We start from the raw sequence: 114771 nt of genomic DNA, 5'->3' as shown, positions 1-114771 counted from the left end.
GGTAGTCAGGGGCTGCGGTTTGAGCTATTGGCGCGGCCGGTACCGGACGTGGTGGAAACTAACCTGTCGATTGACGGGCAGAAACTCCATTACTTCAACCAGATGGAAAGCTGGCAAAGCTTCCGCTGGCCGGGGGATACCTATAAGCCGGGGGCTATGCTGACCTGGACCAGCGTTGATGCCGGAGCCCGCTTGTACGGTGACTATCAGGGCACCTGGGGCCTCATCCGTTGGCTAGAACAGGCGAAGCAGCAGAAACTGGATGAAGGGCGCTATCAACTGACGTTCACCACACCGGACAACGCGCCGTTGCAATGGATATTGCGCACCGAGCTGGGTAAAGGCCCGCTGGCGTTGCTGCAGTTGCGTAACTTCACGTTGCCAGCGCAGATTTTCCAGATACAGAACACCCCAGAACCTGCCGTGCATACCCCTGATGATGAGTTCGTGCAGGAGGATAGCGAGCCGGTTCAGGCTCCAGCAAAACGGTGATCGCAGCGTTAACTCTGAGGCAAAGCATTGGTATTGTAGTGGATCAGTAATACCGGACACCTCAATAGCCTGTTAATTTAATGACAGCCAATTGAGGTAATTGATAATGACTCAACCTAAACAGACCAAACGCCGTTTTTCTCCTGAATTCAAACTGGAAGCTATTGAGCAGGTCGTTAAGTATCAGCGGTCAACCATCGAGGTTGCACGCGCTCTGGAGTTGGACCCCAGCCAATTGCGTAAATGGATACGCCAGTACAAAGAAGAAGTCAGCGGGGTGACGCCGGACAATCCTGCACTGACACCAGAGCAACGTGAAATCCAGTCACTCAGAGCACAGATTAAACGGCTGGAAATGGAAAAAGAAATATTAAAGCAGGCAGCCGTGTTGATGAGCGAACTCCCCATCAAATCTTTGCGTTAATCACACGGCTGAAAACAAAATGGTCAGTGGTCGAATTGTGCCGCCTGCTCAAAATAACGCGCAGTGTTTACTATGCCTCGCTGAATTCGCGGGTTGATGTAAAACGTATGCAACTGCGTGCTCAGGTGCGGGAATTGCATCAACAGAGCCGGGGAGCAACTGGCAGCAGAACACTGAGTCTGCTGATGCGTCAGTCGGGTTATAACATGGGGCGCTGGCTGGCCCGCAGGCTGATGCAGGAATGTGGTCTGGCGAGTCGCCAACTCGGCAAGCCTCGTTACCGTGGTGAACGGGAGACGTCACTGGCATCGCCAGACTTACTGAAAAAGCAGTTTAAGCCGTCGGAGCCCAATCGTGTGTGGAGTGGAGATATCAGCTATATCAAAGTCAATGGTGGCTGGTGCTACCTGGCACTGGAGACGCGACCAAGGGAAAAGAGGCTGCTGTTTCATTCGGATCAGGGAGGGCAGTACAGGAGTAAGAAATACAGGCAGTTACTGTGGAGGAACGGAGTGATGCAGAGTATGAGCCGCAGGGGTAACTGCCTGGATAACTCACCAATGGAAAGAGTGTTCCGAAGCCTGAAAAGTGAATGGCTGCCTGTAGGGGGTTATATGGATATCCATCATGCGGTACGAGATATCGGTGAATGGATACAAAGTTATTACAACACAGTACGCCCCCATCGGCACAATGGTGGATTACCGCCCTGTGAATACGAAGAGCGGTGGAAAAAGGCTACGAAGGTGTCCTGATTTTGTGATCCACTACAGTATTGGTGCAATGGATAACCTGCATTGACTGTTCAACACTTGAACCGACGTGCTGTGCGCTCAACATGATTCAAGGACATTCTCATGGCAAAAGGGCATTACCTGGTCATACAGGATAAGACCACCTGTGGTGGCATTATCACCGAAGGTGACACCACCCACACGCTGTTTGGCAGAGCCATTGCCCGCGAACAGGATCGCGTCACCTGCGGTAAACATCCCGGCATGTTCATCATTGTCGGCCACATCCCGGGGGATTCGGTGATGGGCCGTAAATTTGCCGGTACGTTGCACAGCAAAAGCAGTTGCCCGTGCCAGGCACGTTTTATCCCTTCAATGTTGATGGATACCTATGAACTGACAAGGGCATCATACCCTGCGTCAAGCAAGGAACCCGAACAGCCTGTTCAGCCATCCCAGGTTCAGGAACAGACCCAGCGTGAACCGGTGGACGCAGGTTTTTGTGTCCTGCCTTATGGGGCGACAGCAGAAGGGTTCGAGCCGTGGTTATTCAAGGGAACACCACCAGCAGGCACGAAAGAACTTTACCGTTCACTGAACGGTAACAACCAGTTTAAAGCAGGTTCTATTCTGCTACTGGTTGATCCGTTGAAACAAGACGGCGACCAGATCGCTCATATGCAGAAGGCTAAAGCGCGTGTTGATACCGCATTGGCTCCATTAACACACGAGGAAGCCAATTTCTTACACCGCAATAAAGACACTATAGATCTATTTACCTCACAAGCGAGTTTGTCAGTGGGAGTCGCATCTGAGGCAGCAGGCAAATATTTTGAAAGAGTCGAAAGCATTCTAGCTAAAATTCAAACCACTTATAAAAATCAATATATATCTAGTGGGACACTTATCAGTCAACAGTTCTATGTTGAGAGGAGAGCGTTGTTTAATGAATTGGACAGCGTGCTAACTTCGTTCACAAAACATAAAATAGGTCTAAAAGATTATCCAGACATTAAGCGGGCACTAGGTCTTTCATCGAGTTCAATAATGCACCGTTGGAACCAAACCGGCGTGTCCGATATTGAAGGATATGCGACCTATATGGAGAATGCAGCAAAATATGTAAAAATAATGAAACAGGCGGGCTATGTTGGCATAGGCTTGGATGGCGTTAATCGGTTGGATAAAATTTATGAGGCTTGTACCGTCGGCAGTGATTGTGCCAAAACGACATATACTGAGGTGGGTAGCTTTGCGGGAGGGATCGGGCTTGGATTATGGGTGGGACAACTTGCTGCAACATCCTCCACTGCTGTTTGTTCATTAGTTCTTGGGGCTATTACTGCTGAAGTAGGGGGCGTTGGAATGTTAGCTTGTGGCATTATTTTTACGGGGGCTGTAGGATATGGTAGCAGTGAGGTTGGGGATAAGGTTGGTGGAGCTATTGGAGAAAAAGTTTACGAGGTGACTAAGTGAAAGCATCTATTCTAGACGTAATAATATGTATTATTGGTGGTGGGGCGATGCTTCTTGTTGTCATAGCACCAATTATTTCCTTCCTTAATAAGAAGCGATTTCTCGAAGTATGTCGATTATATGAGCTTGAATTCGGTTTTCTTCCTTTAAGTACTGCTACATTTAAAGATTCTGATATTATCGGATTTAGTGCGGGTTATTGGGTTAAAATGGATTTTATTCTTCGCCCGCTAGTTTTTGGAAAAAGTTCGGGATATAGCAAGAATAATGATGTAGAATTCATAAAAAAGTTACCCGTAAGTATAAGGCGATGGTTTTTGGCTGAGTATCTTTGTATTATGCTGTGTGGCATTGCATTTTTGGTTGCTGGTGTCCTCCTGTATTTTGAGGGGGATATTTAGCTTTTAAATTACTTATATTTGGTGAGTGCTTTGGCAACAAAGTATTTCAGCTAGATAGAAAAAATCATAATATCAAGTCTGTTGATATACTATTTAAATAAACTTGTTTGCTTATGGATTTTTTAGGCGTAGCCGGGAGTCATTTGGGGCAATTGGAAGTTGAATAGGGTATCCTTCTGGAGCTATTAATGGTATCTTGGGGTTAATTAATGAAGAATAAAAAAATATAGAGCCATTTTGATTTTTCTTGCGTTATTGGTGTTTTTTATTAGTCTGGCGATTCCAGTTGTGAATGTATCACTAAGCTACGAGACACTGACAGCTTTAGGGAATAGAGAGTGCTACAATGGTTATGATGCGTTATTAAATGCAATTGATAATATATATTTGTTTGCTTGGGGCGGTTTTTTGATAAGTACGTGCATGATTTTATTATCGAATAAATTCATTAGATAGCAAGCCATGTAATGGAATAAAGATACTGTAACATTGTGTTTATTTTATAAAAAATAAGTTAATTGAAGTATTGAAAAGGCATCTACTCTGACAGGCGACATACTAATGATTGGTTTTTTAAAATGATTAAATACATATCACGATTGATTGTGTGGCTTTCTCCATTTTTTTATTTACACTAATAATCAGCATTGCGCTCATTCTCGTATTGCTGGATGTTAAATACACTTTCGAACCAAATTTAATTGATAAAAAAGAGTGTTTTCTGATCTCTGAGGTATACAGTATAATTTACACATTATATTGGGTTTCGCTCGTTTCATTTACTGTTTTAATTACTGGTGTGGCCTTTTTTTCAATAAGAAAGATAAATAAACTAAAGGCTACCATCGTAACGCTTCGGGAAACTAAAAACACACAATAAAAGTCATAGCTCTCATCATATCAAGTTGCTTTTTTTATATTATGAGTATGGCGGACGAGTGATTTGCAAAATGACTCAGATAATAAAAAACAAAAAAATCACAATGGGCATGCTAAATATAATGTCAATGTTTTTAATCGCTGCATTGGCTTTTATTTTTATTATTTTTAAACTAAAGCCGAGCGTGGTGATCCACAACAATACAGCTCAAAGCATTCATATCTATGTCATGGAAAGGGACCGTTCTAACGATGAACCAAGTGTCCAGGAAGTTGAGCAACTCAAGAAAGTTCGAATTGTAAAGCCTGATGGTGAATTGACTGTCACCCCCTCTCTCGGTTCATTGCTGAAAAGGAGTACTGGGTTGGACATCGGTTGGCGAATAGATAGCCGTACGGAGTCCCCCTCTGGCAGTGGTTCACAAGGGTTTTCGATGGATTCCGAAAATGGTGCATGTCATTATGCTATTCACATACATGAGAGCAAGTCTGAGTGGCAAAAAGAACGGGGTGATTTTTGTACTAAAAAAATCACCCCGTTAAATCAGGAAATAGAATAGAAAAGCTCGTAAAAAATAAATCCTGCTTTAGTCTCTACGAAATATATATTCTTTAATTGAGAATCCTATGGACGACTTAACCCTGCGTTATTTTGACGCCGAAATGCGTTACCTGCGTGAGGCGGGCGAAGAGTTTGCCCGTGCGCACCCCGACCGGGCTGCCGGACTGAATCTGGATAAAGCCGGTGCCCGCGACCCCTATGTGGAACGCCTGTTCGAAGGCTTCGCCTTCCTGATGGGGCGCCTGCGGGAAAAACTCGATGACGACCTGCCGGAACTGACCGAAGGGCTGGTCAGCCTGCTGTGGCCACACTACCTGCGTACCATCCCCTCCCTGTCGATTGTGGAGTTCACTCCGGAATGGCAGGGCATGAAAGAGCGGATGGTGGTCAATAAAGGCTTTGAAGTGCTGTCCCGCCCTATCGGAGAGCGGGCGACGCGCTGCCGTTACACCACCACGCAGGATATCGAACTGCTGCCGCTCACCCTGAACCGCGCGGTGCTGGATACCGAGCCGGATGGCCGTTCGGTGATCCGCCTGCGCTTTCACTGCGGTGAACTGGCCGACTGGAGCAGCATCAATCTGCGCCATCTGCCGCTCTATTTTGATGCCGATGCGCCACTGGCCTGCGCCTTGCACGAAGCCTTTACCCTCAATACGGCCAAATTGTGGCTACGTCTGCCGGGCCAGGCCGATCGTCAGCCGCTGGATGCGTTCTTTGCCCCGCAGGGCTTTGGTGAGCAGGATACCCTGTGGCCGAAAGGCGACAGCGCCTTCAGCGGCTATCAGTTGCTGCTGGAGTATTTCACCTTCCGCGAGAAGTTCATGTTTGTCGCGCTGACCGGGCTGGATTCCGTGGAGCTACCGGCAGAGCTGGCCTGGTTTGAAATCGATGTGGTGCTGGAGAAACGCTGGGAGCACGACTTCTCGTTCTCGGAAAAACACCTGCGCCTGCACTGTGTGCCGGTCATCAACCTGTTCCCGCTGGAGTCAGACCCGCTGTCGCTCTCCTCGTTACAGACCGAATACCTGCTGCGCCCGATGCGCGTGCAGGACGGTTATACCGAGATTTACTCGGTAGACGCGGTGATTTCCTCCAAACATTCCGGTCACCAGGTGTATGTGCCGTTCACCAGCTTCCGCCACAAGGGTGGCATGTTGCGCCACGACGCGCCGGAATATTACTACCATACGCGCGTCAAACGCGGGCCGTCGGGCCTGCACGATACCTGGCTGATATTGGGCGGCGAGGCGTTTGATAACCACCAGGTGCCGGAGAACGAAAACCTGTCCCTGAGCCTGACCGGCACCAATGGGCAACTGCCGCGTAAATCGCTGCAAAGCACCGTGCTGGACACCGCAGTGAAATCCACGGGGGCCAATGTGCGGATACGCAACCTGTCTGCGCCGACGATGCCCTGTTACCCACCGAACCGTGACCGTTTCCACTGGCGGGTGCTGAGCCATCTGGGCAGCAGCTTCCTGTGGATGATGGACAGTGCCGACGTGTTGCGTGGTACGCTGGCCCTGTACGACTGGACGGAAAGTGAAATGAACCGCCGTCGGCTGGAGGCCATCGTCGAGGTGAAACACAGCGAGATTGAGCGTTTTGAACGCGGCTATCTGCTGCGTGGGGTGCATATCGAAATCACCCTCGACAGCAACGGGTTCGCTGGTACCGGTGATATCTGTCTGTTCGGTGAAATGCTCAGCCGCTTCTTTGCGCTGTATACCGACATTCATCTGTTTAACCGTCTGACTCTGATACTGCAACCGACAGGAGAACGCCTGGAATGGGAAGAGAATCACACCCGCCGCATCCCCGGCTGACCGCCAGGCTGGAGCGGGACATCGGACGTATTAACTTCTACCGTTTCTGCCAGTTGCTGGAGCAACCCGGCACGCCACCGCTCGGCAGCACCGCCAACCCGGCGGATGACCCGGTACGTTTTCGGCCGTGGCCGGGGATGGGGTTCCCGGTCAGCGAGCTGAAAGCGCTGGAAACGGATGCGGAACATCCAGACGCGCCCCCCACCGTACGCACCACCTTTATGGGGCTGTACGGCGTCGACTCACCGCTGCCCACCGCCTATATCGACGATATCACCCAGCAGCGTGAAGGGCATGAAGCGCTGGAAGGCTTCCTCGATATCTTCAACCACCGGTTCATGACGCAGTTTTACCGCATCTGGCGTAAGTATTCTTATCCGGCAACCTTTGAATCCGGCGGCAAAGACCCCACCTCTCAAAGCCTGCTAGGCCTGATTGGCATGGGGATCCCCGGCACGCAACAACATTTTGCTACCCCCACCTCGCGCTTTCTGGCGTTGCTGGGGGTGATGCGGCAACCGGGCAGAACCGCCGAAGGCGTTCAGGCGCTGGTGCGCTTGCTGGCACCGGACACACAGGCGGAGGTGACGCCCCATTGCCTGCGGACGGTGCGGATTGATTCCCCGATGACTTTTGCCGATGAGGGCGCGAACTGGCTGGATGGCTATCAGGTATTGGGGGATGAAGCCACCGATGCTAACAGCCAACTGCTGATTTCCCTGCGCACCGGGAACCGCGACGAGGCCCGTGACTGGTTACCCGAAGGGGCGCTGTATGCCGATTTTCTGGTATTGTTGCGGGTGTATCTGGGATGGCGTTACACCGCCCGCATTCAACTGACGGTGCCCACGCATCTGCTGCCTGCCATGGTGTTGGGTGAGGCACCGATAAGGTTGGGGCTGACAGGTGTGCTGGGGCTGGATGACCAGAGCCCGTCGGACGATATGCCTGATTATTTTACCGTAGAACTGGGCCATTACCGTGGTATGGCTCCTGATAGGCCTCAAGAAGGAACGCGACGTGTTATTAACTACCGCCTTGAAAAATAAAATCGGATTGGTGGCATTGGCTGTATTGTTGAGCGGCTGTGGGTTGACGCAGACGGTGACGGACGGCACCGTGTCGGCGACGAAATCGCTGTTTTATAAACAGGTGAAAGTCCTGCATCTGGATTTCACCGCCCGTGAAGCGCTGAACACCGACGCACGCGAAGAGAACTCCGCCTCTGAACCGGTGCTGGTGCGGGTGTATCAGTTGCGCGATGATAAGATTTTCCATAAAACGGTGTATCAGCAACTGGCGGGGGACGGGGATGGCACCCTGAAAGACGATCTGCTGGCCAGCCGCAGCGTGGTAGTCAAACCCGGCACCGCGGCCTCGCTGGACATGCCGATGGAGAAGGAGGCAAAGTTTGTTGCCGTGGTCGGCCTGTTCCGCCATCCGGATATGGAAAAGAACCACTGGCGTCTGCTCCTGACCCGCGAGGATTTAGACCCCGATAAACCACGTACCATTGAGTTGAGCAATAACGGCCTGACGCTACGGGCGGAGAAAAAGTGATGCCACACCGCCACGCGCCTTCACTGTATGAGCAACTGCTGGGCAATTTCGCCAGCGGTCTCGACTTGCACGCGGTCAGCGAAGAGGAGCAGGTCATCCTGTCGGTCCTCGACAACATGCAGCGTATCCTAAACTGTCGCGCGGGGACGCTTAGCCACCTGCCGGATTACGGCCTGCCAGACATGAGCAAAATCCTGCAGGGCATGCCCGGTACGGCGCACTCCCTGTTGGTCACTCTCTCCGATACCCTGCTGAAATATGAGCCTCGCCTGAAAAGCCTGACCGTGGTGCTGCTGCCGCAAACGACGCCGGGGCATCTGGAATACGGCATTGATGCCGAGTTGAAAGGGTGCGGACTCGTGCGCTTTGGTACTGCGTTTATGCCGGAAGGTCAGGTCATTGTCCGTCACCTAAAGCAGCAGAACTACGTCTGAGCTTCCTCTCTTCATGACATTATCCCGTGATACATGGATAAAATTGCAGGAAAAAGCGCCATGACTTCACTTCCCGTCTGGTTCACTGCCTGAAATTCAGACTTGGGGTTGTGTAAAATTTAATCGACCCAGCCAGCTTTTTAGACGGCATAATTGCTGTTCGGGACTGCATTTTTATGTATGAGCAGATCGTAGTTGACGGAAAAATAGAGTGTTTTAAGAACTTTCTTGGCAACGCGACCACAGAAACATGTAGTGATACTAGGCCATCCTGCAAGAAGGAGATCGCCTTTAGCCATCGGTTGGATACACTGGATTAGCGAGTTTGGAGTTTTACGCTGGAACTTCTGCATGAAAATTATCACGCGGCACCAGCATTCAACGCTTTTCTTAAGTTTTCCTAACAGTTCTACGGATAGGCGAGGGCATGACTCTTTCCAAGAACCGAATGCATTAGAGGTGTACATTCGGTTCGATAAGCGCGGTGTGTAAAAAGGATTCGTAGGTTTCCGTCTGATAGACAAGTGGACGTCTGTACCAAGAACCCTACTGCTGCACCGATTTCACAAGGCGGTAACCCACAATAGCAACAGGCGTGTTAAATCCCAAACGGTGGCCCAGGGCAAAATCCAGCGATTTGCCAAAGATTGTGGTCTGAACGCGAAACCATCTCATAAGGCTCTAGAGCTTCATCCAGCTCTATGGTCATCAGTTTGCAGATGGATTCGTCTCGTTCTGCCCGCCATGTTTCTGACTTGTAGCCGGGCTTACGTTCGCGGTCTTCCAGCCAGTCGTGAATGATGTCGTTTTCCGGCGAGTGGAACATTCCTGTTTTACCACCGAGAACATCTTCAACGAGGTATCGCGCCCGGATTCGCTCGTCATTCTGCATGGTACGTGAAGCCCATACACCAGCGATCATCTCGATATCGGCATCAGTTAAGGACTCTTCCGCTTCAAGCTGCTTTTCTGCCAGCCTGAGCATCATGTCGATCTGAATGATTTTTGCGAGTGCACGTTCTATGGCCTCCCTCACGTCTTTGGTATCAAGGGTGAACTTGATCTCACGTTTATTGAGGATGCCTTGCAGGTGCCTAGGGACGGCTTTACGGAGGATGTAAACGCTGAAACGGTTCTTTGTTGGTTGTATCATAGTGCTCATTTTGTACCACCTTTCTGTACCACCGGGAAGCGGGGCCAGAGGAAAGTAAAAAAAGGTAATTACTGATAAACCAACAAGTTGTTGACTCAGAAAGCAAAAACCCCCGCCTAAGCGAGGGTTTGAAATGAGTGGTGCCCGGACTCGGAATCGAACCAAGGACACGGGGATTTTCAATCCCCTGCTCTACCGACTGAGCTATCCGGGCAACGGGGCGCATTAAACCGTATTGGCCGTGCGGCGTCAACGGCTTTGTGGCAAAAAATACGAAAACAGCGTTAATTGCTGGCTTTTCAGTCAAAACGCGTGGAATTCAGCCTCTGCGATCACAACAGGCACATGCGGTTGCCTTAACTCAGCGCACCATACTTGCGGCATTGAGCAATTTTTAAAATATCTTCTGCTAACCGCTTGGCAACGGAGACATCCTGTAACTGCCTTTTTATCAGCAGCTTGCTTAAACAGCCTTCCTGCACCAGCTCCATCTGCTGTGCCACGGCATCAGCGTCGTCCGCTTCCATTTCGCGTAGCAGGTCGCGGGTGAAATCCAACGAGGTCTGTTTCTGTTGTTCTGCCAATTGGTGAATCGGGTGATCGGGGGCCGGAAAGAAACTGCAGGCAGCAATAAACAAACAGCCCGGGTAGCGTTCATTGCGTACATGCTCGGCCAACACGTCATAGCGCGCCAACAGCTTTTGCTGTGGGCTGCGTGTTTCATCAAGCAGCAACTGGCGGCGCCAGGTATCTATCTGTTGGCTGTGATAACGCAGGCAGTCATACAGCAGCGCTTCACGATCCGGCCAGAACGGTTTCATATCGCTGAGTTGTACACCTAACTTCTCTGTCAGCATTTCCAAGGTGGTGGTCGCCAGGCCTTGCTTTTCCAACAGCTCCAACGCGGTATCGAGAACCTGTTCACGTTGCATTTATGCTCCCTCCCAAAAATGTTCTTAACCTGAATATATCTGTCGTCTGCGCTACAGCAATTACGGTCGGTTCACGATCTGCTGCAAGTGTGCGCTGAACGCCGATGCATTCATAAAACCGGTCACGCGGGCAGCCGGTAGCTCCTCACCTGTCTGGTTAAAAAACAGGATGGTGGGCAGGCCCAGAACCTGTAAATGTTTGAGTAGCGCTACCTGCTCGGCATTATTGGCAGTTACGTCGGCCTGTAACAGCACCATACTGGCCAATTGCGATTGCACCGCGGGATCGCTGAAGGTGTACTTTTCAAACTCTTTGCAGGCAACGCACCAGTCTGCATACAGATCCAGCATAACGGGTTTTCCCTGTGCTTGCCGCAGCGCCAGGTTAAGTTGCTCAACATTATTGATACGGGTGAAGATTGGGTGTGGCCGAGCGGCCTGCTGCGCTGCGGCGGAACTGCCAAATGCCCAGTCCTGCAATGGACGAGCGGCGATCACCAGCACAACCAGTAACACTAGCTGCATGATGCGTGCCCAACCACGGGACGACTTCAGGCTCAGCACGAACGCCCAGCCAAAGAACGCGACGCCGAGCAGGCTCCACAGGCGCAGCCCCCAAACTTCACCCATCACCCGTTCAAGCAGGAACACCGGCAGCGCCAGGATCACAAAGCCAAAGGCTTCTTTGACGTATTGCATCCAGGGACCGCTGCGTGGCAATAGACGGTTACCGAACAGCGTGACGAGCACCAGCGGCAGGCCCATGCCCAAAGCATAAAGATATAGCGTGCCGCCACCGGCCCACATATTGCCGCTTTGGGCGATGTACAGCAGGATCGCGCTGAGCGGGGCGGTGGTGCAGGGGGAACAGATTAGCCCGGCCAATGCGCCCATCATGAATACGCCCGCCAGCGATCCGCCTTGCTGGGTGTTGCTCCAGCTTGCCAGCCGCGTTTGCAGTGAGGAGGGCAGTTGCAGGGAATAGCAGCCGAACATGGAGAAAGCCAAGGCAACAAACAGTAACGACAGCCCAATCAGCACGTAAGGGTGTTGCAGCGCGGCCTGGAACTGCAGCCCGGCGGCGGCAACCACCAGGCCAAGCAAGGTATAGGTGAGCGCCATTCCCTGTACATACACCACCGCCAGCACCAGGATCCGCCCGCTGCTGTGTGGCCGTTCACGGCCGAGAATGATGCCGGAAATCAGCGGATACATCGGCAATACGCAAGGGGTGAAAGCAATGCCGATCCCCAGCAGCAAAGCCCACAGCGGTGAGAACGGCAGGTTGGCTGGCACCGTTTCGGCCGGAGTGGCGGCTTGCGTGGCCGCAGCCACGGCGCTGAGTGGGATCACGCGGGTTTCTGGCGGGTAACAGAAACCGGCGGCGGCACAGCCTTGATACGTCACGCTCAGGCTACCGCTGGCGTCGGCCCGCAGTAATGGGATGTTCAGCGTCAGCTGCTGCTTGAAAATCGCCGTCTCGCCAAAGAACTCGTCTTTGTGCGCCAACCCGGCAGGCAGCTCAAACTGGCCGAGCGTTGCCTGTTGCGGAACCAGTTTGATTTGCTGGCGATACAGGTAATAACCTGGCCGGATCTGCCAGTTCAGGGTCAACTGGTTGGCTTGCTGTTTAAAATCGAAGGTGAACGCCTGATCGACAGGCACGAACGGGTTACCGCCGCTTTGGCCGAACAGCGAGGCCTGAACTGGTTGCGGCAGGAAAAACAGGCTGCAGAGCAGCAATATCAGCTTAATGAGGCGTTGATCCATGACAGGTAATCTTTATCTCCAGCCATCACCGGCAACACCAACAACTCGGGCGTTTGATACGGATGATGTTGTTTCAGGTAGGCGAGCAAGGCTTGCTGATGCTGACGATCGCTTTTGAACAGCATCTGCACTTCATATTCCTGTTCCAGTTTCCCTTCCCAGTAGTATAGCGAGGATGCGCCGGGCAGCAGCGTGGCGCAGGCTGCCAGTTTCTCCCCCAGCACGCGTGCCGCCAGGTCTTGCGCGGTCGCTTCATCGGGTGTGGTACAGAGTATGACGATAGCTTCGCAATCGGACATCTTCAGCCCCTCTCAACCAGATTATCAACAGGGCACTATACCCTGAAGCCAGCCTGGCTAGAAGGCGAGTTTATCACCAACGGGGAAATGAGTGGGGAGAAGCGGGGCCGCAGCCCCGCCTGAGGATTACAGAATAACGCTGCCAATCAGGAAGCCGAACACCACCGCGAACACCACGCCCAAGGTGCCGGGAATGAAGAACGGATGGTTAAACACAAAGCGCCCGATGCGCGTAGTGCCGGTATCGTCCATCTGCACCGCCGCGACCAATGTTGGGTAGGTTGGCAGAATGAACAGGCCGGAAACGGCAGCAAAGGAGGCGATGGCGGTCAGCGGCGTGACGTTCAGCGCCAGCGCCATTGGCATCAGCGCCTTGGCGGTTGCCGCCTGAGAGTACAGCAGCGCAGAGCAGAAGAAGAAGATCACTGCCAGCAGCCAAGGGTGTGACTGGATGACGGTACCCGCAGTCTCTTTGATCCAGTCGAGGTTGGCCTGCACGAAGGTATCACCCAGCCAGGCGACGCCCAGAATACAGATACAGGCGCTCATCCCGGCTTTGAAGGTGCTGGAATTCAGCACCAGATCGGTGTCGACGCGGCACAGAATGGTAGTCAGGGTGGCCACGCTCAGCATGATGATCAGAATGGCGTTAGTGGTGTTCATCAGCGGTGTTGCCACCAGGCCCATGCTTGGGCTGTTGATGATGGCATAAGCCACCACGCACAGTACGCCCGCCAGGAACAGCAGTACCGACATTTTGGCCCGTGGTTTAATCTCCATAACCTGGTCACCGCGCAGGGTGATTAGGCCTTCTTCGAAGCGTTTTTGATAGACCGGATCGTCAGACAGCTTGGAGTCAAACAACCAGGTAACCAGCAGTGACATCAGCAGCACTGCGAGGAAGGTGGAAGGAATGACCACCATGAGGAGGTGCAGATAGCTCACCCCGTGCCCTTCCATCACCGAAGACATGTAAACCACTGCGGCGGAGATTGGCGAGGCGGTAATGGCGATCTGCGCAGAAACCACGGCGGTAGACAGCGGGCGGCAAGGCTTGATGCCCTGCTCTTTGGCCACTTCGGCAATTACCGGCAGTGCGGAGAGGGAGATATTACCGGTGCCGGCAAAGATGGTCAGAAAATAGGTGACGATCGGTGCCAGAATGGTGATGTATTTTGGGTTCTTGCGCAGCAGTTTTTCGGTTTGCTGCACCAGATAATCCATCCCGCCAGCCACCTGCATGGCGGCGATCGCGGCAATCACCGCCATAATGATAGAAATAACGTCGAAAGGAATGCTGCCTGGTTTGACGCCAATCATCGCCAGCACCAGCACCCCAAGGCCCCCTGCAAAGCCGATGCCGATGCCGCCTAGCCTAGCTCCCAGGAAGATGGCCAGCAGAACGATCACTAACTCCACGACTAACATAGTGTTTACCCCTTAAAGTGAAGAATTTATGAAAACAGAAAGTTAATAAGTTGTGGAAGCCGGAAAGAAAAAAGGCACGCTATCCAAAGGATTAGCGTGCCTTTCAGGCTACCGGATGTGCCTATTATTGTTCATTTTCATCTGTATAACGTTTCGCTTTATAGGCTGGGTGCATCAGGTTCTGCACAGAGAAAATATCATCCAGCTCAGCTTCGGTGAGTAGCCCGCGCTCCAGCACCACTTCACGCACGCTCTTACCGGTTTCAGCACAAATCTTGCCGACAATGTCACCGTTATGGTGGCCAATGAATGGGTTCAGATAGGTCACGATACCGATAGAGTTGAACACGTAGTGCTCACACACTTCTTTATTCGCGGTAATACCATTAATGCATTTTTCCAGCAGGTTGTAACAGGCGTTGGTCAGGATGTGGATTGACTCAAACATGGCCTGGCCGATCACCGGTTCCATCACGTTCAACTGCAACTGGCCCGCTTCGGCCGCCATGGTAACGCAAGTATCGTTACCGATCACCTTAAAGCACACCTGATTCACCACTTCTGGGATCACCGGGTTCACTTTGGCTGGCATGATAGAGGAACCGGCCTGCAGCTCAGGCAGGTTGATTTCATTCAGGCCAGCGCGCGGGCCGGAAGACAGCAGGCGCAGGTCGTTACAGATCTTAGAAAGCTTCACTGCCAGACGTTTCAGCGCGCTGTGCACCATCACGTAAGCACCGCAGTCGGAGGTGGCTTCGATCAGGTCTTCGGCAGGAACCACCGGCAGGTTACTGACTTCTGCCAGTTTCTGCACGGCCAGTTGCTGGTAGCCTTCCGGGGTGTTCAGCGCAGTACCGATCGCCGTAGCACCCAGGTTGACTTCCAGCAGCAATTCCGCTGTGCGGTGCAGGTTGCGGGTTTCTTCATTCAATAGCACGCTGAACGCACGGAACTCCTGGCCCAGTGTCATTGGCACCGCGTCCTGCAACTGGGTACGGCCCATCTTCAGGATGGTTTCGAACTCTTTAGCCTTGCGATCAAAGCCTTCACGCAGTTGGTTGATGGCGTCGATCAGTTTCTGATTGGATGCGTATACCGCAATACGGAAGCCGGTAGGGTAGGCATCGTTGGTGGATTGGCATTTGTTGAGATGATCGTTCGGGTTCAGGTATTGATATTCACCCTTTTGGTGGCCCATTAACTCCAGGCCGATATTCGCCAGAACTTCGTTGGTGTTCATGTTCAGTGAGGTGCCAGCACCGCCCTGAAACACATCCACCGGGAATTGGTCCATGCATTTGCCTTTATCCAGCACTTCATCACAGGCCTGGATGATGGTATCGGCGATTTTGCGTGGAATGGTTTTTAGCTCTTTATTGGCCATTGCCGCGGCTTTTTTTACCATTACCATGCCGCGTACAAACTCTGGAACGTCGCTGATTTTACTGTTGCTGATGTAGAAGTTTTCAATCGCACGCAGAGTATGAACACCATAGTAGGCTTCTGCGGGGACTTCACGTGTTCCTAACAGGTCTTCTTCGATACGAATGTTGTTTGACATGAGAACCTTCTCTATGTTGCTGCCGAATTAATTATTTGCTTGTTAACGAAATTATGTTGCCGAGAGCTTCAAGTGCGGAAGTATTGACCGCATCGATTGTTACAACCCAGATCATATGCTGCTTGGTAATAAATGAATGAACGCAGATCACTATCTGGTGTTTCAGAAAACCAGAGCTTTTGCGTTCTGTGATCTGTTTCACGCTTAATAACTTTAGTAAAAAAAATCTGGCTGGTTGAAATAACGCGCGGCAGGCCCCATTCTAGAAGGGTTAGCCTGTTGCAGGCTCCATTACTGCGCGTATGCACCACCGGGTGGGTATGCCGACTCTACTGATAGGAGAACCCGGTGCGCTTGTTACCGTTACTGTTGATATTTCTGTTTGCCTACATAGAGATATCGTTATTTATCAAAGTGGCAGCTGTGCTTGGCGTGGCCGTCACCCTGCTGCTGGTGGTGTTTACCTCTTGCGTAGGGGTTTCTCTGGTGCGTAATCAGGGAATGAAAACCTTCATCCAGATGCAGCAAAAGCTGGCAGCAGGTGAAAGCCCGGCGGCAGAGATGGTGAAAAGCGTTTCTCTGGTGCTGGCCGGATTTTTGCTGCTGGTGCCGGGTTTTTTCACCGATTTCCTCGGTTTGCTGCTGTTGCTGCCGCCAGTGCAGAAATCCCTGACGTTGAAGCTGATGCCGCATCTTTCTGTCTATCGTTCCGCAAGGTGGAGCCAGGGCGGCGGTGCCGCCAATGGCAACACCTTCGATGGTGAGTTCCAGCGTAAAGACGATGAGCGCTACACGCTGGATCACCAACCGGACGATCGTAACAAACCTGACGATCGCTAAGTGAATTCCCTAAGCGCGGCCATCTTGGCCGCGTTTTTGCTAGCAGCGCCAGCAATCTCTGCCATCAAAACAAAAATTTTTTTGATCTTGCCCCTTGAAGAGGGATGGAACGCCCCCATTTCAAATCCCACGAGGCCGGTATGATAACCGGTGAACAACCCTAAATCTGATAGAGACCTTCTTACAGGAGAGCGTTCAATGAGTATTCGTCCATTGCATGACCGCGTTATCGTCAAGCGCAAAGAAGTTGAATCAAAATCTGCTGGCGGCATCGTTCTGACTGGCTCTGCAGCGGGTAAATCCACTCGTGGTGAAGTTGTAGCAGTAGGTAAAGGACGTGTTCTGGAAAGTGGCAGCATTCAGCCGCTGGATGTGAAAGTAGGTGATATCGTAATTTTCAACGACGGTTACGGCGTGAAAGCAGAGAAGATCGACAATGAAGAAGTGTTGATCATGTCCGAAAGCGACATTCTGGCAATTGTGGAAGCGAAATAACGCTTTATATCTTTCTGAACTGAACGAGTTGAAGGGAAATACCAATGGCAGCTAAAGACGTAAAATTTGGCAATGATGCTCGCGTGAAGATGCTCCGCGGTGTGAATATTCTTGCTGATGCAGTAAAAGTGACCCTGGGCCCGAAAGGCCGCAACGTAGTGCTGGATAAATCCTTCGGCGCGCCTTCCATCACTAAAGATGGCGTATCCGTTGCTCGTGAAATCGAACTGGAAGACAAATTCGAGAACATGGGCGCACAAATGGTGAAAGAAGTTGCCTCTAAAGCGAACGATGCTGCGGGCGACGGCACCACTACTGCCACCGTACTGGCTCAATCCATCATCACCGAAGGCCTGAAAGCCGTCGCTGCTGGCATGAACCCGATGGATCTGAAGCGCGGTATCGATAAAGCCGTTATCGCTGCGGTTGAAGAACTGAAAAAACTGTCCGTACCTTGCTCTGATTCCAAAGCCATTGCTCAGGTAGGCACCATCTCTGCAAACTCCGACGACACCGTGGGTAAACTGATTGCAGAAGCCATGGAAAAAGTGGGCAAAGAAGGCGTGATCACCGTTGAAGAAGGCACTGGCCTGCAAGACGAGCTGGACGTGGTTGAAGGTATGCAATTTGACCGTGGCTACCTGTCTCCTTACTTCATCAACAAGCCAGAAACCGGTTCTATCGAACTGGAAAGCCCGTTCATCCTGCTGGCTGACAAAAAAGTTTCCAACATCCGTGAAATGCTGCCCGTGCTGGAAGCCGTTGCTAAAGCCGGTAAACCATTGCTGATCATCGCTGAAGACGTTGAAGGCGAAGCGCTGGCAACTCTGGTGGTCAACACCATGCGTGGCATCGTGAAAGTGGCGGCGGTTAAGGCACCTGGCTTCGGCGACCGTCGTAAAGCCATGCTGCAGGATATCGCTACCCTGACTGCCGGTACCGTGATCTCTGAAGAAATCGGTCTGGAGCTGGAAAAAGCCACTCTGGAAGATCTGGGCCAGGCAAAACGCGTTGTGATCAACAAAGACACCACCATCATCATCGATGGCGTGGGTGACGAGAAGACCATTCAGGGCCGCGTGACTCAGATCCGTCAGCAGATCGAAGAAGCGACTTCTGACTATGATCGTGAAAAACTGCAGGAGCGTGTTGCTAAACTGGCTGGCGGCGTTGCCGTTATTAAAGTTGGCGCAGCCACTGAAGTTGAAATGAAAGAGAAGAAAGCCCGCGTTGAAGATGCCCTGCACGCGACCCGTGCTGCGGTTGAAGAAGGCGTGGTTGCCGGTGGTGGCGTAGCGCTGATCCGCGTAGCGGGTAAAATCGCTAACCTGAAAGGCGACAACGAAGACCAGAACGTGGGGATCAAAGTGGCCCTGCGTGCAATGGAAGCCCCACTGCGCCAGATCGTGATCAACGCCGGTGAAGAAGCTTCTGTAATCGCCAACAACGTGAAAGCGGGCGAAGGCAGCTACGGCTACAACGCCTACACTGAAGAATACGGCGACATGATCGCGATGGGTATCCTGGATCCAACCAAAGTGACCCGTTCTGCGCTGCAGTACGCGGCATCTGTGGCTGGCCTGATGATCACCACCGAGTGCATGGTGACCGATCTGCCGAAAGAAGATAAGGCTGACATGGGCGCTGCAGGTATGGGCGGCATGGGTGGCATGGGCGGCATGATGTAATCCTCCCCCACTCTTTTGTGTGTTGAAAACCCCGGTCAGAGATGGCCGGGGTTTTTTTATCTCTCTAATTCCCTCATTTAGCCAATCAGGATGAGTTTATTTTCTGTTCGGCATAAACACTTGCTCAGCCAGACCGATATTAACCATACCGATGAAAGGACGGTTTCTTTTTGCGATCGATGTTAGTGGAGAGGATCACCCAGATGGAGCAGGTGGCGACGACGGCGGCTGAATGGGTGTGAGGTTGTCTGAGGCCTGCGGTTGAATGCGGGTTTTGATTTTGCGAGCGCTGCCGCACCGTATTGGATGATATTTTTGCAGACCGGGCTGATTTAGCGTGTAAACTGAGGGCTTATTGGTCGTTGCTTAGGGGGCTGAACAGGCATCAGTGGCAACGGATGCTTAAAAACGATACCCACCGTCGGGTATATTTACCCTTACCGATCAGCTTTTGCTTAATTCTCAACATCATATGGGGAACAAAATGCGGATTAAAGCCTTACTGGGTCTATCAGCAGCATTGCTGCTGGCAGGTTGCAGCAGCTCTAATGAACTGACCGCCGCAGGTCAGCAAATCAAATTCACCGACACCAAACCGGCTGCCGAATGCCAGTTGATGGGCGAAGTGACCGGTTCGCAGAGTAACTGGCTGTCGGGTTCCGGCGGTGAAGGCAGCTCAATGCGCGGTGCCGCTAACGATCTGCGCAACAAAGCGGCGGCCATGGGGGGTAACGTGATTTATGGGGCGAGCAGCCCAAGCCAGAACCTGCTCTCAAGTTTTGCGCCGCTCGACAGCAAAATGGTCGGCCAGGTTTATAAGTGTCCATGATGCGCACTCGGCGTCGTGCATAATCGAGAGGAATGCCCAGGCATTCCTCTAAGCGATCACTCTTGCGTCAGGCGCAGATCTAACGGGGTTTTGCTGGGCTCACCGCCCACTTCACGCGCCAGGCGTGGCACCAGATAGCCAGAAACCTTGCTCAACAGGCCTTTCATAATCATGCGCGCTTCATCATCGCTAACCATAAAGTGAGCAGCTCCCTGGACTTTGTCCAAGACGTGTAGGTAGTAGGGCAGGATCCCGGCATCAAATAGCGCGTTACTCAGTGCGGCCAGCGTGTCGGCACAGTCGTTGATGCCGCGCAGCAGCACGCTCTGATTCAGCAGGGTAACGCCTGCGCTGCGAAGCTGTGCCATACTTTCACGCAGTTCCTGGTCGATTTCGTTGGCATGGTTGATATGCGTCACCATCAGCACCTGTAGGCGCGATGCCGACAGCCGTTGGCAGAGCTCGGCGGTAATACGGGCAGGGATTACCACCGGCAAGCGCGTATGAATCCGCAGGCGTTTCAGGTGCGGGATGCTTTCCAGTTCCCCGATCAGCCAGGCAAGTTCGTGATCTTTGGCCATCAGCGGATCGCCACCGGAGAAAATGATTTCATCCAGCTCCGGGTGCTGGCGGATATACTCCAGCGCTAGGCGCCAGTTTGCCTTGTTTCCCTGGTTATCCTGATACGGGAAATGGCGGCGGAAACAGTAGCGGCAATTGACCGCACAGCCGCCTTTCACCAGCAGCAGGGCGCGGTTGCGGTATTTATGCAACAGGCCCGGCACCACGCTGCGCTGTTCATCCAGCGGATCGGTGGTGAAGCCGGGGGCCGTGATAAACTCTTCGCGGGCGGTCAGCACTTGGCGCAACAGTGGGTCATTGGCATCGCCGGGCTGCATGCGCGCAGCAAAGGCGCGCGGCACGCGCAGGGCAAACAGACGGCGGGCATCGCGCCCCTGCGGCAGTTCCGGGTGGGTATTCAGCGATAAAAGATGCAGTAGTTCATCGGGATCGGTAATAACATCGGCGAGTTGATGCAACCAATCTTCTCTATCCGCCGCGTTTTGGGTTACAATGTGTGCCATTTTTTGGCTAAGCTACCAATTTAAATATTCAGAGGGCCATTATGGCGACTTATTCTAGCAACGATTTCCGTCCGGGTCTTAAAATCATGTTCGAGGGCGAACCTTACGCTGTCGAAGCCAGTGAGTTCGTAAAACCGGGCAAAGGCCAGGCTTTCGCACGCGTGAAAATGCGTCGTCTGCTGACCGGTACTCGCGTTGAGAAGACCTTTAAATCTACGGATTCCTGTGAAGGTGCAGACGTTGTAGATACTAACATGAACTATCTGTACAACGACGGTGAGTTCTTCCACTTCATGCACCCTGAGACGTTTGAACAGCATCAGGTTGAAGAGAAAACCGTGTCCGACGTAGCAAAATGGCTGCAGGATAATGCGGAATGTATCGTTACCCTGTGGGATGGCCGCCCGATCGCCGTGCAGCCGCCAAACTTCATCGAAGCAGAGGTGACTGACACCGATCCAGGTCTGAAAGGTGATACCGCAGGTACCGGCGGCAAGCCAGCGACCCTGAGCACCGGCGCAGTAGTGAAAGTGCCATTGTTCGTGCAGATCGGCGAAGTGATCAAAGTTGACACCCGCTCTGGCGAATACGTTTCTCGCGTAAAATAATTTCTGTTTAGAGGAGCCACGGTTTGCGTGGCTCCTCTGATTTTCTTCTTTCTTACCGGTTTACCCTTCAGCCCTATAGAGCGATTGTCGCCTTTCGGCGCAACGTTAGTTATTATCTCTATCTTCACCCAGCCAGGCGGGACGACCCATCTGCGCATCTTGTTGTCTGGGGACGACCCCATCAGTTCTGGAGCCTGTTCATGGCGTGGATCATTTTGATTTTTGCTGGCCTGCTTGAGGTCGTGTGGGCGATTGGCCTGAAATATACCCATGGTTTTACCCGTCTGACTCCGAGCATCATTACGGTTGCTGCTATGGTGGTCAGTATGATCTTGCTGGCTAATGCGATGAAAACGCTGCCCGCTGGCACCGCTTATGCGGTGTGGACCGGGATCGGTGCGGTTGGGGCAGCGGTAATGGGCATGGTGCTACTCGGCGAATCGACCAATATCATGCGCATTCTCAGCTTATGTTTGATCGTCGCCGGTATTTTAGGGCTGAAATTCAGCAGTCACTGAGCGGTTGGCTGTTTCACCCACACCAGGGCTGTGGTATCAAAACCATAGCCTTTGGCGACCTGCACTAACCTGTCGCGCGTGGCGGCGTCGATCGTTGGCGTGCGTGACAGGATCCACAGATAGTCGCGGTTCGGGCCGGCAACCAGCGCGTAGCGGTATTCAGGATCCAGATCGATCACGTTATAGCCACCATAGAACGGGCCGAAAAACGACACCTTCAACGAGGCAACCTGCGGCGAGCCGATAAAATAGGCTTTCCCTTGGCTCTCCTGCCACTGCTGTTTCTGTGCATTAAATCCCCGGTTAACCACTTTCAGGCCGCCGTCTGCGCGCGGGCTGTAATTGGCCGTCACCTGCTCCAGGCCACGTTCAAAGCGGTGATCCAGACGGGCGATTTCATACCAGGTGCCGAGATAGCGCTGGCTGTCAAAGTTATCCACCACCTTGAGATCTTTTGGTGGGGTCACGCTGCAGGCAACGGAGATCAGGGCAGATAACATCACCCCCAGTTTTGACCAAAAACGCATAAGTAACACCTGTTTATCAGTAGAAGATATACCCAAAATAATTCGAGTTGCTTGTAGGCGGCAACGGAGTGACAAATCAGTCAAAGACTGATTTGAACAGCGCTTGCACTGGCCCGTAGAGTGAGCCTCTTTGAGGCTCATAAGCCCCAGGAGCTTACTCAAGTCAGTGACTGGGGTGAGTGACAAATCTGCTTGGCAGATTTGAACGCTGCTTGCAGCGGCCCCGAAGGGGCGAGGCCCATTATGGGCCGAGTAATGCAGCCGACACCCAAGCAACTTGAAGTATGACGGGTATAAACAGTTTATAACATATGGCAAGGGGTGGCGGCCAACGGAGGCTGGCCGCCGGGGGATTTACAAGGTGACGACGCCGATCAGTGCCACGACGCTCAGGATCGCTGCCAGGCCGTAGAACACCCATTTGCCGGCGGGCACATGGATTTTCAGGTCATGCATGGCATGGTGGATACGGTGTAGCCCGCACCACAGCGGCAGAATGATCATCAACAGCAGGAACAGACGGCCGATCCAGCTTTGGCAGAATGCCAGTACGCGCTCATAGCCTAATGCGTCACCGGGGAACAGGCCAAGGGGCAGCATAATACCGACCAGCAGCACGATAGCGGGAGCAACGATCGCCCCCCACATGCCACCGGCACCAAATAATCCCCAGAAAACCGGCTCATCAGAGCGTTTAGGTGCTTGATTTATCATGTTTCCTCCGGGTTAGATTAAGGCGACGGCGAGAATGATCACCGTGACGGCAATCGTTACGGCCCACAGTGCCTTAACGATCGGCTCTGGCCCCATTTTTTCGCTGTTTACCACGATATTGGCGGCTTTAGGCGCCAGATCGAACCAGGTTTTGGTGTGCAGCACCGCGGCCAGCAGGGTGATGATATTAATCAGCAGCACCAGCGGGTTTTGCAGGAAGCCGACAAAACCGGCCCAGCTTTCAGGGCCGCCTTTCAGCGCAAAAACGCCGTAGATCAGCACGATGCTGAACCAGGTTGCAGGCACCGATGTACCTTCACGCAGCATGTAGAAACGGTAAAAACCGAGCTTCTGCCACCAGGTGGGTGTCATGGTACGCACATAGGGTTTACGTTGTGTTGTCATTGCTGTCTCCTCTCCCTTATTGCGGTTTCAGCATTGCGATCATGAAGTCTTTGGCACTTTCTACCTTGCCCTGCTGGATCGCAGCGGCCGGGTCGACGTGTTTCGGGCAGACTTCAGAGCAGTAGCCAACAAACGTACAGGTCCAGACACCGTTCTGGCCGTTGAGCTGCGGCATGCGTTCTTTCTTGCCGTGATCGCGGTTATCCAGGTTGTAACGGTGTGCCAGCGTGATCGCCGCCGGGCCGATAAATTCCGGGTTGAGACCGAACTGTGGGCAAGCGGCATAGCACAGGCCACAGTTGATGCAGCCGGAGAACTGATGGTATTTCGCCATCTGCGCCGGGGTCTGCACGTTCGGGCCGTCTTCCGGCTTACGATCGTTGCCGATGATGTAAGGCTTAATCGCTTCCAGGCTTTCGATAAAGTGGGTCATATCGACCACCAGATCGCGTTCGATCGGGAAGTTGCCCAGCGCTTCAACCTTCATACCGGCGGTGTATTCGCGCAGGAAGGTTTTACAGGCCAGTTTCGGCACGCTGTTGACCATCATGCCGCATGAACCGCAAATGGCCATACGGCATGACCAGCGGTAGGACAGATCGGGTGCCAGGTTATCTTTGATATAACCCAGGGCATCCAGCAGCGAAGTCTGCTCATCGTAAGGCACGCTGTAAGTCTCGAAATGCGGCTCTGCGTCGCGTTCCGGGTTGTAGCGCATCACTTCGATTTTCAGGTTTTTCATCTCAGCCATTCGCCTGCTCCTTATCCTTTTTCTCCTGTGCATCGGCTTCGGCACCGTAAACACGTTTGGCCGGTGGCAGCTTGGTGATTTTCACGTCGCTATACTCCAGGCGAGGCGCCCCCTGCGGGTTGTGGAACGCCAGCGTATGTTTCAGGAAGTTCACATCGTCACGCTCGGTGCAGCCTTCGTCTAAGCGTTGGTGCGCCCCGCGCGATTCTTTACGGTTGAAGGCGGAGTGCGCCATACATTCAGCAACGTCCAACCCGTAACCCAGTTCAATGGTATAGAGCAGATCGGTGTTGAACACGTTGGTGGTATCGGTGATTTTGACGCGCTTGAAGCGCTCTTTCAGCTCTGCCAGCTTATCGATGGTTTTCTGCATCAGTTCCGGCGTGCGGTAGATACCGCAGCCTTCTTCCATCGACAGGCCCATTTCGTCGCGGATCTTCGCCCAGTTCTCGTTGCCTTCCTGCTTCATCAGGTTGCTGAGACGGGTTTCCACGTCACGGCCCTGTGCGTCGAGCGCGCTGCCGTTGGCCGGGCCACTTTCCAGCGCACGGCGTGCGGCGTGTTCACCGGCTACGCGGCCAAAGACCACCAGTTCTGCCAGCGAGTTAGAGCCCAGGCGGTTTGCACCGTGCAGGCCAACGGAGGAACATTCCCCCACCGCGAACAGCCCTTTAATGCGGGTTTCGCAGTTCTGATCGGTCTCGATCCCACCCATGGTGTAGTGCGCGGTTGGGCGTACCGGGATCGGATCTTTAACCGGGTCAACGCCCACGTAGGCTTTTGCCAGTTCGCAGATGAACGGCAGGCGTTCCAGCAGTTTTTTCTCGCCCAGATGGCGCAGATCCAGATACACCACGTCACCACGCGGCGTGGGGATCGTACGGCCAGCACGCCATTCGTGCCAGAAAGCCTGGGACACTTTGTCACGCGGGCCCAGTTCCATATATTTGTTCTTCGGTTCGCCAAGTGGGGTTTCTGGGCCCATGCCGTAATCCTGCAGATAACGGTACCCGTCTTTATTGACCAGAATACCGCCTTCACCGCGGCAGCCTTCGGTCATCAGGATGCCAGAGCCCGGCAGACCGGTGGGGTGATACTGCACAAACTCCATATCACGCAGTGGCACACCGTGGTGGAATGCCATACCCATACCATCGCCGGTGACAATACCGCCATTGGTGTTATAACGGTAAACGCGGCCAGCCCCGCCGGTTGCCATGATCACCGCATTAGCGCGGATCTGCACGCGGGTGCCTTCCATCATGTTCATGGCGATCAGACCACGAGCCTGGCCGTCGTCCACCAGGATGTCCAACACGAAGTGCTCGTCAAAACGTTGAATTTGCGGATACTTCAGCGAGGTTTGGAACAAAGTGTGCAGCATATGGAAACCGGTTTTATCGGCGGCAAACCAGGTGCGTTCGATCTTCATGCCGCCGAAACGACGCACGTTGACCGAACCGTCCGGTTTGCGGCTCCACGGGCAACCCCACTGCTCAAGCTGGGTCATTTCACGCGGGCAACTGTGAACGAAGTGATCGACCACGTCCTGCTCGCACAGCCAGTCGCCCCCGGCAACGGTGTCTTGGAAGTGATAGTCATAGCTGTCGTGAGCTTGGGTGACAGCGGCGGAGCCCCCTTCGGCGGCTACCGTATGGCTGCGCATCGGGTAAACTTTAGATATCAGCGCGATTTTGAGTTGGGGATTGGCTTCCGCTGCAGCAATGGCTGCCCGTAAACCGGCTCCCCCAGCGCCAATAATGGCGAGGTCGGCGTTAAAGGTTTGCACTGCATTCCTCCAGTAGTCTTGTTAAAACGACAAAATGAAAATATCTATACTTAATATTTATAAAGCTCTTGGGTGATCGTTTGTTGAGCATGCCGTTTGGCTGAACATTAAGGATAGATAACTCCCGGCAAATGTAGGGATATCACTATACCTAAAGTTAAGTAGTAGAAATTTGATGTGATCGATTGTTTTGTCTTTTAACTGCTGGGCGAGAGGCATTCCTGTAAAAATAAGGGGTTGGCAGCCCTTTGACTCTAATTCATCGTATTAGCGGTGGTTTATATGGTGACTATGTTTTTTATGATTTTAAAAGATGCAGTGCGGTGGTGAAGAATTTGTTTGCATAGCAGGATACGAGTAGACTGCATCCCCTGTTTGATTTCGGAGTAATTATCATGAGCGAAACGGCAAGCTGGCAACCGAGTGCACCCATCGCCAATTTGTTGAAACGCGCGGCGATCTTGGCTGAGATCCGGCGTTTCTTTGCCGATCGTGGCGTATTGGAGGTGGAAACGCCTGCAATGAGCCAGGCGACGGTGACCGATATTCACCTGGTTCCGTTCCAGACGCGCTTCGTCGGGCCTGGGGCCGCAGATGGCCTGACGCTATACATGATGACCAGCCCGGAATACCACATGAAGCGCCTGCTGGCGGCCGGTAGCGGCCCGATTTATCAACTGGGGCGCAGTTTCCGTAATGAAGAAGCAGGGCGGCATCACAATCCTGAATTTACCATGCTGGAATGGTACCGGCTGCATTATGACATGTATCGCCTGATGAATGAGGTGGACGATCTATTGCAGCAGGTGCTGGATTGCGATAGCGCCGAGACCCTATCCTACCAGCAGGCATTTTTGCGCCATTTGGATATCGACCCACTCTCTGCAGAAAAACCGCAGCTGCGTGAAGCAGCGGCCAAGCTCGATCTGAGCAATATTGCCGATACTGAAGAAGATCGCGACACGCTGTTGCAACTGCTGTTTACCGTCGGCGTTGAGCCGCACATTGGCCGCGACAGGCCTGCGTTTGTGTATCATTTCCCGGCGTCGCAGGCGGCGTTGGCTGAAATCAGTACGGAAGATCACCGCGTAGCAGAGCGCTTTGAGGTTTACTTTAAAGGCATTGAGCTGGCGAACGGCTTCCGGGAATTGACCGACGGCAATGAACAGCGCCAGCGTTTTGAGCAAGATAACCGTAAGCGCGCAGCGCGCGGTCTGCCGCAGCAGCCGATTGACAATAACCTGCTGGATGCGTTGCAGCACGGCATGCCCGAGTGTGCCGGGGTGGCACTGGGGGTCGATCGTCTGGTGATGCTGGCGTTGGGAGCAGAGCGCCTGAGTGAAGTGATCGCCTTCCCGGTCGATCGGGCCTAAGCGTTACGCAAGACAAAAAAGGGTTTGGCACTGGCCAAACCCTTTTGCATTTATAATCCACCTGATTCGCGGCGATGATTTGGTGCCGCGGTGGAAGGTGGTGTGCGGCTGTTATTGCTCAGGCGCGACAGCGTTTCGGTACGCACCTGGAACGGTGGGTACGGCAGCGTAATACCATGCTCGCGGTAGCCGGCCAGAATCAACTGGTGGATCTCATGGCGCAGCGGCATACGGTGGCCCATTTCAGCGGCGTAAATTCGCAGCTCGAAGATCTGAATACCTTGCTGCAGATCGACCAGATACACTTCCGGTGCCGGAGTATCCAACACCAGTGCGCAGCGTTCGGCCGCGTTGGTCAGGATCTGGGTCACTTCTTCGCTGTTGGCCTCTGCCGGTGCCGGTACGGTGAGCACCACACGGGTCAGGGTGTCTGACAACGACCAGTTGATAAATTGCTCGGTAATAAATGCCTTGTTAGGCACGATGATCTCTTTGCGATCCCAATCCGAAATGGTGGTGGCGCGGGTGTTGATCTTGGTAACGCTGCCGGTGAGGTTGCGGATCGTCACGGTATCGCCAATGCGGATCGGCTTTTCAAACAGAATGATCAGGCCAGAGATAAAGTTGGAGAATATCTCCTGCATCCCGAAGCCCAAACCCACGCTGAGTGCGGTCACTACCCACTGCAGTTTTGACCATTCAATGCCGATCCACGAGAAGCTGAGGATCGCCCCAAACAGCAGCAACAGATACTTGGTAATGGTGGTGATGGCATAGCCGGTGCCCGGTGTCAGATCCAAGTGCTGCAATATCGCCAGCTCCAGCAACGCCGGTAGGTTACGCACCAGTTGCATGGTCACAATCACTACCAGAATGGCGATCAGCAGTGCCCCCATGGTGATCGGCTGGGCGGTATCGACCCCGTTGACCGTTGAAGTGACATCCCACAGCGTAATGTTTTCCAGGAAACCGAAAGCGGAATGGATCTCGGACCACAGGAAGATCACCGAAACCAGCGCGATCATCGTCAGGATCGAACGGACCAAGCGCAGGGACTGCGCGCTGATCACATCAAGATCGATCTCGGTATCATCCACCTCCATCGATCCTTCATTGCTGTTGGGGAGGGGCGATGTTTCGTCTTCGCCCTTGGCGCGCTGGGCCAGAATATCTGCCCGGCGCTGTTTGGCGCGATCGAAGGCAATGCGTCGCCGCTGAATCAGCATCCAGCGGCGGATAATGTGGTACACCACCAATAACAGGAACCAGATAGCCACTGACGTTTCCAGCCTGGCCAGCAGTTTCTGCGAGGTTGTCAGGTAACCAACGGTGGAAGCCAGCGCGGCAACCAGCGGTGCCGAAAGCAGCAGGCCCCAGAGCGCGGTGTTAACCAGGTTCTCGCCTGAGCCGTTTTTATCCAGATACAGCGGGATCCCGGCGCGTTTCAGGCTGTTGGTCACCAGGCTCAGCGCCAGGCACAGCAGGATGAAACACAGGCGGCCAAGGGTATTGGAGAATTCGCGTTCGTTCAGGTTATCGAAGGTGATCAGCGCCATAATCAGTGGCACGATCAGCCAGATCGACATCTTATAATAGCGCATGGCGCGGTAAACCTGCTGTGCCGGCCAGCGGAAATGCACGATAAACAGCCCTTGTGGATGGGCGAAGGCGGCGCTGATCATGCAGATCCACAGCACTGGCAGCGTGGCGGTAACGCCATCGCCGATCGCCACGGCCACCGGATAAGGCCAGGCGTTTTGCAGGCCGAAGCCTAACGCGGCCCACAGAACCGGTAAGGGTAATGCCACTAGGATCGACCAGAATACGGTGCGCAGTGTCAAAGTAAACTCATCTTGTGTCACCTTGCCAACCCGGCTGCTGGCGCGTGCCAGAAACGCATGATAGTGCTTGCGTGAGCTGATGCTGAAAATCACCAGCAGCAGCGCGCCGAAGATCGGCACCAGGGTTTCCTTGCTGGTGACCATCATCATCGAGGCCCCGCTGAGCTGCGTCAGCGTGTCCAGCGACAGCAGACGGGTCAGATCATGTGCAACGGCCAGCGGATAAGACAACGTGATCGGGCTGACGTCTGGCACCCAGAACAGATAACGGTGGGCGGCATCGCGGATTTCGTTCAGCGCATCGACCAACTGAGTATTGGCGACTTTCAGCTTGGTGAGTTCAAGGATTTGGGTATCACAGCCCGAAAGCAGCGAGTTAAGCAGCTCGCGCTGGGTGCGTATCTGCGCGTCGACAATGCGCTGCTGGGCGCTGGTCAGAGGGGAACCGTCGTCCTGCTTAAGCTCTTTAGCCTGTTGCGGCAGCTTTTCCAACTGGCTTTCAAAACGCAGGCGCTGCACGCGTAACTCGGCCATGGCGCTGTCCAGTTGCTGCGGTTTTGGCATTTCTGGCAGCGCAGCAACCTGTGCCCGTAAGGTTTCCCCCAGCGCGGAAGAGGTGCCCAACCATTGAGCCTGTTCGATAATGGTGCTGAGTGCTTGACGCACTTGCAGCGTTTGTGTGGCTGCCAAGCGTTGCTGAGAGGAGATCAGATCCATCTGTTGCGCCTGCTGGTTCAGGGCGCTGGACAGCTCGCGGTTGATCTGCAATTGCTGGCTGATACTCTTGGGCAGATCGCCGTTCTGCTCTGCCAACTGCTCGGTTTTTTCCAACGCCCGTTCGGCTTCGCGCTGACGTTGGCTGTTCAGATTGTTGCGTAGTGCCTGTAGCTGGCTATCCGTCTTTTCGTGGCGTGTCTTGTATACTTCGGCACGTATACGCGCCAGTTCCTGACGGTTGTTGGCCGAAAGCTGTGCCAGTTCCAGCTCATCCACCCTGGCTTTACGTGCTGCCGCCTCGGCCTGCAGCAACGTCAGTTGTGCTAGCGCCAATGGCGAGTTCTGGTTATTGCCTTGTGCCTGCAGGCGGCGCTGTATTTCTGTCAGCGCGCGCCGGGCCTCGGTCTGCTGTTGGGGGAGCTGGCTGAGAGAATCACTGATTTCGCGTGAACGTTCCTGCTCCTGTTGCAGCAGGCGCGCCTGTTCCAGCAATTGGCTGCTGGTTTGCAGAATCAGTTGTTCCAGTTCGCTGGCTGACAGATTGTCGCCATTCGGCAGAACTTTACTTTCCTCAATGGTCAACTGACGGCGCAGTTCCTGGGTCATTTTCGGAAAATCGTCAATAACCCTTTGATACTGTTCTGAATTATTCTTTGATTGCTTGCGCTCAGCCAGCCAGTTCAGGGCGCTTTGCAGCGCCTCGACCGTTTCTGCCTGATGAGGGGCGTTTTTGTTGCTCTCAGCCTGTTTCAGCTCCTGACGGAGCTGTGATTCGTTGGGAATGGGGGCGGCCAGAGCCGGTTGAATCAGTAATAAACTGAGCAATAACGAGATAATCAGGCGCACAGCGTCAATTCCTTCACATTTACGGTGTGGCAGCGTCTGACGCGGCGGCAACTTCAGCAAAGGCCGCACCCATACGGGTCACGGTGCCATTGTGCAACTGTGGGGCAAATTGCACGCTGCCCGGTGTGAACAGGTTGATCACCGTGGAACCGAGTTTGAAACGCCCCATTTCCTCGCCTTTTGCCAGCGCAATGGCACCTTCCTGACCTGCGGCCGGGTAGGTCCAGCGCTTGATAATGCCTTCGCGCGGTGGCGTGACGGTGCCAGCCCAGACGGTTTCGATGCTGCCAACAATGGTGGCACCGACCAGGATCTGCACCATCGGGCCTATAGCGCTGTCAAACAGGCAAATCACGCGTTCATTACGGGCAAACAGGTTTGGCACGTTTGCGGCGGTGAGCGGGTTTACCGAGAACAGATCGCCGGGAACGTAGATCATTTCGCGCAATACGCCATCGCACGGCATATGAACGCGATGATAGTCGCTAGGAGCCAGATAGGTGGTGGCAAACAAGCCGTTGCGGAATTGTTCTGCCAGCAGGTAATTGCCTGCCAGCAGCGCCTCCAGGCTGTAATGATGGCCTTTGGCCTGGAAAATCAGGTCGTCCTGGATCGGGCCTAGCTGGCTGATGGCACCATCGGCGGGTAAAGCCAGCACCTGCGGTTCGGCGACGATCGGGCGGGCACCTTCACGCAGCGGGCGCACGAAGAATTCGTTGAAGGTGGCATAAGAGGCCAGATCCGGATTCTGTGCTTCCTGCATATTCACGCGGTAATAGCGGGCGAACGCCTTCACCACCAGTCGGGTCAACCAACCGGCCTGTTTCTCGGCACCCCAACCCGCGAGACGGGTCAGTGCCAATTTTGGCAGCCAATACTGTAGTTTAATTTTGATGCTATCCAGCACGTTTAACCTCTTGAATAGGGATTTCCTGGTTCTTTCAAGCGGCAGCACCTTGGGCTGCAACCTGAAATCCATGGGTATATTTGGGCTTAACTTTCCGCTTCCGGGAAGTTTTTGCGGGTTTTTACCTGCGCCATGCTTTCCAGAATGCGGTGGTAGTTGTCGAAACGTTCTCTCGCTATGGCACCACTCTCCACCGCGGCGCGAATGGCGCAGCCAGGGTCGGTATCGTGGCGGCAATCACGGAACTTGCAACCGCCCAGGTAGTCACGAAATTCGACATAGGCACGGGTGATTTGTTCCGGCTCAAGGTGCCACAGGCCAAATTCACGCACTCCAGGGGAATCGATAACATCGCCACCATGCTGGAAGTGATACAACCGTGCCGCGGTGGTGGTATGTTGCCCGAGGCCAGAGACATCGGAAACCTCATTTACCAGAATTTGCTTTTCCGTTGCGGGTAACAGCGCGTTCAGCAGGCTGGATTTACCTACGCCGGACTGCCCGGCAAAGATGCTGATACGGTCAGCCAGTGCCTGCTCAAAGGCCGCCATTCCCTCGCGGGTCTGGCTGGAGACTTCCAGCACGCGATAGCCAACGCGCCGGTAGATATCCATCATGCCGTCAACCCGTTTGCGGGCTTCGGCGTCCAGCAGATCGATCTTATTGAGTACGATTAACGGCTCGACTTCCAGCGTTTCACAGGCCACCAGATAGCGATCGATCATATTGAGTGAAAGTTCAGGTAAGATCGCCGATACGATCACGATCTGATCGATATTGGCGGCGATCGGTTTCACACCGTCGTAGAAATCCGGGCGGTTCAGCACCGAAGTCCGCTCGTGTACCGCTTCAACGATACCTTTGACGCCTTCATGAGCACCTACGCCAGGGCGCCATACTACGCGATCGCCTGTCACCAGCGAGCGCAGGGTGCGGCGGATGTTGCAGCGATGCAGGGTGCCATCCGCTGCTTCAACGTCGGCATGCATACCGAAACGGCTGATGACGATCCCATCTTGTGGTTCGCCCAGTTGGGAATCGTCCAACTCTGGTTTATTGTCAGTGCGCTTAAGACGGCGCTGATGGTTCGCCTGCACGCGGCGTTGTTGACCTTTGGACAGTTTGTTCTTACTCACTGTGCCTCACTTGAATCGGCTTTTATCGCCCAGGACGAGCAAAAAGGCTATGATACACACTATTTTATATTAAATAACCGTTGTTAGCCGCCATTGGCTGTGGGTTTGCCAGCGTGTGGTTTATCTTTCGGCTTTTAAGCAGGAAATATCATGACAGGAAACGAAAATAACCTGATTTGGATCGATCTGGAGATGACCGGGCTGGATCCTGAGCGCGACCGGATTATTGAAATCGCGACGCTGGTGACCGATGCCAATCTGAATATCCTTGCCGAAGGGCCGGTGATCGCCGTGCATCAGTCTGATGAGCAACTGGCTCTGATGGATGATTGGAACGTGCGGACCCATACCGGCAGCGGGCTGGTGGCACGGGTCAAGACCAGCCAGTTAGACGAACGTGCCGCTGAGCTGGCCACCATTGCGTTTTTGCAGGAGTGGGTGCCTGCGGGCAAGTCGCCAATCTGTGGCAACAGCGTGGGCCAGGATCGTCGTTTCCTGTTCCGCTATATGCCGCTGTTGGAAGCTTACTTCCATTACCGTTATCTGGACGTCAGCACGTTAAAAGAGCTGGCGCGTCGTTGGAAGCCGGAAATTCTACCCGGTTTCAAGAAGCAGGGAACCCATCAGGCGTTAGACGATATCCGTGAATCGGTGGCGGAATTGGCGTATTACCGCGAGCATTTTATTCAGCTATAGTGCGGACAGCTCCTCTGAACGCCTTGCTGGCGCTTAATTCGCCACTTTGACGTTTAAAACAGCAATCAAACAAAATTCCCGTTTTTTTGCTTCCAGGGGCTTGCGGCGAAAAGGATTTCTCGTATAATGCGCACCCCGTACCGATGAAGAATTTAGTTCAGTTCAGCCATCGATACGCCGGGCGGGAATAGCTCAGTTGGTAGAGCACGACCTTGCCAAGGTCGGGGTCGCGAGTTCGAGTCTCGTTTCCCGCTCCAAATTCAACCATGCTGCCGATGTGGCATGATGAATAACAAGCAGTAAGAAGTAGTACCCATGCGACGCGGGAATAGCTCAGTTGGTAGAGCACGACCTTGCCAAGGTCGGGGTCGCGAGTTCGAGTCTCGTTTCCCGCTCCAAAAATTTCAAAGGCCATGCTGTTGTTGGTTGGCCGGATGCAAAAGCATCTCAATGCGGGAATAGCTCAGTTGGTAGAGCACGACCTTGCCAAGGTCGGGGTCGCGAGTTCGAGTCTCGTTTCCCGCTCCAATTTTCTCTCCAGATAAAACCCAGTTCTACGCCGCTCCTGGCGCGGTTCTTCTTCGGTTATTCAAATTCAGATGCAACGTTGTGAACAGAGTTATCCACAATTTGTGTACAAAATACCCGCAGTGCAAAAAATCAACGTTACGTTAATGAAAAATTTATCTAATTGATAATATTAACTATTTATTTCTTATAAAACGTTATCCCGATCACTTGCTCTTTTTGTTGCGGTTGAAAGACAAGGTGTTTTTATTTTTATGCACAAATCCACAGGGTGACTCTAGGGGGCGGAATGATAGATTTTATGCATCTCTCGGCAATCCTTTTTCTACCGCACGAATCAACCGTTTTTTCTGCTGGCTTTGCACGGTAATCCCTTGGGCCTCACGCCGAGCAAGCTGCTGCTGCAACGCCCAGTGGATATGTTCATCTAACATCGCGTTTTCCCCCTGACGGGCACGCAATGCGATCACGATCCGATCCTGATAAGGCGCGTTGCCAAGGGCGACGGCGATATTGCGTAGCCAGCGTAAGTGGCCAATGCGCCGGATGGCGGAACCTTCGGTGATACGCAGGAATTTTTCTTCGTTCCAACTGAACAGATCGATCAACTGTGGTGCATGTAGCGCCGCGCGCGGGCTGAAATCATCTTCATCCGTTAGTTGTGAAAAGCGATTCCATGGGCAGATAAGCTGGCAATCGTCGCAGCCGTAGATACGGTTGCCCATCAGGGAGCGGAATTCTTCTGGAATAGGGCCTTCCAGTTCGATGGTCAGGTAGGAAATACAGCGCCGGGCATCCACGGTATAGGGCGCAACAATAGCGCCGGTCGGGCAGGTGGTGATACAGGCTACGCAGCGGCCGCACTGTTCTTCCTGCGGCCGATCGACCGGCAGCGGTAAATCGATCAGCAACTCCCCCAAAAAGAACCAGGAGCCGGCTTCGCGATTGAGTATCAGTGAGTGTTTACCAACCCAGCCAATCCGGGCTTTGGCCGCCAACGCACGTTCCATGACCGGGGCCGAATCGACGAAGGGCCGAAAATTCAGTTCACCACAATAAGCCTGTATCTGTTCACCAAGCTTTTTTAGCCGCTGGCGCAGCAGCTTGTGATAATCACGCCCCAGCGCGTAACGGCTGACATAGCCGAGCTGCGCATTTTGCAGCGTGCTGGCAAAGGCGGCTTTGGCGGGCAGATAGTTCATCCGCACGCTGATCACGCGCAGCGTGCCGGGCAACAGTTCATGCGGCCGTGCGCGCAGCATGCCGTGGCGCGCCATCCAGGCCATTTCACCGTGATACTGTTTGTCCAGCCACGCCTGCAACTTGGGTTCTTCCACACTCAGATCGGTATCACAGATGCCAACCTGCTGGAATCCTAGCGATTGCCCCCATTGCTTGATATGTTGGGCGAGTTGAGCGAGATCGAGGGGATGTGTCATGACGAGCCATAGTGAGAAACCATACGCCGACAGTTTACCACATTCAGTCTGGTCTGCGGATTGGATCCGACAGGCGGAACCTGTTGCGGCCGCCGCGCTTGGCATTTCCCTCTATCTATTGATGTTGCGTGCCGGTTCTGCGGCTTACGCACTGGCGCGCGATAGCTATCCGGCCAGCCGCCACTGGCTGGTGCTGTGTGGCCATGGCAACAACGGCGGCGATGGTTATGTTGTTGCCCGTCTGGCGATGGCTGATGGCATTAAAGTGACACTCATTGCCTGTGAAGGCTCCCGTCCATTACCGCCAGAAGCAGCGAACGCACGGCAAGCCTGGCTGGACAGTGGCGGTGATATTCTGCCAGCCAGCAGCCGTTGGCCGCAGGATATCGATCTGATCATCGATGGCCTGCTCGGTACTGGGCTAGGTGCTGTGCCGCGCGCTCCGTATGATGCGCTGATCGAAGCTGCCAATCGCGCCTGTGCGCCGGTGATTGCGTTGGATATCCCTTCCGGCCTGCTAGCAGAAAGCGGTGCCGTACCGGGGGCCGTTATCCGCGCGGCACAGACTCTGACGTTTATTGCCCTCAAACCGGGGCTTCTGACCGGGCAAGCGCGTGACTGGGTTGGGCAACTTCATTACAGTTCGTTAGGATTGAGTGGTTGGCTGGCAAAGCAACCAGCGCAGATGAAGCGGATTACCGCTAGAGATCTTGGGCAGTGGCTGAAGCCGCGTCGCCCATGTTCTCACAAAGGCGATCATGGTCGTTTGCTGGTCATTGGCGGTGACTACGGCTTTGGTGGCGCCATCCGCATGGCGGCAGAGGCAGCACTGCGAAGCGGTGCTGGTTTGGTGCGAGTGCTTACTCACGTTGAACACGTCGGCCCATTGTTGACCGCGTGCCCGGAGCTGATGGTGCAGCGCCTGAGTGACGACGCGCTGCAACAGGCGCTCGAATGGGCCGATGTGGTGGTGATCGGCCCTGGGCTGGGGCAGGGTGACTGGGGCAAGAATGCGCTGAAGCTGCTGCAAACCAGTGATAAACCGGCATTATGGGACGCGGACGCACTGAACTTACTGGCATTACATCCTGAGAAGCGTCAGAATCGTGTGCTGACCCCCCATCCTGGCGAAGCGGCACGGTTATTGAATTGCAGCACGGTTGATATTGAGAGTGATCGCTTACTTGCGGTACGCAAGCTGGTGGCGCAATACGGTGGGGTGGCGCTGCTGAAAGGGGCCGGTACGCTGATTGCCGATCAGCAGGGTGACGTCGCGATCGCCGACGTCGGTAACGCCGGTATGGCATCAGGCGGCATGGGAGATGTGCTGTCGGGGATTATAGGTGGTTTGCTGGCACAAAAGCTTCCGCTGTATGATGCTGCCTGTGCAGGCTGTGTGGTGCACGGTGCCGCTGCAGATCTTGTGGCAGAAAAGCAAGGAACAAGAGGACTGCTGGCGACCGATCTGTTGCCGATGATCCCTCATTACGTTAATCCTGAGTTGGCAAAATAGATATTATCGAATGAAAGAACTCGTTTTACCTCTGCCGGATGAGGCAGCGACTGTCGCACTGGGTGCCGCTTTGGCTAAGGCGTGCGATCGTGCCAGCGTTATTTATCTTTACGGTGACTTGGGGGCGGGTAAAACCACCTTCAGCCGCGGTTTTCTGCAGGCTCTGGGCCATCAGGGCAACGTGAAAAGCCCGACGTATACCCTGGTTGAACCTTATGGGCTGCAACCGCTGGCGGTATATCACTTTGATCTGTATCGTTTAGCCGATCCGGAAGAACTCGAATTTATGGGTATTCGCGACTACTTTGCGCAGGATGCCATTTGCCTGGTGGAATGGCCGCAACAGGGGACTGGTGTATTGCCCGACCCCGACCTGGAGCTGCATCTCAGTTACCATGATGCAGGCCGACAGGCGCAGATTCAGGCGATTTCCGCCTATGGTGCCCAGCTTTTAGACCGTATTGATGGGCAACAGGGATGACGTTTTCATGATGCATGTGTTGAAAAGACTCACGGTTATTGCCCTGCTCGCGCTGCTGGGGCCGTTTGGCGCACTGGCAGCTTCATCGTTATCCAATATCAACGTCACTAATGCCCAGCGTGAAGCCACGGTTACAGTGAGCTTCACTGGCCCGCCGGATTATGCATTTTCTACCGTGCGCGGGCCGGATCGCGTGATTCTGGATGTGAACCAGAGCGGCAAAGTGGGCGGCCTGCCGCTCAATTTCAGCGGCCATAACCTGGTGAAAAGCATTCGCTCCAGCACGCCGAAAGATGCCCAAAGCGTGCGGTTGGTGTTTGATTTGACCCAGCATGCGAAAACCCGGGCGGTAACGCGCCAGAATGGCGGTACCTATACCGTGGTGTTCACCATTACCGCTGAAGGTAACCCGAACATCAGTAGCGTGCGTAAAGCGCCGGTAGCCAGTGAGCCGGTACGTAAAACGCCGGTAGCACCGAGCGGTTCCAGTCCGTTTAACAACCAATCCGCGGCAGTATCCGGCACCGCGACGGAAATGACGCCACGCAGCAGCCGGGTTTCTGCCGGTTCTGGCGATCGCGTGGTGGTGGCGATTGATGCCGGGCACGGTGGGCAGGATCCTGGTGCCATCGGGCCAAACGGCCTGAAAGAGAAAAATGTGACCATCGCTATTGCGCATCGTCTGCGGGCGTTGTTGGATGCCGATCCGATGTTTAAACCGGTGATGACGCGTAACGGTGACTACTTTATTTCGGTAATGGGGCGTTCCGATGTGGCGCGCAAACAGGGCGCTAACGTGCTGGTTTCTATTCACGCGGATGCTGCGCCTAACCGCAGCGCCAATGGGGCGTCGGTGTGGGTGTTGTCCAACCGCCGCGCTAACAGTGAGATGGCCGGCTGGCTGGAACAGCACGAGAAACAGTCCGAACTGCTGGGCGGTGCGGGCGATCTGCTGGCCAACAGCCAGGCCGATCCTTATCTGAGCCAGGCAGTGCTGGATTTGCAGTTTGGTCATTCACAACGCGTCGGTTACGACGTGGCGGTGAAGGTCTTGCAGCAGTTACAGCGCGTCGGTTCACTGCACAAACGCCGTCCGGAACACGCCAGCCTGGGAGTGCTGCGTTCGCCGGATATTCCATCGCTGCTGGTGGAAACCGGGTTTATCAGTAATAGCACGGAGGAGCGACTGCTGGGCAGTAGCGCGTATCAGGAGAAAATTGCACAGGCGATCCACAACGGCCTGCGCAGTTATTTCCTGGCGCATCCGCTACAAGCCGACCCAAAGGTCGAAAACCGTCCTCTGCAGGTCGCAGCGGCGGTTAACTCCAGAGTAAAAGATTTGCAGCAGCCGGATCCGGTGGCCGATAGCCCGCGCAGCGTGAGCACGGGGAAAACCCAGATCCACGTGGTGCAGCGGGCGGAAACGCTTTCCGGCATTGCCGATAGCTATGGCAGCAGCATGGCCACGCTGCGCAAACTCAACAGCCTGAAGAAAGATGGGGTTTGGGTGGGGCAGCGTCTGAAGGTGCCAGCCGGGGCCAGTTCCGCAGCCCCGGCTAAAGCCAAAGCGAGTAAGCCGACCAGGCACAAAGTGGTACGCGGTGATACCCTGTCATCCATTGCGGCGCGTTATGGTGTCAGCGTCAGCGAACTGAAAAGTGTGAACAAATTAAAGTCGGATGTCGCGCCGCTCGATCGGACATTGATCATTCCGTAGGTTTGGTGCCATACAACAGAGGGATTCGCATGCCTATCCAGGTGTTACCGCCACAGCTTGCCAACCAGATTGCCGCCGGAGAAGTGGTTGAGCGGCCTGCGTCGGTAGTGAAGGAACTGGTAGAAAACAGTCTGGACGCGGGCGCGACGCGTATTGATATTGATATCGAACGCGGCGGTGCCAAGCTGATCCGCATTCGTGATAACGGCTGTGGGATTGGTAAAGCCGATCTTGCCTTGGCGCTGGCGCGCCATGCCACCAGTAAAATCAGCACCCTCGACGATTTGGAAGCGATCGTCAGCCTGGGTTTTCGCGGCGAAGCGCTGGCCAGTATTAGTTCAGTTTCACGCCTGACGCTCACCTCACGCACTGAAGAGCAAAATGAGGCCTGGCAGGCCTATGCGGAAGGGCGCGATCAGGCCGTTACGGTGAAGCCCGCCGCTCATCCGGTGGGCAGCACAGTAGAAGTGCTCGATCTGTTTTACAACACCCCAGCACGGCGCAAGTTCATGCGCACGGAAAAAACCGAATTCGGCCACATTGATGAAGTGGTGCGGCGCATTGCGCTGGCGCGTTTCGATGTGGCAATCAACCTGAATCACAACGGCAAGCTGATACGCCAGTATCGCGCAGCCAAAGAAGAAAGCCAGCACGAACGCCGCTTAGCCAGCATCTGTGGCCCGGCCTTTTTGCAGCATGCGCTGGCGATCTCCTGGCAGCATGGCGATCTCACCATTCGCGGTTGGGTGGCGGATCCAGAAGGCGCACGCCAACTGGGGGAAATGCAATACTGCTACGTTAACAACCGGATGATGCGCGATCGCCTGATCAATCATGCCATCCGCCAGGCGTATCAGGATCAGTTGAAAGACGATCAGCAGCCAGCTTACGTGCTTTATCTGGAAGTGGATCCCCATCAGGTGGATGTGAACGTTCATCCGGCAAAACATGAAGTGCGTTTCCATCAGGCGCGGCTGGTGCATGATTTTATCTATCAGGCGGTTACGACCGTGTTGCAGCAGGCTGGTAACGTGCCCTTGCCGTTGGCAGAGGAACAAGGTGCACAGGAAGTGCCCGCATGGCAGCCGGAAAATCGCGTGGCGGCCGGTGGCAACCATTTTTCGCAGCCTGCCCCACCGCGTGAGCCGCAGCCCGTAGCCCCTTCCGTGGCGCGTGAACGCACGCCCCAGCCGCCTTATCAGGCCGGGCCCGGTTACCAGAAGCGTGAGGGTGAGCTGTACGGCAAGCTGTTGCAGGCAGCACCGGCGTTAACGGAAGCCGCGCCAGAGCCGGGCAAACCGCCTTTGTTCCCGCCCGCTAAAGCGGAACAGGAAGCGCCATTGGCCGGTAACCAGCACAGTTTTGGCCGCGTGTTGATGGTTTATCCCCCAAGCTATGCGCTGATCGAGCAACGTCAGCAACTGGTGATACTGAATTTGCCGATCGCCGAACGTTGGTTGCGCCAGGCACAGCTTTGCCCGCCGGAAGAAGGCCTACGGCCACAGCCGCTGCTGATTCCGATCAAGCTGACACTGAATAAAAATGAAGCTGCGGCCTGTGTGCAGCACCAGGCTTTGCTGGTAAAAATGGGGCTGGAACTGCAATCCGATCACGGGCGTGTGACGCTGCGCGCAGTTCCTTTACCGTTACGGCAACAAAATTTACAAAAACTGATACCTGAGCTGTTAGGCTATCTGGCCGAACATCAGGATATGTCGCCCACCGTGCTGGCCACCTGGATCGCCCGTCATTTAGGCAGTGAACATGAACAGTGGAACAACTCGCAAGCGATACAATTGTTGACCGACGTGGAACGACTTTGCCCGCATCTGGTCAAATCTCCACCCGGTGGTCTTTTACAACCTGTTGATTTACAGGCTGCACTGGCAGCGCTTAAGCATGACTGATACTGAAATGACACATCGCCCCCCGGCCATTTTTATCATGGGGCCAACGGCCTCGGGCAAGACCGCGCTGGCAATGGCGCTGCGTGAGCGCCTGCCGGTGGAACTGATCAGCGTAGACTCTGCGCTGATTTATCGTGGGATGGATATTGGCACCGCCAAGCCGACGGCAGAGGAACTGGCACAGGCCCCGCATCGCCTGATCGATATTCGCGATCCGGCGCAAGCCTATTCTGCCGCGGATTTTCGCGCCGATGCGCTGAAAGAGATGAGCGAGATTACCGCCGCTGGGCGAATCCCGCTGTTGGTCGGCGGTACCATGCTGTATTTCAAGGCGTTGTTGGAAGGATTGTCACCCTTGCCGTCGGCCGATCCGGCGGTGCGTGAGCGTATTGAGCAGCAGGCGGCAGAGCAGGGTTGGGAGGCATTGCACCGTCAATTGCAGGATATTGACCCGGTGGCGGCCATGCGAATTCATCCCAATGATCCGCAGAGACTCTCCAGAGCACTGGAAGTTTTTTTTATTTCGGGTAAAACTTTAACGGAACTGACTAAAATTTCGGGTGAATCGTTACCTTATCATGTTCACCAATTTGCGATAGCGCCAGTCAGCCGTGAGTTGTTGCATCAACGCATTGCGCAGCGCTTCGAGCAGATGTTGGCGGCAGGTTTTGAGACGGAAGCGCGTGCGCTTTTTGCACGGGGTGATTTGCATACGGATTTGCCTTCCATTCGCTGTGTCGGTTATCGCCAGATGTGGTCATATTTGTCTGGTGAAATTAGTTACGATGAAATGGTTTATCGTGGTATTTGCGCAACACGTCAATTGGCCAAGCGCCAAATGACCTGGTTACGGGGTTGGGAGTCGGTTCGTTGGTTGGACAGTGAAAAGCCGGGAGAGGCTTTGGACTCGGTAATACAGGTTGTTAGTGCATAGGTTGAGTGATTGTGTACAATTGATGAGTATTCAGCGCGCAAATTTTTTAGGTCGTTTATTTTAGAGCCGATAGGTTCTTAGTTACAAACAACAAGCAAATAAGGAAAAGATAGAATGGCTAAGGGGCAATCTTTGCAAGATCCGTTCCTGAACGCATTGCGTCGTGAACGTGTTCCGGTTTCTATTTATTTGGTGAATGGTATTAAGCTGCAAGGCCAGATTGAGTCTTTTGACCAGTTTGTCATCCTGTTGAAGAACACGGTGAGCCAGATGGTTTATAAGCACGCTATCTCTACCGTTGTCCCGTCACGCCCGGTATCGCACCACAGCAACAATCCGAGCAGCGGCACCAGTAACTATCACCATGGTAACAACCCGTCTGCGCCGCAACAGCCGCAGCAGGAAAGCGATGACGCTGAATAAGGCGCGTTGCGAGTCAACCATGACGGGGAGCATAAACAGTAAAGTGCTGTTCATGCTCCCCAAACTCGCGGTTTTTGTCCGTTTGAGAGGTTGCACGCTTGTTTGACCGTTATGAAGCCGGTGAGCAGGCCGTCCTGGTTCATATCTATTTCTCGCAAGACAAAGATACAGAAGATCTCAGTGAGTTCGAGTCGCTGGTGTCCTCTGCGGGTGTTGAGGCTTTGCAAGTGGTGACGGGTAGCCGCAAAGCGCCGCATCCCAAATACTTTGTCGGTGAAGGAAAGGCCGAAGAAATTGCAGATGCAGTGAAAGCCAGTGGCGCGTCTGTTGTCCTGTTTGATCATTCCCTTTCCCCGGCGCAGGAGAGAAATCTCGAACGCCTGTGTGAATGCCGGGTGATCGATCGCACCGGGTTGATTTTAGATATCTTTGCCCAGCGTGCCCGTACTCATGAAGGTAAGCTGCAGGTAGAGCTGGCGCAGTTGCGCCATATTGCCACCCGTCTGGTTCGTGGCTGGACACACCTTGAACGTCAGAAAGGGGGGATTGGCCTGCGCGGACCGGGGGAAACCCAGCTAGAAACCGACCGTCGTTTACTGCGCGATCGCATCAGCCTGATTCTCAAGCGCCTTGAGCGGGTAGAGAAGCAGCGCGAGCAGGGGCGGCGAGCCCGTACCCGTGCCGATGTGCCAACCGTATCGCTGGTGGGGTACACCAACGCCGGTAAATCCACTCTGTTCAACCGAATGACATCTGCCGAGGTTTATGTGGCAGATCAGCTATTTGCCACCCTGGATCCTACCCTGCGGCGTATTGACGTAGCGGACGTGGGCGATACCGTGTTGGCGGATACCGTAGGCTTTATCCGGCACCTGCCGCACGATCTTGTTGCCGCGTTTAAAGCGACGCTGCAGGAAACGCGCCAGGCCTCTCTGCTGTTACATGTGATCGACGCTGCGGATACCCGGGTGGAAGAGAACATTGAAGCGGTGAATACCGTATTGGCAGAGATTGAGTCGGATGAGATCCCATCACTGCTCGTGATGAACAAAATAGATATGTTGGATGATTTTGTCCCGCGTATCGATCGCAACGATGAAAACTTACCGATCCGCGTGTGGCTGTCCGCCGCCAGTGGAGAAGGTATCCCGTTGCTATTTCAGGCGTTGACGGAGCGCTTATCGGGGGAAATCGCGCATTATGAACTGCGTTTACCTCCGCAGGCGGGTCGTCTTCGTAGCCGTTTTTATCAGCTTCAGGCAATCGAAAAAGAATGGAATGAAGAGGACGGCAGTATCGGTGTGGTGGTACGCATGCCGATCGTTGAATGGCGTCGCCTCTGTAAGCAGGAACAGGATCTGATTAACTTTATCGTATGATCATATACTGTTACATTTGAGTGCTCGCTTAATGCCGCGTGGATTAAGCGTTAGCCTGAAGTACCCAATCACAGAATAATGGAGCTAAAACATGGCGTGGAATCAGCCCGGTAATAACGGACAGGACCGCGACCCGTGGGGGAGCAGCAATAACAATGGCGGCAACTCTGGCGGTAACAATAAAGGCGGTCGCGATCAAGGGCCACCGGATTTAGATGATATCTTCCGCAAGCTGAGCAAGAAATTGAGCAGCCTGGGCGGGGGCAAAGGCTCCAACAGCAATAACAGCGGTGGCACGGGTTCTGCCGGGCCGAACTTCAGTGGCCGAATTATCGGTATTGCTGCGGTTGCGGCGGTGGTGATCTGGGCCGCAAGCGGTTTCTATACCATCAAAGAAGCCGAGCGCGGCGTGGTAACACGCTTTGGTAAGTTCAGCCACCTGGTACAGCCGGGCCTGAACTGGAAACCGACCTTTATTGATGAAGTGCGGCCAGTGAACGTGGAATCGGTGCGTGAACTGGCAGCCTCCGGTGTGATGCTGACGTCCGACGAAAACGTGGTGCGCGTAGAAATGAACGTGCAGTACCGCGTGACCGATCCGGCAGCCTATCTGTTCAGCGTGACCGATGCCAATGATAGCCTGAGACAGGCTACCGACAGTGCGCTGCGTGGCGTTATCGGCAAATACACCATGGACAAGATCCTGACCGAAGGCCGTACCATCGTGCGTAGCGACACTCAGCGTGTACTGGAAGAAACCATTCGTCCGTACAAAATGGGGATCACTCTGCTGGACGTCAACTTCCAGGCTGCACGTCCGCCGGAAGAGGTAAAAGCCGCGTTTGATGATGCGATTGCCGCACGTGAGAACGAACAGCAATACATCCGTGAAGCGGAAGCTTATGCCAACGAAGTTCAGCCGCGTGCTAACGGTCAGGCACAGCGTCTGTTAGAAGACGCCAGAGCCTATGAGGCCCGTACGGTTCTGGAAGCTCAGGGTGAAGTGGCGCGCTTTGCCAAACTGTTGCCGGAATACAAATCTGCACCGGAAATTACCCGCGAGCGTCTGTATATCGAAACCATGGAAAAAGTCCTGAGCCATACCCGCAAGGTGCTGGTGAATGACAAAGGTAACAACAACCTGATGGTGTTACCACTGGATCAGATGTTGCGTGGCCAGACCGGTAAAGCGGCGACCGAAGGCAGTAAAGATACCAGCCTGATTCGTCTCAACCCAGCTCCTTCTACCAGCAATACGGCAGATGCGGGCACCAGTAGCACCAGCGCGGGTTCGATCATGGACCAACGCCGTGCAAATACGCAGCGTAGCGACAACACTCGCGTAGGGAGAGAATAATCAATGCGTAAGTCTTTCATAGTTATCGTCGCTGTGGTGCTGGTAGCACTCTATACCTCAATGTTTGTGGTACAGGAAGGCGAGCGCGGCATTGTGCTGCGTTTCGGCAAAGTACTGCGCGACAACGAAAACAAACCACTGGTGTATGCACCGGGTCTGCACTTCAAGATCCCGTTCGTTGAAACCGTGAAAAAGCTGGATGCACGTATCCAGACCATGGATAACCAGGCCGATCGCTTTGTTACCAGCGAGAAGAAAGACCTGATCGTCGATTCTTACCTGAAATGGCGTATCAGTGATTTCAGCCGCTACTACCTAGCCACCGGTGGTGGTGACGTTTCTCAGGCAGAAGTGCTGCTGAAACGTAAGTTCAGTGACCGTCTGCGTTCTGAGATTGGTCGTCTGGACGTGCGTGATATCGTCACAGACTCGCGTGGTCGCCTGATGGCCGACGTGCGTGATGCGCTGAACACCGGTACCGTTGGTGACGGTGAAGAAGCCGCGACCACGGAAGCGGATGATGCTATTGCTTCTGCTGCAGCGCGCGTTGAGCGGGAAACCACGGGCAAGCAGCCAGCCGTTAATCCGAACAGCATGGCGGCGCTGGGGATCGAAGTGGTTGACGTGCGGATCAAGCAGATCAACCTGCCGGCGGAAGTGTCTGATGCGATCTTCCAGCGTATGCGCGCAGAGCGTGAAGCGGTAGCCCGTCGTCACCGTTCACAAGGCCAGGAAGAAGCCGAGAAGTTGCGCGCCACTGCCGACTACGAAGTGACCCGTACGATCGCGGAAGCAGAGCGGCAGGCGCGTATCACTCGCGGTGCCGGTGATGCAGAAGCGGCCAGGTTGTTCGCCGCGGCCTTCAGCCAGGATCCGGATTTTTATGCTTTCATCCGTAGCCTGCGTGCTTATGAGGCCAGCTTCGGCCCAGGCAACCAGGACGTGATGGTGTTGAGCCCGGAAAGCGATTTCTTCCGCTACATGAAATCGTCGGAACCTACTCGCAATAGATAATGCCAGTAAAGTGATACCAGGGGCCCGTTAATTACGGGCCCTTCTTAATTGGGGGAAGAGATGAACTCGACGATTTGGCTGGCCCTCGGGCTGGTTTTGGTATTGGAAGGACTGGGGCCGATGCTGTTTCCACAGGCTTGGCGCAAAATGATCCTGGCGATGACACAGTTGCCGGATTCCACATTGCGGCGTTTTGGCGGTGGAATAGTGGTTGCAGGCTGTGTGATCTACTACATGTTGCGTAGCCGTACAGGGGTTTAAATTTTAGCCGAAAAAGTATGCAATCGTATGCTAAAAGTGCTGAAACTGAAGAATTACGATGTTAGAATCCATTTTTAAGCAATCGGTGATTTTGAAAATGGGTAAGAACGTCGTCGTACTGGGCACCCAATGGGGTGACGAAGGTAAGGGTAAGGTCGTAGACCTGCTGACTGAACGGGCTCAATATGTTGTGCGCTACCAAGGTGGCCATAACGCTGGCCACACTCTGGTTATCAACGGTGAAAAAACCGTTCTTCATTTAATTCCCTCAGGCATCTTGCGTGAAAACGTCACCAGCATCATCGGCAACGGTGTGGTTCTGGCCCCAGATGCGTTGATGAAGGAGATGGGTGAACTCGAAGCGCGCGGCATCCCGGTACGCGAACGTCTGTTACTGTCCGAAGCTTGCCCGCTGATCCTGCCTTATCACGTTGCGCTGGATAACGCGCGTGAAAAAGCACGCGGCGCGAAAGCGATCGGCACCACCGGTCGTGGTATCGGCCCGGCTTATGAAGATAAGGTGGCTCGCCGTGGCCTGCGCGTGGGCGATCTGTTCGACAAAGCCACTTTCGCTGTGAAGCTGAAAGACATCATCGATTATCACAACTTCCAGTTGGTTAACTACTACAAAGTAGACGCCGTCGACTACCAGAAAACGCTGGACGACGTGCTGGCGGTTGCCGACATCCTGACCGCGATGGTGGTTGATGTTTCCGAACTGCTGGACGGTGCGCGCAAGCGTGGCGATCTGATCATGTTCGAAGGTGCGCAGGGCACGCTGCTGGATATCGATCACGGTACCTATCCGTACGTCACCTCTTCCAACACCACCGCAGGTGGCGTGGCTACCGGTTCAGGCATTGGCCCGCGTTATGTGGACTACGTGCTGGGCATCGTGAAGGCCTATTCTACCCGCGTAGGCGCAGGCCCGTTCCCAACCGAGCTGTTCGACGAAACCGGCGAATACCTGTGCAAGCAGGGTAACGAATTTGGCGCCACTACCGGCCGTCGCCGTCGTACCGGCTGGCTGGATGCGGTCGCGGTGCGTCGTGCCGTGCAGATCAACTCCCTGTCCGGCTTCTGCCTGACCAAGTTGGACGTGCTGGATGGCCTGAAAGAAGTGAAGATCTGTGTGGCTTACCGTATGCCGGATGGCCGCGAAATGACCACCACACCGTTGGCCGCAGAAGGTTGGGAAGGCATTGAGCCGATCTACGAAGTTATGCCTGGCTGGAGTGAAACCACCTTTGGTGTGCAAGAGCACAGTAAACTGCCGCAGGCAGCGCTGAACTACATCAAGCGTATCGAAGAACTGACCGGTGTACCGGTAGATATTATCTCGACTGGCCCAGATCGTAGTGAAACCATGATTCTGCGTGACCCATTCGACGCGTAATCATTTGCTATCCCATCACACAAACCGGGCCTAGTCCCGGTTTGTTTTTCTCATTTATTCTCTCCGATTGTGGTTTCACATCAAAAAATCCTTCCATTCTGCTAGATAAGGGGCTTCTCAGCGCTAAATAATTAGCTGCGAACTCTCCGGCTGGTTTATTATCCAAGAGAGTCATCCAAAATCAGTCAAGTAACCTGATACCCAGAGGTAGACGTGCAGTTAACAAGTTTTACTGATTATGGCCTGCGGGCATTGATCTATCTGGCATCATTGCCAGCGGACAGAATGACCAGCATCTCGGAAGTGACGGAGGTGTACGGCGTTTCACGCAACCATATGGTAAAAATCATCAACCAACTGAGCCGCGAAGGCTTTGTCACCGCCGTGCGTGGCAAAAACGGCGGCATCCGTTTGGGTAAACCGGCTGAAACCATTCGCCTTGGCGATGTGGTGCGTGCTTTGGAACCGCTTTCGTTGGTTAACTGCAGCCGTGAATTTTGCCATATCACCTCAGCCTGTCGCCTGAAGCAGGTGCTCTACCAGAGCGTACAAAATTTCCTTGAAGAGCTGGATAAGCATACTTTGGCCGATATGGTTGAGGAAAATCCGCCGCTCTACAAGCTGTTGCTTGTTGAATAAAGCGTCGCTGAGAACACAAGGCTCAGCGACACCCTGCTGATGACAACGGAGGAACCTCAATGTCACAAGATCCATTCCTGGAACGAGAAGCAGAAAAATACGAATCCCCAATTCCGAGTCGTGAATTTATCCTGGCCCACTTGGCGAAACGTGAAACGCCGGCCAGCCGCGAAGAGTTGGGTAATGAACTGAATTTGTCCGGTGAAGAACAGTTGGAAGCGTTGCGTCGTCGCCTGCGGGCGATGGAGCGTGACGGGCAGTTAGTGTTTACCCGCCGCCAGTGCTATGCGCTGCCGGAGCGTCTGGACCTGCTGCGTGGCACCGTGATTGGGCACCGCGACGGCTTCGGCTTCCTGCGCGTTGATGGCCGCAAAGACGATCTCTATCTCTCCGCTGAACAGATGAAAATGGCGATCCACGGCGACGTGGTGCTGGCACAACCCTTGGGTGAAGATCGCAAAGGCCGCCGCGAAGCGCGTATCGTGCGCGTACTGGTGCCAAAGACCAGCCAGATCGTTGGCCGCTACTTTACCGATGCCGGTACCGGTTTTGTGGTGCCGGATGATGGCCGCCTGAGCTTCGATATCCTGATCCCAGCCGATTCCATCAGCGGTGCGCGCATGGGCTATATGGTGGTGGTGGAACTGACCCAGCGCCCAACGCGGCGTACCAAAGCGGTTGGCAAGATCGTTGAAGTTCTGGGCGATAAAATGGGCACCAGCATGGCGGTAGATATCGCATTGCGTACCCACGAGATCCCCCATACCTGGCCACCACAGGTGGAAAAACAGGTGGCCGATCTCAGTGAGCAAGTGCCAGAGGCCGCCAAGAAAGGGCGTGTCGATCTGCGCCATCTGCCGCTGGTCACCATTGATGGCGAAGATGCGCGCGACTTCGATGATGCGGTGTTTTGTGAGAAAAAGCGCGGCGGCGGCTGGCGCCTGTGGGTAGCCATTGCCGACGTCAGCTATTACGTGCGCCCGCGTACCGCACTGGATGACGAAGCCCGCAGCCGTGGCACCTCGGTCTATTTCCCGTCTGAAGTGGTCCCGATGCTGCCGGAAGTGCTGTCCAACGGCCTGTGTTCGCTCAACCCACAGGTTGACCGCCTGTGCATGGTGTGTGAGATGACCATCTCCGCTCAGGGCAGGCTGTCTTCGCACAAATTCTACGAAGCGGTGATGAGCTCCCATGCGCGTTTAACCTATACCAAAGTCTGGCATATTCTGCAGGGCGATCAGGATCTGCGTGAGCAGTATCATCCGCTGGTTAAGCATCTGCAGGAACTGCATGCCCTGTATAAAGTATTGGATCAGGCGCGCGCTGAGCGCGGTGGTATTGCCTTCGAAACTGAAGAAGCCAAGTTTATCTTCAACGCCGAGCGGCGCATTGAGCGCGTGGAACCTACGGTACGTAACGACGCGCACAAGCTGATCGAAGAATGTATGATCATGGCGAACATCGCTGCCGCGCGTTTTGTGGAAAAGAACGGCGAACCGGCGCTGTTCCGCGTGCACGATCGCCCAAGTGACGATCACATCTCTGCGTTGCGCAGCGTGTTGAGCGAGCTGGGCCTGACGCTGGGCGGCGGTTTGAAGCCGCAGCCGAAAGACTACGCCACCCTGATGGATGAAGTGGCGGATCGCCCGGATCGTGAAATGCTGCAAACCATGCTGCTGCGTTCAATGAAACAGGCGATCTACGATCCAGAAAACCGCGGTCACTTTGGCCTGGCACTGGCGTCTTATGGGCACTTTACGTCGCCGATCCGCCGTTATCCGGATCTGTCATTACACCGTGCCATCAAGTACCTGCTGGCTAAAGAGCATGGTGAGCAGAAAGAGCGCTGGACTCCGACCGGCGGCTGGCACAGCGAGTTTGAAGAGATGCTGCAACTGGGCGCACATTGCTCGATGACCGAGCGCCGTGCGGATGAAGCCACGCGTAACGTAGCCGACTGGCTGAAGTGTGACTTCATGCAGGATCATGTCGGTGAAGTGTTCAGCGGCATTATTGCCAGCGTCACCGGTTTTGGCTTCTTTGTCCGCTTGAACGATCTGTTTATCGACGGGTTGGTGCACGTATCAACGCTGGATAACGATTACTATCGCTACGATAATATTGGCCAGCGGCTGATCGGCGAGTCTTCCGGCATGGTTTATCGCCTGGGGGATACGGTAGAGATCCGCGTTGATGCGGTGCATATGGACGAGCGCAAGATCGACTTCGCATTGGTCTCCAGCACCCGTAAACCGCGTGGTGAAGGCAAAACTGAACGCGAGCGCGCCAAAAACGGTGGCCAGCGTACCTTGCGTGATGGTGCCGGTGCGGGGCGTTCTCAGGCCAAGCCAAAGCGCCGTGGCGGCAAACCACCGGCCAACTTTGAGCCGGACAGTGCCTTCCGCAAAGAAGGGGCCAAACCTGCCGATAAGGTGAAGAAAGACAAAAAGGCGAAAGCCAAGAAACCGTCTGAAAAAACCAAAAAGATAGCGGCAGCGACCAAAGCCAAACGCGCCAGCAAGAGCAAAGGTGCTGCACAGGGTTAACCGGCAGCACGTTATTATCCCCGGCCGGGTTTCCCCCGGCCGCACAGTTAAAAGAGCATCATGAGCGAAATTATTTACGGTATTCACGCCGTCAAAGCCCTATTAGAGCGCGATCCACAACGCTTCCTGGAAGTGTTTATCCTCAAAGGGCGCGACGATCGTCGCCTGCAACCGCTGATTGCCGAACTGGAAGCGACCGGCATCGTGATCCAGGTGGCTAACCGCCAATGGCTGGATGAAAAGGCGGAAGGCGCGGTTCATCAGGGAATCATCGCGCGGGTGCGTGAAGGGCGCAAATATCAGGAAAACGACTTGCCGGGCCTGCTGGAAAGCATCGAAACCCCCTTCCTGCTGGTGCTGGACGGCGTGACCGATCCGCACAACCTCGGTGCCTGCCTGCGCAGCGCCGATGCGGCCGGAGTGCATGCGGTGATTGTCCCGCGCGATCGCTCTGCGCAACTGAACGCGACGGCGAAGAAAGTGGCCTGCGGTGCGGCGGAAAACGTGCCGTTGATCAGCGTCACCAATCTGGCGCGTACTTTGCGTCTGCTGCAAGAGATGAATATCTGGATCGTGGGGACTGCCGGTGAGGCCGACCATACGCTATACCAAAGCAAAATGACCGGGCCGATGGCGCTGGTGATGGGGGCCGAAGGTGAAGGTATGCGTCGTTTGACCCGCGAGCATTGTGATGAACTGATCAGTATCCCGATGGCGGGCACGGTTTCCTCACTCAACGTTTCGGTGGCTACCGGGATATGTCTGTTTGAAGCGGTGCGTCAGCGTAGCTGACATACTCGTCATACTTCAAGTTGCCTGGGTGTTGGCTGCGTCCGTTCGCACCAGTCACATAGTGAGCTATGCTCCTGGCGACTCTCGGACTTGCCGCCTACATGCAACTCGAATTATTTAGAGTATAACGTTATCTCAGGGGCGGGGATTCTACGCCTCTATCTCCAATCTTCCATCTTGTGATCCCGTCTCCGGCAGAAATCCCCTCAGCGACCATAATGACCTTGATAGTTAATCAGGGAGTCAAACAATGGTCTGGAATACGCATACGGTTTTCAACCAGCCCAAGCCCTTGGGCAACAGTAATCTTTTTCTTTCTGATACGCCGCTGCGTGAAGCGGTGCAACGTGAGCAGGCCAACTGGGATCTTGACGTTCTGGCCTCTCTCGGCCAACAGTTAGGCACACAGGAGTCGTTGGAGTTGGGGCGATTGGCTAACGCCAACCCGCCGGAGCTGCTGCGCTACGATGCCACCGGGCAGCGCCTGGATGATGTGCGTTTTCACCCTGCCTGGCACATTCTGATGCAAGGGCTGGTGGCTAATCGGGTTCATAATCTGCCGTGGCAAGAAGATGCGCGCCTAGGCTCTTTTGTTGCCCGCGCGGCACGTTTTGTGTTGCATGCGCAGGTTGAGGCCGGAACGCTTTGCCCCATCACCATGACTTTTGGTGCCATTCCCTTATTGCAGCGCTCGCTGCCGTCGGCCTTTCAACCTTGGCTGGCTCCGCTGCTCTCCGATCGTTATGACCCCCATTTGCTGCCGGGAGGGCAAAAACGCGGTTTGCTGATTGGTATGGGGATGACCGAAAAGCAGGGGGGATCGGATGTTCTGAGTAATACCACGACCGCAGTGCCGCTTGGCGGGCGGGGTAACGGTGAAGCCTATCGATTGGTGGGGCACAAATGGTTTTTTTCAGTACCGCAAAGCGACGCCCATCTGGTGCTGGCGCAAACGAAAGGTGGGCTGTCCTGCTTTTTCCTGCCGCGTATTCTGCCGGATGGCACGCGCAATGCGGTGCGGTTAGAGCGATTGAAAGACAAACTGGGTAATCGCTCCAATGCCAGCAGTGAAGTGGAGTTTCAAGATGCCACCGCTTGGCTGTTAGGGGATGAAGGTGACGGCGTGCGGCACATCCTCAAAATGGGGGGGATGACGCGTTTTGATTGCGCGCTGGGTAGCCATGGCCTGATGCGGCGGGGATTGTCGGTAGCGCTGTATCATACGCTACAGCGGCAGGTGTTCGGCAAAACGCTAATTGAACAACCGCTGATGCGTCAGGTGCTCGCCGGTATGGCATTGCGCCTTGAAGGGCACACGGCGTTGCTGTTCCGGCTGGCGCGTGCCTGGGAAACCCGCAACAACGAGGGGGAAGCGATTTATAGCCGCCTGTTGACGCCAGCCGCCAAATACAGCCTCTGCCGCCAAGGTGCGCCGTTTATCGCTGAAGCGATGGAAGTGCTGGGGGGTATCGGCTATTGCGAGGACAACGAATTGCCACGGCTGTATCGTGAAATGCCGGTCAACAGCATTTGGGAAGGCTCCGGCAATATTATGTGCCTGGACGTTTTGCGCAGCCTGCATAAATTACCGCGCGCGCGTGAGGTACTGCAACACGAGCTTGCCGCCGTGCGTGGGCAGAATCGCTTGTTCGATCGCGCCTGGCGGCAGTGGCAGCAGCGTATGCGCCAGCCACGTGAAGAAATGGGGCGTTTGCTGACCCAGCAACTGTTCGACTTATGCTGTGCTGCACAGTTGTTGCAGTATAGCCCCCCGCCTGTTGCCGAGGCCTGGTGCCATTTAACGCTGGATCATCGCGGCGAGAGCTTGTTGTCGGACAACGTATGCGACACGCTGCTGAACCGAGCGATGGGGGCATAAAGATTCAACGATAAAGAATCGCCTGTGAGTACCATTGACCGGGCACGATGGTATCGCTGTTCATGATGATCAGGTAATAACGTGCGCCGTTTGCGTTAGCTTTGCGCTGGATCTCGGCCTCCACGTCCATCGGGCTGCCGCGCACCTGCGCGCTGATGGTGGCCATTTTCTCCAGCCCAGCGCTTTGCATTCGGGTAATTTGCTGCGTCTGCACGTTGGGTGCTGGCTGAGAGTTGGGCGTGGTGTCAGACTGGCTGCAGCTTGCGAGCAGATTGATCAGCAGCAGGGGTATTACGGCACGGGAAAGATTCATGGCAGGCCTCGGAAAATCCGCTTCAGTTATTCAGTGTAACGCAATCATTTGTTATACCCTTTATGCTTGGTAACACCCAATGGATTCTAAGGGGAGAATAAATGGTAGAGATGCATGATGAACGTGCAGGGGATATCGCGGTGATCCACGCGGTGCCTGCAGGGCAGTATGAGCAACCGTTACCGACAGTCTTTTTCTATCACGGCTATATCTCCTCAAAAGAGGTGTATGCCTATTTCGCTTATGCGCTGGCAAAAGCCGGTTTCCGTGCGGTAGTGCCGGATTGCGAGATGCACGGCGAGCGTTTTGACGGCAACGAAGCGCGGCGGTTGGCACATTTTTGGCAGATCCTGAAAACTAACGTCGATGAACTGCCTGAGCTCCACGCGTGTTTTGCGCAACGTGGGCTGATTGCCGGGCAGCGTGTCGGTGTGGCTGGCGCTTCGATGGGGGCTATGACCACATTGGGGGCGTTCACGCGTTATCCTTGGATCAGGGCCGCCGCCAGCCTGATGGGATCCGGCTATTTCACTTCGCTGGCCCAGACGCTGTATCCCCCTTTGGATGATCAAGGCCAGCCGTTGGACGAAGCCACCTTTGCAGCACGCATCGCGCCGCTGGCCGATTATAGCGTTGAACATCATTGGGAGAATATCGCCGGGCGGCCGCTGTTGCTCTGGCACGGAGAGGCGGATGATGTGGTGCCAGCGGCGGAAAGTGAGCGTTTGGCCAGCGATCTGCGTCTGCACGGGTTGAGCCAGCGGTTAACCTATCTTACCGAAGCGGGCGTTCGGCATCGCATTACGCCCGGTGCGCTGGCTGCCACGGTCACCTTTTTCCAGTGTTCGCTGTAAACTCGCCACTGGAAGAGGGGCAATATGGCTTTTCCTACGGGTAAATACGGCTATTTGCCCCGAGGGCTGCAATAAATCCCACTCTGTCCTTGAGTTTCCCCCCTTGCGCCAGTATGATTACGCGTCATTTTTCAGCCGCACACACATACACGTTCCTTGCTTCCATGGGCCGCGGTTGACCCTGACAGGAGGCTGAATAATCCGTAAGGAGCAATTCGATGCGTCATTACGAAATCGTTTTTATGGTCCATCCTGACCAAAGCGAACAGGTTCCGGGCATGATCGAGCGTTACAGTGCGACTATCACTAACGCGCAAGGTCAGATTCACCGTCTGGAAGACTGGGGCCGCCGTCAGCTGGCTTATCCGATCAACAAACTGCACAAAGCTCACTACGTTCTGCTGAACGTTGAAGCTCCGCAGGAAGCGATCGATGAGCTGGAAACTAACTTCCGCTTCAACGACGCCGTTATCCGTAGCATGGTTATGCGCGTTAAGCACGCGGTAACTGAAGCATCTCCAATGGTTAAAGCGAAAGACGAACGCCGTGGCGATCGCCGCGATGATTTCGCTAGCGAAACCGCTGATGATGATGCTGGGGATTCTGAAGAGTAATTGCCGCTGTGACGGCTAATCGTCTGGTGTTGTCTGGCACAGTGTGCAAGACGCCGGTGCGAAAAGTGAGTCCTTCCGGCATACCCCACTGCCAATTTGTGCTTGAGCACCGCTCAGCACAGGTAGAAGCCGGATTCAGCAGACAAGCCTGGTGCAGAATGCCCGTGGTTGTCAGCGGACAACAGTCACAAGCTTTAACTCAAAGATTAACGGTCGGCAGTCAGGTAACCGTTCAAGGCTTCGTTAGCTGCCATCAAGGGCGCAACGGGCTGAACAAATTGGTCCTGCATGCCGAGCAGATTGAATTGATAGATTCTGGAGACTAGCCAAATGGCACGTTATTTCCGTCGTCGCAAGTTCTGCCGTTTCACCGCGGAAGGCGTTCAAGAGATTGACTATAAAGACATCGCTACGCTGAAAAACTACATCACTGAAAGTGGTAAGATTGTCCCGAGCCGTATCACCGGTACTCGTGCAAAATATCAGCGCCAGCTGGCCCGTGCTATCAAGCGCGCGCGCTACCTGTCTTTGTTGCCGTACACTGATCGTCATCAGTAATCGGCCACTGTCCATTAACGACTTTGAGAGGATAAGGTAATGCAAGTTATTCTGCTTGATAAAGTAGCAAACCTGGGCAGCCTGGGTGATCAAGTTAGCGTTAAAGCGGGTTATGCCCGTAACTTCCTGGTACCACAGGGCAAAGCTGTTCCTGCTACCAAGAAAAACGTAGAGTTCTTCGAAGCACGCCGTGCTGAACTGGAAGCCAAACTGGCTGACGTTCTGGCTGCTGCCGAAGCTCGCGCAACCAAGATCAACGAACTGGGTTCAGTCACCATCGCGTCTAAATCAGGCGACGAAGGTAAACTGTTCGGCTCTATCGGCACCCGCGACATCGCTGACGCAGTCACTGCGGCAGGCGTTGAAGTTGCCAAGAGCGAAGTTCGTCTGCCGAACGGCGTTCTGCGTACCACGGGCGAGCACGAAGTGCACTTCCAGGTACACAGCGACGTGTTCGCACAGCTGAATGTAGTGGTGGTTGCAGAAGCTTAATCGCGACTGTGAGCCAAGTTAAAACGCCAGCCTTGTGCTGGCGTTTTGCTTTTCTGCGCTGGGCAAAACGCGCTACTCTGTGCCATCCGTTGGCAAGGAGAAGCGCAACATGGCAGAAATCAACCTACAGCGAGTTTATGATTTTAGCGTTCCGGCACCGGAGCATTGCTATCTGATCGACCGGCTGTGGCCGCGTGGCGTCAGCAAGGAAAGGTTGCAGGGCGTGGTCTGGCTGAAGCAGGTGGCACCGGATAATGCGTTGCGCCAGTGGTTTCACCAGCATACCGACCAGTGGGATGAGTTCGAGCGGCGTTACCGTCAGCAATTGGCAGAAAACGACGCCTGGCAGCCGCTGGTGGCGTTATTACGGCAAGGCGCATCCTTAACGTTGTTGTATGGCAGCAAGGATACACAGCACAACCAGGGCGTTGTACTGCGTGATTTCCTGTTGGATCAGATGGGGGGCTAACGCAGGCGGCGGTAGCTGCCATCGGGCTGGCGGCGGAACAGGGCTTCGCTGTTATCGGCCACAGTGACGGACAGCGCGGTTATCACACCGTTGGCATCACGTTCGATACGCACTTCCTGCCCGGCTTTGAGATTGCTGAGCGGTTTATCGCTGCCTTCAACCTGCGCCATGGCAAACACGTCACTCACGGGCAGGCTGCTGTCGCGAAACAGTTGCGCCAAGGTCTGGCCTGGTTTGATCTGATAGCGCTGCCAGTTGCCACTTTCAGGCCGTGTGGCCGTTTGTTCTGCGTTATTGCCCATCAGTTCCGCCTGCAACGGTATGTTGTTCTCTTGAAGAGTCACCGGGAACTGGCGTGGGGCGTTATCGTCAGAATACGGCCATAGCAAAGCAAGCAGCAGGATGGCGCCAAAAACGAGCACCCAGCGGCGGTGAAAATTGGGCAGTGGCTCCATCCAGTGGAAACTGTCCGGCAGATGCCACACTTTCAGCCACAGGGCTTTGAGCTGCTGCCCTTTGCCGTTTGGCGCGGGTGGCTGCAAGTCCGTCTCTTCTGGCGTTTCCGGGAGTTCTGTCTTTGGTGCCGTGCCGGGTTTCAGGCGCAGGCTCAGATTCAGCCAGCTACGCAGCAGCGGCTGGTAGACTCGGGTGGTTTTCCTTCTCCTGGGCGCGATTCTGCCCATGGTGACCTCTCTTCAACTGCGTAAAAATGCCACTGTACATAATGGGTTACTGTTAATAACAGTATACCCTTCATACTTCAAGTTGCTTGGGTGTTGGCTGCGTTACTCGGCCCATATTGGGCCTCGCCCCTTCGGGGCCGCTGCAAGCAGCGTTCAAATCTGCTTGCGCAGATTTGTCACTCACCCCAGGAACGATCTTGAGTAAGCTCCTGGGGGTTATGAGCCTCAGAGAGGCTCACCCTGCGGGCCAGCGCAAGCGCTGTTCAAATCGGTCAAAGACCGATTTGTCGCTCAGTTGCCGCCTACAAGCAACTCGAATTATTTTGGGTATATACCCTTCAAAGCGATTGATATAATAGCCCGCTAACTGTTTGAGATGGAAGGCGGTGAAGGGTTCAACAACCAAGAACGTTAAAAGAAAGTTATTGTTTCTTTTTCCACGACAAAAGTCATCATTCTCGACACAAGATTTTACCCGGCTTGGCGGCGCTGTTATGCTGCACTTTCGACTTTTTAGAGACTAAAGGAAAAATCCCAATGACAACCCCTTCTTTTGACAGCGTTGAAGCGCAAGCAAGCTACGGGATTGGTTTACAGGTCGGCCAGCAGTTGCAAGAATCCGGTCTGGAAGGTTTACAACCGGAAGCGTTGCTGGCGGGCCTGAGTGATGCGCTGGAAGGGAATGCCCCGGCGGTTCCGGTTGATGTGGTGCATCGCGCACTGCGTGAGATCCATGAACGTGCGGATGCCGTGCGTCGTGAGCGTCAGCAGGCGATGGCCGTTGAAGGCCAGCGCTTCCTGGAAGATAACGCCAAGCGTGATGATGTGACGTTAACCGAATCTGGCCTGCAGTTTTCCGTGCTGGAACAGGGTAATGGCCCAATCCCATCCCGCCAGGATCGCGTACGTGTGCATTACACTGGCCGCCTGATTAACGGTGACGTTTTCGACAGCTCTGTTGAGCGTGGCCAACCGGCGGAATTCCCGGTTAGCGGCGTGATCCCCGGCTGGATCGAGGCGCTGACGCTGATGCCCGTCGGTTCCAAATGGCAGCTGTATATTCCGCACGATCTGGCCTACGGTGAGCGTGGCGCTGGCGCATCTATCCCGCCATTCAGCGCGCTGATCTTTGAGGTCGAGTTGCTGGAAATTCTGTAAGTCATGCTGCATAACAGGGCGCCACTCATGGCGCCCTGTTCGTTTTACTTCTGCAATAAATCAATCTGATAAACGGCGAAGCCGAGACTATCACTACCCGCCGACGTCATCGGGTACTGCGCATGCTCTTTGATAAATGCGGCGGCTTTCTCACTGGGTGAGGTTTCAAAACGGATATCCAGCGGTTGCGCGCTGCGCAACGTGGCCAGACGCCAGTTATTATCCGCCTGTGGGTGGACCGCGCCGTGTTTCTGGGTTTCTGCGCTGATATAGGCCGCCAGTATTGCACGGTTTTCATCCGGTGCGGCAAAGGCGATATGGCGATCGCCGGTTCCGGCAAACTTACCGCCGTAGGCGCGATAGTTGTTGGTCGCCACCAGGAAGGTCGCCTGCGGATCGATCGGTTTACCTTTGAAGGTCAGGTGGGTGATACGCTGTGCTTTGTCGTTGATCAGCGTGCATTCACCGTCATAGCGCGCCGGTTGGCTGACGTCGATCTGATAATTCACCCCGTCGATGACATCGAAATTATAGGTGCGGAACCCATCCCAATTAATCAGCGCCTGCGCTTTACTGCTGTTGAGATCGATCTGATTGAACTGCCCGGCGGAACACTCCAGCCACTCTTTCACCTCTTGCCCGCTGGCTTTGACCACCGCTAAGGTATTCGGGTAGAGATAAAGATCGGCGGCGTTACGGAAGGTGAGCTGGCCTTGCTCCACTTCGACAAAGCTGGCGGGATCGTTCTTGCGCCCGCCGACTTTAAACGGAGCTGCAGCGGAGAGGACCGGCAGATCCGCCAGATCCGGATCGCCCTGAATGTAGTGTTCGACATACGCTTTTTGCGCGTTGTTGACGATCTGCACCGTCGGATCGTCCTGTACCAGTGCCAGATAGCTGTACATATTGCCGTCGGACTTGCCAATCGGCTTGCTGACGAATTCGCGCGTGGCTTTATGATCCTGCTCCAAAATTTTCACCAGATCGGCATCTTCTGCCACGAGCGACTTTTTATTCTCTTTATCGTAGATCGGTCTGGCTTCTGCCTTGGCGGAAGTGACCTGCCAACGGCCGCTGTCGTTATTCAGTTGCAGGTCCACCACGCCAAGGTGATCGCCCCACTGGCCTGGCATCACCGCTGGCACGCCGTTCAGCAGGCCTTTATCGATGTCAGCCCCCTGAATCTTGGCGAAATCCTGGCTCGGGAATACCGCGTGGGCATGGCCAAACATGATGGCATCGATACCCGGCACCTGGCTGAGGTAATACACCGAGTTCTCTGCCATGGCCTTATAAGGCTCGCTGGAAAGGCCTGAATGGGGAATGGCGACCACCAGATCGGCCCCTTGCTGGCGCATCTCAGGGACATAGCGTTTGGCGGTTTCGGTGATGTCGTTGACGCTGACCTTGCCTTGCAGATTGACCTTATCCCAGCTCAGGATTTGCGGCGGAACAAAGCCGATATAGCCGATGCGTAAGGTATGTGCTTTGCCATCACGGTCTTTCACGGGGGTATCAACAATGATGTAGGGCGTGAACAACGGTTTTTGCGTTGCTGCGTCAATGACGTTGGCATTGACGTAGGGGAATTTAGCACCAGCGAGGGCGTTCTTCAGGTAATCGAGGCCGTAGTTGAACTCATGGTTACCGATATTGCCCACCGCGTAATCCAGGGTGTTCATGGCCTTATAAACCGGATGAATATCGCCAGGTTTTAAGCCTTTGGCAGACATGTAGTCGGCCAGCGGGCTGCCTTGGATCAGATCGCCGTTGTCCACCAGCACGCTGTTGGTTACCTGCTGCCGTGCTTGCTGGATCAGGCTGGCGGTGCGCACCAGGCCGAATTTGTCGGTGGGTTTATCCTTGTAGTAGTCAAAGTCCATCATGTTGCTGTGCAGGTCGGTGGTTTCCAGCACGCGTAAATCGACCGTTGCGGCCTGTGCGGAAGCGCAAACCAGCAGAGCCAGGGCGGATAATTTTAATGGCCGTTTTATCATGGCTGTCTCCATTCCATTAATATTCGAGAGGTATCGCAAAGGAATATGTAATTATCATTGGGTGTATCATCAAACTGTGAAGTTTGGCAGAAAATTGCCGAATGTAACGCAGCGAAGTGCAAAGTTGTGACCCGTAAGACTTGAGGAAATACCGCGAGTTAAGTGGTTGGGATGGATATTCGATAGAAAAAAAACTAGGCTGCTAGCTATAGCCATGGGGATTTCCCGAGAAACTGAGTTTCAGAGGTGGATGATGTTAGAGCAAATTTGCCAGTTGTCCCGCGAGGCGGGGGCGGCGATTATGGCGGTGTACAGCGGTGCACAACCACTTGATGTTGCACAAAAAAAAGATGATTCACCGGTTACCGCCGCCGATCTGGCCGCGCATCATATTATCCAACGGGGTTTGGCCGCGCTGACGCCGGGCATACCGCTGCTGTCGGAAGAGGATCCACCCGCTTGGGACGTGCGTCGCCACTGGACGCGCTACTGGTTGGTCGATCCCCTGGATGGCACCAAAGAGTTCCTGCACCGCAACGACGAGTTTACGGTCAATATTGCCCTGATCGAAGAGGGGGAAGCGGTGATGGGCGTGGTGTATGCGCCTGCAATGGATGTTTTGTATCTGGCCGAACGCGGTAAAGCCTGGAAGGAAGAGCATGGTCAACGCCGTGCGATCGGCGTCAGAAACGCGCAGCCGCCTCTGGTGGTGATCAGCCGTTCCCATAGCGACGATGAATTAAAAGATTACCTGAAGCAGTTGGGAGAGCACCATACGGTGGCGGTGGGATCATCGCTGAAGTTTTGCCTGGTGGCCGAAGGCAAAGCGCAGCTTTATCCGCGCTTTGGGCCAACCAATATCTGGGACACTGCGGCAGGGCATGCGGTGGCGGTGGCTGCCGGGGCACAAATCCACGATTGGCAGGGCAAGCCGCTGCTGTATACACCGCGTGAGTCTTTTCTTAACCCCGGCTTCCGGGTTTCGCTGTTTTAGCACTGCCCCGCCAACGACCACGGCGGGGCTCCTACCTGTTATTTCAGCAACTGGTGCAGCATCGTTATCACCTGCTGCACCTCTTGCGGCGTCAGCGCGCCATCTTTGGCAAACTGGATCTTGCCCTCGTGATCCAGCACCACAATCGCTGAGCCCTTCGGCTGCAGATCCCAGGCTTTTTTGACGATGCCATTGCTATCGACAATAAACTGCGACCATGGGAAGGTTTTTTTGCTGTCTTCAATACTGTTGCGCACAAACATGGCGGTACCGATGATGGCATCGTCGGTATTAACGATGGTCGTCGTCTGGTAACGATCGTGCGGTAGCTTAGCGGCCTTGATGGCTTCAATCAGCGGATCGTTCAGATCCTTGGCAGAGGTGCGTCCAGCAATATGCTGGACGACACGGACTTTTCCACTGAGCTGCGCGCTATTCCAGTTTTTATAGCTAAACTTATCGTTATCGTAATCCAACTCACCTTTGTCGCTGACGCCGATAGGGGCGAGGCGCTGTTGGAGCTGGAAATTGTGTGCTGAGGCCAGCATTGGGGCTAACAGCAGCGATATTATCAGCAGGCTACTCTTTTTCATGCTTTCTCCTGAAAGGGGAAATTATTATCAATGATACGCAGGTGCCTAAAGCATAGGTGGTCGTCAGAGGTCTGTCCTGTTAGCCGGATCGCAGTTTTCCCTTCTGGTTCCTATCATGCGTTTTTTGAATGGTTATACTGAAAAAACCATAAATAATTCCATACAATTCTGTCAAAAAGTGTAAATCCAGGCAGAAAACCAGGCGGAGTGGAACAAAATAGTCTTTACTAGGTCTACTAGACAGCAAGTATAAGTTGCGTTTCAGGTTTCGAGGCCGCCGCTTTGCGGCTCGCTGAACGTAGAGCTCCAATGGGAGGAGAGTAAAACAATGAGAATCTTCCAGCGTTATAACCCACTGAAAGTGGCGAAATATGTAAAAACCCTGTTCCGAGGGCGGTTGTACATCAAAGATGTAGGGGCATTCGAATTCGACAAAGGCAAAATTCTGATACCGAAGGTGCGTGACAAACGCCATTTCAGCGTGATGTCAGAGGTCAACCGTCAGGTGTTGCTACTGCAAGCCGAAATGGGTTGATACGCTATCCCCGGCGTCTTGCAAGCCGGTATTGAGGAGTAAACCTGCAAATAATTGCGGCCCCAATCGGGGCCGCTGATGTTTCTGGTGCCGGTCACTTAGGCCTGAGGGGATTCATCCGGGGTTTTCGGCAGCAGGGTGGTGGGTTTGTCACTCAGGCGAGTGACCAGTAGCTGGTCAATCTTGTAGCTATCAATATCCACCACTTCAAACTTGTAACCCGCATACTTGACGAAATCGGTGCGTTTGGGGATTTTGCGCAGCATGTACATCATAAATCCACCGATGGTTTCATAATTACCGGCCTGCGGGAATTCATCAATGTGCAGTACGCGCATCACGTCATCGATCGGCGTGCCGCCTTCAATCAGCCATGAGTTCTCATCGCGTGCCACAATCTGTTCTTCCTGCCCTTGGCCGACCAGATCGCCCATCAGCGTGGTCATCACATCGTTCAGGGTAATGATGCCTACCACCAGCGCATATTCGTTGAGGATCACCGCAAAGTCTTCCCCTGCGGTTTTAAAGCTTTCCAGCGCTTCTGACAGGGTTAAGGTATCCGGTACGATCAGTGCTGAGCGGATCTGCACACCGCTGCTCAGCACCAGGCTCTGGTTGCCCAACACGCGGTTCAGAAGGTCTTTGGAGTCGACATAGCCGACCACCTGATCAATGTGGCCATCACACACCAGGAATTTGGAGTGTGGGTGGGTGGAAATCTTCTCTTTGATGCTGTCTTCGCTTTCACGTAAATCGAAATAGATCACGCTTTCACGGGAGGTCATCGACGACGGCACCGTGCGTGATTCCAGTTCAAACACGTTTTCAATCAGCTCATGCTCCTGCTTGCGCAGCACCCCGGCCAGCGCACCCGCCTCCACCACGGCATAAATATCATCAGAGGTAATGTCGTCTTTACGCACCATCGGCAGTTTGAATAGACGGAAGATCAGGTTAGCCATGCCGTTGAAGAACCACACCAGCGGCCGACAGATCATGATCGAGAAACGCATCGGGTTGATGATCCGGACGGCGACCGTCTCTGGTGCAATCATACCGATGCGCTTCGGGGTTAAATCCGCGAACAGAATGAACAGACTGGTCACCAGCACAAACGAACACATGAAGCTGATTTGCTCCGACAGTTCCGGCGGCAGAAAACGATCGAATAACACTTTGAAGGTGGGGGAAAAGGCCGCATCGCCGACGATACCGCCCAGGATGGCCACGGCGTTAAGGCCGATTTGCACCACGGTAAAGAAGATACCGGGCGTTTCCTGCAGTTTAAGCACTCTGGCGGCATTGACGTTACCTTCGTCGGCCATCAGCTTGAGCTTGATCTTGCGTGATGCAGCCAGAGAAATTTCTGAAAGTGAGAAAAACGCACTCACCGCAATCAGAAAAAGAATCAGTAAAATACTGTTTAACATAATCTATCCATTCGTGCCGACGGGATGACGGCGCTTTTTCGGAGGGGGTATATATTGTGAAAAAAGTAGTGATATACCCGTCGTCTTTCAAGTTGCAGGGGTGTTGGCTGCCTTTGTTCACCCGAATCACTTACTGGAGTAAGCTCATCGGGATTCACTCCGTTGCCGCCTACCTGCATCTTGAAATCCATTGGGTACAAAAGCTAAAAAGAAGCTATCAGGCTGCAAACGCAGCCTGCATAGTATAGCAGTAGCCCCGTGAAGGCCGCCAGCGGTTAAAAATTTACCGCTGGTCAACGGATTAACCCTGTGGTGGAAGACAAACCCCGATCCCACCCAGGCCACAATAGCCCGCGGGATTCTTGTGCAGATACTGCTGGTGATCGTCCTCAGCGTAATAGAATGGCCGTGCGGCCGCGATTTCGGTGGTGATAGTGCGTTTATCCTTCGCCTCATTCATCGCCTGCTGGAAACGCTGCAGGCTGTGTTGCGCTGCTGCCTGCTGCTCTGGCGATAAAAAGTAGATGGCGGAGCGATATTGCGTGCCGATATCCCCGCCCTGACGCATCCCCTGCGCCGGATCGTGGTTTTCCCAGAAGACCTGCAGCAGGTGTTGATAACTGGTGATTTGCGGATCGAACACCACGCGCACCACTTCGGCATGGCCGGTCTGGCCGCTGCACACTTCGCGGTAGGTAGGGTTTGGTGTGAATCCGCCGCTGTAACCGGCGGCGGTGCTGTAAACCCCTGGCTGTTGCCAGTACAGGCGCTCGACGCCCCAGAAGCAGCCCATGCCGAAGATGGCGACTTCCATCCCGGCGGGAACCTCCGTCATGGAATGGCCAGTCACTTCGTTGGTTGCTGCCACCGGCATCGGCGTGGTACGGCCAGGTAACGCGTTTGCTTGATCAACGGTTTGAGACTTATCAAAGAATTGCACCACGGTTTACTCCTGTAGCTGCAGTAAGAATTGACCTAAGAGTGGCGTGTGTCAGTTGTAACTGGCCACTTCTTTGCCCACAATAAGTCTATGTTGTGTTTATGTATAAGCTTAACGCAGTATTTTGAGCGCAAAAAGCCAAGAATGCGTCTTGTTTTCGCTAACAAGAAAATGCCTGGCTCCAGAGCAAAGGTATTGGCAGGAAATAAATCAATTAAGGAGAACGTGTGCCACGATACCCGGTCCTTTGCGTTTTATGTGTGCTGCTCGCTGTGCCATCGGTATTTGCGGCGAATTTGCGGCTGCAGGTTCAAGGCCTGAGTGGGGAGTTGGAAAGCAACGTCCGCGTGCGTCTTTCGGGGATCACACCGGAAGAGGTCAGCGCCGAGGGGCGCTTTCGCGCACGCGTGGATGCGGCTATCCGTCAGGGCTTACGGCCGCTGGGATACTATGAGCCGACGATTGAGTTCACGCTGGACGATCGCCCGACGCTTTCGCGCCCGGTGCTGTATGCCAAAGTCGATCCTGGTGAGCCAGTACGGATTGCTGGGGTGAATATCAACCTGGAAGGCGGCGCGCGCACCGATGAAGATTATCTCAACCTGGTTAAGAGCAGCCGCCCGACCGTGGGTGAAATCCTTAACCACGGCCAGTATGACAGCTTTAAAAACGCCCTGACCGGGCTGGCACTGCGCAAGGGTTACTTCGATGCCAATATGGTCAAGAGCCAGCTTGGTGTCGCGCAGGAACTGCACAAGGCTTTTTGGGATATCGATTTCGACAGCGGCGAGCGCTACCACTTCGGTAAGGTGAAATTTCAGGGCTCGCAAATCCGTGATGACTACCTGCAAAATCTGGTGCCCTTTCATCAGGGGGATTATTACAGCTCGAACGATCTCGCCGAGCTGAACCGCCGTTTATCCGCGACCAACTGGTTTAACTCCGTGGTGGTATCCCCTGATTTCCACGACGCCAAAGAGAGCCGGATTTTACCGCTGGATGCGCTGGTGACGCCGCGTAACAGTAATATTGTGGAGCTGGGTGGTGGTTTTTCTACCGACATTGGCCCGCGGGTGAGAGGAACCTGGCGCAAGCCGTGGTTGAATGACCGCGGCCAGAGCCTGACCACCGGTGCCAGTATTTCGGCACCGGAGCAACAGCTGGATTTAACCTATCGCATTCCCTTGTTGAGAAGCCCGCTTGAACAGTATTACCTGCTGCAGGGCGGTTTCAAACGTACCGATCTGAACGATACTCAATCGGACAGTACCAAAATGGTGGTTTCCCGTAACTGGGATCTCTCCAGCGGCTGGCAGCGAGCGTTAACGATGAGCTGGCGGTTGGACCACTTTACCCAAGGGCTGGTCACCGATACCACCATGCTGCTTTACCCAGGGGCTACGGTTAACCGTACGCGCTCACGCGGCGGCCTGATGCCGGTCTGGGGCGATAGCCAACGTTATTCCATTGATATTTCCGACACCACCTGGGGATCCGACGCCGATTTCGCGCTGCTGCAGGCGCAGAACGTCTGGATCCGCACTCTGGCGGAGAAACACCGGTTTGTGGTGCGCGGCCAGGTGGGGTGGATTGAAACTAACAACTTCGACAGAATACCGCCTGACCTGCGTTTTTTCGCCGGCGGCGATCGCAGTATCCGTGGTTACAAATTCCAGGGGATCTCCCCGCGTGATGACAGTGGCAAGCTGACCGGCGCCTCTAAAATGCTGACGGGCTCGCTGGAGTATCAGTACAACGTCACCGGCCGTTGGTGGGGGGCGATGTTTGTCGATTCGGGGGAGGCAGTGAATGATATCAGGCAGCGTGATATCAAAACCGGCGCGGGCGTTGGCGTGCGCTGGCAGTCGCCGGTGGGGCCGGTGAAGCTGGATATCGCCGCACCGATTGGGGATCAAGAAACCCACGGCGTGCAGTTCTATATCGGTTTGGGGCCTGAACTATGAGCCTGGTAAAAAAGATTTGTCTGGGGTTCCTGATCCTGTTGTTCCTGCTGGTGGGGACAGTGGCATTCCTGTTGGGGACGACGACCGGCCTGCATATGGTGATCAACGGGGCGGTACGCTGGGTTCCGGGGTTGGAAATTGCCGCCGTCAGCGGTGGCTGGCGTGATTTGACGCTGAAAGGCGTGAAGTACCAGATGCCAGGCGTCGCGGTTAATGCCGGGCAGTTCCATTTGTCGCTTGATCTCTCCTGCCTCAAACACAGTTCATTGTGTATCAATGCGTTAAGCGCGCAAGATGTGGATGTGGTGGTGAAAACCGCTGACATGGCTCCTGCCGCTCCGGTGCCGGAAACCAGCGAGCCACTCACCAACCTCAGCACGCCGTACCCGATTACGCTGCGCCTGTTGGCGTTGAATAACGTCAAGGTCAGCGTGGATGATACTGCTATTTCGCTCGGAGAGTTCCGCTCTGGTGCCCAGTGGCAGCAGCGTGCATTGACTTTGCTGCCCACCTCAATCCGTTCTTTGCTGATTGCTTTGCCGAAAACCCCGGCCCAACCCGTTGCTGATGCGCCGGTGAAAAAGGTGGCAGAGCCCGCGTCTGCTGAAAAACCCTTGGCGGAAACCCTGCAAGCCTTGTTCAGCAAACCGTTGCTACCCGAATTACCGGAAATCCACCTGCCGCTTGATATCACCGTTGAAAAAATCAGCGGTGAACAGTGGCGTTTGACCGGCGATAACGACGTGCTGATCACCAGCCTGTTGCTGCAACTCAGCACTCTGGATCAGCACATTCAGCTCGACAGTTTCGACGTGAAATCGCCGCAGGGTTCCCTTTCAGCCAAAGGCCAGGCAACGCTGACCGGCAGCTGGCCAGTGGCTATTGCGGTCAACAGTGCGTTGAACATCGATGCGCTGAAAGGCGAAAAGGTGAAGCTGAACATCGACGGCGCGCTGCGTGAAGAGCTGAAAGCGACGTTGAATCTCTCTGGCCCAGTGAGTGCGCAGCTTGATGCGCAAACCCGGTTGGCAACAGCCGGCTTGCCGCTGGCTCTGACGCTGCAAAGCAAGCAGTTGAAGTGGCCACTGGCCGGTGAAGCACAGTATCAGGTGAACGATTTACGCCTGCGCCTCAACGGCACAGCCGCCGATTACGCGCTATCGACCCGGGCGAATCTCCAGGGGCAGGATCTGCCACCGGCGGCGTTGATGCTGGACGGTAAAGGTAATCTGGCACAGTTCAGGCTCGAACGCCTGCGCGTGGCGGCGCTGCAGGGGAATACCGATCTCACCGCGCTGGTGGACTGGAGCAAGGCGATAAGCTGGACGTCGCAGCTGACGCTCAGCGGCATTAATACCGCTAAGCAATGGCCGGAGTGGCCAGCACGGCTGGATGGCAAAATCACCACCCGTGGCAGCTTGCACGGCGGCAGTTGGCAACTGCAGGTGCCGGTATTGCAGCTCGATGGCAATGTGAGGCAAAACAAAGTCTCGGCTCGTGGCACGCTCAGCGGTAATGCCGCCGGGCAGTGGCGCATACCCGGTATCGAACTGGCGTTGGGGCGCAATACGCTTAGCGCCAAAGGCCAGCTTGATGAGAAAGACTGGAATCTGGATACCAACATTGATGCGCCACACCTGGATGGCGCTCTGCCGGGGCTGGGGGGAACGGTCAGGGGCCAGCTTAGGCTGCGTGGCAACCTGCAGGCACCGCAGTTGCTGGCCGATCTGACGGCGCTGGGGTTGCAATGGCAAGCGCTGCATATCAATCGGGTGAAAGTGGACGGGGATGTGCGCTCTGCCGATCAGATCCAAGGGCAGTTGACCGTGCGGGTTGAACAACTGAAGCAGGATGCACTGCAGCTCAACTTACTGACGCTGGATGCGCGTGGCAGCGAACGCCAGCATCGGCTGCAACTGAATGTTGAGGGTAATCCGGTTTCCGGGCAACTTCAGTTGACGGGCAGCTTTGATCGCCAGCAGCAGCGTTGGCGCGGCGATCTCAACAATACCCGCTTTGATACGCCAGTCGGTGAATGGCGTCTGACTCGCTCTATCGCGCTGGATTACCTGAATGCGCAGCAGAGAATCAGCGTTGGGCCACACTGCTGGCAGAACCCGAATGCCGAGCTGTGTGTGCCGAGAACCATTGAAGCCGGGGCCAGCGGCCAGGCCAGCGTGGTGCTTAACCGTTTTGATCTGGCAATGATTAAGCCATTTATCGGGCCGGATACTGCGCTGAGTGGCGTCTTCAGCGGCCGGGCGGACGTCAGTTGGCAACCGGGCGGAGCGCTGCCACAGGCGCGAGTTTCGCTGGTGGGCAACGGCGTGAAAGTGGTGCAGCAGATGCAGGGCAGCGCGCTGCCGATCGCTTTTGAGACGCTCAATCTCAACGCCGGCATGAACAATGGTCGCGTACAGGCTGACTGGCTGATCAAGCTGGTCAACAATGGGCAGTTCAACGGCAATATTCAGATTGCCGATCCGCAGGTGCGCCGTAATATCAGCGGCAATGTGAATATCACCAATATTTCGATGGATCTGCTGAAGCCGATGTTGACGCAGGGCGAAAAAGCCTCGGGAATGCTGAATGCCAATCTGCAGTTGGGCGGCAGCGCGCAAAGGCCGCTGGTATTTGGCCGTTTGGCGTTGGATAAAGCGATAATCACCGGCCACTGGATGCCGTTTGACATGACCGAAGGCCGCCTGGCGGTGAACTTCAACGGTATGACATCGACGCTGGAAGGGTTGCTCAGCACTACGCATGGGCAACTGAATCTGGCGGGCGATGCCGACTGGCACGATATCAATGCCTGGCGTGCGCGCATTGCTGCCAAAGGCAATCAACTGCGGGTAACGATACCGCCGATGGTGCGCATTGATGTTTCGCCGGATCTGGTCTTTGAGGCCACGCCACAGTTGTTCTCACTCAACGGTTCGGTCGATATCCCATGGGCGCGCATCACGGTGCAGGAGCTGCCGGAGAGTGCCGTGGGTGTTTCCCGTGACGAAGTGATGCTCGACAATCAACTGAAGCCGATTCAACCGGCCACGGCAGCGATCCCGATCAACAGTAACCTGATGGTGCGTATCGGCAACGACGTGCGGCTGGATGCCTTCGGCCTGAAAGCCATGCTGCGTGGTAACCTGCGGGTGGTACAGGATCGCAATGGCCTGGGGCTGAACGGGCAGATTGATATTCCATCGGGGCGTTTCCACGCTTACGGGCAGGATCTGATCGTACGCAAAGGCCAACTGCTATTCTCTGGCCCGCCCGATCAGCCTCTGCTGAATATCGAAGCGGTGCGTAACCCAGACGCCACCCAGGACGGTGTGACCGCCGGGGTGAGGGTGACCGGCATGGCCGATGCGCCAAGGCTTGAGGTGTTCTCGGATCCGACGCTATCTCAGCAGGAAGCGCTTTCTTACCTGCTGCGGGGCCAAGGTTTGGGCAGTACCGGGGCTGATGGCAACGCCATGACCTCAATGTTAATTGGCATGGGGGTTGCACAAAGTGGTCAACTTGTGGGTAAAATCGGCGAGGCGTTTGGCGTAAGTAATTTGGCCCTAGATACGGAAGGAGTTGGCGACAGCTCCCAGGTAGTGGTGAGCGGCTATGTCCTCCCCGGCTTACAAGTAAAATATGGGGTGGGGATATTCGACTCATTGGCCACGCTGACGTTGCGATACCGCCTGATGCCTAGGTTGTATCTGGAAGCAGTGTCTGGTATTGACCAAGCACTGGATGTGCTCTATCAGTTTGAGTTTTAAGCTATGCGAATCATTGTTTACGGCAGTTTACGACGCAAGCAGGGGAACAGCCATTGGATGACTAACGCCCAATGGTTGGGCGAACATGAGCTCGATGGTTATCAGATTTATAATCTGGGCCATTACCCTGCTGCAATCCCTGGAGAGGGTACAATACATTGCGAAGTGTATCGTATTAACTCATCGATTCTGGCAGAGCTGGACGAATTGAAAAGTAATACCAGGGACTATAAGCGCGAACTGATTCAGACACCTTATGGGAGTGCGTGGATCTACCTGTATAAGCACAGCGTAGAGGGTTTTCCACGGATCGAGAGTGGTGACTGGCTGAAGCGTTTGGACGAAAAGCAATAAAAAAACGCCGCTCAATGAGCGGCGTTCTTCATCTCAACGGGCAAGAATTATTTCTTGGCGCGTTCGAAAGAGGCAACGATTTCAGCTTTAGCGGCGGCGGCATCAGCCCAACCGTCCACTTTCACCCATTTGCCTTTTTCCAGATCTTTGTAGTGCTCGAAGAAGTGAGTGATCTGTGCTTTCAGCAGTTCTGGCAGATCGTTCACGTCTTTCACGTGATCGTATTCTTTAGTCAGCTTGCTGTGCGGTACGGCAACCAGTTTGGCATCTTCACCGGCTTCGTCAGTCATTTTCAGCACGCCAACCGGGCGGCAACGGATCACTGAACCAGGCTGCAGCGGGTAGGGTGTAGGCACCAGAACGTCAACCGGGTCACCGTCCAGAGACAGCGTATTGTTGATGTAGCCGTAGTTGCATGGGTAGAACATCGCCGTCGACATGAAACGGTCAACGAATAGTGCGCCGGTGTCTTTGTCGATTTCATATTTGATCGGATCGGCGTTAGCCGGGATTTCGATAACTACGTAGATGTCTTCCGGCAGGTCTTTGCCAGCAGGGACCAGATTCAAGCTCATGTCGGTTTCCTTTAATCAAACCAGAAAGGGAGTGGTGGCTAATTATAGCCAAAACGCTCTTAAAGTACTGCGATTTTTCAGGCACAACCAGCTGCACGGGTTAAGCTGCCAAGGCCTTATTCGGCCCGTAGACGAGGGGGGAAGATGGCATTAACCGACGGCTTGCCATACCGCCGCCCTCTATTAAATACGCCGGGTATAGGTATATTAAGCCTCCTCAGAACTGATAAGGAAGTTTGGTCATGATTGATAGGTTGCAGCGCAGCGGGAAGAAAAGAAGTTCGGCCTTATATTATCAAGTGCAATTACTGGCAGTGTCAGCCTTGTTGATGTGTAGCCTGGCCGTTCATGCCACGGTTTTGGGGCTGCCTCAGAACTACCATCAGGTTTCTGCGGATTTATACCGTTCAGCCCAGCCTGATTCAGCGCAAATGCGGGCGTTGGAGCAGAGCGGCATCAAGACGGTTCTCAGCCTGCGCCAGTGGAATGATGATGACAGTGAGGCAAAGGGGACAACGCTGATACTGCGTCGGGTGCCGATGAACGCTGCGGTCATCAATGATGACGTCGTGGTCAGTGCGCTGCGGGAAATTCGCTTTGCCCAGAAGCCGATGCTGGTTCACTGCTGGCACGGTAGCGATCGTACCGGGCTGATAGTGGCGATGTATCAGTTGGTATTTGAACATGCCGCTAAAACGGACGTGCTTGCCGAATTGCGCAAGCCGGAATACGGCTATCACGAAAGCTATTATGGCGGTATTGCGCGCTACGTGCGCGATGTGGATGTTAACCGGATACAGCAGCGTGTCTTCAGCGCCCCGGCAGGCTGACAGCGTTTTTAGCGGGTAAGGCGATTAATCCTGGCAGCGAGGTTCTCGCTGCCAGGAGAAACGGAACGGGCTTATTCGTCTGGGAAATCGGCAATAAAGCGTTCTGCATCTTCTACCATGGATTTGGTTCCGACGAAGAACGGCGCACGCTGGTGCAGTTGTTCCGGCATGATATCCAGAATGCGTCTTTTGCCATCGCTGGCTTTGCCACCGGCCTGTTCGGCCAGGAACGCCATCGGGTTGCACTCATACAGCAGGCGCAGCTTGCCATTGGGGTGGCTGGCGGTGCTGGGATAAATGTAGATGCCGCCTTTCAGCAGATTGCGGTGGAAGTCGGCAACCAGTGAACCGATGTAACGTGAGGTATAAGGGCGCAGCGTCGCTTCATCCTGCTCTTGGCAGTATTTGATGTATTTCTTCACCCCGAGCGGGAACTTGATGTAGTTACCTTCGTTGATGGAATACATGCAGGCTTTTTCCGGGAAACGCACTTTCTCGTGAGAGAGGCAGAACACACCCAGGGACGGATCGTAAGTGAAGGCATGTACGCCATAACCGGTGGTATACACCAGCATGGTGGAGGAACCGTACACCACGTAACCGGCAGCAACCTGAGCGTTGCCAGGCTGCAGGAAATCTTCTTTGGTGACAGGCACGCCAACCGGTGTGATACGACGATAGATCGAGAAAATGGTACCGACAGAGACGTTGACATCAATATTGGACGAACCGTCCAACGGATCCATTAGCACCACATACTTGCCATTTTCAGCACGTTCGCCGTCAAATATGACAATATCGTCTTCTTCTTCTGAAGCGATACCGGCAACTTCACCGCGTGCTTTCAATGCTGCTTTCAGCTTTTCGTTGGCGAACAGGTCCAGTTTCATCTGAACTTCGCCCTGTACGTTGGAAATGCCGCTGGTGCCCAGAATATCAACCAGACCGGCCTTGTTGATATCGCGGTGGATGATTTTGGCACCCAGTTTAATTGCAGAAAGTAGCGCAGTCAGCTCGCCGGTGGCGTGAGAGAAGTCGTGCTGTTTCTCGACGATAAATTCGCCTAACGTTTTCATGACACAATCCCTGAATCTACGGATGGATAGCGGTTTGTTAACAAACCGCCAACGTTTTCGCTAGCCAGTGTAGCCCAAAGCATTGCGCCATTCATAGGCAAATCCATTTCTTCTCGGCGATTCTGAGCGTTAGAATAAGCACTAAATCGATGCACTTAAATGAGAAACCTAATGCGCATACATATTCTTGGGATCTGCGGCACCTTTATGGGCGGGTTGGCGATGCTGGCGCGTTCGCTTGGGCATGAGGTTACCGGCTCAGATGCCAACGTCTATCCTCCGATGAGCACGCTGTTGGAAAATCAGGGGATCGATCTGATCCAGGGTTACGATCCTGCACAGCTGGATCCCGCACCGGATCTGGTGATTATCGGCAATGCGATGACCCGTGGTAATCCTTGTGTGGAAGCAGTGTTAGAACTCGGCATTCCTTACGTTTCTGGCCCGCAGTGGCTGCACGATCACGTGTTGCGCGATCGTTGGGTGCTGGCAGTGGCCGGGACGCACGGTAAAACCACCACTGCCGGGATGGCGACCTGGATCCTGGAGGCCTGTGGCTACCAACCGGGCTTCGTGATCGGCGGCGTGCCGGGTAACTTTGATGTTTCTGCTCGTCTCGGTGGCAGCCCCTTCTTCGTGATTGAGGCTGATGAGTATGACTGTGCCTTCTTCGATAAACGCTCCAAGTTTGTGCATTACAGCCCGCGTACGCTGGTCATGAACAATCTGGAATTCGATCATGCTGATATTTTTGACGATCTGAAAGCGATCCAGAAGCAGTTCCACCATCTGGTGCGCCTGGTGCCGGGGAAGGGCAAAATCATTCTGCCGGACAATGACGCGTATCTGAAACAGGTGATGGCGATGGGATGCTGGAGCGAGCAGGAACTGGTGGGTGATGAGGGAGCCTGGCGTGCGCACAAGCTGACCCCGGATGCCAGCCATTATGAGGTTTTCCTCGATGGTGATAAGGTCGGCGAGGTGAACTGGGCGCTGGTGGGTGAACACAATATGCATAACGGCCTGATGGCGATCGCGGCCACCCGCCACGTTGGCGTGCAACCCGCCGATGCCTGCCGCGCGTTGGGTGATTTCATTAATGCTCGCCGCCGCCTGGAACTGCGTGGCGAAGCCAACGGTGTGACTGTTTATGATGACTTTGCTCATCACCCGACCGCCATTCTTGCCACGCTGGCCGCACTGCGCGGCAAAGTGGGGGGCAGGGCGCGAATTCTGGCCGTATTGGAGCCCCGTTCCAATACCATGAAGATGGGGATCAGCAAAAACGAACTGGCTCCTTCGCTGGGCCGCGCTGATGAAGTGTTCCTGTTCCAACCACATCATATCCCCTGGCAGGTAGCCGAAGTGGCCGATGCCTGTGTGCAACCAGCGCATTGGAGCGCCGATCTCGATACGCTGATGGAGATGATTGTTAAAACGGCACAGCCGGGTGATCATATTCTGGTGATGAGCAACGGTGGGTTTGGCGGTATTCATGACAAACTGTTGGCGGCGTTGGCAAAAAAGGCCGAGCCGAAAGAGGATTACTGAGAGGTTTGCCTGCCATCTAGCAACCTTAGGCCGCGAATGCGGCCTGAGGTTGATGACAAAGTCGCTTTTGAACCCGAGATACTCGGGCCTAGCGCACCGAGGGGCGCTCCGGCGGCTTACGCCGCTACGACCCCTTCGGCACGCTCTCCCTAATAACGGGCTTTGTCAGCTGTCTGGGGCCGCGAATGCGGCCTTTTTTATCGGGATAAAGAAGCCCTCGCAAGCGAGGGCATAATGTTCGTCACATAAAACGACGAGGTTTTCTAGGAAATAGGCATTTATCTTGGAACTCGGCAGTGGCAGTGACGAGGGTAGTTCAGCAAATGCGCTCTCTTAGTGATTACTTATAAATTTCTGCTGTCGCGTGCCAGTTGCCATTTTCATAGGCTTCGATGATGCGATAGGCTTTGGCACCCTGCTGATCGGCTTTATCAGACAGTGCTTGGCGGATATCAGAAGGCGCACCGGCTACACCGCTCACGCTGATGGTGCCTACAGATTGCAGATCGCTCGCCTGGGCATCATTCACCAGATTAGCGGCAGAAGCGCCGAAAGAAACGGCAGAGAGCAGGCTAAGCGCAGCGATGGTTGTTTTCATGTTCATGAGGTTAACTCCTTAATTGTTTACAGATAACAGTCTGGAAGGGCTTTACAGCGTTTTTTATACTTGAAGACCGTTATCAGGGCAGAGTGATTACGCATTAGCACGTAATGCATTGTTTTATTTATAAATTTCTGCGGTGGCGTGGAAGTTGCCTTCGCTGCGCGCTTCGATCACACGATAAGCGGTGGCACCTTTGGCATCCGCTTTGGCAGACAGCGCCTGACGGATATCTGAAGGTGCTGTACCGACGCCGCTCACGGTGATGGTTCCTGCAGAATGCAGTTTTTCGGCCTGAGGTGCATCAATGGATTGTGCTGCAAATGATCCAAAAGAAAGCACGGAGAGAAGGCTGAACGCTGCAAGGGTGGTTTTAATTTTCATGATTTGGCCTCTTGGTATTCTTTTATTAGATCCAATGAACTGTGATTTACATCACGAAATGAGTATACATCTAGTAACTGAGAAAATTAATAGTCAGCTAACAATTTATAGTGAAACTTTATTTGTTCATTGCTGTTTTTAATAGCGCAATGGAATAAAAATCGATGATTAAATGAGCTATTGATGTTAAATTTATGTAATTTCAATGGGCTGGGTACTTTTGACTAAAAGTGCGGAACATCACAGATACTACTGATTGCCCACACGCAATTGTCATTGGGATATGCTGTAAGTCGGCAAATAAGCAGTTTTAAACGTGGGGGGAAATGTTGAGGGGCGGGCGTTATGTCTAGAAAGCGTTAACAAAATACGGCCTGCGCCAGCCCTATTTTGTTAACGGCATGCATCATAGTTCTTGTTCGAACAGCGTGAGAATGGCTTCAAAGAGTTGGCGTGTGGTAAATGTGCTGGCGGGGGTCACGAAAATTGTATCATCACCGGCGATCGTGCCCAAGATACCTTCGGATTTGCCCAATGAATCCAGCAAGCGGGCAATTAACTGTGCGGCGCCTGGGCTGGTATGGATCACCACCATGGCGTCATTGTGATCGACATCCAGTACCAGATTCTTCAGCGGGCTGGTGGTGGTAGGCACCCCGAGTTCCGCCGGCAGGCAGTAAACCATCTCCATTTTGGCATTGCGTGTGCGCACTGCACCGAACTTGGTCAGCATGCGAGACACCTTGGATTGGTTAATGTTTTCGAAGCCTTCTTCTTGCAGCGCTAAAACGATCTCGCCTTGAGAACTGAATTTTTCTTCTTTCAATAACGCTTTAAACGCCTTGATCAGGTCTTCCTGCTTTGCGGGATTACGCATTTTGCACCGTGGAATGTTGAGAATAGAGATCAATATTATGCATATAAATGAATTTTTATGCAATGTTGCAATCAGGAACGCCATGGAACAGGGCAGGGAAAATCAGGAGAGGGCGGCATTTTAACAAAGTCCGCACCCCATGAATATGCCCTTTTGACGCAGGAAACGAGTCAGCTTTGCGGTAAAGAAAATGTTATTAAAATGATGTTGTTCTGATGTTATGTAAGGGTGTAATGTAACGGCCGGTTAACTCGCCAGTGAAGATCCTCGCACAATTTTCGATTAGTGTGCGCTATGCCCTTAATGCGTAAGCTATTTAATCTAAAATGATCGCGACATCGGCCATTTTATTGCGCCAGCTCTAAAACCGACTGTTAATAGGTTGTTTTTAAAGGTGTAATAAATTAAGGTCCGAGCCAAAGAATTCACGGCGCTTTTATATTTAAGATAATAAAGGAGTATAGGATGAAAGTTGCAGTTCTCGGTGCTGCTGGCGGTATCGGCCAGGCCCTCGCCCTTCTACTCAAAACCCAGCTTCCTTCAGGTTCTGAACTCACCCTCTATGATATTGCCCCTGTTACCCCAGGCGTTGCCGTTGACCTAAGCCACATTCCAACCGCAGTGAAAATCAAAGGCTTCAGCGGTGAAGATGCGACTCCTGCGCTGCACGGTGCTGATGTGGTGCTGATTTCTGCCGGTGTTGCACGTAAGCCAGGTATGGATCGTTCAGACCTGTTTAATGTGAACGCCGGTATCGTGCGCAACCTGATCGAGCAAGTGGCTAAAACCTGCCCGAAAGCCTGCATCGGGATTATCACCAACCCGGTGAATACCACAGTGGCGATTGCTGCTGAAGTGCTGAAGAAAGCCGGTGTTTACGACAAGAACAAACTGTTTGGCGTTACCTCGCTGGACATTATCCGTTCCAACACCTTTGTGGCGGAGCTGAAAGGCAAAAAGCCGGAAGAGTTGGAAGTGCCGGTTATCGGTGGCCACTCTGGCGTGACCATTCTGCCACTGTTGTCGCAGATCCCTGGTGTGAGCTTTACCGCGCAGGAAGTGGCTGACCTGACCAAGCGCATCCAGAATGCGGGTACCGAAGTGGTTGAAGCCAAGGCCGGTGGCGGCTCCGCAACCTTGTCTATGGGCCAGGCGGCGGCACGTTTCGGCTTGTCTCTGGTGCGCGCACTGAGCGGTGAGAAAGGCATTGTGGAATGTGCCTACGTTGAAGGCGATGGCAAATATGCCCGCTTCTTCGCACAACCGCTGCTGTTGGGCAAAAACGGTGTTGAAGAACGTAAAGACATCGGTTCGCTGAGCGCGTTCGAACAGCAAGCGCTGAACGAAATGCTGGACGTACTGCACAAAGATATCGAGCTGGGCGAAAAGTTTATCAATAACTGATAGCGCCAGTGCGTTAAGCCTACAAAAGCCGCCGGAACAACAGTCCGGCGGCTTTTTTTCGTCTCATGATTTGATACGACTCTTTCGATCCAGCAGACGCTGGGTGTGCGGATCAAAATACCGGCTTGGCCATATTTCCGCAGGATGAACATTCAAAGCGTCGGCAATCAGCCATTCTCCCTTCGGCCAAGGGCGTGACAGCGCATTGGCGAGGGTGGATGAGCTTAATCCTGCCTGACGTGAAACCGCTGCCAACGTTGTACCTCTCTTCTTCAATGCCGCTATGACGTCTGCCGGATGCCAGTCTGGGTTCCGTGAATTCATGTTTACATTCCTTTTTTGATTAGAGAAAGTTCTGTTAGTGGTATAACTAACAGGTCAGAATTAATCGTTTGAACAACATGAAGCGTTTATTCGGAAACCAGAATACCACTAAGTTTCTAAAAAACATCTTATGGTTTCTGAAAAATTTATCTTGCCACACTATTGTCCAGAGATAATGGCTATGAAAAACGAGTGGTTTGCTGCCAAGGAGCTGACAGGCATCGCAGGATTACCTTCCTCGACACAAGGAATCAACCTCATGGCCCGGCGCGAGGGCTGGGTCAGCCGTCGTCGTAAAGGCGTACAGGGAAAGGCGTTGGAATACCATGTCGACAGCTTGCCCACCAGCGTGAAGAAACTGTTGATACTGCGCGAAGAACCGGCGGTCTATGAGGTGGAGCGGCAGGATCCTTTGGCGGTGTGGATCGAATATTACTACCACCTATCAGACAGCGAGCGGGCACAGGTTATGGCATTTCTGATGCGTGAGGGCGTCGGCAGTTTACTGACGTGGATCGGCGAACAGAACAAGTAGCGCGAATCGTTGTGCTCAGTGTTTCACAAAATAGCATTCCTGCTGCTAAACGTTTTCACCGTGGTTTTCGTTTTTACCTTCTTTTGGTTAATAAGCTTGTCTTGAGTTATCGCCGGGTAATTTTTTTACACGGCAATGAGATAGTAAAAGGTCTGACTAACGGAAAGGCATTAATCGTTGGTTCCACGGGAACTCATTAGTGCAGAGAATTAGTAGGTCTGGAATCCAGACCTATTTGAATATTTGGAAAGCGGAATTTCTTAAAATTCGCGTTGAACAGCCAGATGCGCTAATCCTTCCAGCGCCGCACGGTATGGCGATTCCGGTAACGCCTGCAAGGCAGCGATCGCTTTGTCTGCTTCTTCTTCCGCACGCTGGCGGGTGTAGGTTAGCGAACCGCATGCCTGCATTGCGGCCAAGACGGGCTCCAGCAGATGGCGGCCATTTCCCTGTTCAATGGCCGTGCGGATCATTGCTGCCTGTTGCGCATCGCCATGATGCATGGCATGCAATAACGGCAGTGTAGGCTTACCTTCATTGAGATCGTCACCGGTGTTTTTACCCAGCGTCACTCCGTCGGCACTGTAATCGAGCAGATCGTCAATCAGCTGGAAGGCGGTGCCCAAATAGCGGCCATAGTCCTGCAAGGCCTTCTCTTCCGCTTCAGTTGCAGCGGAAAGGATCGCCGATGACTGAGCCGCCGCTTCAAACAGGCGGGCGGTTTTGCTGTAGATCACCCGCATGTAGCTTTCTTCAGTAATGTCGGGATCGTGCACGTTCATCAGCTGCAGCACTTCACCTTCGGCAATCACGTTGACGGCTTCAGACATCAGCGCCAGCACGCGCAGCGATTCCAGGCTGGTCATCATCTGAAAAGCACGTGTATAGATAAAGTCACCCACCAGTACGCTGGCCGCATTGCCAAACGCCGCATTGGCGGTGGCTTTGCCGCGCCGCATATCGGATTCGTCCACCACATCGTCATGCAGCAGCGTGGCGGTGTGAATGAACTCGATCAGGGCAGCCACGGTGATATGTTTATCCCCTTGATAATGCAGCGCCCGCGCCGCCAGCACGGCGATCATCGGGCGAATACGTTTACCGCCCCCGCTGATAATGTAATAGCCGAGTTGATTGATGAGCGTGACATCGGAATTCAACTGTTCGAGAATTGTTGCGTTCACGGCCGCCATATCTTGCGCGGTTAACTCAGTAATTTGTTCTAGGTTCATTGTGTTTTTTCAGCTGTGTTTCTGTTCACCGCGATGAGATCGCTGCTCACATCGATATAGGGCGGTCACTGTCACCTTTGATTGTACTTGAAAAACGGCATAGATAAACGCCATGAAAGAAACTGTGTTTTTTTTCTTCTTTTTTCACCTTCCGCCTCCATTCTACACTTGTCATGTGCGGGATTATTGCGTAGAATTCGCGCCCTATTGTGAATATTTATAGCGCGCTCTGTACTGAACAGTTGGGCACGCGGAAAGCGGAGTTTTATATGTACGCGGTTTTCCAAAGTGGTGGCAAACAACACCGAGTAAGCGAAGGTCAAACCGTTCGCTTGGAAAAGCTGGACATCGCAACTGGTGAAGCGGTTGAGTTTGACCAGATTCTGATGATCGCTAATGGCGAAGATATCAAAATCGGCGTTCCTTACGTCGATGGCGGCAAGATCAAAGCTGAAGTCGTTGCTCACGGTCGTGGCGAAAAAATCAAGATTGTTAAGTTTCGTCGTCGTAAGCACTACCGTAAGCAGCAGGGCCACCGTCAGTGGTTCACTGACGTTAAAATCACCGGCATCAGCGCTTAAGTTAGGAGAGCGGATTAATGGCACACAAAAAGGCTGGCGGCTCGACTCGTAACGGTCGCGATTCAGAAGCTAAACGTCTGGGCGTAAAACGCTTTGGCGGCGAAGCAGTACTGGCAGGCAGCATCATCGTTCGTCAGCGCGGCACCAAATTCCACGCGGGTACCAACGTGGGTTGCGGCAAAGACCACACTCTGTTTGCTTTGAAAGACGGTAAAGTCAAATTCGAAGTTAAAGGCCCGAGCAATCGTAAATTCATCAGCATCGAAGCTGAATAATTTTTCGAGCCTTACGAAATAGATGTAAGCCCCGCAATTCGTTGCGGGGCTTTTTACATTTATGGGGCACCTGGGTTCAGGCCCGCAGGTATCAGGAAATATGGAAACGAAACAGCAGGCCGGTATGGGGATCTTCCTGGCGCTGACCACTGCAATTTGCTGGGGGGCGCTGCCGATCGCGATGAAAGAAGTGCTGAAGGTGATGGAGCCATTTACCGTCGTCTGGTACCGTTTTGCCTTCGCCGCTATCGGTCTGGGTATGATTCTGGCGGTGCGTGGGCGTCTGCCATCGGTGAAAATATTTCGTCAACCGCGCTGGCTACTTTTGCTGATTATTGCCACTGCAGGATTGCTGGGTAATTTTGTGTTTTTCAGTTCTTCGCTGAAATATCTGAGCCCGACGGCATCACAGGTGATTGGCCAGTTATCACCCGTTGGCATGATGTTCGCCAGCGTACTGATCCTGAAAGAAAGGATGCGAATCACCCAGGTAATTGGGGCATTGATGCTGATTTGCGGGTTGATGTTGTTTTTTAACGTCAGCCTGATTGAAATTTTTACCCGACTGACGGATTACACCCTGGGTGTTTTGCTGGGCGTGTGTGCGGCGATGGTTTGGGTGACCTATGGAGTGGCTCAAAAAGTGCTGCTACGCCGATTGGCGTCGCCACAGATTCTGGTCATATTGTACACTTTATGTGCAATTGCGTTATTCCCGCTGGCTAAACCTGCGGTGATTTTCCAACTCAGCAACTGGCAATTGGCCTGTTTGCTGTTTTGCGGCGCGAATACGCTAATTGGTTACGGCGCGCTGGCGGAAGCGATGGCGCGTTGGCAGGCGGCACAGGTGAGTGCGGTAGTGACGCTCACGCCGTTATTCACCCTGATGTTTTCAGATTTATTGGCGCTGGCATGGCCGCAAGTATTCGCCGCCCCGACATTGAATGTCGTCGGCTATGTTGGTGCTTTCGTGGTGGTAGCAGGCGCTATGTTTTCCGCAATTGGCCACCGTTGGTGGCCGCGACGGGCAGAACCCAACCTGATTGTTTCTTTGAAGCAGTCCGGTGAATGATTTACGGAGACGGTAAATGAAGTTTGTAGATGAAGCGACGATCCTGGTTGTTGCAGGTGACGGTGGTAACGGCTGCGTCAGCTTCCGCCGTGAGAAATACATCCCGAACGGTGGGCCGGACGGCGGTGACGGCGGTGACGGCGGTGACGTTTACCTGCTGGCAGATGAAAACCTGAATACCCTGATCGATTACCGCTTTGAAAAGTCTTTCCGTGCCGAGCGTGGCCAGAACGGCCAGAGCCGCGACTGCACCGGCAAGCGTGGTAAAGACATTGTGATTAAGGTGCCGGTGGGCACGCGTGTGCAAGATCAGGGCACCGGTGAGATCCTCGGTGATATGACCCGCCATCAGCAGCGCCTGATGGTAGCCAAAGGCGGTTGGCACGGCCTGGGCAATACCCGTTTCAAATCCTCAGTAAACCGCGCCCCGCGCCAGAAAACCTTGGGTACCAAGGGTGAAACGCGCGATATCCTGCTGGAACTGTTGCTGTTGGCCGATGTGGGCATGTTAGGGTTGCCGAATGCTGGTAAATCGACGTTTATTCGTGCGGTGTCTGCTGCCAAACCTAAAGTGGCTGACTATCCGTTCACCACGCTGGTGCCGAGCCTGGGTGTGGTGCGCATGGACAGCGAGCAGAGCTTCGTGGTGGCTGACATCCCTGGATTGATTGAAGGTGCTTCCGACGGTGCCGGCTTGGGGATCCGTTTCCTGAAGCACTTGGAACGCTGCCGTGTGCTGTTGCATCTGGTGGATATTGCTCCGATCGACGAATCCGATCCGGTAGAGAATGCCAAAGTCATCATCAATGAACTGAATCAGTACAGCGAGAATCTGGCGCAGAAGCCTCGCTGGCTGGTGTTCAACAAGGTTGACCTGCTGGATGCCGAAGAGGCCGCTGAACGCGCCAAGGCGATCGTAGAAGGCATGGGCTGGGAAGGTAAGTACTACATGATCTCCGCCGCTAACCGTGAAGGCGTTAACGCGCTGTGCTGGGACGTGATGAACTTTATCAACACCCAGCCGAAGACCATGGCGATTGAAGAAAGCGCGCCAGAGAAAGTCGAATTCATGTGGGATGACTACCACCGTGAGCAGATCGCCGAAGTGGAAGCCGAAGCGGAAGATGACTGGGATGATGACTGGGACGAAGATGACGACGAAGGCGTCGAAATCATCTATCAGAAGTAATTCTGTGTTGGTGTGATAGAGGGCTCAGCGATGGCAGGGCCCTGAGGTTAATGACAAAAGTAGCTTTTGAACCCGAGATACTCGGGCCTAGCGCACCGAGGGGCGCTCCGGCGGCTTACGCCGCTACGACCCCTTCGGCACGCTCTCCCTAATAGCGGGCTTTGTCAGCAGTCTGAGGGCTCAGCGATGGCTGGGCCCTTTTCATGAGTTCAGGAGGTTATCGGGTATCCAGCATTGGGCGTTCAGGCCACGGATCTCGGTGCGGTTTTCAAGCCGCAGCCAACCGCGGTGCAGTTGCGCGATGCGGCTCACGATGTTCAACCCAAGCCCGCTGCCGCCATAACGCTGATCCATCCGGCGAAAAGCCTGCGTTATCTCCCCTGCATTTTCTGGCTTAATTCCTGGCCCTTCATCCGTCACCTGCAAACGCTGCCCGCGATCCTGCGGGGTGAGCTGCACATAAATAGTGCTGTTTTCTGGGCTGTAGCGATGGGCATTTTCCACCAGATTACGCAGCATCAGGCGCAATAAGACCGGATCGCCATGGGTAACGGCTTGCGCAGGTAACTGCCAGCATAGTTTCTGCCCGCGCTGCGCCGCCAGTTCACTCAGCTCTTCCTGCAGCGGTTGGATAACCTGGCTGACCCAGTCAAACTGCTGATGATGACCACTGGCAAAATTCTGGCCAGCGCGCGACAGCATCAGTAATTGCTCAATGACGTGCATCAGTTGATCAATACGCGCAATCAGCACCCGGCTTTCTTTAATGCCTTGCTGCTCCATTAACTCCAGATGCAGGCGGATACCGGCCAGCGGCGTGCGTAACTCATGGGCGGCATCGGCGGTAAACAGACGCTCCTGCTGAATGGTGTGATCGAGACGTGAAAACAGTTGATTCAACGCGCTGGTCACCGCGACCATTTCCAGGCTGTCGTTACTCATGGGCAAGGGGGTCAGGTTATCCGCAGAGCGTTTTGCCAGCCGTTCTTGTAATTGATTAAGTGGGCGGGTAATCCAACTGATGGCCCAGAAAGAGGCCAGCAGCGTCACCATCATCATGATCAGCGACGGGGCAAGCAATGAGGCAATGGCCTCGGTAATTTCGGTATCGACCCGCTCATTGCGCATTTTTGCGGACAGGGTTTCATCCACCAGGAAGCTGATTTGCTCCTGGCTCTCATGCCATAGCCAAAATGCACTGATCAACTGTGTGACCAGCAGGATCAGCGCTAGCATCAGCAACAGACGGCGGCGCATACTGATCATGATGCGGGTTCCAGACGGTAGCCAATACCACGTACGGTGCGGATACGATCTTTGCCCAGCTTGCGACGCAGGTTATGAACGTGGACTTCGAGGGTGTTCGAGCCCAGATCGTCATTCCAGGTATAGAGATCCTGTTGCAGCAGTTCACGATTAACGGTCTGACCGGCGCGCATCATCAAGCGTGACAGGATGGCGAACTCTTTGGGGGTGATATCGATCGCTTGCTGTTGCAGATACACCTGCTGGCTGGACAGGTTCAGCGTCAGATCGTCCTGCTGCAGCAGGTTATCGCTGTGACCTTGATAACGACGGATCAGCGCTCGCACCCTGGCTTGCAGTTCAGCCAAGGCAAAGGGTTTGATCAGATAATCATCGGCACCGGCGTCCAGGCCGTCAACGCGATCTTCCAGGGCATCACGGGCGGTGAGGATTAACACCGGAATGCCGATCTGCAGGCGGCGCCACTGACGCAGCAGGCTGGTACCGTCGAGATCCGGCAGGCCAAGATCCAAGATCACCATGCTGTATTGGCTGCTGACGATCAGGCTGTTGGCTTCTGCCGCCGTGCTGGCGCAGTCGCAGGCGTAGCCTTCGTGGGATAATGCTAATGCCAGGCCCTGTTGCAACAGTTCATCATCCTCAACAATCAGTAGTTTCATGCCGATTGGCCCTCAATTGTTCTGATAAATATCGCGATACAACCTGCTTTCGAAACGGACTAATGGGATACGGCGCTGCTTCTGATCTTCCGGTGGCACCGCGTAACCCGATAAGAATTGTACAAAGGCATAGCGTTGGCCGCTGGCGGTGGTGATAAAGCCCGCCAGATTATAGACCCCTTGTAATGCACCGGTTTTGGCGGAAACCTTGCCATCGACGCCTGCTTCATGCAGGCCGCCGCGATAGCGCAGGGTGCCGTCGTAGCCGGACAGCGGCAGCATTGCGATGAAGTTCAGCTCACTGTCGTGCTGGGCGATATATTGCAGTGCCTGCATCATGGTCGCCGGGGTGAGCAGGTTGTGGCGCGACAGGCCAGAGCCATCCACCAGAATACTGTTACCCAAATCTACCCCGGCTTTCTGGCGCAGCACTTGGCGCACGGCATCGGCACCGGCCCGCCAGGTGCCGGGAACGCCAAAACGTTCATGGCCAATGGTGCGGAAGACGGTGTCGGCGATCATGTTGTCGGATTTCTTCAGCATGATTTTCAATAATTCATGCAATGGGGCAGACTGTGTCTGAGCAATCACCGTTCCGCTCATGCCCGGTATGGTCTGGCGCTTCAGATGGCCGCTAATTTGGATCCCTGCCTGCGTCAGTTCATCTTTCAGGATCGCACCGGCGTAGCTGGCCCCATCCTGAATGGCGAAGGCTAAGGGCAGCGGCTCACTGCGTTGCGTCATGCACCCGGTCAGTGTAAAGCGATTTAGCTCGCCCGGCACCACGTCCAGCTCACAGTATTGCGCGTCCGCCGAGCCTTTGGCCAGCGTACGCACCTGGCTGAACATATTCACCGGGTAGAAGGATGCGACGCGGATAAAGGCCATTTCGCCGGGATTCGGCGCGCTGTAGAGCGATACCGAGAAGCAGTTGCGATCGACAATCGCTGCTGCTGGCGGTGCGCTGAAACACTGCGTCAGATCGTTCCACGGCCAGCCGGGGGCCTTATCGTGGCTGGCAAATACCGAGGTATCAACCAGAACATCGCCGCTAATTTCACGCACGCCCTGTTTTTGCAGCGCAGCCACCATATTGCGCAGATTCTGGCGTTTGAAAGTAGGATCCCCGCTGAAACGGGCGATCAGATTGCCGCGTAACACGCCATCCGTGATATTCCCCTGGCTTTCCAGCGTAGTGTTAAAGCGGTAGTCAGGCCCGAGCTGTAACAATGCCGCCAGCGCTGTCAGCACTTTCTGGGTGCTGGCCGGTAATGCCATCTGCTGCGAATGATAGTCGATCGTCGGCGTAGTGGCGCCTATCTTCTGAACTATCAGGGCAAGGTTGGCCCCATCAGGCAAATATTGTGTGTAATCTTCGACCGGGGCCGCATTTGCATTAAGAACACATACGCAGGCCAATGCACTGACAATTCGTGAAAAACGCATAATCTCGGGGTAACAGCTAGGTAACGTGCTGTCATACTACGGTGCATTAAGGGAGAAAGTAAACGATGACCCTTAAGGAACTCTAGGCTAAAATACCTCTCAAAATACAAAATCGATCCCGACTTGGGAGAAAATTCCGAGTCAGGTTTCTTTTGTTTATCGCCTGGAGACGGAAGGCAGAGCCAACCGTATTTTCATACGAACACGTCAGGATGACGGCTATTTGAACAGGAAAGATTTAGAGGTATTGAAACGATGAAACAGATTCCGATGACTTTATTTGGCGCAGAGCAACTGCGCGAAGAACTTGAATATCTGAAGAGTGTACGTCGCCCGAAAATTATCGCCGATATCGCGGATGCACGTGAACACGGTGACTTGAAAGAGAATGCTGAATATCATGCCGCGCGTGAGCAGCAAGGGTTCTGCGAAGGGCGCATCCAGGAGATCGAAGCCAAACTGTCTAACGCGCAGGTGATTGATATCACCAAAATGCCTAATACTGGCCGCGTGATTTTTGGTGCAACCGTATCGATCATGAATCTGGAAACGGAAGATGAAGTTACTTACCGGATCGTGGGTGACGACGAAGCTGACTTTAAGAAGAACCTCATTTCGGTCAATTCGCCGATGGCGCGTGGCCTGATTGGCAAAGAACAGGATGACGTCGTCGTCATTAAAACGCCGGGTGGCGACGTTGAGTATGAGATCCTGAAAGTGGAATATCTGTAATTCTGGGTGAATTGGTCAGATATTCAGCGGGGATTTGTAAAGAAAGGAAAAAGGCCGCAAGCGGCCTTTTATCTGAGCTCGGTGCATGGCACCTTTTCCGTCAAACAGACGGTGGATTAGCGTGGCAAAGTGATCTTGCGCTCTTTGGATGGGCGGTAAAGAACCAGTGAACTGCCGATCACTTGCACATTGCAGGCATTCGTTTCACGCACGATAGCGTCGGCGATCAGGGTTTTAGTCTCACGATCCTCGGCCACAATTTTTACCTTGATCAGCTCATGATGCTCCAGAGCCTGTTCAATTTCAGCCAGCACCCCTTCGGTGAGACCGTTATTACCCAGCATGACAACCGGTTTTAACGGATGCGCCAGGCCTTTCAGGTGCTGTTTTTGTTTATTATTCAGATTCATTGTCTTTTTTGCTTAAGTTGGGATTGAAAACGGGTCATTCTACCGCCATCTCATGTATATCACCAAATCGGTCTGCACCGAATGGCGTCTACGTGAGCAGCGAACCTGACATAAGACTCTCTTTTAGGATAGTTGGAAAACGAGATGGCTAATAAAAAGCGTTCGGCTAGCTCCAGTCGCTGGCTACAAGAACACTTTAGCGATAAATATGTGCAACAGGCGCAGAAAAAAGGGCTGCGCTCCCGCGCCTGGTTTAAACTTGATGAAATACAGCAAAGTGACAAACTGTTTAAACCGGGAATGACGGTAGTGGATCTGGGTGCGGCACCGGGTGGATGGTCGCAATACGTCGTCACTCAGATTGGTGGTAACGGGCGGGTCATTGCTTGTGATATTTTGCCAATGGATCCTATCGTTGGTGTCGATTTCCTTCAGGGCGATTTTCGTGATGAACTGGTACTCAAAGCACTGTTGGAACGTGTAGGTGAAGGTAAAGTTCAGGTTGTCATGTCTGACATGGCGCCGAATATGAGTGGCACCCCGGCGGTCGATATCCCGAGATCGATGTATCTGGTGGAATTAGCACTGGAAATGTGTCGTGATGTCCTCGCTCCAGGCGGTAGTTTCCTGGTGAAGGTGTTCCAGGGAGATGGTTTTGACGAGTACCTACGGGAAATTCGCTCCCTGTTTACGAAGGTTAAGATTCGTAAGCCAGACGCTTCCCGCGCGCGTTCGCGTGAAGTGTACATTGTAGCGACAGGGCGGAAACTGTAGTACCCTAACGCTGTTTGTTAACACAGTTGTAATATGAGGTTAATCCCTTGAGTGACATGGCGAAAAACCTAATTCTCTGGTTAGTCATCGCGGTAGTATTGATGTCTGTATTCCAGAGCTTTGGGCCCAGCGAGTCTAATGGCCGTAGGGTGGATTACACTACCTTCATGTCCGAACTGACCCAAGATCAGATTCGTGAAGCACGAATTAATGGACGTGAAATCAATGTTATTCGTAAAGACAGTAACAAATACACGACCTTCATCCCTGTCAACGATCCGAAACTGCTGGATACGTTGTTAACCAAGAACGTCAAAGTCGTCGGTGAACCACCGGAAGAGCCGAGTTTGCTGGCTTCAATCTTTATCTCCTGGTTCCCGATGCTGTTGCTGATCGGGGTCTGGATCTTCTTTATGCGGCAGATGCAGGGCGGCGGCGGCAAGGGCGCGATGTCCTTCGGCAAAAGCAAGGCCCGTATGCTGACGGAAGACCAGATAAAAACTACTTTTGCTGATGTTGCAGGTTGTGATGAAGCAAAAGAAGAGGTTAGCGAGCTGGTGGATTACCTGCGTGAGCCGAGCCGTTTCCAGAAGTTGGGCGGTAAGATCCCGAAAGGCGTGCTGATGGTAGGCCCACCGGGTACCGGTAAAACCTTGCTGGCGAAAGCGATCGCCGGTGAAGCGAAAGTACCGTTCTTCACTATTTCCGGTTCTGACTTCGTTGAAATGTTCGTCGGTGTGGGTGCTTCCCGCGTGCGTGACATGTTCGAACAGGCTAAAAAAGCGGCACCGTGCATCATCTTTATTGATGAAATCGACGCCGTAGGGCGTCAGCGTGGCGCTGGGCTGGGTGGTGGTCACGATGAACGTGAGCAAACGCTGAACCAGATGCTGGTTGAGATGGACGGCTTTGAAGGCAATGAAGGCATCATCGTGATTGCGGCAACCAACCGCCCTGACGTGCTTGACCCTGCATTGCTGCGCCCGGGCCGTTTTGACCGTCAGGTGGTGGTTGGTCTGCCAGACGTGCGTGGCCGTGAGCAGATCCTGAAAGTGCATATGCGCCGTGTGCCATTGGCAGCAGATATCGATGCTTCTGTGATTGCGCGTGGTACACCGGGCTTCTCCGGTGCCGATCTGGCTAACCTGGTTAACGAAGCGGCACTGTTTGCAGCGCGTGGTAACAAGCGTGTGGTATCGATGGTTGAGTTCGAAAAAGCCAAAGATAAGATCATGATGGGTGCGGAACGCCGCTCCATGGTGATGACAGAGGCGCAGAAAGAGTCTACCGCGTACCACGAAGCTGGCCATGCGATCATTGGCCGACTGGTGCCTGAGCACGATCCGGTGCACAAAGTCACGATTATTCCTCGTGGCCGTGCGCTCGGAGTGACCTTCTTCCTGCCGGAAGGGGATGCGATCAGCGCCAGCCGTCAGAAGCTGGAGAGCCAGATTTCCACGCTGTACGGCGGTCGTTTGGCAGAAGAGATTATCTACGGGCCGGAAAAAGTGTCTACCGGTGCTTCAAACGACATCAAAGTCGCCACTTCGATTGCCCGTAACATGGTGACCCAGTGGGGCTTCTCTGAGAAGCTTGGGCCACTGCTGTACGCGGAAGAAGAAGGCGAGGTGTTCCTGGGCCGTTCTGTGGCCAAGGCGAAACACATGTCAGATGAAACAGCACGTATCATCGACCAGGAAGTGAAATCCCTGATCGAGCGTAATTACACCCGTGCACGTGAGCTGTTGATGGCAAATATGGACATCCTGCATTCAATGAAAGATGCCCTGATGAAGTATGAAACCATCGACGCGCCGCAGATCGACGATCTGATGAACCGTAAAGATGTGCGTCCGCCAGCCGGGTGGGACGACGCGGCCAAGAGCAACAACTCCGACAACGGTGGCACGCCAAAAGCCCCGACGCCGGTTGATGAGCCGCATACGCCAACCCCAGGCAACCCAATGTCTGAACAGCAACAGCTCGACAAATAACGTCGGCTGTGTAATAAAATCGAACCCCGGCGAGTCCGGGGTTTTTTTATCCCCGTCACAGTTGAAATAGCCGCGTTGTAGCCTGTTTAAAAGGTAGGGTTGTGCCGTTGCCCGCAACGTTCAAAATCAACTTCCGGCAGGCAACACTAAGGTGAATTAATCATGCAGTTAACCGTGCGCGACCAGATTTTCGATCTCAATCATCCTCAGGTGATGGGGATCCTTAACGTTACTCCAGACTCCTTTTCCGATGGTGGCCAACATAATTCGCTGAATGCAGCCTTGCTGCATGCTCATGCTCTGATTTCTGCTGGCGCGACGATGATCGATGTTGGCGGTGAGTCGACCCGTCCCGGAGCCGCTGAGGTCAGTGAAGAGGAAGAGCTCGATCGTGTGGTGCCGGTGGTGGAAGCGTTGGCCCAGCGATTTGAGGTCTTTATCTCAGTTGATACTTCGAAAGCTGCTGTGATCCGCGAATCTGCCCGCGCCGGAGCGCACTTGATTAATGACGTTCGCTCATTACAGGAGCCGGGAGCGCTGGCAGCCGCGGCCGAAAGCGCTCTACCGATCTGCCTGATGCATATGCAGGGCGAGCCACGCACCATGCAGCAGGCACCGCATTACGACGATCTGATGGGCGACGTAAAGGCGTTTTTCCAGCAGCATATTGACCGTTGCATCACCGGCGGAATCGAAAAACAGAAATTGTTGCTCGACCCGGGCTTCGGTTTCGGTAAGAATTTGGCGCATAATTATCAGCTTCTGGCCCGTTTGTCGGAATTTCATCAATTCGGTTTGCCGCTGTTGGTGGGGATGTCGCGCAAGTCGATGATTGGACAACTGTTGAATGTGCCCCCCAATCAACGGGTTATTGGCAGCGTTGCTTGTGCGGTGATCGCCGCAATGCAAGGGGCACAGATTGTCAGAGTGCATGATGTAAAAGAAACCGTCGAGGCGATGCGTGTCGTCGAGGCAACACTTTCAGCGAAGGGATAGTAAAGATATGAGCGAGCGCAAATATTTTGGTACCGATGGCATTCGTGGCAAAGTTGGTGACAGCCCGATCACCCCGGAGTTCGTGCTTAAGCTTGGCTGGGCTGCCGGTAAGGTGCTGGCACGTCATGGCTCGCGTAAAATCATCATCGGTAAGGATACCCGTATCTCCGGTTATATGCTGGAGTCCGCGTTAGAGGCCGGGCTGGCTTCTGCCGGCCTGTCTGCATCATTTACCGGCCCGATGCCAACGCCGGCAGTGGCCTATCTGACCCGCACCTTCCGCGCAGAAGCCGGGATTGTGATCTCTGCCTCGCACAACCCGTTTTATGATAACGGTATCAAATTCTTCTCCATTGACGGGGCCAAGCTGCCGGATGAAGTGGAAGAAGCTATCGAAGCCGAAATGGAAAAGCCGCTTACCTGCGTTGAGTCAGCAGAACTGGGTAAAGCCAGCCGTATCGTTGATGCGGCTGGGCGCTATATCGAATTCTGCAAGGGCACTTTCCCAAGCGAACTCAGCCTGAATGGCCTGAAAATTGTTGTGGATTGCGCGAACGGCGCAACCTATCACATCGCGCCAAGCGTACTGCGTGAACTCGGTGCGACGGTGATTGCCATCGGCTGTGAGCCGGATGGTATGAATATTAACGAAGAGTGTGGTGCTACCGATGTGCGCCAACTGCAGGCTCGGGTGCTGGAAGAACAGGCACATGTTGGTTTGGCATTTGATGGTGATGGCGATCGCTTGATGATGGTGGATCACCTGGGCAATAAAGTGGATGGCGATCAGATCCTCTATATCATTGCCCGTGAAGGCCTGCGTCAGGGCCAGTTGCGTGGCGGTGCGGTAGGTACGCTGATGAGCAATATGGGCCTGGAATTGGCACTGAAGCAACTCGGTATCCCGTTTGCCCGCGCGAAAGTGGGCGATCGTTATGTGCTGGAAAAACTGCAGGAGCTGGGTTGGCGTATCGGGGCGGAAAACTCCGGTCACGTGATCCTGCTGGATAAAACGACCACCGGTGACGGTATTGTGGCTGGGTTGCAGGTATTGACTGCCATGGTGCGTAATAACATGAGCCTGCACGATCTGTGCAGTGGCATGAAGCTGCTGCCGCAAATCCTGGTTAACGTGCGTTTTGTTGGTGAGCATAACCCGCTGGAATCAGAAGCCGTGCGTGCAGTGACCGCACAGGTCGAGGCTGAACTGGCTGGTCATGGCCGCGTTCTTCTGCGTAAATCGGGTACCGAACCGCTCATTCGTGTGATGGTGGAAGGCGAGGACGAAAAACAGGTTGAGATGCTGGCGCACCGCATTGCCGATGCGGTGAAACTGGCAGGCTAACATCTTGTTTTCACGCAGGCATGGGCTACCGTGCCTGCGTAGATCACAGATTATGTCAGTTTTTGATGTTTTTTTCTGCAAACGCATCAGCAGCAGCAAATTGCCCTTGCGTGGCCTGGCGGCTTTGGTTAGTATTCACACCCGCTTCAGTGGGCTGTTTAGTGACATGCCACGACTTCGAAATAGAAGCATCTGGGGTGTGAAGCATTTGGCACGCGGTGAACCCGCAAGGATACAGGTACAACTATGTACGAAGCTCTTCTGGTAATTTTCTTGCTGATCTCAATCGGGCTAGTGGCTCTGATTATGTTGCAGCAAGGCAAAGGCGCTGATATGGGAGCCTCATTCGGAGCAGGTGCTTCTGGCACATTGTTCGGTTCGACCGGTTCAGGCAACTTTATGACCCGCATGACGGCTATCTTGGCGACGCTGTTTTTCGTCATCAGCCTGATCCTGGGTAACCTGAGCAGCAACAAGAACCAGAAAGGCAGCGAGTGGGAAAACCTGGGTCAGCCAGTGAAAACTGAGCAGACTACCGCACCGGCAGCACCAGCCAAGCCGAGCAGCGATATCCCGCGCTAAGCAGTAAAAGTTTGAAAACGGTTGTTGGTACACAGGCAGTAAAAACAGCCGTTAGCAGTAAGAATCTGTACCGAGGTGGTGGAATTGGTAGACACGCTACCTTGAGGTGGTAGTGCCCTAACGGGCTTGTGGGTTCGAGTCCCATCCTCGGTACCAAATCCCAGAGATAAGTTGCTTTTTTGCGATTATCGGCGTAGTATTTGCCACGTTTTCGGACGCGGGGTGGAGCAGCCTGGTAGCTCGTCGGGCTCATAACCCGAAGGTCGTCGGTTCAAATCCGGCCCCCGCAACCACTTTCCTTTAAGTGTTTATTTTCAAATACACTTTTCGATTGAAATCCGCTTTTCTCGAACGACATTTGAAAATGACACTTGTTAGAAAGTTGTACCGAAGCCGCTTTGCGGCAAACAGGGTCCAGTTGCATAAAGCCCCGAATTTTCGGGGTTTTTTGTTATTTGGCAACAGAATCACTGGGCTATTAAGCCCTTTTTTTATGTCTTGGGGGTGGGCTTGTCCACATTAGAGCAAAAGTTAACAGAGATGATTTCCGCACCGGTAGAGGCGTTGGGCTTTGAGCTCGTAGGTATCGAATTTATTCGGGCGCGCCAATCGACGCTACGCATCTATATTGATAGTGAGAACGGAATCAATGTTGATGATTGCGCTGATGTCAGCCACCAGGTCAGCGCTGTATTGGACGTCGAAGATCCGATTACGGTCGCTTACAACTTGGAAGTCTCCTCTCCTGGCCTTGATCGTCCTATGTTCACCGCAGAACACTATCAACGTTTTATCGGTGAAGAAGTCAGCGTGGTTCTGCGCATGGCGATACAAAACCGCCGCAAATGGCAGGGCATTATCAAGTCTGTCGAAGGCGAGATGATCACGGTTACTGTGGAAGGGAAAGATGAAGTGTTCGCGCTGAGCAACATTCAGAAAGCGAACCTGGTACCCCACTTTTAAAGTTTGGATGAGGCAACTAGGATGAACAAAGAGATTCTGGCTGTTGTTGAAGCTGTTTCCAATGAAAAATCCCTTCCGCGTGAGAAGATTTTTGAAGCGCTGGAAACCGCATTAGCCACCGCAACCAAGAAAAAGTATGAGCAGGAAATCGACGTGCGTGTCAGCATTGACCGCAAAACCGGCGATTTCGATACCTTCCGCCGTTGGGTTGCCGTCGAAGAAGTGACGCAACCCACGCGTGAAATCACGCTGGAAGCGGCGCAGTACGAAGATCCATCCATTGAGTTGGGTGGCTATATCGAAGATCAAATCGAATCCGTCACCTTTGACCGCATCACAACCCAAACCGCAAAACAGGTTATCGTACAGAAAGTGCGTGAAGCCGAACGTGCGATGGTGGTGGATGCTTTCCGTGAACACGAAGGTGAGATCGTCACCGGCGTGGTGAAAAAGGTTAACCGTGACAGCATCGCGCTGGATCTGGGCAGCAACGCCGAAGCGGTGATTGGCCGTGAAGACATGCTGCCGCGCGAAAACTTCCGCCCGGGTGACCGTATCCGCGGTGTGCTGTACGCTGTGCGCCCTGAAGCGCGTGGCGCGCAACTGTTCGTCAGCCGTTCCAGCCCGGATATGCTGAAAGAACTGTTCCGTATCGAAGTGCCGGAAATCGGTGAAGAAGTGATTGAGATTAAAGCGGCAGCCCGCGATCCAGGCTCCCGTGCAAAAATTGCTGTGAAGACCAACGACAAGCGTATCGATCCGGTCGGTGCTTGCGTGGGTATGCGCGGTGCCCGCGTCCAGGCCGTTTCGAGCGAGCTTGGCGGGGAACGTATTGATATCATCCTCTGGGATGATAACCCTGCACAGTTCGTCATTAACGCCATGGCTCCGGCAGATGTTGCCTCGATCGTGGTGGATGAAGACCGGTGCACGATGGATATCGCCGTTGAAGCCAGCAATCTGGCACAGGCGATCGGCCGTAATGGCCAAAACGTGCGTTTAGCTTCCCAGTTGTTGAAACAGCATCGTGATGATGATCGCTGGGAACTGAACGTGATGACGGCGGACGATCTGCAGGCCAAGCATCAGGCCGAGGCTCATGCCGCCATTGATACCTTCACCAAGTATCTTGATATCGACGAAGATTTCGCTACCGTTTTGGTCGAAGAGGGCTTCTCAACGCTAGAAGAGTTGGCCTATGTACCGATCAAAGAGCTGCTGGAAATTGACGGACTGGATGAAGATACCGTTGAAGCGTTGCGCGATCGCGCCAAAGCTGCATTGACCACGCTGGCTCTGGCTCAGGAAGAAAGCCTGGGCGACCAAAAACCTGCTGATGATTTGCTCAACCTCCCAGGTCTTGAGCGCGGCATGGCCTTTAAACTGGCCGCGCGTGGGGTTTGTACGCTGGAAGATCTTGCCGAGCAGGGTGTTGACGATCTGGCTGATATTGAAGGGCTTAGCGATGTGCAGGCCGGCGAGCTGATTATGGCCGCCCGTAATATCTGTTGGTTTGGCGACAACGCGTAATAAACTGTAGCAGGAAGGAACAGCATGACGACAGATGTAACCGTAAAATCGCTGGCAGCAGAGATTCAGACTCCAGTTGATCGCCTGGTACAGCAGTTTGCTGATGCTGGGATCAACAAGTCAGAAACTGACTCTGTGACCCAGCATGAGAAAGAAACCTTGCTGGCGCACTTGAACCGTGAACACGGTAGTGCACCAGGTAAACTCACGTTGCAGCGCAAAACGCGTAGCACCTTGAATATTCCGAGCACCGGCGGTAAAAGTAAATCGGTGCAAATTGAGGTCCGCAAGAAACGCACTTATGTAAATCGCGATACGCAAGAAGCTCAACAGGCTGAAGCGGCAGAGCAGGCACAGCGTGAAGCGGAAGAGCAGGCACGGCGCGAAGCGGAAGAGCTAGCGAAACGCGAAGCAGAAGCGAAGCGCGCAGCCGAAGAGCAAGCCAAACGTGAGGCCGCGGAGATTGCTAAGCGTAATTCAGCGGAAAAAGAAAAAGTGACCAATCAACGTACCGACGAAATGACCAAGCCAGCTCAGGCAGAAAAAGCACGCCGTGAGGCCGAAGCCGCTGAACTGAAACGTAAAGCGGAAGAGGAAGTGCGCCGTAAAGTTGAGGAAGAAGCCAAACGCGTAGCGGAAGAAGCGCGCCGTATGGCCGAAGAGAATGGTGAGAAGTGGGCAGAAGCTGAAGCAGCAAGCGCTGCGGTTGAAACAGCCGATTACCACGTGACCACTTCTCAGCACGCCCGTGCAGCCGAAGATGAAAACGACGCTAAAGTTGAAGGCGAACGCCGCAGCCGCACTCGCGGTGGCAAGGCCACCAAGCAGAAGAAAGGCAACAAGCTCTCCGAGTCTAAAGCCGATCGCGAAGAAGCCCGAGCGGTAACCCGTGGTGGTAAAAGCAAGCGTAAGCCAAGTACCCTGCAGCAAGGCTTCAACAAGCCTGCTCAGGTGGTGAACCGTGACGTAATCATCGGCGAAACCATCACCGTTGCTGAATTGGCAAACAAGATGGCGGTGAAAGGCTCCCAGGTCATCAAAGCGATGATGAAGTTGGGCGCTATGGCCACTATCAACCAGGTCCTCGACCAGGAAACCGCTCAGTTGGTTGCCGAAGAGATGGGCCACAAAGTGATCCTGCGTCGTGAGAACGAACTAGAAGAAGCGCTGATGAGCGATCGTGATACCGGTGCTGCAGCCGAGGCGCGTGCGCCGGTTGTGACCATCATGGGCCACGTTGACCACGGTAAAACCTCTCTGCTTGACTACATCCGCTCCACCAAGGTGGCGGTGGGTGAAGCCGGTGGTATTACCCAGCACATCGGTGCCTACCACGTTGAAACCGAAAACGGTATGATCACCTTCCTGGATACCCCAGGCCACGCAGCCTTTACCTCTATGCGTGCCCGTGGTGCCAAGGCGACCGATATCGTGGTTCTGGTGGTTGCAGCCGACGACGGCGTGATGCCACAAACCATCGAAGCTATTCAGCATGCTCAGGCAGCGAAAGTGCCATTGGTGGTTGCGGTTAACAAAATCGACAAGCCAGAAGCCGATCCGGATCGCGTTAAGCAAGAGTTGTCCCAGTATGGCGTTATGCCAGAAGAGTGGGGCGGTGAAGCGCAGTTCGTTCACGTATCGGCAAAAGCCGGTACCGGTATCGACGAACTGCTGAACGCTATTCTGCTGCAAGCCGAAGTTCTCGAACTGAAAGCGGTTCGCAGTGGTATGGCGAGCGGCGTGGTGATCGAATCCTTCCTGGATAAAGGCCGTGGCCCAGTGGCTACCGTGCTGGTTCAGGAGGGTACGCTGAACAAAGGCGACATCGTGCTGTGTGGCTTTGAATATGGCCGCGTACGTGCGATGCGTGACGAGCTGGGCCGCGAAGTGACTTCAGCGGGTCCTTCTATCCCGGTTGAGATCCTGGGCCTGTCTAGCGTTCCTGCGGCGGGTGATGAAGCGACCGTGGTGCGTGACGAGAAGAAAGCGCGTGAAGTTGCGCTGTATCGCCAAGGCAAGTTCCGTGAAGTCAAACTGGCGCGTCAGCAGAAATCTAAGCTGGAAAACATGTTTGCCAACATGACCGAAGGTGAAATTTCTGAACTGAACATCGTACTGAAAACTGACGTACAGGGGACGTGTGAGGCGATTTCTGACTCACTGCAGAAACTTTCTACCGACGAAGTGAAAGTGAAGATTGTCGGCTCCGGCGTAGGTGGGATCACCGAAACCGACGCGACTCTGGCTGCCGCTTCCAACGCCATCATCCTGGGTTTCAACGTGCGTGCCGATGCTTCTGCGCGCCGCGTGATCGAAGCAGAAAGCCTGGATCTGCGTTACTACTCCGTGATCTATAACCTGATCGACGAAGTGAAGCAGGCGATGAGCGGTATGCTGGCGCCTGAGTACAAACAGCAGATCATCGGTCTGGCTGAAGTGCGTGACGTGTTCAAATCACCTAAGTTCGGCGCTGTTGCCGGCTGTATGGTTACCGAAGGCACGATTAAACGTCACAACCCAATCCGTGTTCTGCGCGACAACGTGGTGATCTATGAAGGCGAGCTGGAATCCCTGCGCCGCTTTAAAGATGACGTCAACGAAGTCCGTAACGGTATGGAATGTGGTATCGGTGTTAAGAACTACAACGACGTGCGCGTTGGCGACATGATCGAAGTGTTTGAAATTATCGAGATCCAGCGCACTATCGCTTAAGCTTGGTATAACGCTTAACTTTGTTCTGGGGGGCCACGTGGCCCCCCGATTTGTCTGGAGGATACTCAAATGGCAAAAGAATTCAGCCGCGGCCAGCGCGTGGCACAAGAAATGCAAAAAGAAATTGCGATCATTTTGCAGCGTGAAGTCAAAGACCCGCGAATCGGCATGGCAACCGTTTCAGGTGTAGAAGTGTCTCGCGATTTGGCGTACGCCAAAGTTTATGTCACTTTCCTGAACGTATTGACTGAAAATCACGATCCGGACTTGGTGACCAACGGCATCAAAGCGTTGCAGGACGCTTCCGGCTATATCCGCACGCTGCTGGGCAAAGCCATGCGCCTGCGTGTGGTTCCTGAACTGACTTTCGCCTACGATAACTCACTGGTTGAAGGCATGCGTATGTCTAACCTGGTGACCAACGTGGTGAAGAATGATGCTGAACGCCGTTCTGCATCAGGTGATGACGAGGAGGCTTAATGAGTCGCCCGCGCCGCCGTGGCCGTGACATCCACGGCGTATTGTTGCTGGATAAACCGCAGGGCCTGTCGTCCAATGACGCCCTGCAGAAAGTAAAACGTATCTACAATGCCAATCGGGCGGGCCACACCGGCGCGCTCGACCCACTGGCAACGGGTATGCTGCCGATCTGTCTGGGTGAGGCGACCAAGTTCTCACAATATCTGCTCGATTCTGACAAGCGTTACCGCGTGATTGCCCGCTTGGGCCAGCGTACCGATACGTCGGATGCCGATGGGCAGGTGGTGCAGGAGCGGCCGATTAACTTCACGCAGGCCCAGCTTGATGCCGCACTGGAGACATTCCGGGGGGATATCCAGCAAGTGCCATCAATGTATTCAGCCCTGAAGTATCAGGGTAAAAAGCTGTATGAATACGCGCGTCAGGGTATCGAAGTGCCACGTGAAGCGCGCAGCATCACCGTTTACGAGCTGCAGTTTATCCGTTGGGAAGGGGATGAACTGGAGCTGGAAGTCCATTGTTCGAAAGGCACCTATATTCGTACCATCACCGACGATCTCGGTGAATTGCTGGGTTGCGGCGCGCATGTGATTTACCTGCGCCGCCTGCAGGTGGCGAAGTATCCGATCGCGCGCATGGTCACATCGGAGCAGTTGCATGCCCTGGTGGCACTGGCCGAGGAGCAGGGAATCGCTGCAAGCGAACTGCTCGATCCGCTGTTGATGCCAATGGACAGCCCGGCAGAAGATTTCCCTGAGGTGAATTTACTGCCCGTGGTAGCCGGTTACGTTAAGCAGGGGCAGCCGGTGCAGGTTGCAGGGGCACCCGCTTCTGGCTTGGTGCGTATCACCGAAGGTGAAGAGCGTAAATTTATCGGCATTGGCGAGATTGCTGACGACGGGCGAGTCGCGCCGCGCCGTCTGGTGGTTGAATATTTCGACTGATCGCCTTGCCCCGCGCAGCTCCCCGATAGCTTGAAGGATGGCGGGGATAAGAGTAGAATAGCGCAGCTTATGCATTGGGTTGCTGAATTAGAGATCGGCGCCCGTATTTTTTATCTATAATCTGGAGTATGACAATGTCTCTAAGTGTTGAAGCTAAAGCTCAAATCGTAGCTGATTTTGGTCGTGGTACTAACGACAGCGGTTCTACCGAAGTTCAGGTTGCCCTGCTGACTGCGCAGATCAACCATCTGCAAGGCCACTTCTCAGAGCACAAAAAAGATCACCACAGCCGTCGTGGTCTGCTGCGTATGGTTTCTCAGCGTCGTAAGCTGCTGGACTACCTGAAGCGTAAAGATGTAGCACGTTATACCAGCCTGATCGAGCGTCTGGGTCTGCGTCGCTAATCTAGCAAGTTTCAGTGGAAAGGGGCCAAATGTGGCCCCTTTCTTCTAGGAAGCATAAGTAAATCAGGTTAATGTAATATGAGGACCTTCCGTTACAGAGGTTCGCGCGGCTAATGAGAGGCTTTATCTCAGGCAGATAAGGGTTGTCATTAGTCGCGAGGATGTAATGTGAAGGCAAGTGAGTCACTGGCGTGTCGAGTCGTCATTACGATTGCGCGCCGTTAATTAAGGATTAAATTTTGCTGACACCGATCATTCGCAAATTCCAGTATGGCCAACATACCGTTACTATTGAAACCGGTATGATGGCACGTCAGGCCACTGCCGCCGTTATGGTAAGCATGGATGACACCGCAGTATTCGTTACCGTTGTAGGCCAGAAAAAGGCCAAGCCTGGTCAGAGCTTCTTCCCGCTGACCGTGAACTATCAGGAGCGTACCTACGCTGCTGGCCGTATCCCAGGCAGCTTCTTCCGTCGTGAAGGCCGTCCGAGCGAAGGCGAAACCCTGACCTCCCGCCTGATTGACCGTCCAATCCGCCCACTGTTCCCGGACAGCTTCCTGAACGAAGTGCAAGTGATTGCCACCGTGGTTTCCGTTAATCCGCAGATTAACCCGGACATCGTGGCGATGATCGGTGCTTCTGCTGCCCTGAGCCTGTCCGGTATTCCGTTCAATGGCCCAATCGGTGCAGCGCGTGTGGGTTATATCAACGATCAGTATGTGCTGAACCCTACTACCGATGAGCTGAAAGAAAGCCGCCTGGATCTGGTGGTTGCCGGTACTGCCGGTGCGGTGCTGATGGTGGAATCCGAAGCTGATGTGCTGAGCGAAGATCAGATGCTGGGCGCGGTGGTGTTCGGTCATGACCAACAGCAAGTGGTGATTGAAAATATCAACGCTCTGGTTGCTGAAGCGGGCAAACCGAAGTGGGATTGGCAGCCGGCTCCGGTCAACGAAGCGCTGCATGCGCGCGTGGCTGAACTGGCAGAAAGCCGCCTGGGCGATGCTTACCACATTACCGAAAAGCAAGAGCGTTATGCTCAGGTTGATGCGATCAAAGACAGCGTAGTGGAAACTCTGCTGGCGCAGGACGAAACGCTGGATGCCGCCGAAATTCAGGACATTCTGGGTAACGTTGAGAAGAATGTGGTACGTAGCCGTGTGCTGCGTGGCGAGCCGCGCATTGATGGCCGTGAGAAAGACATGATCCGTGGTCTGGACGTGCGTACTGGCGTGCTGCCGCGCACTCACGGTTCAGCGCTGTTCACCCGTGGCGAAACTCAGGCGCTGGTTACTGCCACGCTGGGTACGGCACGTGACGCGCAGAGCCTTGACGAACTGATGGGCGAGAAGACCGATAACTTCCTGTTCCATTACAATTTCCCTCCGTACTCCGTGGGTGAAACCGGCATGGTCGGTTCACCTAAGCGTCGCGAAATCGGTCACGGCCGCCTGGCGAAACGCGGCGTATTGGCTATGATGCCTAAGCCAGAAGATTTCCCTTACACCGTGCGTGTGGTGTCTGAAATCACAGAATCCAACGGTTCTTCTTCCATGGCTTCGGTGTGTGGTGCTTCTCTGGCACTGATGGATGCAGGTGTACCGATCAAGGCCGCGGTTGCGGGTATCGCAATGGGCCTGGTGAAAGAGCAAGACAACTTTGTCGTTCTGTCCGACATTCTGGGTGACGAAGATCACCTGGGCGACATGGACTTCAAAGTGGCCGGTAGCCGTGCCGGTATTACCGCGCTGCAGATGGACATTAAAATTGAAGGCATTACCCGCGAAATCATGCAGGTAGCTCTGAACCAGGCCAAGGGTGCGCGTCTGCACATTCTGGGCGTGATGGAACAGGCAATCAGCACGCCGCGTGGCGATATCTCTGAGTTTGCACCACGTATCCACACTATCCGCATCAATCCAGACAAGATCAAAGATGTGATTGGTAAGGGTGGTTCTGTGATCCGTGCGTTGACTGAAGAGACTGGCACGACCATTGAAATTGAAGATGATGGTACAGTGAAAATTGCTGCTACCGATGGCGAGAAAGCGAAATATGCGATTCGTCGCATCGAAGAAATCACTGCTGAGATCGAAGTTGGCCGCGTGTATCAGGGCAAAGTGACCCGTATCGTTGATTTCGGTGCCTTCGTGGCTATCGGCGGTGGTAAAGAAGGTCTGGTGCATATTTCTCAAATCGCTGACAAGCGTGTTGAGAAAGTGACTGACTATCTGCAGATGGGCCAGGAAGTTCCGGTTAAGGTACTGGAAGTTGATCGTCAGGGCCGTGTACGCTTAAGCATCAAAGAAGCGACGGCGCCAGAAACGGCGGCCGCACCGGCTCCTGAAGCAGAATAACGGTACCAGAAGTTTTACAGCTCCCCGCCTTGTGGCTGGGAGCTGTTCTTATCACGTGGGTAGGATATCTGCGTATTAGCAAGCGGAGGACAGGACGTTCATCCAATGTTTGTCTTCGGGAGTGGGAAATGAAGCCTTTCTTGCGCTGGTGTTATGTTGCGACAGCACTTATGCTGGCAGGATGCAGCAACCATGATTGGCGTAAAGACGAAGTTCTGGCTATCCCGTTGCAGCCAACGCTGCAGCAGGAAGTGATCCTGGCGCGCATGGAACAAATACTTGCCAGCCGGGCACTGACGGACGATGAGCGTGCGCAGCTTTTATATGAGCGCGGTGTGCTGTATGATAGTCTCGGGCTACGTGCACTGGCGCGCAATGATTTCTCACAAGCGCTGGCGATACGTCCTGATATGCCGGAAGTTTTCAACTACCTGGGCATTTACTTAACGCAGGCAGGCAATTTTGATGCTGCCTATGAAGCGTTTGATTCTGTACTAGAGCTTGATCCAACTTACAATTACGCGCGTTTAAACCGGGGCATTGCACTGTATTATGGTGGTCGCTTCCCGTTGGCGCAGGATGATCTGCAGGCGTTTTATCAAGACGACCCAAACGATCCCTTCCGTTCGTTGTGGCTTTATCTGGTGGAAAGAGAAATCGATCCCAAGAAAGCTGCCGTAATGCTCCAGCAGCGTTATGACAAGGCGAACCGAGGGCAATGGGGATGGAATATTGTCGAATTCTACCTGGGCAAAATCAGCGAAAAAACGCTGATGGAACGCCTCAAGGCAGATGCAACGGATAACACTTCGCTCGCTGAGCATCTCAGTGAAACTGACTTCTATTTAGGTAAGTATTACCTAAGTCTGGGGGACAAGGACACCGCTTTGGCGCTGTTCAAACTGACGGTGGCTAACAACGTTCATAACTTTGTTGAGCACCGCTATGCATTGTTGGAATTGGCGATGTTAAGCCAAGAACAAGACGACCTATCGGAATCGGACCAGCAATAGCTGACGGACATCTATCAGCCTGATTTACATTGGTTTTTTAACCAAAGTAATCGCCTTGGCGGGCGAGGGCTTTTTTGTCTGTTTTACAATCTAATTTGAGCCGGTTCACACTTTTCAATGAAAATGACTGAAAATTTTCTCGACGAGTTATGTAGACTGGCTGCCATTATTAATGAGGCACGTGTACATGACTACTGAGTTTGAAACCTCTTTTGCTGACCTGGGGCTATCCGCTCCGATCATTGCTGCCCTGACCGATCTGGGCTACGAAAAACCATCACCGATCCAGGCTGAGTGTATTCCTCACCTGTTGAACGGTCGCGACGTGCTGGGCATGGCGCAGACCGGGAGCGGTAAAACGGCAGCGTTCTCGTTGCCACTGCTGCACAATCTTGATTCAGCTCTGAAGGCACCGCAAATCCTGGTGCTGGCACCGACCCGCGAACTGGCGGTTCAGGTTGCTGAAGCAATGACCGATTTCTCTAAGCATATGCATGGCGTTAATGTGGTTGCCCTGTACGGCGGCCAGCGTTATGACGTGCAGCTACGCGCTCTGCGCCAGGGGCCACAGATCGTGGTAGGTACTCCAGGCCGTCTGCTGGATCACCTGAAGCGTGGCACGCTGAACCTCTCCAGCCTCAAAGGCCTGGTGTTGGACGAAGCCGATGAAATGTTGCGCATGGGCTTTATCGAAGATGTAGAAACCATCATGGCGGAGATCCCGGCTGAACATCAGACCGCGCTGTTCTCTGCCACCATGCCGGAAGCGATTCGCCGTATTACCCGCCGCTTTATGAAAGAGCCGCAGGAAGTGCGCATTCAGTCTAGCGTAACAACGCGCCCGGACATCAGCCAGAGCTATTGGACTGTGCACGGCATGCGTAAAAACGAAGCGCTGGTGCGTTTCCTGGAATCAGAAGATTTTGATGCGGCGATCATTTTCGTACGTACCAAAAACGCCACTCTGGAAGTGGCCGAAGCGCTGGAGCGCAGCGGTTACAACAGTGCTGCCCTGAACGGTGATATGAATCAGGCCCTGCGTGAGCAGACTCTGGAGCGCCTGAAAGATGGCCGCCTGGATATCCTGATCGCTACCGACGTGGCAGCCCGTGGTCTGGACGTTGAGCGTATCAGCCTGGTGGTGAACTATGATATCCCTATGGATTCAGAGTCTTACGTTCACCGCATCGGCCGTACCGGCCGTGCTGGCCGTGCTGGTCGCGCGCTGCTGTTCGTGGAAAACCGCGAACGTCGCCTGCTGCGCAACATCGAGCGCACCATGAAGCTGACCATTCCAGAAGTCGAGCTGCCGAACGCAGAACTGCTGGGTGAGCGCCGTCTGGCCAAGTTTGCCGCTAAAGTGCAGCAGCAATTGGAAAGCAGCGATCTGGACATGTACCGTGCTCTGCTGGCTAAACTGCAGCCGGCAGAAGATCTGGATATGGAAACCTTGGCCGCAGCCTTGCTGAAAATGGCCCAGGGCGAACGTCCTCTGATCCTGCCACCGGATCCGGTGTTCAAACCACGTCAGCGCCGTGAGTTCAACGAGCGTGACGAGCGTGGCGGTGAGCGTCGTCGTGATGCACGTTCAGACAGCCGTGACGGTGGCGATCGCCCACGTCGTGAGCGCCGTGACGTTGGTGAGATGCAACTGTACCGCATTGAAGTGGGCCGGGATGACGGCGTAGAAGTTCGTCATATCGTTGGTGCTATCGCTAACGAAGGCGACATCAGCAGCCGTTACATTGGTAACATCAAGCTGTTTGCTTCCCACTCCACCATTGAGCTACCAAAAGGCATGCCGGGCGAGATCCTGAATCACTTCACTCGCACCCGCATTCTGAACAAGCCGATGAACATGCAACTGCTGGGCGATGCACAGCCACATGAGCGCCGTGAGCGTCCTGCTGGTGGCAACGGCGGTGAGCGTCGCGGTGGTGCTCCACGTTCATTCAACGGCGAGCGCCGTGAAGGGGCTGGTGCTCCACGTCGTTCTTTCGGTGAACGTCGTGAAGGGGCTGGTGCTCCACGTCGTTCTTTCGGTGAACGTCGTGAAGGGGGTAGCGTTGCCGGTGGTGAGCGTCGCAAGCCAGCACCACGCCGTGACGATGCCGCACCCGCTGCGCCACGTCGCCGTTTTGGTGATGCATAATTGCTGATTTAACCGCGTGCGGTTAACTCGTTTAAACAACCAGCCCTCGGGCTGGTTTTTTTGTGCCTGAATAGCGGTGAAAAGAAATAAATGACGTATCATTCGCAAGGTTTATTTTACGAATATTGTGCACAGGAGATGCCATGAACTGGCAGCAATTCAAATCTCAGTATCTGGTGCGTTTTTGGGCACCCTTACCGGCGGTGATGGCGGCCGGGATCCTGTCTACCTACTACTTTGGCATGACAGGCACCTTCTGGGCGGTAACCGGCGAGTTCACCCGCTGGGGGGGCCATGTGCTGCAGGGATTGCGTTTCCACCCTGAGCAGTGGGGCTATTTCAAAGTGATTGGCCTGCAGGGCACGCCGCTCGAGCGTATCGATGGCAGGATGATTATCGGCATGTTTGCCGGCTGTATCGCCGCCGCGCTGTGGGCGAATAACGTCAAGTTACGCATGCCACAGCACCGTATCCGCATCGTACAGGCGCTTCTGGGGGGCATTATTGCCGGTTTTGGTGCCCGCCTGGCAATGGGGTGTAACCTGGCTGCCTTTTTCACCGGGATCCCACAGTTTTCATTGCACGCCTGGTTCTTCGCCCTGGCGACCGCCGCAGGCTCTTACTTCGGCGCGAAATTTACCCTGCTGCCTATGTTCCGTATCCCTGTGAAGCTGCAAAAGGTCAGTGCCGCCGCGCCGTTAACGCAGAAGCCGGAGCAGGCGCGCCGCCGTTTCCGCTTGGGCATGGTGATTTTTTGCCTGGCCGTGGCCTGGTCATTATGGACCCTGTTCGATGCCCCGAAGCTTGGCATTGCAATGCTGTTTGGTATCGGCTTTGGCCTGCTGATTGAACGAGCGCAGATCTGCTTCACTTCGGCGTTCCGCGATCTGTGGATCACCGGCCGCACCCATATGGCCAAAGCGATTATTCTTGGCATGGCGGTGAGCGCTATTGGCATTTTCAGCTATGTGCAACTGGGGGTTGCGCCGAAGATCATGTGGGCTGGGCCGAATGCGGTCATCGGTGGTTTGTTGTTTGGTTTTGGTATCGTACTGGCCGGTGGTTGTGAAACCGGTTGGATGTATCGTGCAGTTGAAGGGCAGATTCATTACTGGTGGGTTGGCCTGGGGAATATCATCGGGGCAACGCTGTTGGCGTATTATTGGGACGATCTGGCCCCGGGGCTCGCCACCCATTACGATAAAATCAACCTGTTGGAGGTCTTCGGGCCAATCGGTGGGTTGCTGGTAACCTACCTGCTGCTGGCAATCGCTTTTGCCGCCATGCTGTGGTGGGAAAAACGCTTTTTCCGCGTCAAGTCGGATGCGCAGGCGGCTGACTTAAGGAGTGCATCATGAAACAGGCAAACGTTGTGCCCGATTATCGGCTGGATATGGTGGGTGAACCTTGTCCCTACCCGGCAGTAGCGACGCTGGAGGCGATGCCCCAGCTTAAACCGGGTGAAATACTGGAAGTCATCAGTGACTGCCCGCAGTCGATCAACAACATCCCGCTGGACGCCCGCAACCACGGCTATAAGGTGCTGGATATTCAGCAGGATGGCCCAACTATTCGCTACCTGATCCAACGCTGAGCCCCTCACCCCAACCCTCTCCCGCAGGGAGAGGGGCATCACCGATACGTAACCCCTATCTCTTCATTAAGTCGCCTTTCACCCCGGCAACAATCTCAAACGACTGTAAACGCGCCTGATGATCAAAAATCTGGCCGTTAACCATGATCTCATCGGCGTCGGTTTCACGCAGCAACGTTTGCAGTCCTTGGTGCACCGTGCTTTCGCTACCGACGATCGACATGCGCAGTGCCTGATCAACGCTATATTGCTCGCCGGCAGTCCACAGGGCGTGAATATTGTCTACCGGTGGTGGTAGTGGCCCTGGCGACCCTCGACGCAGATTGATGAACTGTTGCTGCATGGAGGTAAACAGGAAACGCGCGTCGCGATCGCTGTCGGCAGCAATCACGTTCACGCACACCATGGCATGCGGCCGCTGGCACTGTGCGGAAGGGGTAAAGTTTTCACGGTACAGGTTCAGCGCCTGAAACAGCATGTCTGGGGCGAAGTGAGAGGCAAAGGCAAACGGCAGGCCGAGCTTCGCTGCCAGCTGTGCGCTGTACAGGCTGGAGCCCAGCAGCCAGATTGGCACGTGCAGCCCTTGGCCGGGAACGGCCTGCACCGCTTGCTCTGGCTGCACTTCACCGAAGTAGCGTTGCAGTTCCTGCACGTCACGCGGGAAGTTATCCACATCACCGGAGAGGTGGCGGCGTAACGCCATCATGGTACGCTGATCGGTGCCTGGCGCACGGCCAAGCCCCAGATCGATGCGCCCAGGGTAGAGCGATTCCAGCGTACCGAACTGTTCAGCAATCACCAGTGGCGAATGGTTTGGCAGCATCACGCCGCCGGAGCCGAGGCGGATGCTGGTGGTGCCCGCCGCCAGATAGCCCAGTAGCACAGAAGTCGCCGCGCTACCGATACCGGTCATATTGTGATGTTCTGCCATCCAGTAGCGCTGATATCCCCACTTTTCAGCATGTTGTGCCAAATCCAGTGAGAAATGGAACGCATCTCGTGGTTTTGCGCCCAGAGGGATAGGGGATAAGTCCAATACCGAAAGCGGCACCTGTGTGTTTTCAGTCATTTCATCGTCCATTGTGCTTAAGGCTGCTGCCTGTGAGTGTAATCGCTTAAAGGGCGAGTGTGGGGATCTGCAAGCGATGAAAGCATAATCCAATTCGCGGTGAGAAAAAGGGATATCCGTGCTTGAGCGATTTTGAAGGGAATCAATAATTCTTAGGTGTATTGCAGTTTATTCCCGTATGAATAATTAATTTTAAAAATGTATTGAAATTAAAACATATTGAAAATCAATTGATTTTCTATTTTATTTTATTCGAATAATCAGCAGGCTTCATGAGCAATGCGATTAATTAATAAGAGCAGGGAATTAAGAAAGGGAAGCATGTGAAAATGCCGGAATGACAGTCAGCCAATATGTCGATATCATGTTTTAATATTAGTCAATGAGAATTAAGCTCAAAATTAACGAAAAACCTATCCAAATAAATGGCAAAAAAAGAATTTCATGCTTATGCATTAATTTTTTTGCATGATTGGTGTTTTTGTCTGTAAAAATAAAATAATAAAGCGATATAATCTTTTTTATTTATTTAAAATTATTAATTTGGTTTTTAATTCTGTTTTATGTGCGATTTTTTTTATGTTTATGAATTGACATTATAATCCCAGTCAATAATATAGACCGGGCAGATAATATATGAGCACGGTATTTTAACTTAAAAATAAAATAGTTAAGCAGTTACAGCAGTGATGCTATGGAGTGAGAATGGACACCGCAGGCCAAAAGATAGATGCAGAAAAATCAACTATTAAGATTGATGCGAACAAATTGATGCTTTTTGGCTACGTCGTTAACGATGAGTTCCAGGTTGATATAAAGTCTGGGTCAGTCATCAAACTATATAATACTATAGAATATAATAGTCATTATGACCATCGTTTTAGCAACTATTTTAAATTGCGCGAGACGATGATGAGATTGTTGGTTTATTTATTGGAGAATGCAAGCCTTGGTTATGTTTCTAACAAAGACATACTGGTGAATGTCTGGGAGAACTATAATCTATCCTCCTCTTCCACCAGACTCACCCAGGTGATTAGTGAACTTAAAACGCGGTTGGCAACTATTGGTATAGATGACAGTTTTATTAAAGCCTCACGCGGAAAAGGATATACATTGCAAGGAGCACTGATTGTACCTTTGTATAGTTTTTGGGGTGCAACTCATAGGGAGACAGGATTTCACTATAAAGTGAAATAATGGCTCTGAAACTACGGTTAATCCCAGAGATTCAGAGTGTTTAAGGACAATTAACAGGACAGTTATTTAAATGAAAAGAAATACTTTATTAATGACCATCGCATGTGTCATGGGCGGTCTGACTGCAACTTCTGCCTTTGCTATTGATGGTAATATCAATTTCACCGGCGAGGTCATTGATACCACTTGTCAGATCAACGGCCAGAATCCAAATGGTGCGGTTGATGTGAACGTCGATTTGAAACAGGTTCAGGTCAGCGCACTGAGTTACGCTGGTGCCACGGCAAACGCCACGCCGTTTAAAATAACGCTGGGTGGCCCTACTGACACCAACTGTACCAATGGTAAGGTGGCTCAAGTGTATTTCGAGCCAACTAGCCCAGCCATTGATAGAACCACAGGTTGGTTGAAGAATACCGCACCGGCTGCATCGAACCCGGCTCAAAACGTTCAGGTGCAAATCCTGAATGCTGATACCAATAACCCGATCAACTTGTGGGCTGGTACCAACAACTATGCGCCAAAAACCATCGCCAATAATACGGCGGAGTATTCGTACTTTGGTCAGTATATTGCAGTAGATGGCCCGGCGTCCGCAGGCCCGGTAACCTCTACGGTTAAATACAGTATTGTTTATCAGTAAATTATAGCAGTAGTGACAGGGGCCTGCTTAGGCAGGGCCCTGTTTAATAGCGTTATACCCTAACCTTTCAATCTGCAGCCTGAAAGGTGATGGGGATATACTTACAAGGCGGTAATGTTCTTCATGGAAAGATATTGGTTGTCATCATTGGTGCTTGTCGCCGGATTATTTTCTTCATGCCTGCATGCAGGTATTGTTATTTCTGGCACTCGCGTTATCTACCCCTCGAATGAAAAAGAAGTCACGCTGAAGCTGGAAAATAAAAGCCGTGTTCCTTTGTTGGTTCAATCCTGGATTGATAGTGGAGATGCTAATTCCTCTCCTGAAGACAGTGACGTTCCTTTTACTATTATGCCACCGGTTTCACGTATTGAACCGAACAAAGCACAAACGCTGCGTATTGCCGCGACACCCACTGCAAATCAGGCAACCGATCGCGAAACGCTTTACTGGATTAACGTGCTGGAAGTTCCTCCTCAGTCGAAAGGGGACAAGAATTATCTCTCTATTGCCTATCGCAACCGCCTGAAAGTGTTTTACCGCCCCGTTACGTTGAAGGGCCTGTCTCCTGACGTCATCGGCCAGGTGAGTTGGCGTTTGCAAGGGGAAAAACTTATTGGCAAGAATCCCACTCCTTATTACATCAGTTACGCCTCTGTGCGGCTGATTGGCACAGCGAAGGCCGTGATGGCAGGAAGTAACGGTGGCATGATTGCTCCCTTCTCTGAGCAGGCATTTCAGATTAAACGCAGTGGTAACACTGCTGGCGGGTTGCCGAACACTATAACGGCCAGTGCGATCAATGACTATGGGGCGTTTGTAGAAAAAACCTACCCACTAACTCGTTAGCATTGTCGTTTTTTAGGATTATTGGCTTATCAGAGTCGTCAAGGATGCTATGGCTACGTATAAACCAGCAAGAAAAACGGGACTGAAGTGGATCCTGTCTTATGTCATGATTTCGGCTACGTCTGCCTATGCCGCAGATGTGCCGGAAGAGGTGAAGTTTGATCCCAGCTTCTTTCCTGGCGGTAAAGCCGGGAAGTTCGATCCTGCCCAGTTCAGCCGCGGCAACGTGGTGGTTCCCGGTGTTTACAGTGCGCTCATTGAACTAAACGGGCAACCGCTCGGCAACGAAGAGATCCGTTTTAAATCACAGTCTGGCAGTCAATATGCCACCACGCCTTGCTACAGCGGTAGCTTTTTCTCCCTGCTCAATCTGAGCGAAAACAAACTGCTGGAACAGACGCCACCGCAGCATCTGAGTCAACTGGAGTCCGAAGGATATTGCGGTTCGCTCAGCGAGATCCTGCCCGGTGCCTCAGCCAGTTTTGATCCTGGCGAGCAAAAGCTGACGCTGTCGATACCACAATTGCTGTTGAATAGAGCACCACGCGGTTATGTCAGCCCCAAGCTATGGGAAGATGGCCTGACCGCTTTGATGGTTAACTATAATGCCAACCTGTATCAATCCAAGCAGCGGGAAAATACCAATACCTACGGTTATCTCGGGTTGCGTAATGGCTTGAATGTTGGCCCCTGGCGCGTGCGCAATAATGGGGCCGTCAACTGGGTGTCAGGCGGTGGTGGCGATGGCTACAAAAGCACCTCTACCTATGTTGGCCGCGATATTTCGGCGCTGAAATCGCAATTGATCATCGGTGATGCCTTCACCAGCGGTGAGCTGTTTGACGGTATCCGTTTCCGCGGCGTCAGAATGTACTCAGACGATCGCATGCTGCCAGATTCCCTGCGCGGCTACGCTCCCGTCGTACGTGGCGTTGCCAATACCAACGCCAGAGTCACCATCGTGCAGAACGGTTTTACCATTTATACCACTACCGTTTCGCCCGGGCCGTTTGAGATCAACGATCTCTATCCCACCAGCTACGGTGGCGAACTGACGGTACGGATCGAAGAAGCCAATGGTCAGGTTCGCTCCTTTGCGGTTCCTTATGCCTCGGTCACCCAGATGTTGCGGCCCGGTATCAGCCGTTATGAAGTCGCCGCAGGTAAAATCAATACCAGTGGGTTGGTGGATAAACCTGATTTTGGCAGCCTGACCTACCAGCTTGGCCTGACTAATCTGGTCACTGGCTATACCGGCGTGGTCGGTAGCGAAAGTTATTTTTCAGCCTTGCTGGGCGGTGCTTTTAACACGCCTGCCGGCGCACTCTCTCTGGATGTTACTCAATCAATCACTCGCCTACCCGATCAGGATCAACGTTCAGGGCAAAGCTACCGTGTCGGCTTCAGCCAGGTGTATGCAGAAACGCAGACCAGTTTCTCGGTGATGGCCTATCGCTATTCAACCGACGGCTTCCTGAATTTGAATGACGCCGTACAGTTGCGCGATTTGGCTTTGCGTAATGAAGATATCAACGGTTACGGGCGGCAGCGCAGTATGTTTACGCTGTCGGTGAGCCAGCCGCTGGGCGAGCGTTGGGGCAGCCTGTATGCCACTGGTAGCCATATTACTTATTGGAACCAGGATGGCTCACAGCAGAGCATGCAAATCGGCTACAGCAATTTCTGGCACAACCTCAGCTACACCTTCTCGATTAACCGGACGTTGAGCGGCCAGTTTTCAGGGGGGCAAGACGGCACGCTGGATCGACGTGAAACCCAGTACTCTCTAAGTCTTTCTCTGCCTCTGGGGGCGAGTACTCATGCTCCTACGCTGAATATGACCGGGACTACCGACAGCAAGGGCAGCAATGCTCTGGTTGGGCTATCGGGGAATGCCGGTGAGCAGAACCAGTTTAACTATGTCGTCAGCACCAGCCGTGATACCGCATCGAATGGTAACTTTTTCAACAGCGGCGTGGGCTATCGCGCACCGCAAGCGAATATGGGTGCCAGCTATAGCTACGGTCAGGGCAACCGGCAGCTGTCATCCAGTATCGACGGTGCGATTGTGGTTCACCGTGGTGGTATCACGTTGGGGCAAACGCTGGGGGAAACCAGCGGTTTGGTGCGTGCTCCGGGTGCGAAAGGGGCTCTGGTTACCAACGCCTCCGGCGTGGAGGTCGATCGTTTTGGTTATGCGATAGTGCCTTATCTGCGCCCTTACTACCTGAATCAGGTGGATCTCGATCCTAAGGGCACTTCACAGGATGTTGAGCTGCTGTCTAGCAAAAGTACCGCCGTTCCTCGCGCCGGAGCACTGGTGCTGCTCGATTATGAAACCAAGAACAGCACAGTCACTTACATCAAGGCGAAGCGTAAGGACGGCACACCACTGCCTTTTGCCGCGAATGTTTATGACGCGCAAAACAACGCTATTGGCATCGTCGGGCAGGCGAGTCTGGTGATTGCCCATGATTTGGCACCATCGGGAGTGCTGCTGGTGAGATGGGGCGATGCGCAAACAGA

General features: G+C 53.8%; 108 protein-coding genes and 6 tRNA genes (2 of these 114 only partly in view). 79 read left to right on the top strand and 35 right to left on the bottom strand.

Going from position 1 to position 114771, the window contains the following annotated elements:
- The 9 genes from BMI79_RS15900 to tssE all read left to right on the top strand — a co-directional run.
- A protein-coding gene (locus BMI79_RS15900) for an ImcF-related family protein (protein WP_076943098.1) crosses the window boundary here: on the top strand, positions 1–492 show its 3' portion. The gene continues 2964 nt to the left of window position 1, outside the view; the window shows 492 of its 3456 coding nt (coding positions 2965–3456); its start codon lies beyond the left edge, outside the window; it ends in the stop codon at positions 490–492.
- A 106-nt stretch (positions 493–598) separates the two neighbouring features.
- A protein-coding gene (locus tag BMI79_RS23635; RefSeq protein ID WP_125828824.1) for an IS3 family transposase occupies positions 599–1671 on the top strand; the annotation gives its coding sequence in 2 pieces (ribosomal slippage) (positions 599–863 and positions 863–1671; 1074 coding nt in all).
- A 102-nt stretch (positions 1672–1773) separates the two neighbouring features.
- A complete protein-coding gene (locus tag BMI79_RS15885; RefSeq protein ID WP_076943096.1) occupies positions 1774–3126 on the top strand; it encodes a PAAR domain-containing protein in 1353 nt (450 codons plus the stop codon).
- The gene (locus tag BMI79_RS23140) at positions 3123–3527 is read left to right on the top strand and encodes a hypothetical protein (RefSeq protein WP_083704455.1); all 405 of its coding nucleotides are present in this window, start codon (positions 3123–3125) and stop codon (positions 3525–3527) included. Before BMI79_RS15885 ends, BMI79_RS23140 begins: the two co-directional genes overlap by 4 nt.
- A 950-nt stretch (positions 3528–4477) precedes the next feature.
- Positions 4478–4966: an immunity protein TsiR gene (gene tsiR, locus BMI79_RS15875; protein WP_125828822.1), complete on the top strand. Its 489-nt coding sequence runs from the start codon at positions 4478–4480 to the stop codon at positions 4964–4966.
- A 67-nt stretch (positions 4967–5033) separates the two neighbouring features.
- The gene (gene tssF, locus BMI79_RS15870) at positions 5034–6797 is read left to right on the top strand and encodes a type VI secretion system baseplate subunit TssF (RefSeq protein ID WP_076943094.1); all 1764 of its coding nucleotides are present in this window, start codon (positions 5034–5036) and stop codon (positions 6795–6797) included.
- On the top strand, positions 6761–7846 hold the full coding sequence (gene tssG / locus BMI79_RS15865; RefSeq protein WP_076943093.1) for a type VI secretion system baseplate subunit TssG: 1086 nt from the start codon (positions 6761–6763) through the stop codon (positions 7844–7846). Before tssF ends, tssG begins: the two co-directional genes overlap by 37 nt.
- The gene (gene tssJ, locus BMI79_RS15860; RefSeq protein WP_076943092.1) at positions 7818–8357 is read left to right on the top strand and encodes a type VI secretion system lipoprotein TssJ; all 540 of its coding nucleotides are present in this window, start codon (positions 7818–7820) and stop codon (positions 8355–8357) included. Before tssG ends, tssJ begins: the two co-directional genes overlap by 29 nt.
- Positions 8357–8791 carry a type VI secretion system baseplate subunit TssE gene (tssE, locus tag BMI79_RS15855; protein ID WP_076943091.1) on the top strand — a complete coding sequence of 145 codons (435 nt, stop codon included), beginning with the start codon at positions 8357–8359 and terminating at the stop codon, positions 8789–8791. Before tssJ ends, tssE begins: the two co-directional genes overlap by 1 nt.
- A 598-nt stretch (positions 8792–9389) precedes the next feature.
- Here tssE and BMI79_RS15850 read toward each other — a convergent pair.
- The 7 genes from BMI79_RS15850 to aspA all read right to left on the bottom strand — a co-directional run bounded on the left by BMI79_RS15850 (position 9390) and on the right by aspA (position 15934).
- Positions 9390–9953: a DUF6538 domain-containing protein gene (locus BMI79_RS15850; protein WP_076943090.1), complete on the bottom strand. Its 564-nt coding sequence runs from the start codon at positions 9951–9953 to the stop codon at positions 9390–9392.
- A 129-nt stretch (positions 9954–10082) separates the two neighbouring features.
- A tRNA-Phe gene (locus tag BMI79_RS15845) sits at positions 10083–10158 on the bottom strand.
- Positions 10159–10300: 142 nt separating this feature from the next.
- The gene (locus BMI79_RS15840) at positions 10301–10876 is read right to left on the bottom strand and encodes a transcriptional regulator (protein WP_076943089.1); all 576 of its coding nucleotides are present in this window, start codon (positions 10874–10876) and stop codon (positions 10301–10303) included.
- Between the two features lie 60 nt (positions 10877–10936).
- The gene (locus tag BMI79_RS15835; RefSeq protein ID WP_076943088.1) at positions 10937–12646 is read right to left on the bottom strand and encodes a protein-disulfide reductase DsbD; all 1710 of its coding nucleotides are present in this window, start codon (positions 12644–12646) and stop codon (positions 10937–10939) included.
- Positions 12622–12945, bottom strand: a complete 324-nt coding sequence (gene cutA, locus BMI79_RS15830; RefSeq protein WP_076943087.1) for a divalent cation tolerance protein CutA — start codon at positions 12943–12945, stop codon at positions 12622–12624. The genes BMI79_RS15835 and cutA overlap by 25 nt, the downstream gene beginning before the upstream one ends.
- Positions 12946–13071: 126 nt before the next feature.
- Complete coding sequence (locus BMI79_RS15825; RefSeq protein ID WP_076943086.1) at positions 13072–14373, bottom strand: anaerobic C4-dicarboxylate transporter; 1302 nt, start codon at positions 14371–14373, stop codon at positions 13072–13074.
- Between the two features lie 124 nt (positions 14374–14497).
- Entirely contained in the window at positions 14498–15934 is a 1437-nt protein-coding gene (gene aspA / locus BMI79_RS15820; RefSeq protein ID WP_076943085.1) for an aspartate ammonia-lyase, read from the bottom strand.
- A 348-nt stretch (positions 15935–16282) separates the two neighbouring features.
- On the opposite strand from aspA, the gene BMI79_RS15815 reads away from it, so the two are divergent.
- The 4 genes from BMI79_RS15815 to BMI79_RS15800 all read left to right on the top strand — a co-directional run bounded on the left by BMI79_RS15815 (position 16283) and on the right by BMI79_RS15800 (position 19786).
- Entirely contained in the window at positions 16283–16774 is a 492-nt protein-coding gene (locus BMI79_RS15815; RefSeq protein WP_076943084.1) for an FxsA family protein, read from the top strand.
- 198 nt (positions 16775–16972) lie between these two features.
- Positions 16973–17269 (top strand): co-chaperone GroES, encoded by a 297-nt coding sequence (locus BMI79_RS15810; protein WP_076943083.1) that lies wholly within the window; start codon positions 16973–16975, stop codon positions 17267–17269.
- A gap of 44 nt (positions 17270–17313) precedes the next feature.
- Positions 17314–18957: a chaperonin GroEL gene (gene groL / locus BMI79_RS15805; protein ID WP_076943082.1), complete on the top strand. Its 1644-nt coding sequence runs from the start codon at positions 17314–17316 to the stop codon at positions 18955–18957.
- Positions 18958–19441: 484 nt separating this feature from the next.
- Positions 19442–19786, top strand: coding sequence for a DUF4156 domain-containing protein (locus tag BMI79_RS15800; RefSeq protein ID WP_083704454.1), 345 nt, complete (start codon positions 19442–19444; stop codon positions 19784–19786).
- 56 nt (positions 19787–19842) lie between these two features.
- On the opposite strand, the gene epmB is transcribed toward BMI79_RS15800, so the two are convergent.
- Entirely contained in the window at positions 19843–20871 is a 1029-nt protein-coding gene (gene epmB, locus BMI79_RS15795; RefSeq protein ID WP_076943080.1) for an EF-P beta-lysylation protein EpmB, read from the bottom strand.
- Between the two features lie 41 nt (positions 20872–20912).
- Here epmB and efp point away from each other — a divergent pair, with 41 nt between their 5' ends.
- Both efp and sugE read left to right on the top strand, forming a co-directional pair.
- Positions 20913–21479 (top strand): elongation factor P, encoded by a 567-nt coding sequence (gene efp, locus BMI79_RS15790; RefSeq protein ID WP_076943079.1) that lies wholly within the window; start codon positions 20913–20915, stop codon positions 21477–21479.
- Positions 21480–21679: 200 nt separating this feature from the next.
- Positions 21680–21997, top strand: coding sequence for a quaternary ammonium compound efflux SMR transporter SugE (gene sugE / locus BMI79_RS15785; RefSeq protein ID WP_076943078.1), 318 nt, complete (start codon positions 21680–21682; stop codon positions 21995–21997).
- On the opposite strand, the gene blc is transcribed toward sugE, so the two are convergent.
- The 5 genes from blc to frdA all read right to left on the bottom strand — a co-directional run bounded on the left by blc (position 21991) and on the right by frdA (position 26183).
- A complete protein-coding gene (blc, locus tag BMI79_RS15780) occupies positions 21991–22524 on the bottom strand; it encodes an outer membrane lipoprotein Blc (RefSeq protein ID WP_076943077.1) in 534 nt (177 codons plus the stop codon). The genes sugE and blc overlap by 7 nt on opposite strands.
- 354 nt (positions 22525–22878) lie before the next feature.
- Positions 22879–23238 carry a fumarate reductase subunit FrdD gene (gene frdD, locus BMI79_RS15775; protein WP_076943076.1) on the bottom strand — a complete coding sequence of 120 codons (360 nt, stop codon included), beginning with the start codon at positions 23236–23238 and terminating at the stop codon, positions 22879–22881.
- Between the two features lie 12 nt (positions 23239–23250).
- Entirely contained in the window at positions 23251–23643 is a 393-nt protein-coding gene (frdC, locus tag BMI79_RS15770; RefSeq protein WP_076943075.1) for a fumarate reductase subunit FrdC, read from the bottom strand.
- Between the two features lie 16 nt (positions 23644–23659).
- Complete coding sequence (locus tag BMI79_RS15765) at positions 23660–24394, bottom strand: succinate dehydrogenase/fumarate reductase iron-sulfur subunit (RefSeq protein ID WP_076943074.1); 735 nt, start codon at positions 24392–24394, stop codon at positions 23660–23662.
- Positions 24387–26183, bottom strand: a complete 1797-nt coding sequence (gene frdA, locus BMI79_RS15760; RefSeq protein WP_076943073.1) for a fumarate reductase (quinol) flavoprotein subunit — start codon at positions 26181–26183, stop codon at positions 24387–24389. Before frdA ends, BMI79_RS15765 begins: the two co-directional genes overlap by 8 nt.
- 395 nt (positions 26184–26578) lie before the next feature.
- Between frdA and epmA the strand changes: the two genes are divergently transcribed.
- Entirely contained in the window at positions 26579–27556 is a 978-nt protein-coding gene (gene epmA, locus BMI79_RS15755) for an elongation factor P--(R)-beta-lysine ligase (protein ID WP_076943072.1), read from the top strand.
- 50 nt (positions 27557–27606) lie between these two features.
- Here the strand turns inward: epmA and mscM are convergent, their stop codons facing one another.
- From mscM to rsgA, 3 genes are all read right to left on the bottom strand, one after another.
- The gene (gene mscM, locus BMI79_RS15750) at positions 27607–30960 is read right to left on the bottom strand and encodes a miniconductance mechanosensitive channel MscM (RefSeq protein ID WP_076943071.1); all 3354 of its coding nucleotides are present in this window, start codon (positions 30958–30960) and stop codon (positions 27607–27609) included.
- 19 nt (positions 30961–30979) lie between these two features.
- On the bottom strand, positions 30980–31867 hold the full coding sequence (gene asd / locus BMI79_RS15745) for an archaetidylserine decarboxylase (protein WP_076943070.1): 888 nt from the start codon (positions 31865–31867) through the stop codon (positions 30980–30982).
- Positions 31868–31953: 86 nt separating this feature from the next.
- Positions 31954–33003 carry a small ribosomal subunit biogenesis GTPase RsgA gene (gene rsgA / locus BMI79_RS15740; RefSeq protein ID WP_076943069.1) on the bottom strand — a complete coding sequence of 350 codons (1050 nt, stop codon included), beginning with the start codon at positions 33001–33003 and terminating at the stop codon, positions 31954–31956.
- Between the two features lie 150 nt (positions 33004–33153).
- Between rsgA and orn the strand changes: the two genes are divergently transcribed.
- From orn to BMI79_RS15720, 4 genes are all read left to right on the top strand, one after another.
- On the top strand, positions 33154–33699 hold the full coding sequence (gene orn, locus BMI79_RS15735; RefSeq protein WP_076943068.1) for an oligoribonuclease: 546 nt from the start codon (positions 33154–33156) through the stop codon (positions 33697–33699).
- Between the two features lie 181 nt (positions 33700–33880).
- A tRNA-Gly gene (locus tag BMI79_RS15730) sits at positions 33881–33956 on the top strand.
- 65 nt (positions 33957–34021) lie between these two features.
- A tRNA-Gly gene (locus tag BMI79_RS15725) sits at positions 34022–34097 on the top strand.
- 54 nt (positions 34098–34151) lie between these two features.
- Positions 34152–34227, top strand: a tRNA-Gly gene (locus BMI79_RS15720).
- A 299-nt stretch (positions 34228–34526) separates the two neighbouring features.
- On the opposite strand, the gene queG is transcribed toward BMI79_RS15720, so the two are convergent.
- Positions 34527–35666, bottom strand: a complete 1140-nt coding sequence (gene queG, locus BMI79_RS15715) for a tRNA epoxyqueuosine(34) reductase QueG (RefSeq protein ID WP_076943067.1) — start codon at positions 35664–35666, stop codon at positions 34527–34529.
- Here queG and nnr point away from each other — a divergent pair.
- From nnr to BMI79_RS15640, 15 genes are all read left to right on the top strand, one after another.
- Positions 35665–37179 (top strand): bifunctional ADP-dependent NAD(P)H-hydrate dehydratase/NAD(P)H-hydrate epimerase, encoded by a 1515-nt coding sequence (gene nnr, locus BMI79_RS15710; RefSeq protein ID WP_076943066.1) that lies wholly within the window; start codon positions 35665–35667, stop codon positions 37177–37179. The two genes, queG and nnr, sit on opposite strands and share 2 nt — an antisense overlap.
- A gap of 10 nt (positions 37180–37189) precedes the next feature.
- Entirely contained in the window at positions 37190–37660 is a 471-nt protein-coding gene (tsaE, locus tag BMI79_RS15705) for a tRNA (adenosine(37)-N6)-threonylcarbamoyltransferase complex ATPase subunit type 1 TsaE (RefSeq protein ID WP_076943065.1), read from the top strand.
- Between the two features lie 7 nt (positions 37661–37667).
- On the top strand, positions 37668–39377 hold the full coding sequence (gene amiB / locus BMI79_RS15700) for an N-acetylmuramoyl-L-alanine amidase AmiB (RefSeq protein WP_076943064.1): 1710 nt from the start codon (positions 37668–37670) through the stop codon (positions 39375–39377).
- Between the two features lie 29 nt (positions 39378–39406).
- A complete protein-coding gene (gene mutL / locus BMI79_RS15695; RefSeq protein WP_076943063.1) occupies positions 39407–41284 on the top strand; it encodes a DNA mismatch repair endonuclease MutL in 1878 nt (625 codons plus the stop codon).
- A complete protein-coding gene (gene miaA, locus BMI79_RS15690; protein WP_076943062.1) occupies positions 41277–42218 on the top strand; it encodes a tRNA (adenosine(37)-N6)-dimethylallyltransferase MiaA in 942 nt (313 codons plus the stop codon). The genes mutL and miaA overlap by 8 nt, the downstream gene beginning before the upstream one ends.
- A 114-nt stretch (positions 42219–42332) precedes the next feature.
- Entirely contained in the window at positions 42333–42641 is a 309-nt protein-coding gene (hfq, locus tag BMI79_RS15685) for an RNA chaperone Hfq (protein WP_076943061.1), read from the top strand.
- 98 nt (positions 42642–42739) lie between these two features.
- A complete protein-coding gene (gene hflX, locus BMI79_RS15680; RefSeq protein WP_076943060.1) occupies positions 42740–44020 on the top strand; it encodes a ribosome rescue GTPase HflX in 1281 nt (426 codons plus the stop codon).
- A gap of 91 nt (positions 44021–44111) precedes the next feature.
- Complete coding sequence (gene hflK / locus BMI79_RS15675) at positions 44112–45377, top strand: FtsH protease activity modulator HflK (protein ID WP_076943059.1); 1266 nt, start codon at positions 44112–44114, stop codon at positions 45375–45377.
- A gap of 3 nt (positions 45378–45380) precedes the next feature.
- Positions 45381–46391 (top strand): protease modulator HflC, encoded by a 1011-nt coding sequence (gene hflC / locus BMI79_RS15670; RefSeq protein WP_076943058.1) that lies wholly within the window; start codon positions 45381–45383, stop codon positions 46389–46391.
- Between the two features lie 60 nt (positions 46392–46451).
- The gene (locus BMI79_RS15665) at positions 46452–46652 is read left to right on the top strand and encodes a DUF2065 domain-containing protein (protein ID WP_020824909.1); all 201 of its coding nucleotides are present in this window, start codon (positions 46452–46454) and stop codon (positions 46650–46652) included.
- A gap of 97 nt (positions 46653–46749) precedes the next feature.
- The gene (locus BMI79_RS15660; RefSeq protein WP_076943113.1) at positions 46750–48048 is read left to right on the top strand and encodes an adenylosuccinate synthase; all 1299 of its coding nucleotides are present in this window, start codon (positions 46750–46752) and stop codon (positions 48046–48048) included.
- Positions 48049–48261: 213 nt separating this feature from the next.
- A complete protein-coding gene (gene nsrR / locus BMI79_RS15655) occupies positions 48262–48687 on the top strand; it encodes a nitric oxide-sensing transcriptional repressor NsrR (protein WP_076943057.1) in 426 nt (141 codons plus the stop codon).
- Between the two features lie 59 nt (positions 48688–48746).
- Entirely contained in the window at positions 48747–51233 is a 2487-nt protein-coding gene (gene rnr, locus BMI79_RS15650) for a ribonuclease R (protein WP_076943056.1), read from the top strand.
- Between the two features lie 60 nt (positions 51234–51293).
- Positions 51294–52025 carry a 23S rRNA (guanosine(2251)-2'-O)-methyltransferase RlmB gene (gene rlmB, locus BMI79_RS15645; RefSeq protein ID WP_037404461.1) on the top strand — a complete coding sequence of 244 codons (732 nt, stop codon included), beginning with the start codon at positions 51294–51296 and terminating at the stop codon, positions 52023–52025.
- A 250-nt stretch (positions 52026–52275) separates the two neighbouring features.
- Entirely contained in the window at positions 52276–53904 is a 1629-nt protein-coding gene (locus BMI79_RS15640) for an isovaleryl-CoA dehydrogenase (RefSeq protein ID WP_076943055.1), read from the top strand.
- Between the two features lie 4 nt (positions 53905–53908).
- On the opposite strand, the gene bsmA is transcribed toward BMI79_RS15640, so the two are convergent.
- Positions 53909–54217 (bottom strand): biofilm peroxide resistance protein BsmA, encoded by a 309-nt coding sequence (gene bsmA / locus BMI79_RS15635; protein ID WP_076943054.1) that lies wholly within the window; start codon positions 54215–54217, stop codon positions 53909–53911.
- 101 nt (positions 54218–54318) lie between these two features.
- Here bsmA and yjfP point away from each other — a divergent pair, with 101 nt between their 5' ends.
- The 6 genes from yjfP (at position 54319) to BMI79_RS15605 (ending at position 57204) form a co-directional block, all read left to right on the top strand.
- Positions 54319–55071 carry an esterase gene (gene yjfP / locus BMI79_RS15630; RefSeq protein WP_076943053.1) on the top strand — a complete coding sequence of 251 codons (753 nt, stop codon included), beginning with the start codon at positions 54319–54321 and terminating at the stop codon, positions 55069–55071.
- Between the two features lie 218 nt (positions 55072–55289).
- Positions 55290–55685: a 30S ribosomal protein S6 gene (gene rpsF / locus BMI79_RS15625; protein WP_037404458.1), complete on the top strand. Its 396-nt coding sequence runs from the start codon at positions 55290–55292 to the stop codon at positions 55683–55685.
- A gap of 8 nt (positions 55686–55693) precedes the next feature.
- Positions 55694–56011 carry a primosomal replication protein N gene (gene priB, locus BMI79_RS15620; RefSeq protein ID WP_076943052.1) on the top strand — a complete coding sequence of 106 codons (318 nt, stop codon included), beginning with the start codon at positions 55694–55696 and terminating at the stop codon, positions 56009–56011.
- Between the two features lie 4 nt (positions 56012–56015).
- A complete protein-coding gene (gene rpsR / locus BMI79_RS15615) occupies positions 56016–56243 on the top strand; it encodes a 30S ribosomal protein S18 (RefSeq protein WP_000135199.1) in 228 nt (75 codons plus the stop codon).
- Between the two features lie 39 nt (positions 56244–56282).
- Entirely contained in the window at positions 56283–56735 is a 453-nt protein-coding gene (rplI, locus tag BMI79_RS15610; protein WP_076943051.1) for a 50S ribosomal protein L9, read from the top strand.
- Positions 56736–56844: 109 nt separating this feature from the next.
- Positions 56845–57204: a DUF488 domain-containing protein gene (locus tag BMI79_RS15605; RefSeq protein ID WP_076943050.1), complete on the top strand. Its 360-nt coding sequence runs from the start codon at positions 56845–56847 to the stop codon at positions 57202–57204.
- Here the strand turns inward: BMI79_RS15605 and BMI79_RS15600 are convergent.
- Positions 57201–57887: an OapA family protein gene (locus BMI79_RS15600; RefSeq protein WP_076943049.1), complete on the bottom strand. Its 687-nt coding sequence runs from the start codon at positions 57885–57887 to the stop codon at positions 57201–57203. The two genes, BMI79_RS15605 and BMI79_RS15600, sit on opposite strands and share 4 nt — an antisense overlap.
- Positions 57888–58424: 537 nt before the next feature.
- Between BMI79_RS15600 and bamJ the strand changes: the two genes are divergently transcribed.
- Entirely contained in the window at positions 58425–59045 is a 621-nt protein-coding gene (gene bamJ, locus BMI79_RS15590) for a BamJ family beta-barrel-assembly machinery protein (protein WP_076943048.1), read from the top strand.
- A 44-nt stretch (positions 59046–59089) separates the two neighbouring features.
- Here bamJ and BMI79_RS15585 read toward each other — a convergent pair whose 3' ends face one another.
- Positions 59090–61042 (bottom strand): bifunctional 2',3'-cyclic-nucleotide 2'-phosphodiesterase/3'-nucleotidase, encoded by a 1953-nt coding sequence (locus BMI79_RS15585; protein ID WP_076943047.1) that lies wholly within the window; start codon positions 61040–61042, stop codon positions 59090–59092.
- A 253-nt stretch (positions 61043–61295) separates the two neighbouring features.
- On the opposite strand from BMI79_RS15585, the gene cysQ reads away from it, so the two are divergent.
- The gene (gene cysQ / locus BMI79_RS15580) at positions 61296–62036 is read left to right on the top strand and encodes a 3'(2'),5'-bisphosphate nucleotidase CysQ (RefSeq protein WP_076943112.1); all 741 of its coding nucleotides are present in this window, start codon (positions 61296–61298) and stop codon (positions 62034–62036) included.
- A gap of 38 nt (positions 62037–62074) precedes the next feature.
- Here cysQ and BMI79_RS15575 read toward each other — a convergent pair whose 3' ends face one another.
- Positions 62075–62629, bottom strand: coding sequence for a YtfJ family protein (locus BMI79_RS15575; RefSeq protein WP_076943046.1), 555 nt, complete (start codon positions 62627–62629; stop codon positions 62075–62077).
- A 328-nt stretch (positions 62630–62957) separates the two neighbouring features.
- On the opposite strand from BMI79_RS15575, the gene BMI79_RS15570 reads away from it, so the two are divergent.
- Positions 62958–63164, top strand: coding sequence for a DUF1107 domain-containing protein (locus BMI79_RS15570; RefSeq protein WP_076943045.1), 207 nt, complete (start codon positions 62958–62960; stop codon positions 63162–63164).
- A gap of 98 nt (positions 63165–63262) precedes the next feature.
- Here the strand turns inward: BMI79_RS15570 and paeA are convergent, their stop codons facing one another.
- Together paeA and msrA are read right to left on the bottom strand one after the other, a co-directional pair.
- The gene (paeA, locus tag BMI79_RS15565) at positions 63263–64594 is read right to left on the bottom strand and encodes a polyamine export protein PaeA (RefSeq protein WP_076943044.1); all 1332 of its coding nucleotides are present in this window, start codon (positions 64592–64594) and stop codon (positions 63263–63265) included.
- 301 nt (positions 64595–64895) lie between these two features.
- Positions 64896–65534 carry a peptide-methionine (S)-S-oxide reductase MsrA gene (msrA, locus tag BMI79_RS15555; protein ID WP_197091745.1) on the bottom strand — a complete coding sequence of 213 codons (639 nt, stop codon included), beginning with the start codon at positions 65532–65534 and terminating at the stop codon, positions 64896–64898.
- Between the two features lie 227 nt (positions 65535–65761).
- On the opposite strand from msrA, the gene tamA reads away from it, so the two are divergent.
- From tamA to BMI79_RS15540, 3 genes are read left to right on the top strand one after another with little or no spacing between them, the layout of a single operon-like run.
- A complete protein-coding gene (tamA, locus tag BMI79_RS15550; RefSeq protein ID WP_076943042.1) occupies positions 65762–67498 on the top strand; it encodes an autotransporter assembly complex protein TamA in 1737 nt (578 codons plus the stop codon).
- A complete protein-coding gene (tamB, locus tag BMI79_RS15545; protein WP_076943041.1) occupies positions 67495–71268 on the top strand; it encodes an autotransporter assembly complex protein TamB in 3774 nt (1257 codons plus the stop codon). The genes tamA and tamB overlap by 4 nt, the downstream gene beginning before the upstream one ends.
- Positions 71269–71271: 3 nt before the next feature.
- Positions 71272–71622 carry a gamma-glutamylcyclotransferase family protein gene (locus tag BMI79_RS15540; protein ID WP_076943040.1) on the top strand — a complete coding sequence of 117 codons (351 nt, stop codon included), beginning with the start codon at positions 71272–71274 and terminating at the stop codon, positions 71620–71622.
- Between the two features lie 47 nt (positions 71623–71669).
- On the opposite strand, the gene ppa is transcribed toward BMI79_RS15540, so the two are convergent.
- Positions 71670–72197 carry an inorganic diphosphatase gene (ppa, locus tag BMI79_RS15535; protein WP_037396357.1) on the bottom strand — a complete coding sequence of 176 codons (528 nt, stop codon included), beginning with the start codon at positions 72195–72197 and terminating at the stop codon, positions 71670–71672.
- Between the two features lie 242 nt (positions 72198–72439).
- Between ppa and BMI79_RS15530 the strand changes: the two genes are divergently transcribed.
- Positions 72440–73027, top strand: a complete 588-nt coding sequence (locus BMI79_RS15530) for a tyrosine-protein phosphatase (protein WP_076943039.1) — start codon at positions 72440–72442, stop codon at positions 73025–73027.
- Between the two features lie 71 nt (positions 73028–73098).
- Here the strand turns inward: BMI79_RS15530 and fbp are convergent, their stop codons facing one another.
- Positions 73099–74103, bottom strand: coding sequence for a class 1 fructose-bisphosphatase (fbp, locus tag BMI79_RS15525; protein ID WP_076943038.1), 1005 nt, complete (start codon positions 74101–74103; stop codon positions 73099–73101).
- 171 nt (positions 74104–74274) lie between these two features.
- On the opposite strand from fbp, the gene mpl reads away from it, so the two are divergent.
- A complete protein-coding gene (gene mpl, locus BMI79_RS15520) occupies positions 74275–75654 on the top strand; it encodes a UDP-N-acetylmuramate:L-alanyl-gamma-D-glutamyl-meso-diaminopimelate ligase (protein ID WP_076943037.1) in 1380 nt (459 codons plus the stop codon).
- A 340-nt stretch (positions 75655–75994) separates the two neighbouring features.
- Here the strand turns inward: mpl and yhcN (BMI79_RS15515) are convergent, their stop codons facing one another.
- The 3 genes from yhcN (BMI79_RS15515) to argR form a co-directional block, all read right to left on the bottom strand.
- Positions 75995–76258 carry a peroxide/acid stress response protein YhcN gene (gene yhcN, locus BMI79_RS15515; protein WP_076943036.1) on the bottom strand — a complete coding sequence of 88 codons (264 nt, stop codon included), beginning with the start codon at positions 76256–76258 and terminating at the stop codon, positions 75995–75997.
- 117 nt (positions 76259–76375) lie between these two features.
- Positions 76376–76639, bottom strand: a complete 264-nt coding sequence (gene yhcN / locus BMI79_RS15510) for a peroxide/acid stress response protein YhcN (RefSeq protein WP_076943035.1) — start codon at positions 76637–76639, stop codon at positions 76376–76378.
- 406 nt (positions 76640–77045) lie between these two features.
- Positions 77046–77516: a transcriptional regulator ArgR gene (gene argR / locus BMI79_RS15505; protein WP_076943034.1), complete on the bottom strand. Its 471-nt coding sequence runs from the start codon at positions 77514–77516 to the stop codon at positions 77046–77048.
- A 465-nt stretch (positions 77517–77981) separates the two neighbouring features.
- Between argR and mdh the strand changes: the two genes are divergently transcribed.
- Positions 77982–78920 carry a malate dehydrogenase gene (mdh, locus tag BMI79_RS15500; protein ID WP_076943033.1) on the top strand — a complete coding sequence of 313 codons (939 nt, stop codon included), beginning with the start codon at positions 77982–77984 and terminating at the stop codon, positions 78918–78920.
- Between the two features lie 63 nt (positions 78921–78983).
- Here mdh and BMI79_RS15495 read toward each other — a convergent pair whose 3' ends face one another.
- Positions 78984–79244, bottom strand: coding sequence for a helix-turn-helix domain-containing protein (locus BMI79_RS15495; RefSeq protein ID WP_072010944.1), 261 nt, complete (start codon positions 79242–79244; stop codon positions 78984–78986).
- A gap of 181 nt (positions 79245–79425) precedes the next feature.
- On the opposite strand from BMI79_RS15495, the gene BMI79_RS15490 reads away from it, so the two are divergent.
- Positions 79426–79779 carry a DNA-binding protein gene (locus BMI79_RS15490; RefSeq protein WP_076943032.1) on the top strand — a complete coding sequence of 118 codons (354 nt, stop codon included), beginning with the start codon at positions 79426–79428 and terminating at the stop codon, positions 79777–79779.
- A 260-nt stretch (positions 79780–80039) separates the two neighbouring features.
- Here the strand turns inward: BMI79_RS15490 and ispB are convergent, their stop codons facing one another.
- The gene (ispB, locus tag BMI79_RS15485; protein ID WP_076943031.1) at positions 80040–81011 is read right to left on the bottom strand and encodes an octaprenyl diphosphate synthase; all 972 of its coding nucleotides are present in this window, start codon (positions 81009–81011) and stop codon (positions 80040–80042) included.
- Between the two features lie 269 nt (positions 81012–81280).
- On the opposite strand from ispB, the gene rplU reads away from it, so the two are divergent.
- From rplU to cgtA, 4 genes are all read left to right on the top strand, one after another.
- Positions 81281–81592: a 50S ribosomal protein L21 gene (rplU, locus tag BMI79_RS15480; RefSeq protein ID WP_037396379.1), complete on the top strand. Its 312-nt coding sequence runs from the start codon at positions 81281–81283 to the stop codon at positions 81590–81592.
- Between the two features lie 17 nt (positions 81593–81609).
- Positions 81610–81867, top strand: coding sequence for a 50S ribosomal protein L27 (rpmA, locus tag BMI79_RS15475; RefSeq protein WP_004933559.1), 258 nt, complete (start codon positions 81610–81612; stop codon positions 81865–81867).
- A 100-nt stretch (positions 81868–81967) separates the two neighbouring features.
- Positions 81968–82939 (top strand): DMT family transporter, encoded by a 972-nt coding sequence (locus BMI79_RS15470; RefSeq protein WP_076943030.1) that lies wholly within the window; start codon positions 81968–81970, stop codon positions 82937–82939.
- Between the two features lie 16 nt (positions 82940–82955).
- A complete protein-coding gene (gene cgtA / locus BMI79_RS15465) occupies positions 82956–84128 on the top strand; it encodes an Obg family GTPase CgtA (protein ID WP_076943029.1) in 1173 nt (390 codons plus the stop codon).
- Between the two features lie 201 nt (positions 84129–84329).
- Here cgtA and pmrB read toward each other — a convergent pair whose 3' ends face one another.
- Genes pmrB through dacB form a run of 3 tightly spaced genes read right to left on the bottom strand, consistent with a single transcriptional unit; the run spans position 84330 to position 87499 of the window.
- On the bottom strand, positions 84330–85394 hold the full coding sequence (gene pmrB, locus BMI79_RS15460; protein ID WP_076943028.1) for a two-component system sensor histidine kinase PmrB: 1065 nt from the start codon (positions 85392–85394) through the stop codon (positions 84330–84332).
- Positions 85391–86053 carry a two-component system response regulator PmrA gene (gene pmrA / locus BMI79_RS15455; RefSeq protein ID WP_076943027.1) on the bottom strand — a complete coding sequence of 221 codons (663 nt, stop codon included), beginning with the start codon at positions 86051–86053 and terminating at the stop codon, positions 85391–85393. Before pmrA ends, pmrB begins: the two co-directional genes overlap by 4 nt.
- Before the next feature lie 12 nt (positions 86054–86065).
- A complete protein-coding gene (gene dacB, locus BMI79_RS15450) occupies positions 86066–87499 on the bottom strand; it encodes a serine-type D-Ala-D-Ala carboxypeptidase (protein ID WP_076943026.1) in 1434 nt (477 codons plus the stop codon).
- Between the two features lie 255 nt (positions 87500–87754).
- Here dacB and greA point away from each other — a divergent pair, with 255 nt between their 5' ends.
- Positions 87755–88231, top strand: coding sequence for a transcription elongation factor GreA (gene greA / locus BMI79_RS15445; RefSeq protein WP_076943025.1), 477 nt, complete (start codon positions 87755–87757; stop codon positions 88229–88231).
- 116 nt (positions 88232–88347) lie between these two features.
- Here the strand turns inward: greA and yhbY are convergent, their stop codons facing one another.
- A complete protein-coding gene (yhbY, locus tag BMI79_RS15440) occupies positions 88348–88641 on the bottom strand; it encodes a ribosome assembly RNA-binding protein YhbY (protein WP_076943024.1) in 294 nt (97 codons plus the stop codon).
- A gap of 144 nt (positions 88642–88785) precedes the next feature.
- Here yhbY and rlmE point away from each other — a divergent pair, with 144 nt between their 5' ends.
- From rlmE to yedF, 19 genes are all read left to right on the top strand, one after another.
- Positions 88786–89415 carry a 23S rRNA (uridine(2552)-2'-O)-methyltransferase RlmE gene (rlmE, locus tag BMI79_RS15435; RefSeq protein ID WP_076943023.1) on the top strand — a complete coding sequence of 210 codons (630 nt, stop codon included), beginning with the start codon at positions 88786–88788 and terminating at the stop codon, positions 89413–89415.
- A gap of 56 nt (positions 89416–89471) precedes the next feature.
- Entirely contained in the window at positions 89472–91409 is a 1938-nt protein-coding gene (ftsH, locus tag BMI79_RS15430; RefSeq protein WP_076943022.1) for an ATP-dependent zinc metalloprotease FtsH, read from the top strand.
- 162 nt (positions 91410–91571) lie between these two features.
- Positions 91572–92405, top strand: a complete 834-nt coding sequence (folP, locus tag BMI79_RS15425; RefSeq protein ID WP_076943021.1) for a dihydropteroate synthase — start codon at positions 91572–91574, stop codon at positions 92403–92405.
- 7 nt (positions 92406–92412) lie between these two features.
- Complete coding sequence (gene glmM, locus BMI79_RS15420; protein WP_076943020.1) at positions 92413–93750, top strand: phosphoglucosamine mutase; 1338 nt, start codon at positions 92413–92415, stop codon at positions 93748–93750.
- A 246-nt stretch (positions 93751–93996) separates the two neighbouring features.
- Positions 93997–94332: a preprotein translocase subunit SecG gene (gene secG / locus BMI79_RS15415; protein ID WP_076943019.1), complete on the top strand. Its 336-nt coding sequence runs from the start codon at positions 93997–93999 to the stop codon at positions 94330–94332.
- A 69-nt stretch (positions 94333–94401) separates the two neighbouring features.
- Positions 94402–94488: transfer RNA gene (locus BMI79_RS15410), tRNA-Leu, on the top strand.
- A gap of 60 nt (positions 94489–94548) precedes the next feature.
- A tRNA-Met gene (locus tag BMI79_RS15405) sits at positions 94549–94625 on the top strand.
- A gap of 217 nt (positions 94626–94842) precedes the next feature.
- Positions 94843–95295: a ribosome maturation factor RimP gene (rimP, locus tag BMI79_RS15400; RefSeq protein WP_143555411.1), complete on the top strand. Its 453-nt coding sequence runs from the start codon at positions 94843–94845 to the stop codon at positions 95293–95295.
- A 21-nt stretch (positions 95296–95316) separates the two neighbouring features.
- Positions 95317–96825 carry a transcription termination factor NusA gene (nusA, locus tag BMI79_RS15395; protein WP_076943018.1) on the top strand — a complete coding sequence of 503 codons (1509 nt, stop codon included), beginning with the start codon at positions 95317–95319 and terminating at the stop codon, positions 96823–96825.
- Between the two features lie 24 nt (positions 96826–96849).
- Complete coding sequence (gene infB, locus BMI79_RS15390; protein ID WP_076943017.1) at positions 96850–99537, top strand: translation initiation factor IF-2; 2688 nt, start codon at positions 96850–96852, stop codon at positions 99535–99537.
- A 69-nt stretch (positions 99538–99606) separates the two neighbouring features.
- Positions 99607–100017, top strand: a complete 411-nt coding sequence (gene rbfA / locus BMI79_RS15385) for a 30S ribosome-binding factor RbfA (RefSeq protein WP_037396420.1) — start codon at positions 99607–99609, stop codon at positions 100015–100017.
- Positions 100017–100961, top strand: coding sequence for a tRNA pseudouridine(55) synthase TruB (truB, locus tag BMI79_RS15380; protein ID WP_076943016.1), 945 nt, complete (start codon positions 100017–100019; stop codon positions 100959–100961). Before rbfA ends, truB begins: the two co-directional genes overlap by 1 nt.
- Positions 100962–101095: 134 nt before the next feature.
- A complete protein-coding gene (gene rpsO, locus BMI79_RS15375; protein ID WP_004933502.1) occupies positions 101096–101365 on the top strand; it encodes a 30S ribosomal protein S15 in 270 nt (89 codons plus the stop codon).
- A 239-nt stretch (positions 101366–101604) separates the two neighbouring features.
- Positions 101605–103725 (top strand): polyribonucleotide nucleotidyltransferase, encoded by a 2121-nt coding sequence (gene pnp, locus BMI79_RS15370; protein ID WP_076943015.1) that lies wholly within the window; start codon positions 101605–101607, stop codon positions 103723–103725.
- 128 nt (positions 103726–103853) lie between these two features.
- The gene (gene nlpI, locus BMI79_RS15365; RefSeq protein WP_076943014.1) at positions 103854–104738 is read left to right on the top strand and encodes a lipoprotein NlpI; all 885 of its coding nucleotides are present in this window, start codon (positions 103854–103856) and stop codon (positions 104736–104738) included.
- Positions 104739–104855: 117 nt separating this feature from the next.
- On the top strand, positions 104856–104936 hold the full coding sequence (gene yrbN / locus BMI79_RS24605; protein ID WP_096335046.1) for a protein YrbN: 81 nt from the start codon (positions 104856–104858) through the stop codon (positions 104934–104936).
- Positions 104926–106890, top strand: a complete 1965-nt coding sequence (locus tag BMI79_RS15360) for a DEAD/DEAH family ATP-dependent RNA helicase (protein WP_076943013.1) — start codon at positions 104926–104928, stop codon at positions 106888–106890. Before yrbN ends, BMI79_RS15360 begins: the two co-directional genes overlap by 11 nt.
- Positions 106891–107033: 143 nt before the next feature.
- On the top strand, positions 107034–108248 hold the full coding sequence (gene yedE, locus BMI79_RS15355; RefSeq protein ID WP_076943012.1) for a selenium metabolism membrane protein YedE/FdhT: 1215 nt from the start codon (positions 107034–107036) through the stop codon (positions 108246–108248).
- Complete coding sequence (gene yedF / locus BMI79_RS15350) at positions 108245–108484, top strand: sulfurtransferase-like selenium metabolism protein YedF (RefSeq protein ID WP_076943011.1); 240 nt, start codon at positions 108245–108247, stop codon at positions 108482–108484. The genes yedE and yedF overlap by 4 nt, the downstream gene beginning before the upstream one ends.
- Before the next feature lie 55 nt (positions 108485–108539).
- Here the strand turns inward: yedF and BMI79_RS15345 are convergent, their stop codons facing one another.
- The gene (locus BMI79_RS15345) at positions 108540–109553 is read right to left on the bottom strand and encodes a luciferase-like monooxygenase (RefSeq protein WP_197091742.1); all 1014 of its coding nucleotides are present in this window, start codon (positions 109551–109553) and stop codon (positions 108540–108542) included.
- A gap of 705 nt (positions 109554–110258) precedes the next feature.
- Here BMI79_RS15345 and BMI79_RS15340 point away from each other — a divergent pair.
- From BMI79_RS15340 to BMI79_RS15325, 4 genes are all read left to right on the top strand, one after another.
- Positions 110259–110753, top strand: a complete 495-nt coding sequence (locus BMI79_RS15340; protein ID WP_083704453.1) for a winged helix-turn-helix domain-containing protein — start codon at positions 110259–110261, stop codon at positions 110751–110753.
- Between the two features lie 70 nt (positions 110754–110823).
- A complete protein-coding gene (locus BMI79_RS15335) occupies positions 110824–111396 on the top strand; it encodes a fimbrial protein (protein WP_076943009.1) in 573 nt (190 codons plus the stop codon).
- A 123-nt stretch (positions 111397–111519) separates the two neighbouring features.
- Positions 111520–112245: a fimbrial biogenesis chaperone gene (locus BMI79_RS15330; RefSeq protein WP_158069122.1), complete on the top strand. Its 726-nt coding sequence runs from the start codon at positions 111520–111522 to the stop codon at positions 112243–112245.
- A 49-nt stretch (positions 112246–112294) separates the two neighbouring features.
- Positions 112295–114771: the 5' portion of a fimbria/pilus outer membrane usher protein gene (locus BMI79_RS15325; protein WP_076943007.1), read on the top strand. It continues 79 nt past the right edge of the window; only the first 2477 of its 2556 coding nucleotides appear in the window; the start codon lies at positions 112295–112297; its stop codon lies beyond the right edge, outside the window.

Source organism: Serratia oryzae, assembly GCF_001976145.1.
GTDB classification, from domain to species: domain Bacteria; phylum Pseudomonadota; class Gammaproteobacteria; order Enterobacterales; family Enterobacteriaceae; genus Chania; species Chania oryzae.
Note: the sequence above shows the minus strand (reverse complement) of the source record. Positions and strands in the feature narration are given on the sequence as shown.

Excerpts from the sequence above, each read along its gene's own strand:
- BMI79_RS15885 (WP_076943096.1), top strand. The coding sequence starts at position 1,774 with ATGGCAAAAGGGCATTACCTGGTCATACAGGATAAGACCACCTGTGGT.
- tsiR (WP_125828822.1), top strand. The coding sequence starts at position 4,478 with ATGACTCAGATAATAAAAAACAAAAAAATCACAATGGGCATGCTAAAT.
- tssF (WP_076943094.1), top strand. The coding sequence starts at position 5,034 with ATGGACGACTTAACCCTGCGTTATTTTGACGCCGAAATGCGTTACCTG.
- tssG (WP_076943093.1), top strand. The coding sequence starts at position 6,761 with ATGGGAAGAGAATCACACCCGCCGCATCCCCGGCTGACCGCCAGGCTG.
- tssE (WP_076943091.1), top strand. The coding sequence starts at position 8,357 with ATGCCACACCGCCACGCGCCTTCACTGTATGAGCAACTGCTGGGCAAT.
- BMI79_RS15850 (WP_076943090.1), bottom strand. The coding sequence starts at position 9,953 with ATGAGCACTATGATACAACCAACAAAGAACCGTTTCAGCGTTTACATC.
- BMI79_RS15840 (WP_076943089.1), bottom strand. The coding sequence starts at position 10,876 with ATGCAACGTGAACAGGTTCTCGATACCGCGTTGGAGCTGTTGGAAAAG.
- BMI79_RS15835 (WP_076943088.1), bottom strand. The coding sequence starts at position 12,646 with ATGGATCAACGCCTCATTAAGCTGATATTGCTGCTCTGCAGCCTGTTT.
- cutA (WP_076943087.1), bottom strand. The coding sequence starts at position 12,945 with ATGTCCGATTGCGAAGCTATCGTCATACTCTGTACCACACCCGATGAA.
- BMI79_RS15825 (WP_076943086.1), bottom strand. The coding sequence starts at position 14,373 with ATGTTAGTCGTGGAGTTAGTGATCGTTCTGCTGGCCATCTTCCTGGGA.
- aspA (WP_076943085.1), bottom strand. The coding sequence starts at position 15,934 with ATGTCAAACAACATTCGTATCGAAGAAGACCTGTTAGGAACACGTGAA.
- BMI79_RS15810 (WP_076943083.1), top strand. The coding sequence starts at position 16,973 with ATGAGTATTCGTCCATTGCATGACCGCGTTATCGTCAAGCGCAAAGAA.
- groL (WP_076943082.1), top strand. The coding sequence starts at position 17,314 with ATGGCAGCTAAAGACGTAAAATTTGGCAATGATGCTCGCGTGAAGATG.
- BMI79_RS15800 (WP_083704454.1), top strand. The coding sequence starts at position 19,442 with ATGCGGATTAAAGCCTTACTGGGTCTATCAGCAGCATTGCTGCTGGCA.
- epmB (WP_076943080.1), bottom strand. The coding sequence starts at position 20,871 with ATGGCACACATTGTAACCCAAAACGCGGCGGATAGAGAAGATTGGTTG.
- efp (WP_076943079.1), top strand. The coding sequence starts at position 20,913 with ATGGCGACTTATTCTAGCAACGATTTCCGTCCGGGTCTTAAAATCATG.
- sugE (WP_076943078.1), top strand. The coding sequence starts at position 21,680 with ATGGCGTGGATCATTTTGATTTTTGCTGGCCTGCTTGAGGTCGTGTGG.
- blc (WP_076943077.1), bottom strand. The coding sequence starts at position 22,524 with ATGCGTTTTTGGTCAAAACTGGGGGTGATGTTATCTGCCCTGATCTCC.
- frdD (WP_076943076.1), bottom strand. The coding sequence starts at position 23,238 with ATGATAAATCAAGCACCTAAACGCTCTGATGAGCCGGTTTTCTGGGGA.
- frdC (WP_076943075.1), bottom strand. The coding sequence starts at position 23,643 with ATGACAACACAACGTAAACCCTATGTGCGTACCATGACACCCACCTGG.
- BMI79_RS15765 (WP_076943074.1), bottom strand. The coding sequence starts at position 24,394 with ATGGCTGAGATGAAAAACCTGAAAATCGAAGTGATGCGCTACAACCCG.
- epmA (WP_076943072.1), top strand. The coding sequence starts at position 26,579 with ATGAGCGAAACGGCAAGCTGGCAACCGAGTGCACCCATCGCCAATTTG.
- orn (WP_076943068.1), top strand. The coding sequence starts at position 33,154 with ATGACAGGAAACGAAAATAACCTGATTTGGATCGATCTGGAGATGACC.
- nnr (WP_076943066.1), top strand. The coding sequence starts at position 35,665 with ATGACGAGCCATAGTGAGAAACCATACGCCGACAGTTTACCACATTCA.
- queG (WP_076943067.1), bottom strand. The coding sequence starts at position 35,666 with ATGACACATCCCCTCGATCTCGCTCAACTCGCCCAACATATCAAGCAA.
- tsaE (WP_076943065.1), top strand. The coding sequence starts at position 37,190 with ATGAAAGAACTCGTTTTACCTCTGCCGGATGAGGCAGCGACTGTCGCA.
- amiB (WP_076943064.1), top strand. The coding sequence starts at position 37,668 with ATGATGCATGTGTTGAAAAGACTCACGGTTATTGCCCTGCTCGCGCTG.
- mutL (WP_076943063.1), top strand. The coding sequence starts at position 39,407 with ATGCCTATCCAGGTGTTACCGCCACAGCTTGCCAACCAGATTGCCGCC.
- miaA (WP_076943062.1), top strand. The coding sequence starts at position 41,277 with ATGACTGATACTGAAATGACACATCGCCCCCCGGCCATTTTTATCATG.
- hfq (WP_076943061.1), top strand. The coding sequence starts at position 42,333 with ATGGCTAAGGGGCAATCTTTGCAAGATCCGTTCCTGAACGCATTGCGT.
- hflK (WP_076943059.1), top strand. The coding sequence starts at position 44,112 with ATGGCGTGGAATCAGCCCGGTAATAACGGACAGGACCGCGACCCGTGG.
- hflC (WP_076943058.1), top strand. The coding sequence starts at position 45,381 with ATGCGTAAGTCTTTCATAGTTATCGTCGCTGTGGTGCTGGTAGCACTC.
- BMI79_RS15665 (WP_020824909.1), top strand. The coding sequence starts at position 46,452 with ATGAACTCGACGATTTGGCTGGCCCTCGGGCTGGTTTTGGTATTGGAA.
- BMI79_RS15660 (WP_076943113.1), top strand. The coding sequence starts at position 46,750 with ATGGGTAAGAACGTCGTCGTACTGGGCACCCAATGGGGTGACGAAGGT.
- rnr (WP_076943056.1), top strand. The coding sequence starts at position 48,747 with ATGTCACAAGATCCATTCCTGGAACGAGAAGCAGAAAAATACGAATCC.
- rlmB (WP_037404461.1), top strand. The coding sequence starts at position 51,294 with ATGAGCGAAATTATTTACGGTATTCACGCCGTCAAAGCCCTATTAGAG.
- BMI79_RS15640 (WP_076943055.1), top strand. The coding sequence starts at position 52,276 with ATGGTCTGGAATACGCATACGGTTTTCAACCAGCCCAAGCCCTTGGGC.
- bsmA (WP_076943054.1), bottom strand. The coding sequence starts at position 54,217 with ATGAATCTTTCCCGTGCCGTAATACCCCTGCTGCTGATCAATCTGCTC.
- yjfP (WP_076943053.1), top strand. The coding sequence starts at position 54,319 with ATGGTAGAGATGCATGATGAACGTGCAGGGGATATCGCGGTGATCCAC.
- rpsF (WP_037404458.1), top strand. The coding sequence starts at position 55,290 with ATGCGTCATTACGAAATCGTTTTTATGGTCCATCCTGACCAAAGCGAA.
- rpsR (WP_000135199.1), top strand. The coding sequence starts at position 56,016 with ATGGCACGTTATTTCCGTCGTCGCAAGTTCTGCCGTTTCACCGCGGAA.
- rplI (WP_076943051.1), top strand. The coding sequence starts at position 56,283 with ATGCAAGTTATTCTGCTTGATAAAGTAGCAAACCTGGGCAGCCTGGGT.
- BMI79_RS15605 (WP_076943050.1), top strand. The coding sequence starts at position 56,845 with ATGGCAGAAATCAACCTACAGCGAGTTTATGATTTTAGCGTTCCGGCA.
- BMI79_RS15600 (WP_076943049.1), bottom strand. The coding sequence starts at position 57,887 with ATGGGCAGAATCGCGCCCAGGAGAAGGAAAACCACCCGAGTCTACCAG.
- bamJ (WP_076943048.1), top strand. The coding sequence starts at position 58,425 with ATGACAACCCCTTCTTTTGACAGCGTTGAAGCGCAAGCAAGCTACGGG.
- BMI79_RS15585 (WP_076943047.1), bottom strand. The coding sequence starts at position 61,042 with ATGATAAAACGGCCATTAAAATTATCCGCCCTGGCTCTGCTGGTTTGC.
- cysQ (WP_076943112.1), top strand. The coding sequence starts at position 61,296 with ATGTTAGAGCAAATTTGCCAGTTGTCCCGCGAGGCGGGGGCGGCGATT.
- BMI79_RS15575 (WP_076943046.1), bottom strand. The coding sequence starts at position 62,629 with ATGAAAAAGAGTAGCCTGCTGATAATATCGCTGCTGTTAGCCCCAATG.
- BMI79_RS15570 (WP_076943045.1), top strand. The coding sequence starts at position 62,958 with ATGAGAATCTTCCAGCGTTATAACCCACTGAAAGTGGCGAAATATGTA.
- paeA (WP_076943044.1), bottom strand. The coding sequence starts at position 64,594 with ATGTTAAACAGTATTTTACTGATTCTTTTTCTGATTGCGGTGAGTGCG.
- tamB (WP_076943041.1), top strand. The coding sequence starts at position 67,495 with ATGAGCCTGGTAAAAAAGATTTGTCTGGGGTTCCTGATCCTGTTGTTC.
- BMI79_RS15540 (WP_076943040.1), top strand. The coding sequence starts at position 71,272 with ATGCGAATCATTGTTTACGGCAGTTTACGACGCAAGCAGGGGAACAGC.
- ppa (WP_037396357.1), bottom strand. The coding sequence starts at position 72,197 with ATGAGCTTGAATCTGGTCCCTGCTGGCAAAGACCTGCCGGAAGACATC.
- BMI79_RS15530 (WP_076943039.1), top strand. The coding sequence starts at position 72,440 with ATGATTGATAGGTTGCAGCGCAGCGGGAAGAAAAGAAGTTCGGCCTTA.
- fbp (WP_076943038.1), bottom strand. The coding sequence starts at position 74,103 with ATGAAAACGTTAGGCGAATTTATCGTCGAGAAACAGCACGACTTCTCT.
- mpl (WP_076943037.1), top strand. The coding sequence starts at position 74,275 with ATGCGCATACATATTCTTGGGATCTGCGGCACCTTTATGGGCGGGTTG.
- yhcN (WP_076943036.1), bottom strand. The coding sequence starts at position 76,258 with ATGAACATGAAAACAACCATCGCTGCGCTTAGCCTGCTCTCTGCCGTT.
- yhcN (WP_076943035.1), bottom strand. The coding sequence starts at position 76,639 with ATGAAAATTAAAACCACCCTTGCAGCGTTCAGCCTTCTCTCCGTGCTT.
- argR (WP_076943034.1), bottom strand. The coding sequence starts at position 77,516 with ATGCGTAATCCCGCAAAGCAGGAAGACCTGATCAAGGCGTTTAAAGCG.
- mdh (WP_076943033.1), top strand. The coding sequence starts at position 77,982 with ATGAAAGTTGCAGTTCTCGGTGCTGCTGGCGGTATCGGCCAGGCCCTC.
- BMI79_RS15495 (WP_072010944.1), bottom strand. The coding sequence starts at position 79,244 with ATGAATTCACGGAACCCAGACTGGCATCCGGCAGACGTCATAGCGGCA.
- BMI79_RS15490 (WP_076943032.1), top strand. The coding sequence starts at position 79,426 with ATGAAAAACGAGTGGTTTGCTGCCAAGGAGCTGACAGGCATCGCAGGA.
- ispB (WP_076943031.1), bottom strand. The coding sequence starts at position 81,011 with ATGAACCTAGAACAAATTACTGAGTTAACCGCGCAAGATATGGCGGCC.
- rplU (WP_037396379.1), top strand. The coding sequence starts at position 81,281 with ATGTACGCGGTTTTCCAAAGTGGTGGCAAACAACACCGAGTAAGCGAA.
- rpmA (WP_004933559.1), top strand. The coding sequence starts at position 81,610 with ATGGCACACAAAAAGGCTGGCGGCTCGACTCGTAACGGTCGCGATTCA.
- BMI79_RS15470 (WP_076943030.1), top strand. The coding sequence starts at position 81,968 with ATGGAAACGAAACAGCAGGCCGGTATGGGGATCTTCCTGGCGCTGACC.
- cgtA (WP_076943029.1), top strand. The coding sequence starts at position 82,956 with ATGAAGTTTGTAGATGAAGCGACGATCCTGGTTGTTGCAGGTGACGGT.
- pmrB (WP_076943028.1), bottom strand. The coding sequence starts at position 85,394 with ATGATCAGTATGCGCCGCCGTCTGTTGCTGATGCTAGCGCTGATCCTG.
- pmrA (WP_076943027.1), bottom strand. The coding sequence starts at position 86,053 with ATGAAACTACTGATTGTTGAGGATGATGAACTGTTGCAACAGGGCCTG.
- dacB (WP_076943026.1), bottom strand. The coding sequence starts at position 87,499 with ATGCGTTTTTCACGAATTGTCAGTGCATTGGCCTGCGTATGTGTTCTT.
- greA (WP_076943025.1), top strand. The coding sequence starts at position 87,755 with ATGAAACAGATTCCGATGACTTTATTTGGCGCAGAGCAACTGCGCGAA.
- yhbY (WP_076943024.1), bottom strand. The coding sequence starts at position 88,641 with ATGAATCTGAATAATAAACAAAAACAGCACCTGAAAGGCCTGGCGCAT.
- rlmE (WP_076943023.1), top strand. The coding sequence starts at position 88,786 with ATGGCTAATAAAAAGCGTTCGGCTAGCTCCAGTCGCTGGCTACAAGAA.
- ftsH (WP_076943022.1), top strand. The coding sequence starts at position 89,472 with ATGGCGAAAAACCTAATTCTCTGGTTAGTCATCGCGGTAGTATTGATG.
- folP (WP_076943021.1), top strand. The coding sequence starts at position 91,572 with ATGCAGTTAACCGTGCGCGACCAGATTTTCGATCTCAATCATCCTCAG.
- glmM (WP_076943020.1), top strand. The coding sequence starts at position 92,413 with ATGAGCGAGCGCAAATATTTTGGTACCGATGGCATTCGTGGCAAAGTT.
- secG (WP_076943019.1), top strand. The coding sequence starts at position 93,997 with ATGTACGAAGCTCTTCTGGTAATTTTCTTGCTGATCTCAATCGGGCTA.
- nusA (WP_076943018.1), top strand. The coding sequence starts at position 95,317 with ATGAACAAAGAGATTCTGGCTGTTGTTGAAGCTGTTTCCAATGAAAAA.
- infB (WP_076943017.1), top strand. The coding sequence starts at position 96,850 with ATGACGACAGATGTAACCGTAAAATCGCTGGCAGCAGAGATTCAGACT.
- rbfA (WP_037396420.1), top strand. The coding sequence starts at position 99,607 with ATGGCAAAAGAATTCAGCCGCGGCCAGCGCGTGGCACAAGAAATGCAA.
- truB (WP_076943016.1), top strand. The coding sequence starts at position 100,017 with ATGAGTCGCCCGCGCCGCCGTGGCCGTGACATCCACGGCGTATTGTTG.
- rpsO (WP_004933502.1), top strand. The coding sequence starts at position 101,096 with ATGTCTCTAAGTGTTGAAGCTAAAGCTCAAATCGTAGCTGATTTTGGT.
- nlpI (WP_076943014.1), top strand. The coding sequence starts at position 103,854 with ATGAAGCCTTTCTTGCGCTGGTGTTATGTTGCGACAGCACTTATGCTG.
- yrbN (WP_096335046.1), top strand. The coding sequence starts at position 104,856 with ATGAAAATGACTGAAAATTTTCTCGACGAGTTATGTAGACTGGCTGCC.
- BMI79_RS15360 (WP_076943013.1), top strand. The coding sequence starts at position 104,926 with ATGACTACTGAGTTTGAAACCTCTTTTGCTGACCTGGGGCTATCCGCT.
- yedE (WP_076943012.1), top strand. The coding sequence starts at position 107,034 with ATGAACTGGCAGCAATTCAAATCTCAGTATCTGGTGCGTTTTTGGGCA.
- yedF (WP_076943011.1), top strand. The coding sequence starts at position 108,245 with ATGAAACAGGCAAACGTTGTGCCCGATTATCGGCTGGATATGGTGGGT.
- BMI79_RS15345 (WP_197091742.1), bottom strand. The coding sequence starts at position 109,553 with ATGACTGAAAACACACAGGTGCCGCTTTCGGTATTGGACTTATCCCCT.
- BMI79_RS15340 (WP_083704453.1), top strand. The coding sequence starts at position 110,259 with ATGGACACCGCAGGCCAAAAGATAGATGCAGAAAAATCAACTATTAAG.
- BMI79_RS15335 (WP_076943009.1), top strand. The coding sequence starts at position 110,824 with ATGAAAAGAAATACTTTATTAATGACCATCGCATGTGTCATGGGCGGT.
- BMI79_RS15330 (WP_158069122.1), top strand. The coding sequence starts at position 111,520 with ATGGAAAGATATTGGTTGTCATCATTGGTGCTTGTCGCCGGATTATTT.